Genomic DNA, 115,343 nt, shown 5'->3' with positions numbered 1-115,343 from the left:
AATAATCTTATCCAGCTGTTTACCGCCACCATCTTTCCTTGTATTGCTGGTGGAAAACACCAGTTTCCCACCTCTGAAAGTGATCTCTGAAGGCTGAAGTTCTGATCTGTTTATGGTACTTAAACTTGATACAACGCTTTGCCCCAGGCAACCATCAAATGTTTGGCCTACCGAAAGAGCATAGCTTTTGACATAATTTTCTATGAAGTTAACCTGATAGGTGAAAGCGATTGTATCTTTACGGGACGGTGAAATGATGCGGGTTAAGTACCAGGTTGCTGCATAAAATTTATTGATCTGACCTACATCGAAGCCGGTAAATTCAACATCATTGAACTGGTAGATAGCCCCGTCATCATCTGTAATTTCAAATATAATATCACTCGACGAATTGTTCCGGCTTGCAAAATTGACCTTTACCGGCGAGTACGGAATGGTCATAAAGTTCTTCTCCCGCGTATAGATAAACTTACCGCTCTTGCCGCCAACCGTATAGGCAAACAGATCTGGTTCCATATCACCTGATGCATTGATCTTGGCAGCTAGCGCGTCATAGTACGTATTGTTTCTCAGTTCACTGGCCCTTAAATGACTATAGGCAGGATCCATAAAACCGCGTGGCTGCTCATCTACCATACCATATACTGTACGGGAAATCACTCCGCCGGCATTCACTGACCAACCCAAACCTGCCCAGGTGGCCATTTGGTTCACTTTGATACCGGATGCATGATATGAAAGCGTAACAGGCAAACTCAGCTCCCCGCTGTTCACCGTAAAAAGGTTAAAGCTGATCTCAGGGGTGCCTGTAATTGTTCCCACCGGATAAGTACCATATTTGCCTAATTCTGCCGCGTTAGGCGAAAGCGGGATATATTTCTGCAAATCTAATCCTGGCTGCTGCTCCTGCTGCGCCAAACACCTTACATAAAAAGTCAGGAAAACGGTCGTAAGAAGTAACCGGGTTGTATTCATGTCTTTATTTATATCTCTTTACAATTGATTCGACGTATCGAAAACAGCAGATTCATTCCCGGGAGGAAACGTTACCAGGTATAGGCACAGGATAACATCAATAATACTCCGATAGAAATTACATCTTTTGTCTGATCAGGTTAAAAAACTCAAACAAACTTCAATTATCCCAGGGTCAACTTCTTCCTCCTCCAATTTCTCTTATCAGCTTTGCAGAAGTAGTGTATAGGGTAATCTTCGCACTCTTGAACATCGGGGTGCAAAGAAAAAAACTTTTCTTCTAAAATGAAACTTTTTCAAGAAATTTCATCACAAGCAGCCTATCTTGCAATTTGCAAAAAACAACACAAGGTGTACATTATCAAACGTTTTGTAACAGCGTTACTGCTGGGGACAGTATGCTGCAATATTTCCTATGGGCAGTCAACACAAAAAAACGGGATCAATATCATTCCCAAACCATCGCAGGTAACAGCCGGGGAAGGTTATTTCCTACTGAAGCCAGGTACGGCAATATTTGCCAGTCCGGTCTTTCAGTCTGCCGGCAGGTTGTTTATTCAGCAAGCCGGTCTGACGCAAAAACTGCAAACATTAAAAAGCAGTACAACACCGGCGGGTAGTATCAGCATTGTAAAAGCGGCGCGTAACGCTTTCCCCTCCCCTGCTGCTTACCGGCTGGAAATTACATCGGGTAAAGTAACTATTACCGCCGGCAGCGACACCGGTGCATTGAATGGCGTGTACTCTCTTTTGCAATTATTGCTCCTGCAACCAGAGAAAGGTATGCTGCCCTGTGCCCTTATCAATGATCAGCCGCGCTTCTCTTACCGCGGCATTCACCTGGATGTGTCCCGCCACTTCCGGGATACCGCACAGATCAAACGTTTTCTTGACCTGATGGCGCTTTATAAAATGAACACCTTCCACTGGCACCTCACCGATGGCGCCGGCTGGCGGCTGGAAATAAAAAAGTACCCGGAACTTACCAGGCAGGCGGCCTGGAGAACACATGGCAACTGGAAAGACTGGCGGGACCATGGCCGGCAATACAGCAAAGAAGGCGATCCTAATACCTACGGAGGTTACTATACGCAGGACGAGGCACGGGCAATGGTAGCCTACGCACAGGAGCGCGGTATTACCGTCATCCCTGAAATAGAGATGCCAGGCCATTCTGAAGAAGTGCTCGCAGTTTACCCGCAACTGGGCTGCACCGGGCTGCCTTATAAAAACTCGGAATTCTGCCTGGGTAATGACAGTACCTTCACTTTCCTGGAAGATGTGCTGACAGAAGTAATGAACATCTTTCCTTCTACGTATATACATATCGGTGGCGACGAAGCAGATAAAAAAGCCTGGAAGCAATGCCCCAAATGCCAGCAACGGATAAAAGACGAGCACCTGGCAGATGAACATGCCCTGCAGAGTTACGCTGTCCGCAGAATGGAAAAATTCCTGCAGCAGCATCATCGCAGGCTGCTGGGTTGGGATGAGATCCTGGAAGGCGGGCTGGCGCCCGACGCCACCGTCATGTCCTGGCGAGGTGAAGCCGGTGGTATCACCGCCGCCAAAGAAGGCCACGACGTAGTAATGACACCCGGCCGTTTCTGTTACTTCGATGCCTACCAGGGCGACCCGGTAACGCAGCCCGAAGCCATTGGCGGCTATCTTCCCCTGGAAAAAGTATACAGCTACGATCCTGTGCCACAGGAGCTGGACAGCAGCGCCGCGCAACATATCCTGGGCGCCCAGGCAACTATCTGGACGGAATACATTCCTACTTTCAGTCACCTGGAATATATGACCTATCCCCGGTTACTCGGACTTTCAGAAGTGACCTGGACTGCGGCGAAAGACAAAAGCTGGACAGATTTTCAGCAAAGACTTCAGGCGCATTACCTGTTACTGCAACGCTTACACGTTAACTACTACCGGCCTTCTTATGATCTTACCATAAAGCCCGTGTTCAATTACTCACAACGCACCGCCACGATAACATTCAGCAGCGAACAATATCAACCGCAAATAAGATATACCCTTGATGGTACGCAGCCAAATGCCGGCTCTCCCCTGTTCAAAGACAGCATCCTGCTGGATCATTCTGCAGTAGTGACCGCAGCCATTTTCCGGGATACAATCCAACCTGGAAAGGCGGCCAGCCTGGCAGTAGACTTTCACAAAGCCATCGGCAAAAAGGTACAGTATAACAAACCTTACAATAAAAGCTACGTAGCACAAAAGGAACACACGCTGGTAAATGGCTACAGGGGCAGCCTTACCTATGGCGATGGCCAATGGCAGGGCTTCACCAATGACCTGGATGTTACGCTGGACATGGAACAGCACACCAGCCTGCAAAGCCTGTCCATTTCATTTATGCAGCTGACAGGCCCGGGGGTTTACATGCCGGGATGGGTAGAAGTATCAGTGTCAGATGACGGACAAAATTTCCGGTCTATACAAAAGATAGAGAACGATGTACCGGTTTCCCAGGCAAGATTAACTTTTAAGGAGTTTAAATTTGATTTGAAACAGGTGGAAGCAAGATATGTAAGAGTGCAGGCAGCAAATACGCAACACGGATTCCTGTTTACGGACGAAATAATCGTGTACTAACATCATATAAAAACAAAGCCCTCCGGGAATACTGATATCCCGGAGGGCTTTTTATAAATAAGCAGGCTTACTTTACGTTAAACCCCTGCTTTAACACAAAATCATCCGAGCTGCGGCCAATATTCAATGTATACTGCCCTTTATATAGTTTCCAGTTATGGGCACCGAGATCCCATTTCTGCAGATCACTTACCGGGATGCTAAGTGTAACAGTTGCTTCTCCGCCTTTATTCACGCTTACCCTTGCAAAGGCTTTCAGCTCCTTCAGCGGCATCCTTTCCAGGTTGGGATACTGGATGTACGCCTGTACCACTTCATCGCCATCATAGGCGCCTGTATTCTTCACGTTCACACTTACACGGATCGTATCCTTCAATGCGTAGGCCTTTTGGGGAGCCTCGCTCCAGGTATAGTCAAAGCTTGTATAGCTTAAGCCGAATCCAAAGGGATAAGCTACCGCACCTTTGAAATAGCGGTAAGTACGGCCTTTAACGCTGTAGTCCTTATAGTCAGGCAAATCGCTCAGCGAGCGGTAAAAGGTCAGCGGCAAACGGCCTGAAGGCGATACATCGCCGAACACGATGTCTGCCAGGGCGCGGCCGCCCTGCTCGCCGGGATACCAGGCCAGGATGATGGCGTCTGCATAAGGTGCTATTGCGGCAATATCTACAGCGCTGCCTGCGGTAACTACCGCGATGATCGGCTTCTTATGCGCAGCGCGCAGCTTCTTCATAAACGCCAGCTGGGAAGCAGGCAGGCTGAGGGTAGCTTTATCACCGCCGGAAGCAGACAGGAAAGCGTCTCCCTCCTCTCCTTCCAGTACAGGGCTGAGGCCTATCACCGCAATGGTAAGGTCGCTATTCTCAGCTGCCCATATCCCGCCAAAGTGTACGGTATCTTTATAATCGCAACCCAGATCATATTGCACCGCAGTAGCAGGACCGGCTGCTTCGGCTATACCTTCTGCAAAGGTCACCAGCTTACCATTAATGCCATGGTAGTTAGCTACCAGCGGATCCACCGCGGCGGCATTCGTGCCCAACACCATGATAGAGCTGTACTTATCTTTCGGCAAAGGCAGTACACCATTGTTCTTCAGCAGTACCATGCTTTGTTGCGCCGCTTTGCGGGCCAGTTCAATATGATAATCATTATGCACGCTGTCGGCGCCGTAACGGTTATAAGGCGCCAGTCCGCCTTCGTCAAACAGGCCCAGCTTCATCTGCGTACGAAGACTGTAGCTTAATACGCTGTCTACTTCTTTCTCCGTCAGCAATCCCTGATCAATGGCTTTCTTTACGTCATCCTGCAGGATGCTGCCGCATTCCAGGTTAACGCCTGCCTTTACCGCCGCTGCTGCTGTTTCCGTTTTAGAGGGGATTGCCTTATGACGCAGGTAAATATCATCCAGCGCTCCGCAATCGGTCACCATCTGGCCTTTAAACTTCCACTCATCGCGCAGGATGGTTTGCAGCAGGGTTTTGCCCGTGCAGCAGGGCTCTCCGTTCAGCCGGTTGTAGGCGCACATCATGGATTCCACGCCTGCATCTGCCAGGTGTTTAAATGCATAGAGATAGGTTTCGCGGAGATCTTTTTCATCCACTATCGCATCGAAAGTATGACGATCTGCTTCCGGACCGCTGTGCACGGCAAAGTGTTTGGCGCAGGCGGCTGTTTTCAGGTGAGCGGGATCATCGCCCTGCAGGCCTTTGATAAAAGCAGTGCCCATCACGGCGGTCAGGAAAGGATCCTCACCGTAGGTTTCCTGTCCGCGGCCCCAACGGGGATCACGGAAAAGGTTGATGTTGGGCGTCCAGAAATTCAATCCCATATACCACAGGCGGCGGTTCATGGCGATGGCCAGGTTGTATTTGGCCCTGGCTTCCGTGGCGATGGTATTGGCCACTTCACGAACCAACGCCGTGTTAAAAGTGGCCGACATACCAATGGCCTGCGGGTAGACAGTGGCCTCTCCTGCCCTCGCTACCCCATGCAGTCCTTCGTTCCACCAGTTGTAAGAAGGGATCTGCAAACGGTCTACCGCCGGGCTCCTGTAGCCCAGCATACTGATCTTCTCTGCCAGCGTAAGTGTCTGCAGCAGGTTCTTTACCCGCGCTTCCACTGGTTCATTAACGTTCTTAAATAAATAGGATTGTTGCGCAAAAGCGCCGGTACTCATGCACAGAATGAGCAGTAGACTAACATATTTTTTATAACTCATCAGGAAAAATTTAACACGCAAAGTCTGAGGTTGGAGGTTTGAAGTTTGAGGTTGGTTAAAAGTTGATGGTTCAATAAGTGCCCCCTAAAGCTGGCAGATCTGTCCTTAACCTCAAACATCTAACGATCTTCAAACATCAGACCTTAAACCTTAAACTTAAGCATTGGTTTTAAGTTCACTGTCTGCCATAAAGAAACAGCATTTTAGGGAAAAATAATATCATTCCTTCCTAAAAATATTTTAAACTAAAGGAATGTTCTTTTATCTTTCATTCTTCGAAGCAAGTCAGTAGCTACCCGCTGATCAAACCTTCATAAAACAACTGCCATGCATTTAAACCACGCCAACCTGCCGGTACCCAATGTACCGGCTACTAAAGATTTTTTTGTTCAGCATTTCAACTTTGAAGAACTGCCGGGCCCGGGCAGCGATAAATTTGCCATATTGGAAGGAAAAGGAGGATTTATACTCTCCTTCATGTATGACAAGGAAAGTGAAGGACCGGAGGCCATGGTACGTTACCCGAAGAACTTCCACATTGGCTTTTATGTGGACACGGCGGAAGAAGTGCGTGAAAAGCATGCTGCGCTAAGCAGCGCCGGGATCACCGTCAGCGACGTGGAAGAACTGCACCGGGGTGGTTTTGACTCCGTCACTTTTTACTGTTATGCTCCCGGCGGTTTGCTGGTAGAGGTGAGCGCCCAGGGTTAACAGGGTCCCGGGCTCCCCGAACCAGACAGTTCTGCACCTCCAACACTCCCCCTACATGTTGCAATGGCACGCCTATTGTGATACTCCTGTTATGGAAAAACACATCATCACCATCGTACTAAATGACAAGCCCTACCAGCTTTTCATTTCCATAGATCACCAGGAAGAAGAGATCACCTACCGGGTAGAACCTGGAGCAGATGAGGAGGAACTGGACAATATCATCCCGGAAAATCTCGAGTTCAGGGCCAATGGACATGTAAAGTTTGACGAACGGCTGAAGACAGTAGAAAGCGAGCAGATAGCACGCCTGATATGGCAGGAAATACTGGATAAACTGAACCATCTGTAGTGAGATCCGGCTTCACACCGGCACCTGCGCCGGACAGGCAAAACTAAGTGACTGCATGTCCCTGTATACCTATGCAATACCCCATACTCCAACCATCTGCATTCCCCTTTCATAAATTATGGCAACGAAATGAGTATATATTTTCTCATATGCCGTAACTTCCCGCTCTAAAAATATTCGTACGATGAAAACAGGATTTATAGGACTAGGAAATCTCGGAACTCCCATAGCGGAAAATTTATTAATGCAACATCAACCCTTATATGTATACAACAGAACAGCAGCAAAAGCTCAGCCGCTGGCAGACAAGGGCGCGGTGATCTGCACTTCCGTAAAAGAACTGGCCTCCCTTTGCGATGTGGTATTTACCCTGGTAGCAGACGATGCTGCATTAACGCATATCACGGATGGCCCCGAAGGTATTGCGGCTAATCTGCGCCCGGGCGGTATTCATATCTCCATGAGTACTATCCTGCCTGCTACCAGTACTACACTGGCAGCCAGCCATCGCCGGTACGAAAATCATTATATCGCTTCGCCGGTAATGGGCAGACCGGAAGTAGCCAGGGCCAAAAAACTTAATCTGCTGGTATCCGGCGATGATACCGTTATCGCTACTGTAAAGCCGCTGCTCCAGGATGCCGGCGCGGTAAACGTATGGGAATTTGGCCCGGAACCGGGCGCTGCCAACGTGGCCAAACTGTGCAGTAACTACCTGATCCTCTCCGGACTGGCAGCCATGGCAGAAGGTATACAGCTGGCCAGGCAAAGCGGTATTCAGGCCGATCAATGGATGCAGATGCTGACGCAAACATTATTTAACGCTCCTTATTACCATATCTACAGCAGCGCTTTACTGAAAGAAGCGTATGTACCACCCGGCTTCAGCCTCGCAATGGCTTTAAAAGACGCAAACCTGGTCCTGCAGCAGGCACAAACAAGTGGCGTCCCGATGGCAGTAGGGCAAATAACCCGGGAGCTTTTGCAGCAGGGAGTTGCCAACGGGTGGGGTGAGCAGGATGTAGTGGCCGTGCAGAAAGTAATAAGCGGGCAATAACAGCTTATCCCAAGCCCGGTCCATTGGGTTGCGGTTCAGCCTTCTCCGGCGCTTTGATCGCATTCCAGATCTCATTAGCTACCTCCCGGCCTTCCATAGTGATAACACGGGGGGAACACTCCATACCGGCTTCTGTTTCGAACAGAATAAGATTATCCGGCATTTCGCAACCACAAATAGCAGACAGGTTCTGATCCGTAATGTAATAAGCGGGCCGGCCATTATACGCTTCCTGTTCCAGGTGAAGGGTATATTGCCGGCCTTTTACATGAATGTCAATAGTTTTGGTATCAGGCATGTAGCAAAGTTTATTGAAACAGGCCACAAGTTTGGGGCCAGGGGAGATTAATTAGCTATTCACTGTTGGCTTTTAGCTGTTAGCTGGACTAGACAAAGTCTTGAAAGTACCCCGCTTGTCTACACAAATACCGGTCTTAGCTACAAGTCTCCCGGCAATGGGTTCCCTTTGGATAAATTTGGTAACTTATAGCTGCATGAAGATGACCCGCACAACTACAAATACAACTTACGGGATTATAGCCTTGCACATACTGATATGGGGAGTGCTGATCTCACTGCCGCATCTGCTGACCGGCAATCAGCCGCTTCCGCCGGGAGCATTACCGGGCAGTTTCTGGCTCATCAGCAGTATCCTCCATATAGGTGTTTTTTACCTCAATGCGTACGTGCTGTTTCCGCGCTGGCTCAATAAAAAGTACTGGTGGCTGTACCTGGTCAGCATACTCTGCGCGCTGGCGGCTGTTAACTATACTAAGATCGTCATCCTGGCAACCTTCTACCCCCATGTGAATATCAGGGGCGCCAGCCGGATGATGGTTTTCACCCCGGTGATCATCTTCCTCATAGCCAGTATCATTTACCGCCTCGTAATAGATAAGATCCGGTACGAAAAAGAACAGAAAGAACATCAGGCAGCACAGCTGGCCATGGAGCTGAAATTCCTGCGTTCGCAGATCAGTCCGCATTTTCTGTTCAACGTACTCACCAACCTGGTATCCCTGGCCCGGAAAAAGTCAGACCTGATGGAGCCTTCCCTTATTATGCTGTCTGACCTGATGCGCTATATGCTCTACGATTCTGAAGTAAAAAAAGTGCCGCTGGAAAAAGAGGTGGCGTATCTCAAAAGCTATATTGAACTGCAGAAACTGCGCTTCGGAGAGGACACACGCATAGAAACCCGGATAGAAATTGCGCCCGCCGGCGAACAGCTGAATATAGAGCCCATGTTGCTGATACCCTTTGTGGAAAATGCCTTTAAGCACGGTATCGGCTGGATCGCCGATCCCTGGATCTCCATCCGGCTGATAGTGACGGAGAACTGCCTTACCTTTACCGTCAGGAACAAGTTCAGCTTGAACGGAGCTGACAGTAAAGACGCCAACTCCGGCATTGGTCTGGCCAATGTGGGCACGCGCCTGAAACTGCTGTACCCGGATCAGCACACGCTTACTGTACAGACAGATGCTGATATATTTTCCACCGTATTAACTTTACAGCTACGATGATGCAATGCCTGGCCATAGACGATGAAAAGCTGGTGCTGGATCTGCTGGAAGATAATATCCGGCAGGTGCCCTACCTGCACCTGGTAAAGGCCTGCCGCAACGCGCTGGAAGCTACCGCCGTGCTGCAAACCACGCCTGTTGACCTGATTTTCCTGGATATACAGATGCCCGGACTTAACGGACTGCAATTCCTGCAAACATTGCCCACACCACCCATGACCATCCTCATCACCGCTTATGAACAATATGCGCTGGAAGGTTACAACCTCAATGTGGTAGACTACCTGCTGAAACCAGTTTCCTTTGAACGTTTTCTCAAAGCGTGTAATAAAGCACAGGAAAAATTCCAGTGGCAGCAGCAGGCAACTCCTGGCGCCCATACAGCCGCTGCTCCCGACCATTTCTTTGTGAATGTGGAATATACACTGGTGAAAGTGGTGACCGATGACATCCTTTACGTTGAAGGGTTGAAGGATTATGTGAAGATCCATATCGCATCCTCTAAAAAGCCGGTGATCACCCGGATGAGCATGAAAGCGATCGAAGAAAAACTCTCCCCTCCCCGTTTTGTGCGTACCCATAAATCATTCATCATCGCTACGAACAAGATCACCGCCATTAAAAGGGACCTGGTGTGCTTAGGTGAGCTGGAACTGCCGTTGAGCGAGTTTTACAAAGCCAATCTTGACAAAGTGATCCACCGCTGAAAAGTAAATTATCCGGAATTCCCAGTACATTAGCCTTATAAACAACCGTCCATGCTTGCCATCAGCTATGAAGCCTTTTATGAGACCGCCCGCCTGCTCAGCTTCTCAAAAGCGGCAGAGGTATTGTATATGACCCAGCCATCCATCAGCAAACATATACGCCTGCTGGAAAACCAGTTCAAACTCAGCTTTTTTGAACGGAAAGGCAGTACCATACAGCTGACAGCCGCAGGAAAGATCCTGTTTGACCACGTAAAACAGGCTAAAGAACTGCAGCGGAATATGCAGTTCAATCTCAGCAGCCTCTCAGGCAAACAGCAGGCGAAAGGCTCCCTGGTAGTAGGCGCCAGTACGACTATATCGTTGTATGTAATACCAGGCATCCTGTCCAGCTTCCACCAGCAATACCCGCATATCCAGCTGCGGCTGCTGAACAGCAATTCAGAGAATATACTGCGCGCATTGCTGGAACAGGAAATTGACCTCGGTATTACTGAAAGCAGAAATAAACATACCACGGTGCAATACAAATTCTTCATGAAAGATGAAGTGATCCCCGTGTGTCATCACAGCAGCCCCCTGGCAAAAAAGAAACGGGTAATGGTAGAAGAGCTGAGAACCATACCGGTAGCGCTGCGCGAAAGAGGCAGCGGCACCCTGGCCGCAGTGGCGGAAGCACTGGCGCCATTTGGCATCTCTATACAGGACATTAATAACCGTATTATCCTCGGTGGAACAGAGGCGCTGAAAAATTTCCTTATGAGCGATACCTGCCTGGGGTTCCTGCCCCAACGATCCGTGGAAAGGCTTATTCAGAGCGGTGAACTGGTTCGTATTGATATCCCCGGATTAAAGATCCACCGCTCCTTCTTTTTCATGCAGCGGCAGGGCACCAGCGATGACCAGATCAACAATATTTTTATAAAGCTGGCCCGCAAACAGTATAACCCCAGGTAATAGTATATGCATATTTAGTATAACCTGCAAAGGGATGGGCTGAGTACCTTTGACGTGTTGAGACTTCAACAATCGGCTTATGAGAACAATTCAGACATTATCTATGCTGCACGCCCTGCAATGCAGTCACTGCGGCCAGCACTATGATCCATTCCAGCTGCATCAAACCTCCGTATGCTGCAATGCTCCCCTGGTAGCACAATATGACACGGCAGATATTGTACCGCTTTCACGCGAAGTGCTGCCTGCCCACTCAGAAAATATGTGGCGCTACCTGGAAATGCTCCCCGTCTTTGATGTAGAGAACATCGTAACACTGGGCGAAGGCATGACGCCGCTGCAAACCTTGCGTACTATTCCCGGACTGCTGGGATTTGACAGGTTATACTGGAAAGATGAATCCCAGAACCCAACCGGATCATTCAAAGCCAGGGGCCTCAGCGCCGCCATATCAAAAGCTAAAGAGTTTGGTGTAGAACGTTGCATCGTACCCACCGCGGGCAATGCAGGCGGAGCCATGAGCGCTTATTGCGCTGCAGCAGGCATGCGGGCTATTGTTGTGATGCCCCGGCATACGCCAAAGATCTTCAGGGAAGAGTGCTGGATGTACGGTGCAGAACTGGTGCTGGTAGATGGCCTGATCAACGATTGTGCAGCCGAAGCCGCCCGCATTAAACAGGAACGTGACTGCTTCGATATTTCTACCTTTAAAGAGCCCTATCGCCTGGAAGGAAAGAAAACCATGGGCTATGAAATCGCAGAACAGCTGGAATGGAACCTGCCGGATGTAATTCTATATCCTACCGGCGGCGGTACCGGCCTGATAGGCCTCTGGAAAGCATTCCAGGAAATGCAGGCCCTGGGATGGATCTCCGGCAAACTGCCCCGCATGATCGCCGTGCAGGCAGCTAACTGCCAGCCGGTAGTAAGCACCTGGAACGGATCACAACCCAATTCCAAAAAGTACAATGGACAGCCTTCCATCGCTAACGGACTGGCAGTGCCGCGGCCCTTTGCAGAACCGCTTATGATGGATGTATTGCATCAGTCAAACGGGCACTGCATCGCCATCAGCGAAGAAGACATTAAAGCCAATATGATCATGCTGGCGCGTAAAGAAGGTATCCTGGCGGCGCCTGAAGGTGCAGCGCTGATAGCCGCCCTGCCTCAGCTGTTGCAGGAAGGACACCTGCAGGCGGATGAAAATATCCTGCTGCTGAATACCGGTTCAGGTTATAAATACCTCGAGAACCTGAATATTAACCCGGCTGCTAGTCTCTAAAATCAACATACATATACCTGAAATTGATCACCATTTCACGGAACCGGCGCATAAGATCCTGCCCGATGTTGCCATAATAATATTGATCATTCTCTGTTACAGCGGCTGTCTTTACCGGTGCATTCTTTAAACGGAATGTTTTGCCGGCTATCTGCAGCGCAACTTCCGGCAGTTTATAGCTGCTGATCTTAACGTTGCCGCCTGCACTGCCAAACTGTTTATCATGCAGGCTGTTGGTGGCTTTTATCTCCTCCTGGTATTTGTTGTAGAAAGGCAGGTTAAGATCAGTAGCAGCCGCGCCGGTATCGAAAGTAAAGGGCAGGCTGTCTGTACGATACCCGACGTTCAGCACCGGCATTAACTTATCCAGGCCAAAATTTGCGAAGGGCGCCTGTACCGGTTCGCGGGGTACTGTCAGAAGTGTGTCGCTGATCCTGATCTCACCCATCTGTTCTATTACTGGGAATCCGATAATGCCCTGGATCTTATAGGGACCAAAAGTAAGGGCGCTGTCAGGGAAGATCATAAAGACAGCATCCTTTACCAGGATATGGTCACCTATCTTCATCTCTTTCACTACCGCCGTGCGGGCTTTTACCCTGATGCCGGTAGCAGCGATCACTTCAAAATATTTCTCCCCTGCCAGTAGCCCATTGCGCTTCGCATCGCTTTCTGTGATCACGGAAATATTTGCGCCGGTATCGAACACAAATTGCTGTGTAGTATCGGTAATGCGGACGGGAATATTGATCAGGCCCGCCATATCCCGCTGATACGGTATCCTGGTATCTTCAGTGACGCTTAGCTGCTGGGGAGGAGCATGCTGCAGGCTTTCCCAGATGATAGTCTCATTTAAAATGTCTTCCTGTTCATCGGGAGACAAGTATCCTTTATAATCCGATAGTAATTGAGTGGATACGGTATACGCCTCCTTATAACGGTAACTTTTTACCAGGTTATCGATCTTCAGCCGCAGCAGGGTCACAAACTGTTTAGACGCCAGTAGCCCGCGGTATTTTTCCAGCAGCTGGTCAATATTCCGGTTGCTGGCGTCCATCCGGTTAAAGAAGTTGTCTGTAAAGCAGTGATAGTATAAACGATCCTGCTCTTTCATTCCGGCAGCCTGCTTAATCAATAAATTGCGTAAGGCAAAGAATTGCCTTTTTACCAGCAGGCTGTCCGGATGTTCCTTTTCCCGGGCAAAGCTAAAAACAGTAGTGCAGCAAAATAAGGCCAGTAAAATTGAAGTTCTCATGTAATGCTAATGGTTCGGTACAGAAAAACTGCAATTTATAGCCTGCATAGTTATAGAAAAGTTAAATACCGGGAAACGTTTTAACAGCTACATTTTTGCCGGCCCATATAAAGGTTGGCCGCTTCTCACACCCGTATGTTTTCCCTTATCCAGCTCCAGCTGCCCGTTCACCAATACATACTCAAATCCCACGGCATACTGGTGCGGCTCATTAAAAGTTGCTTTATCATTTACCGTTTTTTCATCGAAGATCACAATGTCCGCAGCCATTCCTTCGCGGATAAGGCCACGGTCTTTCAGCTGGAATTTCTGCGCTGCCAGTGAGCTCATACGCCGGATCGCTTCTTCCAGGGGGATCAGCTGTTCATCGCGCACATACTTACCAAGGATGCGCGCATTGGTGCCATATGCACGGGGATGCGGCATACCTCTACCCGGTGTGGGCACACCCGCATCGGCTCCTACCATACAGAACGGATATTTCATGATGTAGCGGACATCGTCTTCATTCATGCCGTGATATACCATCTGGGCGCCGCCTTTTTCAATCATGTCCATAATAGTCTCCGCTTCAAATTTTGCCTTGCCTTTGCGGCCCAGTAAGCGGTTGATCTCCGTAATGCTTTTACCGTTATAGCTGGTATCTGCAGAATAATAGGCCACCACGCAATAGCTGTAGTCTTTATACTTGTAGCTGTGCAGCTGCTCCAGCATCTCTTTCTTTATGCGGGCCCGCGTGGCAGGATCGTGCAGGCGCGCATTCACAGAATCCTGTCCGCCGGCAAGGGCCCAATCCGGCAGCCGTACGCCTAAATTCGTGCTGCTCGCGGTATAGGGATACTGATCAATGCTTACATCCCAGCCCTCTTTACGGGCCTGTTTCACTAAGTCCAGTATGTTAACAGACTTGCCCCAGTTGGCCCGGCCGCTCACCTTGAAATGTGAGATCTCTACCGGTATATTGGCCGCTTTGCCTATATGAATAGCTTCATTTACAGCATCTGCGGCCTTGCTTTCTTCGTTACGGATATGGGAAGCATATACGCCTTTGTACTGCGCAGCTTTTTGGGCCAGGCCTACCACTTCTTCCGTATTGGCAAAGGTACCGGGAATGTAGATCAAACCGGTGGAGAGCCCTACAGCGCCCTGCTTCATCGCCTTTTCCATGAGGTTTTCCATCTGCTGCTGCTCTTCCGGGGTGGCCTTCCGGTTAGCTGTGCCCATTACGATCCTTCGCGCAGTGTTATGACCATAGAGCGATGCCACATTGATGCCCGGCCGCAGGCTGTCGATCCGCTGAAAAAATAACCCCAGGTCGTCATAAGACCCGCCGCAATTGCCGGTAACAATGGTGGTCACCCCATCGTAGATGTAGTTGTCCGCCGTAGGGCGATTAAAGATGCCGCCTTCCACGTGCCCGTGCACATCAATAAAACCAGGGGCTACCACCAGTCCTTTTGCATCGATCGTCCGGCTTGCCGCCCATCCTTCCAGCTGTTTGCCAACGGCCAGGATGCGGCCATCCTTTACCGCCACATCGCCATAGAACCAGGAATTGCCCGTGCCGTCAATAATGCGGCCATTACGGATCAGGATATCACATTGCTGCTGCTGCGCATAGCCGGTAATGCTGACAAGCAGCAGGGCCATGCCGGTGAACCATCTGAACATAGGTTGTTATTTTTTGCTGTTAGCCTTGAATACGCGAATGAAATTTCCACCCAGTATCTTACGCACATCTTTCTTTGAATAGCCTCTTTCCAGCAGGGCTTTGGTGAGCAAGGGATAATCCGCTACACCGTTCAGCTCACGGGGCGGTGATTCTATCCCGTCAAAATCAGATCCCAGTCCTACATGATCAATACCGGCAAGCCGTACGATATAGTCGATATGATCGATGAGCAGGCTCATAGGCGCCCGCATCTGCTGTACTTCATCCGGATACTTGCTGTAAAGTATATCCTGGATCTCATAAAAGCTGTTGCCGGCTTTTCTGAGTGCGTCCACCTCACTGCGGTGCGCCTCCGTAAAATGTTGCTGCTGCCGGTTATAGGTACTGTCCAGGAAACCCGAATAGAAGTTAACATGTATCACGCCGTCATTCTTTGCAACGGCTTTGATCTGTTCATCTTTCAGGTTCCGGAACACCGGGCAGAGGGTATAAGCGCAGCTGTGGGACGCGATCACCGGCTTAGTGCTGGTGTTGATGGCATCCCAGAAGGTCTGCTCTCCTACATGCGAGAGATCTACCATCATGCCCAGCTCATTCATGCGCCGTACCACCTGCCTGCCAAAATCGTTCAGCCCTTTCTGTGGCGCGCGAACGCTATCCCGGCTTTCATCCTTGGCAGAACTGGCCCAGGATGTAGAATTATTCCAGGTGAGCGTAAGATAACGTGCACCACGGCGGTACAGGCTGTCCAGGTATGACAACTGGTCTTCTATCATATGGCCGCCTTCCACACCTATCATGGCGGCCATTTTTTTCTGCCGCAGGGCCCTTTTCAGTTCCGCAGGCGTGCTTACGATAGCCATCTTATCCGTGTTGCGGGCGGCAATAGCGTAGAGAGAATCTATTTCGATATTGGCGAACGTAAAGGCGGTATCCTTACCGAAACGCTCATCGCAGAAGATGGAGAATACCTGTACGTCTACGCCGCCCTGCCGGAAGCGCGGAAGGTCTGAATGTGTTTTACCATCCAGGTGCTGCGAGATATCCATGCCTTTCATGGTGGCCGAAGACAGCACGTCATTATGCGTATCTACCAGGATGGCATTGGCGTGTATCTTTTTCCAGGATTGCGCGCAGACAGATGCTGACAGTAACAGGCCACAGCCACAAAGGGCCAGGCATTTGTGGAGGGTATTCATCATAAGGTTAAATAACTAAAAAAAACGCAGAATCACAAGAAAATGCGTTTCCCTTCTTTGGCTGATTTACGCGCGGCTTCCAGTATCCTCACCACGATGAGATTGTTCTCCAGTGAGGAGAGATCGTTTCCGGGTTTAAAACCTCCTTTCAGCACGGCTTCCAGGTAAGTAAGATTATCGCGGTATTGTGCCGGTTTGATCGTGATGGGATAGCTGCTGTCTTTCTTTCTGCCCTGGAGATGGTCAGGGTTCAGGGCATGCAGGTATCCTGTTTTGCCAAACACTTCCAGGTCTTTGATGCTGTAAGGCCAGTTCCAGGAAGCCTCTATGATACCGGTGGCATCCGGGTATTCCAGTAGTATGGTGGCGTCATCATCCACTTTGGGATAAACGTCAGGTTTGATCTGGTGCGTAACGGCCATCACCGCACGGGGCGCTTTGCCATTCATGAGCCATGTCATGAGGTTGGCGCCATAGCAGCCAAAGTCCATCAATGCACCGGCGCCATTCTTTACCGGGTCTGTCAGCCATTTCAGGAAGTCGGCACTGCAGCCTATTTCTTTCGGGCCTTCGTGGCCGTCATGTACGATCATCTTGCGGATAGGGCCTATCTCCTGCTGCCCAACCAGTTCAAATACCTGCTGGTTGCTGTTGTACCAGGTGGTTTCATAGTTGGTCAGCACAGGTATGTGATACTGGGCAGCCAGTGCTGCAATGCGGTTGGCATCTTTTACAGTAGTAGCCAGCGGCTTTTCCACCATTACGGGAATGCCTTTAGGCGCACAGGCTTCTACCACCGCCAGGTGATCTGAAATGGCATTGAAGGCCAGCACGGCATCCGGCTTGACATGGCTGAGCATTGTGGGCACATCTTTGTAGAAGATGTTATCCGGCAGCTGGTAGCGCTTCTGCAGGCGCTGGATAAGCTGCTGATCCGGTTCTGCAATACCCAGGATCTTCACATCGCCTTTCTTCCAGCGTGACAGGATCGTGTGTACATGGTCGTGATTCATACCCGCCAGGGCTACCTGTAAAGTGGTTTGCTGTGCGCTGGCAGCAAAGTGGAATAACAGTATTAGTAAGAGTGGAAGTAAACGATGACGTTTCATTGCATGGAAATTTGTGATCTGTGTAAAATATAAAAAAGATCGTGGATGAGGGAAAAAATTGTATGAATACATTGCAATGGGGTCATAAACGTCATATGCGGTTATTTCACCACCCTTACCAGCGGCTTTCCCTTTTCAACAATATAAGTAGCCAGCTCGCTTCCCGTTTCCTTACCAATATTGGTGACTTCATGCGGTGTGCCGGCCGGAATAAATAAAACCTCCCCCGGTTGAAGTATTACTGGCGGTCTGCCTTCCAACTTATATTCCAGGGTGCCTTTAAGCGCATAAACGATCTCTTCACCGGGATGATGGTGCTTAACGGCCGTTACGCCCGGATCAATGTCAACCCGTACCTGTACGGCTTCGCGGCCGGCAATGCTGAGATCATGCTGTTGAAGATCGGTGCGGTGAACACCTTTTTGTTGTGCCTGTGCGCTGAAGGTGGCGGCTATCACGAATGCGCCTGTGAGCATCATCTTTTGAAGGTTCATAATGTAACTTTTTTAGCGTTTGCAATTTGATGATGTAAAAGTAGGTTGACCTCAGCCCGGGAAAAATAACTAAACGGCGGGGCGGACCAGCAGCACCCTGAAGCAGGCATTATGAAAGCTGAAAAGGACCGCCATGCAGGCGATCCTTTTCAATATCTGTAGTCCGTATTTCTTATTATCGCATCTTCACCCGCAGCACATAGCGGTCTGCCGTAATGTACAGCACCGTATCATCCTCCGCCAGCGCACAGTTAGACATCGCTACCGGCCCTTTGATTTTGCCCAGCAGCTTACCAGACTTATCAAAGATCCATATGCCGCCGGGACCGGTAGCAAAGATATTCCCCTGGCGGTCTATCTTCATACCGTCGGGCAGGCCGGTTTGTGTTTTGGCCTCTTCGGTCACATCCCGCAGGATGCGCGGATTGGTCAGCACATCACCAGGTCCCATATCAAACATGTACCACACGGCTTTCCCGGGATCTGAATTGGCAACGATCAATGTCTTTTCATCTGGTGTGAACACAATGCCATTGGGCCGGGTAATGGAATCTGTCAGCAGGGTTACCGCTCCGCCAGCACTAACCTTGAACACACCATGAAACGGCAGTTCGCGGACCGGATCGTTCTCCCGCTGCTCCATACCATAAGGAGGATCTGTAAAGAAGTAGTCGCCATTGCTGCGCATCGTTACATCATTAGGGCTGTTGAATTTTTTGCCCTGGTAATTATCGGCTACAGCACTGAACACCGGTGCAGGGTGCTCCAGGGCAGTATCCATCACGGCCAGGCGGCGGTCGCCATGCTGGCAAAGCACCAGTTTGCCCTCCCTGTTCAGCAACAGGGCATTGGAGCCCAGCTCACCGCCGCGGGGCGTAGGCCCCGTATAGCCGGAAGGTGTAAGATAGGTTTCCAGCCCATTGTCCGGCGTCCATTTATACACCTTATTCTGTGGAATATCTGAGAAAAGCAGCATTTGCTGCTCCGGTATCCAAAGCGGGCCTTCTGACCAGTCAAACCCGTCTGCAATGATCTCTACCCGGGCATCGGCATTGATGATCGCCTCCAGGCCCTTGTCTGTCTTTTCAATAGTACCAATTGTCTGCATATTACCGGCTTTACAAGCGGAGAGCAATAAAATAACGTGGATGATTAAATTTTTCCTGTTCATTCAGGTATGATTATTTACTGGTTATCTTCTTTTCAATGGCTCCAGCAGCTGCATCAGCCCGTTGATCCGGATCACATACATGGTTTCCAGCAGCATGCCCAGCTTACCATCCGGAAAGCCTTTGCGCTGAAACCATTCCAGGTAGGTCACCGGCAGATCACATAACAGCGTGTCTTTATACTTACCAAAGGGCATCTTCATATTTACCAGCTGCTTCAGCGCTTCCGGGTTTGGTTGTGCGAGTTCCATAAGGATCAAATATACAAAATCATATTCCCGTTAACTCATTGTTGTACAATTATCATTAACAAATGTATAACAACTGCCCTGAAGATACGATGGATGATCTCCGGGATTTTTACTAGCTTCACGCGATTATACGATTATGTTTAAGCAGGAAATTTACTCAGCCAGAAGGCGCCAGTTAAAGGCCACTGTAAAGCAGGGCCTTATTTTATTGCTGGGCAATGAAGAAAGCAGCATGAACTATACTGATAACCTGTACCATTTCAGGCAGGACAGCTCCTTTCTGTATTTCATTGGAATTGATCAGCCCAGCCTCGCTGCAGTGATAGATATTGACAATGACCGCGACATCCTGTTCGGCGATGAGCTGACCATGGACCAGATTATCTGGACCGGGCCCAAAACCACCATACTTGACCAGGCGGCTAAAACAGGTATCAGCGATGTAAGGCCCTATGCTGCTTTAGCCACTGTAATAAAAGCGGCACTGGCGTCCGGTCAAAGCATACATTTCCTGCCGCCATACCGTGCAGATAATGCGCAGAAACTCGCAGAGTGGCTGGGCATACCGTATGCTGCGCTGAAAACGCAGGCCTCTGTTCCGCTCATCAGGGCGGTTATCGCGCAACGCGCCATCAAATCTGCCGAAGAGATAACGGAAATAGAAAAGGCCATCGGCATTACGGTAGACATGCAGCTGGAAGCCATCCGCAGCGCACATGCAGGAATGACGGAAACACAGGTGGCTGGCCGCATACACGGACTGGCCCTCAGCGCAGGCGGCAACCTGGCTTTTCCTATCATCCTGACGGTGAACGGACAGATCCTGCATAACCACTATCAGCAAACCGTATTACAAAACGGGCAAATGGTACTCTGCGACTGTGGCGCCGAAACATCCATGCACTATGCCGGCGACCTTACGCGCACCTTCCCCGTGAACGGTACCTTTACGGCCCGCCAGCGCGAAGTGTACGATATCGTAGCCGCAGCTCAGCAAGCGGCCATCGATGCCCTCCGCCCGGGCATCCTGTTCAGGGACGTACACCTGCTGGCCTGCGAAAAGCTGGCCGAAGGCCTGCGTGACCTGGGCCTGATGCGCGGTGACGTAAAAGAAGCCGTAGCAAAAGGCGCACACACCCTGTTCTTCCAATGTGGCCTGGGTCACATGATGGGACTGGATGTGCACGACATGGAAGACCTGGGAGAACAGTATGTTGGTTATACAGAAGACCTGAAAAAGAGCACGGAATTCGGCCTGAAATCCCTGCGCCTCGGCCGTGCACTGGAGCCCGGTTTTGTATTGACCGTAGAACCCGGACTATACTTCATCCCCGAACTGATAGATGCCTGGACCACCCAAAAGAAACACAGTGAATTTATCAACTACGATGCCGTACAGGCCTTCAAAGATTTTGGCGGCATCCGCATCGAAGAAGATTTCCTGATCACTCAGAACGGCAGCCGTCTTCTTGGCAAGCCTTTATATAAAACTGCATCTGCAATAGAAGCGTTGAAATAGCTTAAATGTTTGAAAGTTTGAGCGTTTGAAAGTTAAAAGGACGACTTGAAAAACAGGTACATTTTCAAACGCTCAAACTTTCAGACTTTTTATTATCTTTCCTCTGATTTGCACCTACAATAATGCAGAGAAAGAACAAAGTAGGTCTTCTCAAGACCATCCGTTGCCTGTGCAGCCTGCGCTGGCAGCTGAAAAACCAAAGACAATATATTAAACAACACCTGCCACCTTTACTGGACTCGCTTGCCAGCGGCGGACAAGGGCAATTTAATACCGGCACCATAAAACGGGTCACCAAATACTGGGAGCTTTCCCTGCACGTGATCTGCAACAGCCTGTATAAATTAAGCGGCAGACAGCTCAATGCTGCTGAACAGCATCGTATACTGCTGCTCAGCATTTTCGGCCCGTTGTATGACGACCTGTTTGATGACAGTATCCTCAGCCACGAACAGATTGCAGCGTTTACCCTGCACCCTGCACAACATACACCCGCCAGCTTTGAAGAATATGTAGTAAAGAAAATATACCTGCAACTGCTGGAGCTATCGCCCAACAGTAAAAAGGTAACGGAACACCTGTACCAGGTGTTCCTGTGGCAGAAGGAGTCCTTAAAGCAAATGTCGCCTGATGTAAGCCAGGAAGAGCTTTATGAGATCACTTATAAAAAAAGCTACTATTCCATTCTCTTATTCTATTCCATACTGGACCATTACCCCAATGATGCCCTGCTGGAAATGATCTACCCAATGGCCGGCCTGCTGCAGCTCACCAACGATGCCTTTGACGTGTACAAGGATGTTCACAGCGGCATCTATACCATCCCCAACCTGTATCGCAATTTTGACCACCTGCAACAGCATTTCATGAATGAAGTGGCGCTGTTCAATCAACGGCTCATGCAACTGCCCTTTGTACAGCAGGCCAAAGACTATTACAGCATTACGATTCATGCCCTGCACGCCATGGGCTGGATTGCCATGGAACAGCTACGGGAAAATACCCGCCATATCAACAGTGTGGAAGAACTGGCTACCCTTAGCCGCCAGTCACTCGTCTGCGATATGGACCATCTCCGCCAGCAACTCCGCTGGATCAGGCAGGTGAGATCACTGGTGAATCACCGTATCAATAAAGAAGTAATAATGAATAATTGATAATTATAGAGCAGGTGACACGTCATGATCACATGTGCCACAGCTTTATTAATTATTAATTACAGCGCTGCAGTGCCTCTTCCGTGGTAACGACGGTTGCAAACTCGTGCTGCAGCGTGGCCAGTGATACCTGGTGTACAGTTTCTGCATCAAAACGCTGGCCGTTGGTGCCTTGTTTGGCAAAGGCGGCTGTCGCATCGGAGACGATGTAGGTATGATAACCAAGGTTAGCTGCCATGCGGGTAGTGGTAGATACGCAATGTTCTGTGGAGAAACCGATCACTACAACTGTATCAATACCTTTTTCATTTAATTGCTCCTGTAGATTGGTACCAATGAAGGAGCTGTTCACATGCCGCACCAGCACAGGTTCGCCGGGCAGGGGCGCTACTTCATCCCTGAAAGGAAAGCCTGGACCATCGGGCCATAAGGGCGACTGGGGATTGAGAGCACTGTACTGGATATGAAACAAGGGCAGCCCCTGTTTGCGCCAGTGTTCCAGCAGGCGTTGTGCATTTTGTTCTGCCTGGGGATTGTTACGTTCTCCACCGTAATAGTCAACATTGTCGAAGCCTTTCTGAATGTCGACAAGGATCAGTGCCGGACGGCCCTGTAAAACATTTTCCATGTGATATATTGATTAGGTGTTAGAATGCATGTACTTTACGGATGCGCTGCAGTTGCCGCACGTTCTCAAAGCCGCATTGCGCGGCAATCGCCTCCATCGTAATGCCGGGCGTGTTCTGCAGGGTACGTGCCCGTTCCACCCGCAGTAAGGTAACATATTCGTGAATGCTGATGCCGGTTTGCTGGCGGAAAGTGCGCGTCAGGTTGCGACTGCTCATATTCACTACATCCGCCATTTGCTCAATGGTGCTTTTAACGGAGAGATTTTCAATCAGCCAGTCCTGCAAACGGTGAATACCCTGGTGCAAATGGTTCCGGTAATTCAGGTATACGCTTTCCTGTGTATGCTGCCCACTCCTTCTGAAATATACCACCAGCTCACGGGCTACCTTGTGCACAAACAGCGCGTCGTTGTTCTCTTCCAGTATAAACAGCGCCAGGTCTATCCCTGCGCTGATCCCTGCACTGGTATAAATGATACCGTCTTTTACAAACAACTGGTCATCGAGCACCTGTGCCTGACGGAACTCTTTCTTGAACTGCTTCAGCATGCTCCAGTGCGTGGTGCATTGCCGCCCCTCCAGCAAACCGGCGCGGCCCAGTACAAAAGAACCGATACACACCGAGCAGATATTAATACCGTTGTCATGGCAGCTACGCAGCCAGGCATAGAATCCCTCCCATTCCTGCCGATAGGTAGTATCTCCCAGCAGCTGCTTGTTATAACCGGGAATAAAGATATAATCGCCTGCCTGCAGCTCCAGCTTCGCATAATGATCCAGCCGCGCAAAATGAAGCCCGGAAGAATCGTCTATCTCCGGTTTAAAGGCGCAATAGCACAAGCGGTAATTTCCGCCCAGGCGGGCCGCCTCAAAGAATGTCTGGATGGGACCCGACAGATCGAGCATATGAACACCCGGTGGTACAAAGAATACTACTTGCCGCTGTTGTGCCATAACCTGCTTGTTGTATAACAAAGATAGGCAGGACAATCCGACCGGGAAAGGACAATTGGGCGACATTTTGGGCCATCGCCCCTATTTCGGTATATTTAATACGGATAATGATCTAATTCCTGACTGTATGCAAAGATCCCAACTCCGTTCTTCCCGCACCATAATAGAAACCGCATTGGTGTTATTGTTGTTGCTTGCCCTGCTGGCAGCTTTGTATGATGTGCTTAAAGTTTTTTTCGGCGTTTTCACCTTCGCACTGATATTTTATGTGTCTATGCAGCAGCCTTATGAACAGCTGGTGCGCCTGCTGAATCAAAGGCGCAAACTGGCGGCTGTGCTGTATTCCATCCTGCTGATCCTGATCGTGGCACTGCCCTTCATCTACGTAGTAGCCGCGCCGGGCAGACATGTGAGGAACCTGCTGCAGATAATAGATGATGTGCGATTGCACGGACTGCCCAATCTGCCAGACCGGATGGCCACCATGCCTTACCTCGGCGAGCCGCTCAGCGATTTCTGGAAACAGCTGCAGGAGGATCCACGGGAAGCGCTGGCCGGCTATCAGCACCAGGCGCGGGTCATTATGCACCATCTCCTGGCCGGCGGCGCCGGTATACTCAGCGCCGCCCTGCAGGTGCTGCTGGGCATCATCACTTCTGCCTTCATGCTGGTAAGTGGTGATAAGGTAGTGCAACCCCTGCGCTCCATCCTGCAACACCTGCTGGGAAGAAGAGATGGACTGAGTCTCATCTATGCTACCGCGCATGCAATCAGGGGTGTATCTATTGGCGTAATGGGCACCGCTTTTATTGCCGCCATGATCTCCTGGATCGGCTTCGCTATTGCGGGACTGCATTTCAAGGTATTGCTGGCGGCCCTGGTGTTCTTCCTGGTGCTGATACAGGTAGGGCCACTCATTGTATGGGTGCCGCTGGTGATCTGGGCCGCTGTACAGGGGTACACGGGTACGGCCATATTCCTGGCCATTTACGGCGGCGGCGTGCTACTGGCAGATGCAGTATTAAAACCAGTACTGATCGCCAAAAGCGGTGGCAGGCTGCCCTTCCTGGTGCTGTTCTGCGGAGTGGTTGGCGGACTGGCAGCATGGGGCTTTACCGGCATGTTCAAAGGGGCTATCATACTTGCGGTATTTTACACTGTACTTACCTCATGGCTGGAAAGAAAACAGGGATCGGAAATCTGATCATTAGACATTATTTTTACTGCATGGTTAAGTTTACCACCATCATAGAACAATTTGGAACGCAGGGTGAAAAAACCGGCTGGACCTATATCGCTGTCCCTGCAGATATTGCGCAGCAACTGAAACCCGGAAACAAAAAATCCTTTCGTGTAAAAGGTAAACTGGACCGCCATCCTATAGAAGGTATTGCTTTGATTCCCATGGGCGAAGGCAACTTCATCATGACACTGAACGCAGCGTTGCGCAAGGCCATCGGTAAACGCCGCGGCGCCCAGGTGCAGGTACAGCTAATGGAAGATGATAACCCGAATCCTGTAACCTGTCCGCTGCTGATGGAGTGCCTGCAGGACGATCCGGATGCGCTGCAATTCTTCAACAGTCTTCCGCAGGGGCACCGCAATTATTTCATGACCTGGATCAACAGCGCAAAAACACAGCCCACAAAAGATAAACGTATAGCCGAAGCGGTAATAGCACTGGGCAAACAACAGGGCTTTCCCCAAATGTTAAGGGCCAGGAAAAACAATAAACCTTATTAATACCACCACGTACAAGAAAATTTTCCTCCAACTATTGGCAATCCGCAAACGATTGCATATTTTCGTATCGTACTGCCCTGGTAAATAGCTGTAGCACCCGAACAAATGACTGATACACCAGCTAAACCGAAATATCCTTGAAAGCCTTTACCTACAGTATATACCGAAAAAACGCCGCCTTTGTGTAGTAGTATTTGCCATATTTAGATTTTAGACCGTACCATAAACACAGCACAATAATGAAAAACCTTGCAGACCACGTCACTGCACGCGTATATAACAATCATGTTTATACGTAGGCACGGTATTACATACCGCTGACCAATAATCCATTCACCTTTTAAATCTTCCCTCATGAAAACCCTTACCTTCCATGCAGGGCAGGTATTGCTATGGCTATGCCTGTACCTCTGCCTGCCTTTGCGGCAGGCCTCCGCCCAAACATTGCCTGCCAATTTCCAGCGGGTGCTGGTCACCTCGGGCTTCAACGGCCCTGCCTGCCTGGCTTTCCTGCCAGATGGCCGCATACTGGTAGGCCAGCAGAATGGTCAGCTGCGCGTAGTAAAGAACGGCAGCCTGCTATCCACGCCCGCTATTTCACTGCCGGTCAGCTCCAGCGGTGAAAGGGGATTGATCGGCATTGCCGTTGATCCCGGCTTCAGCACCAACAACTTCATCTATGTGTACTATACACATAGCAGCGGCCCCCACAACCGCGTCAGCCGTTTCACCATGAATGGCGACCAGGCCATTAACGAGCTGGCCATCCTTGACCTGCCCACACTCGGCGATATCTTTCATAACGGCGGCGGTCTTGCCTTTGGCGCAGATGGCAAGCTGCTGGTGGCCACCGGCGACAACAAGGTGGGCGGCAATTCCCAGAACCTGGATAGTTACCTGGGCAAGATCCTGCGCATTAATACCGATGGCAGCGTACCGGCCGGCAACCCCTTTAGCGGCGGCCCGCAGCGCAGCCGCATATGGGCCTATGGCCTTCGCAATCCTTTCACCACCGCGGCAGACCCGGTAAGCGGCCGTTTCTTCATCAATGAAGTAGGCGAAAACACCTGGGAAGAAATCAATGATGCCACCACCGGCGGCCGCAACTTCGGATGGCCCAACGCTGAAGGCAACTGCTCCGGCAGCTGCGCTAACCCGGTATACACTTACAGGATCAACCGCGCAGGCACACCACCCGACGGACAAGGATGCGCCATCAACGGCGGTACTTTCTTTAATGGCGCTATCAGCAACTACCCGGCCGTATATCATGGTAAATACTTCTTCCTCGATTATTGCGGAGGATGGATCAACTACATTAACCCGTCATCTCCTACGCGTACGGCTTTCGCCAGCGGGCTGGGAAGCGGCGCTGTACACCTGAAGCAGGGTACAGATGGTAACCTGTATTTCCTGAACAGGAACAATAATTCACTCTACCGCATTATTTACACCGGCACACAGGCACCAGCCATCACCACACAACCGCAAAACATCAGCGTACCACAGGGCCAGACCGCTACCTTCCGGGTAACCGCTACCGGCAACCCGGCTCCCGGGTACCAGTGGAGAAAAGACGGCGTCAACATCCAGGGCGCTACTGCCGCTTCCTACAGTATTACGAATGTACAGCCCTCCCATGCAGGACAATACAGCGTTGTTGTCAGCAACAGCGCAGGCTCCGTTACCAGCGGCAATGCCACCCTTACGGTCACTGCTCCCAATACTTTTCCCGTTGCTACCATCACCACGCCTGCCAATGGAGCTTCCTTCCGTGCCGGTACTGCCATCAGTTTCTCCGGCACCGGCACTGATGCGGAAGACGGCGCCTTACCCGCCAGCGCATATGAATGGTGGGTGGATCTGCATCATGCCAATCACGTGCATCCCGGTCCCGCCATCAGGGATAGCATTACCAGCGGCACTTTCTCTGTAGGTGCAGAAGGGCATACTGAAACAGACATCTGGTACCGGCTTTATCTTTCCGTGACAGACTCCCGCGGTGAAAAAGACACCAGCTTCGTAGAGTTATTCCCGGTAGTATCCAACCTCGGCCTGCAAACAGTGCCCGCAGGCTTACAGGTACGTGTAAACGATATTCCCTTCACCGCCCCCTACTCCACTCCTTCTGTTTCCGGTATGGTACGGCCCATTGCTGCTGTATCTCCGCAAACACTGAATGGAGTTACTTATGTATTTGACCATTGGGCGCATGGCGGTGCAGCTTCCCAAAACATCACCATTACCGACCGCGACACCATCTTTACTGCACACTATCGCGTAGCACCGGCGGCAGTAAGCATTGCGCCTGTACAGGACGCCTATGTAAGGGATGGTACCAATGCCGGTATCACGCACGGCACTGCTGATTCTACTTTCCTGATCACCAAGCTGGCCCTCGCCGGGCAGTTGAATAATAACCGCGATGCCTATCTTACATTTGACCTGACGCCCTACGGCGGACTATCATCCGTGATCCTACGTGCCTGGGGCGGTATTGAAACTACCGAGATACCCAGCACGCCGGTGGCCGTATTCCCGGTGTCCAATACCAGCTGGACAGAGAACACGCTTACCTGGAACAACAAACCCGCCACAGGCACCAACGCACTGGCACAGGTAACAGTGGCCAGCGGCGGTAATGTATACTACAGCTGGGATGTGACCAACTATGTAAAGAGCGAGCTGGCGGCCGGCAGAAAACGCATCTCACTGGCCATTAAGAACCTGGCGCAGACAGACCAGCGCATCTTCTGGAACGCCAGCGAAGCTGCCACCAACCGCCCGGAACTGTCTATCATCGCCGATACCGTCAGCCTCCCCTGCGATCCCGTAATTGCCAGTACCCACGACGGCAATGTTCCCGCAAATGTGCAGGACAACAACCTGAACACCCGCTGGTCTGCCGATGGCGACGGCCAGTGGATCCAGTTCTGCCTGGCCGGCAGCACCACCATCAGTGCGGTGGACATTGCCTTCTACCTGGGCAATACCCGCACCAGCCGCTTTGATATACAGGTAAGTAATGATGCCAGCAACTGGATCACCGTGGCTGGCAACCTGCAAAGCAGCGGTACATCACTGAACCTGGAACGCTTCTCCTTCGCCCCCAGAACAGCCAGGTATGTCCGCATCACAGGGCACGGTAACTCGGCCAGTACCTGGAACAGCTACACAGAAGTGAGGATCATCACCGGTAGTGCCGCCATCGCAAAAACCACCCAGCCACTGACGTTGAGAGCCGCTCCCAATCCCTTTGGCGACCAGCTGCAGGTGTCCTACACGCTGCAGGAGGCCGGCTTCACCACGCTATGGCTGTACGATTTGTCCGGAAGACCTGTTCAGCAGCTGCTGGGCGCCCGTTCACAACCCGGCGCCTACAACAGGCACTTCCCCACAACCAGATTGCAACCTGGCCTCTACCTGTTAAAGCTAACACACAACGGACGGGGGCTTACACAACAAGTGATCAAATTCTAGTTGAGAATTAGGCATTAATAATTAAGAATTGCGGCCTTCGCACTCATATGACGCCATCGTCGCAGTTCTTAATTACTAATGCTTAATTAAAATAATTTCTAACAGTTCATTTCAAATTGTCTCTATGCGAAAAATCCACAAACTCATCTGGACGCTGAGCCTCGCGCTCTTCAGCAGCGCAGCATTTGCGCAAACACCTGTTGCCCGCAACGGACAACTGCAGGTTATTGGCCTGAAACTCTGTAACCAGTACGGTAATCCCATCCAGCTGCGCGGTATGAGTACCCACGGCATCCAATGGTACGGCTGGGGAAGTTGTTTAACAGAAGCTTCGTTGGACGCCCTGGCATACGACTGGGGGGCTGACATTCTCCGTATCTCCCTCTACGTGCAGGAAGGCGGCTATGAAACCAACCCGTCCGGTTTCACCGCACAGGTGAACCGCCTGGTGGAAGAAGCCACGGAACGCGGCATGTATGCGCTGATAGACTGGCACCAGCTGGATCCCGGAGATCCCAATGCCAACCTGGCCCGCGCCCGTACCTTCTTCACGGCGGTGGCCAACGCCCACAAAGACAAAGTGAATGTGATCTACGATATCTGTAATGAGCCAAACGGCGTAAGCTGGAACCAGATCAAATCCTATGCAGACCAGATCATACCAGTGATCCGCGCTATTGACAACAATGCGCCCATCTTCATTGGTACCCACGGCTGGTCTTCCTTTGGTGTATCTGATGGCCGTACCGCACAGGATATCCTGAACAACCCGGTGAACTTCCCCAACATCATGTACACCTTCCACTTCTACGCCAGATCACACCAGCAGGCATACTATGACCAGCTGAACTGGGCTTCTGACCGTCTGCCCGTATTCGTTACAGAATTTGGCACACAGGAATACACCGGCGATGGTCCCAACGATTTCACGTTCTCCCAGCGATATATTGACCTGATGCGTAATAAGAAGATCGGCTGGACCAGCTGGAACTATTCTGACGACTTCCGCAGCGGGGCTGCATGGACCACCGGTACCTGCTCTAACGGCCCCTGGACCACTGCCCGCCTGAAACCTGCCGGCGCCTGGATCCGCGAAAGGATACTGAACCCCGCCGATGATTTCCCCGGCGGCACACCTGCCTGCACCCCGGTTACTGCCAGCACCCACGATGGCAATGTACCGGCTAATGTGCTGGATAATGACTTCAACACCCGCTGGTCTGCCGATGGCGACGGCCAATGGATCCAGTTTTGCCTCAACAACTCTTCCAGCGTTACCGGTGTAGACATTGCCTTCTACCAGGGCAATACCCGCACCGCACGTTTTGACGTGCTGGTAAGCACAGACGGCAACAGCTGGACCAGCGCCGCTACCAACCTGCAAAGTAACGGTACTACCAATGCCCTGCAGACTTTTAACTTTACTCCCAGAACAGGTAAGTATGTGCGCATTGTAGGCCATGGCAACTCCGTGAGCACCTGGAACAGCTTTACGGAAGTACGGGTAAAAACAGCAACTTCCTTTGCCGCCAATACTACTCCTGTACTGAGCGCCAAAACAACCGCACAGCCGCTGGAGATCAACGTCTATCCTAATCCATTCCGTGGTAACCTCAGCGTAAACTTCAAACTGAAGGAAGCCAGCTTTACCACCCTGGGCATCTATGATATGTCTGGCAAACTGGTAAGCCGCCAGCTCAGTGAACGCTTACAGGCCGGCAGCCATAACAAAACCCTGGAAGCCGGCAATCTGCCTGCAGGCACCTACCTGCTGAAAGTGGTGCATAACGGCCAGGTAAGTACGAAGAAACTGTCTAAACAATAATAAATACGGAACAAGTTCCGTTAACCGCTGTGTGCGTCCTCTGAATAGCACTCTTTAACACATGGCGGCAACGGAACTTGTTTCAACAAGCTGGTAGCAGCAGCCTTCGGCTCATAGCTAACAGCTATTAATTAGTATCCCGGATTCTGCTCCGCCGCTCTTTCTGCCTCCGACAGGGGTACCCCATTCCTGAACAGGCGGTCTATATGCTGCTGCGGAATAGGCCGCAGTTTATGAAAAGGCTGTATGGCGCCGGCAGAAGGGTTAAACAGTTTAGTGCGTTCCACCAGGCTTTCCGTACGCGCCAGGTCCATCCAGCGGTAAAACTCTCCCAGCAGTTCACGGGTCCTTTCGTTAAGCATGAAATGAATGAATCGTCTCTCTTTTGAATTAGCGGATGGCGGGTACTGCTCATGCTGGTCGTTGGCCTCAAACACGGCTTCCGTCACCAGTACATGGTTTTCCGTGCTGTTTACATCTCCCATGGTACCGCCCTCCGTTAACCAGAAATGCACCGGCTTGGCTTCTCCCTGCTTATAGGCGGCACGCCTGCGCAAGGTGTTAATGTATTCCAGCGCTTTGGCATAATTACCCTTACGCCCATACGCTTCTGCGGCAATCAGGTAGGTTTCACCCAGGCGGGCATACACGCCGTCACGTCCAGCCGTTTCGGTAGAGATGTCCAGGCGGGTGGGATCCATGTGTTTCACCAGGGTAAGAAAATCCTGCTTGTTGTATTTATTGCGCGGTATCCAGAGGTAGGATTTCTTCCCGATCTCTGCATCGCTAACATTCTTATGGAGGGTAAGCAGCACCGCCGTATCTCCCAGCTTAAATTTAGGCTGGCCAACCAGCGCAGGCGACGGGGCATTATCTGTGGTCCATTTGGGAATGGTGCCTGCATTGTTGGACATATATGCTGTACGGAAGCTTTTATAGAACCGCGAATCGTTCTTCCGGTCAAAAATATCCATGGTATAATCGGTAGGCATCAGGCGGCGAAAAGGCCTGCCATATGGAATATCACGCTGCATACCCGGTTTGCCGTCATATACCATCTGGTAATACAGGTGCGCACGGTTGCCGGATCCGTTCAGCATAAAGGCGTTGTTATTGAACTGCGCTGCCAGTATCACTTCCCGGTTCTCCTGGTTGTTGATATTCCAGAGATCCGCAAAATCGTTCAGCAGCTGGTAAGGGCCATCCGCAATCACCAGGTCGGCCCAGTAGGCGGCGCTATCCATATCGGTGACCTGCTGCCCCCGCTGCTCCGTTACTGCGCTGCCGCGTGTTAAGTATACCTTGGCCAGGTAATGACGGGCCGCACCTTTGGTAATACGGCCGTACTGTGATTGAGTAGCCGGCAGTACAGATTCTGCAAAGCGCAGATCAGTGATAATGCTCTGATACACCTCCGCCACCGGCGCGCGCTCAAATTCAAGGCGTACAGTTACATCGCCGTTAAGCGTGAGCGGTACTGCGCCAAACTGCTGAACCAGTACAAAATAATAGAAGGCGCGCAGGAAACGCAGTTCTGCAATACGCTGGTTCCTGTTGGCTTCACTGACATAGAACTGTGTGCCCTCTATCGCCGGAATGCGCTGTATGCCTATATTACAGGCGTTAATTGCCCGGTAGTAGGCAGTCCATAGGTCATGGATATACGCCGCAGAAGAAGGGTTAAGCTGGGTGGTGTAATCATCAAAATATTTATTTTGCCCATCAGCCGCCTGCGTGTATTCATCTACACCATAGTTGAACAGGGTAAAGCTCTGCTCACCGTTAAACATATAGCGCAATTCGCTGTAGGCGCCGTCTACCAGGTCTTCTATCCCTGCTTCCGTATCATAGTAATCATAGGAGATCTGGGTTACCATTTCTTCGTCCAGGTACTTGCTGCAGGAGCACAGGCAAAGAATGGCAAGGAAAATATATAGTGTCTTTTGCATGATCGTTGTGTTTATTAATTAGTGATCAGAAGCCTACGTTAATGCCAAATACAAAGCTTTTGTCGCTCAGGTTATTTTCAATCAGCTGATCGTTGATATTGGTTTGATAGTTGGCGGTGAACTCAGGGTCCAGTCCTTTAAAGTCGGTGATCAGCCAGGGATTGTAAGCGGTAAAGTATACGCGCAGCTTTTGTATGTGCAGCTTAGAGGTGAACTGCTTCGGCAGCTGGTATGACAGCGATACATTCCTGAGCTTCACAAAAGAGGCTTTCTGGTAGAGATAGGATTCCGGATAATCAATCCTTTCCTGGTCCTGCCGCGGGCGCGGATACTCATTGGAAGGATTGGACGGCGTCCAGTAATCCAGTTTCCTTTCCGTATAACGGCCTGCCAGCGAAGGACGGTAGTAGCTGCTGGCCACCATCTGCCCGATACGGGCATAGAAGAAGCAGGAAAGCTCCACACCTTTGTAGGCAAATGTATTCACGATACTGCCGGACCAATCGGGCACGTTGTTACCGATCACCACCCGGTCGCGGGCATCAATCACTTTATCATTGTTGATGTCCAGTATCTTTCCCTGCCCGGGTATGCGGTTATACACCGCAGCGGCATCCGCTTCATTGGTCTGCCAAACGCCAATGGGCTTCCAGTCGTAAAATACCGTTACCGGCTGGCCAATGAACCAGCGGTTGGCAATATCATCATTCTTTGCGCCATACAGCTCGGTGATCTCCTCCTTGTTCCTGGCAAATACCAGGTCGGTATTCCAGCGGAACCCGCCGGTGGTTTCCAGGTTCACGGTAGAGAGGCTTATCTCCACGCCTTTGTTGCGGGTAGAGCCGATGTTCTCCTGGATGAAGCCGAAGCCGGATGCAGTAGGCACCTGGCGGTCCATGATCAGGTCGCGCGTGTTGGCCTGGTACACATCAACGGTACCGGATATACGGCCTTTGATCAGTGAGAAATCGATCCCTGCATTCAGCTGGTGGGTAGCTTCCCATTTCAGGTTGGGATTTGGTATCAGGCTGGGCAGGTAGCCCCAGGCGGGATTATCGCCCCATACATAGCGCGTTTTGGCCAGCCGGCCCTGTACCGTATAGGGGTTAATGGCAGAGTTACCGGTTTTACCATAGCCTATCCGCAGCTTTAGCTCATCCAGCCCTGCCAGGCCTTTCAGAAAAGGTTCTTCCTGCATTTTCCAGGCCAGCGCAAAGGATGGGAAGAACTCCCATTTCTTACCCGGCGCCAGTACGGAAGAACCGTCAAAACGCCCGGAAACCGTCAGCAGGTAGCGGTTCATCAGGGTGTAGTTCACACGTCCCATGTACGACATGAGCCTGCGGCGGGAGTAGTCGCTGCTGAAGGCATCCGGACCGCTGTTATTGGTAGAGCCCAGGTTATAGAACAGCTGTTTGTCGTAAGGCAGGTTGGACACCGTCAGGCCCGAAAACTCGTAACGTTCATTCTGCAAACTTTGCAGCAGGGTAAGCCCGATGCTGTGAGAGCGGTTGATGGTCTTGTCATAATACAGCAGGTTTTCCAGCACATAGGAAAAGCGCTGGTTCTGCTCATAGATGGCCTGCGAAGTGCCCCTGTTGCGGTTGGTGCTCAACGAGCCATAGAACTGCCCGCGGCGGTAATGCCGGAAATCCGGGCCAAAGTTGACGCGGAAACGCAGTCCCTCCATCAGCTGCAGCTCCGCGTAATAACTGCCCATCACGTGCGTAACGCGGCGTTCATCGGTCACGTTTTCAATGTTGAACAAAGGATTAAAGATGAGCGGATCGCCGCCCGGCTGATAGATACGGGCGCCGGTGCTGTCATAGGGCACTGCAATGGGCAGTTGCCCGATGGCATTGAAATACAGGGGCGAGCCGTACTGCTGGTTAGACGTGTTGGCCATGGTAGATCCGCCAACGCGGAGCATGCGGCTGATGTTATAATCTATGCCCAGGCGTATGTTGTAGCGCTCAAAGGATTGTGTTTTCTGGATACCGCTCTCGTTATAATAGCCCAGGGAAGCGATCACCCTTACCTTTTCCGATCCGCCGGATACACTCACCTGGTGATCCTGCTTAAGGCCGGTGCGCAGGGCCAGGTCTGCCCAGTCGGTGGTCCGTACCTTATTCGGGTCATACACCGGCAGGGAGTCAAAGCTGCCCATCCCATAGGCGGCAAAGCGCTGCTTTTCTTCTGCCGTAGCGGCGCGGTATCGTGGTATCAGCGCAGCCTGGTTCACCCATTCATATCCCTGTGCGACCGACTCCCACATATTGAGATCAGACTTGAACAGGTCAAAGTCCTGCACGGGGTTCGGAAAGGGTGTGGTATAGTCGTCCACCCTGCTGTTGTTACGGTAGGCTTCGCGGCGCAGCTCTGCATATTCTCCCCCGTTCATCATATCCATCGTGGTCAGCGGTTTGGAAAAGCCTACATAGCCGTCGTAACTCACAGAGGCGACACCCGCCTTTCCTTTTTTCAGCGTTACCAGGATCACGCCGTTGGCGCCCCGGGAACCATAAATGGCGGTAGCAGAGGCATCTTTCAGTATTTCTATGGAAGCAATATCGGAAGGATTGAAATCATTGATGCTGGAGCTATCCGGCAGCGGAATACCATCCAGCACTACCAGCGGATAGTTGGTAGCTTTCAGGGAGCGGTTACCGCGGATACGGATCTGCGGATTGTCGCCCGGGCGAAAGCTGCTGGCAGCCACATCCACCCCGGCGGCCCTTCCCTGCAGGGCCTGGGAAATGCTCTGTGTAGGCACCTGCTTCAGCTGCTGGGCACTGACGGAAGAAAGTGAGCCGGTCACATCGCTCTTTTTCCGGGTACCATAACCTACTACCACCACTTCTTCAATAGCGGCCAGGTCCTGAGAAAGGGCAACGTTAATGCTGCTGCGGTTGTTAATGGGTTCTTCCCTTCTGGTATAACCAACAAAGGAGAATACCAGGGTGCCTTCGCCATTGGGCACCATCAGTTTATAGTTCCCATCGCTGTCGGTAACCGTCCCGGTGCTGGTGCCTTTCAGGGCTACGGAGACACCCGGCAGCGGACTGTTAGTCTCTGCAGCGGTGACCTTACCCGTGACCGTCACCGCCGATGGGTCTGCACCGGAGGCGCTCAGCCGTAAAGGGAACCATAAAAGAAAAAGAAATACAGCGGCAAACGGGAAGCGGATCCCGATGCGGTTCGTGGATGTAAACATACTTTTAGATTTTGGGTGTTCGTGGAATTGAGGGTATCGTAACGTGGAAAAGCAAAACCTCAAACTAAGTTAACGCTATGCAATAGCGTTAACAATGGAAATTTGTACAGAAAGCTGGATAAATTGTCAGAGGGAATGATAGTCATCGAGGGTGTCTATATCTATACAACCCAGGGGAAAAGGCACTGCAGCCACCTCTTGTTCATAACGGTAAACGATCTTTTTAGCGCCTTCCTCTCCCTGCAGGGTCAGCAGGTCCCGAAAGAAGGTCTTATCAAATAATACGGGCACACCCATTGTATCATTATAATAGCTGGCGATGATGCCCTTACCGGTATCCAGTTTCTGGCGTACCAGGTTATTGAGGTGAGCGGTATCTACATAAGGCTGATCACACACCATAAAGATAACGCCTGTAGCCTGCGGCGCTTTTTCCTGCAGGGCCGTAATACCCGCCCGGATGGAAGAGGCCATGCCCTCCTCCCAGTTGGGATTCTGCACCACAGACACCCGGCCGCCCGGGATCTCCGGGGAGATCACCATGGAATGCGCCCCCAATACCACGATCACCGGCGAACAACTGGAGCCGATGGCCATATCAATGGCATGCTGCAGCAAGGTCTTGCCTTTATAATCTAATTGCTGCTTAGGACACCCCATACGTTTGGAAGCGCCGGCAGCGAGAATGATCAGCCCAGTCATGTGAATAGTTTAAAGGTTTGAAAGTTTGAGCGTTCGAAGTTTGAGGTTCGTTAGAAGTTGAAGGTTCCCTGCAGGTTGTCTGGTCACATGACTGCAACCTATAACCTTAAACGAACCTCAAACTTCGAACGCTCAAACCTCAAATCTCAAACCTTTCACATTTTTCGCATGTATCGGCGCCTGCTTATCCCGCAACGAGGTGCCCGGTGCGGCGGCAAACACGGCCTGTATCTCTGAAAAAATGGAGAGCGCGATCTCTTCTGCTCCTTCTGCCCCTATATCGAGACCGGTGGGCCCGTATACCTTATCCAGCTGCTCCGGCGACACTTCCACGCCGCTGCTGCGCAGCTCTTCCAACATGCGGTCCAGCTTCTTTTTCGGGCCTAAAGAGCCGATATAGGGCAGCTGTAAAGGCAGCAATTGCTGCAGCATGGCCAGGTCATACACGTAGTTATGTGTCATGAGTATGGCGGCGGTGCGGGCATCTATGGTCAGCTGCTTCAGGGCCTGGTCCGGTTTGGAAACAATAATGCGGGTGGCCAGGGGAAAGCGTTGTAAGGTGGCGTAGTTGCTGCGGCCGTCTACCACCGTGGTATCCCATCCCAGCACGGCCGCCATGGCGGTTAGGGGAATGGCATCGTTACCGGCGCCGAAGATGAGCAGGGAAGGCGGTGGTTTCAGTACTTCCACGAAAGCGGTGTACTGTTCATACTGACGGGTGGAGGGCGTGGTGCTTTGCAGAGCCTCTTCCGCATCTGCCAGCATGGCGCCGTACCAGGACGATCCCTCAAACGCTTCGTGTTTGCGGACGCCGCCGGCGGTCAGCAACAGGGAGGTGCCCGGCTGTACGCCCTTGCGCTCCTCCAACGAAAAGAGGGTGACCAGCACAGCGTTTTGCCTTTGCAGCAGCCAGTCTTTCAGCAACTGTACCGGGTGGTTGGGATTGTCTGTAATGACCGGCTCTATCAGTATGTGAATGATGCCGTTACATCCCAGTCCTACACCCAGCTTGGCATCGTCATCGTCCGTAGTATCGTAGGTTACCAGCATGGACTGCCGCCGGAACATTACCTGCTGTGCTTTGCGTAGGGCATCGCCCTCCAGGCAGCCCCCGCTGATCGCACCGGTAAGGGTGCCATCTTCCGTGATCAGCATCCGAGCGCCCGGCCGGCGGTAAGATGATCCCTCTACCAGCACGACGGTAGCCAAGGCGGTTTGCTTCTCCTGCTGCCGGGCCTTGTCAAATGCGGCTACAATGTCTCTGATTTCCTTCATATACTAGCTATTGGCGGTTAGCTATCGTGTTGTGTTATGTAGCTGTTAGCGCACAGCGTTATATATCCGTATGCACAACGTCAAATATAACACTTTCAGCCATTACAATAGCTAACACTTAACCTCACACTTCCGCCTTCCTTTCCATGGTGAAAACGTTTCCTGTGTTCATGAACGGCTGAGACCTCAGTCTTCGTCCGGTAGCGGCAAAAATGGCATTGGCCACTGCCGCTCCTACCGGCGGCAGACCGGGTTCTCCCAGGCCGGTGGGCGCTTCGTTGTTACGGATAAACTGGATCTCTACCGCTGGCGCCTCCTGCATGCGTATCAGGCGGTAGCGGTCATAGTTGGATTGATCAGGTTTGCCTTTGGTGAGGGTAAGCTCGCCGTACAGGGCATGTCCCAGGCCATCAATCATGGAGCCTTCTACCTGGTTCTCGGCGCCGCTCATGTTGATCACGGTGCCGCAATCCACTGCGCAATAGATCTTGCTGATCTTCAGTTGCCCGTTCACGTTAGTGATCTCGGCCACCTGCGCTACATAGGTTTTGAAGGAGTAATGCGCGCCAATGCCCTGGTAAACCCCTTGCGGTTTGGGTTGGCCCCATCCTGCCATTTCCGCTGCTTTTTTGATCACGGCGGCGTAACGGTCAGGATCATAATCACATTGACCCACCGGTTTAGCCTTGGCCTGCTCCAGCAGTTCCAGGCGGAAAGCAACGGGGTCTTTGCCCAGCTGATGGGCAATGTCGTCTATGAAAGACTCTTCGGCAAATGCAATATAATTGTGAATGGGCGCTCTCCATGGACCGGTAGTAACGGGCGATTTATAATCATGTACATCCACCTGCAGGTTTTCTACGGCGCCGGCGGGGAAATTGTTCTCCCTGGCAGTGCTGCCGGAAATGCCTACGGAATGGTGGTGCCAGGCGATCAGTTTATTGCTGGCGTCTACCGCTGCCTTGTATTTGTACAAAGCCATCGGGCGATAGTAGCCGCCGCTCATATCATCTTCCCTTCTCCAGACCACGTTTACCGGCGCTTTGGCCAGCTGTGAAATGGCCACTGCCTCTTCCACGAAATCGGTCATCAGTCTTCTGCCAAAGCCGCCACCCATGCGGGTCATACTTACCCTGATCTTCTCTTTGGGTATCTTGAATTTCTCGGCGATGGTATTACGGGCTCTGTCAGGCAGCTGGATGGGACCATGCAGTTCCACGCTGTCTGCTTTAACATCCGCAAAGAAGTTCATGGGCTCCATGGTATTATGCGGAATGAAGGGACATTCAAAAGTAGCTTCGAATGTTCTGGCGGCCGATGCAAACGCTTTTTTGATATTGCCGTCCTTCCGTTTGGATTCCTTCGGCAATTTCTCCAGCGCTTTAACAAAATTGGCTTTATAATCTGCGGTGCTTTCCAGTTTGCCGTCATCCTGCCACTCGGCTTTGATGGCCCTGGCAGCATGCATCACTTCCCAGGTGCTTCGGCCCAGCACAGCGATCTTGTTATCAAAAGACACCACGTTGCTTACACCCGGCATTTTACGGGCTTCGCTGTCGTCAAAGCTTTTCAGTGTTTGTCCGAATGCCGGCGGACGAACAACCGTGGCATACAGCATACCTTCGCGTTTGGTATCGATCCCGAATTTTTGTTTACCGGTAACGATCGCTTTCATGTCAACATTGGTGGTGCGGGTGCCGATGATCTTATAGGCATTCGGCTCCTTGAACTTGACATCGGTGGGCACCGGCAGGGTGGCGGCTTTTTCTGCCAGCTCGCCGTAGCCGATCTTTTTGCCGCTGGCTTTATGCAGTACCATACCACCTGCTGTGGTACAGGTGGCCGGGTCTACCTGCCATTGCGCTGCTGCGGCATTCACCAGCATCTGGCGGCCGGTGGCGCCGGCGGTGCGGAAGGGTTCCCAGCTTTCGCGTACGGAGCCGCTGCCACCTGCCACCTGGCGTTTAAACTTATCAGTGTCCAGTGGCGCCTGTTCAACGATCACATTTTTCCAGTCTACGTCCAGTTCTTCCGCTACGATCATGGGCAGGGATGTTTTCACGCCCTGTCCTATTTCGGGGTTGGGCGCCATGATGGTCACCAGGCCATCGGTCCCTATCTTGATGAAAGCATTCAATGTTTGCATGGCTGCTTCCGCCCCGCCGCTGCCCGCCGGGTTACAGGAGCTTAACCATTCCAGGCCCAATACCAGGCCACCACCTGCCGTGATTCCGATCTTCAGAAAGTTGCGTCTGTTCATAGTGGATATACTCATGACTTACCTCCTTTCGCAGCCAGGTGAATGGCTTTCTTGATACGGTTATAGGTGCCGCAACGGCAAATGTTGCCAGACATGAGGTTGTCAATGTCCTGGTCTGTAGGTTGCGGTTTTTCTTTCAATAAAGCGGCAGCCGTCATGATCTGGCCCGCCTGGCAGTAACCGCATTGCGGTACATCCATTTCTTCCCAGGCAAGCTGCAGGGGATGATCTCCCTTATCAGAAAGACCTTCGATGGTCACTACCTTTTGTCCGTTCACCGACGAAACCGGTATGGAGCAGGAACGAACGGGATTGCCATCCAGGTGCACGGTACAGGCGCCGCATTGCGCAATACCGCATCCGTACTTGGTGCCGGTGAGGCCGGCAAAATCACGGATCACCCATAACAACGGCATCTGAGGATCCACATCTACTTTGAAATCCTCATTGTTGATGGTTAAATTAAAGACAGCCATAAGCGGGTTGCTATTGTGGTTAGATAATTTCCTGTTTCTAACGTGATCAAACATTAGAAATATACCACATTATTCCGCTATGGCTGTCTTTTATTTGATGAACGGCTTAAGCATTCAGGCCTCCGTCAACCGTTACTTCGGTACCGGTAAAAGAACGGCCTTCTTCACTGGCCAGCAGGGCTACCACAGCGGCAATACCTGCAGGCTCGCCGTATTCGGGAATAGCCATAAAGCTGCGCACAAAATCGGAGTGCGGGCCATCTACAGGATTCATATCTGTAGTGGTAGCGCCGGGCTGCACCAGGTTTACGGTGATCTTCTTACTGCCAAGGTCGCGCGCCAGGCCTTTGGTAAAGCCTATCAGGGCAGATTTTGTCATGGAATACAAGGTCATGCCGGGGGCAAATACCCTCTCAGCAAGATTGCTGCCGATGGTCACGATCCTGCCGCCTTCGGGCATATGACGCAGCACGGCCTGGCTGGCTACATATACGGCCCTAACGTTCACGGCTACCAGCCGGTCAAAATCTTCCAGTACATGCTCTTCAAAAGGCTTGGCAATCCAGATACCGGCACTGTTAACGAGTATGTCTATACGCCCAAAAGTGGCGGCGGTTTTATCTACCGCAGCAATTACCGCCTCCGGCTTTTCATTGTCTGCAGCAATAGCCAGGCCCTTTACGCCTAGGGCTTCTACTTCTTTTACCACCGCCTGTGCTTTTTCAGCAGCGCTTACATAAGTAAATGCCACATTAGCGCCTTCTTCGGCCAGACGTTTTACGATAGCAGCGCCAATTCCGCGGCTGCCGCCCGTTACCAGGGCTACTTTGTTTGTCAGACGTTTCATAGATTAATTTAAATGTTTGTATATATTAGAGAATAGTTTGCCAATGAGGCTTCTAACAAGCCCCTCATTACAGAACGTTCATTCCAAAATTGCTCCTAAAAAAAGGTGATTACTGTTTTATCACCTCAATCAGGAATTCCGTCATTTGCTGTACCAGCTTCCTGTTGCCGGAGAGGATATTGGCCTGCCACAGCCCGCTGAAATTCGCTACAATATAATTTGCCAGTACCACCGGGTCCCTGTCTTTACTGATCTCGCCGGCTGCCTGCGCTTTGCGGAGCAGCTCTTCAAACACCTTCGCCAGTCTTACACCGTCTTTCTTCAACAGCTCCCGCACTTCTTTATCGTATTCTCCCAGCTCAAACGCAGACTTCGTTGCCATACAGGCTTTGCCATCTTCAATGGTGCGCTCCAATGCCCTGCGGATAATACATTCCACCGAACGTATGGGCGACTCTACTCCCGCTGCTGATCTTTTATAATCTTCCTGTTTTCCTGTGGCATAATTGGCGAGGCATTGTACGAACAATGCATGCTTATCGCCATAAGTATCGTAGATGCTGGCCCTGTTCAACTGCATCGCCTCTACCAGGTCCTGCATGGACGTAGCATGATACCCCTTCTCCCAAAACAGGTCACGGGCCTTTTCCAATCTTTCCCCCGGATCAAACGCTTTGTTTCGTGCCATGATAGATAAAATTCCAAATACCCGGAACTAAATTCCAAACAATTGTCTGGCGTCCTGGCAGTACAAAGATAGCATTTCAGAACGATTGTTCCAAATAGATTTTATGCTTCGTCGTTATAGATGAGATCGTCCAGCTCCATGTTTAACATGGTGGTGATGTTTCCAGGCTCCCCATCGCCAATCGCTCTCCCATCCAGCTGAACCACCGGTAGTATATGTTTGGTAGTGCTGGTAATGAATGCTTCCCTGGCCTGGTACACTTCTTCCAGCGTCAGCTCCCGTTCTTCCACCTTGAACTGTTTGCACGCTATTTCCAGGGTCTTCATCCGTATAATCCCTTTCAGCGGTTGAGAGGACGTTACTACCGTATCATTGCCGGTGACGATGAAGAAATTAGCGCGCGGGCATTCAGACACCAGCCCGTTATACTGATACAGCACATCATCCGCCCCTTTCTCCCTGATCAATGGCTGCAGCCAGATGGCCATCAGGTAATCCAGCGATTTTACCTGCGGCATCTGCCGCTGATGCGGATAGCTGATCAAACGCAGTCCTCTCCTGAATTGCTCCCTGTCGGGCAGCTGCAGGGGCTGTTGAGTAATAACCAGGTTGGGGCGTGTAATGCTGTAACCATCCGGCGAATAACCTCCCGTAAGTGTGATCCGGATACCCGCGTTCGCTATATTGTTCTGCGCTGCCAGTTCCCTGATCACTTCCCGCAGCTGATCGCGGTCTTTGCCCGGGGCCAGGCGCATCTGCTCAGCAGAATGATAGAAGCGGTCCAGGTGTTCATCCAGGAACACCGGCAAATGATCCAGGGTCTTGAAGAAATCGAAAATGCCATATCCGCGCTGAATGGCCAGGTCGCTTATCTGTAGTGCTGCCTGTGAAGCAGGCAGGAAAGTATCGTTGATGTAAACAATCGGGTCGCTCACGTTGATTATTATTTGCGTCTACAATATAATACAGCATCCTCATATTTTGTGTTTCAACCGGCGCGCCTGTGCTCCGGCCAATTGTCGGAAAAATTGAATAACTTGCTGTTAACCCATATTCCGCTGTTATGCTTGATCCCAAAAGACTATTCGACTGTATACCCTATCAGCTTGAGCACAACCCGCTACCGGATATGCTGGCCGCCAAAGAGCAGGGCGTATGGAGAACTTACACCACACAGGAAGTAAAAGATATTGTAGACAAACTGAGCGCCGGGCTCCTCAAAACAGGGGTCAGCGGTAACGACATGACGCCCGAGGGGCGCGATAAGATCGCCATCCTCTGCAGGAATCAGCCCGAATGGATCATGCTTGACCTGGCGGTACAACGTATCGGCGCCGTTCTGGTGCCCATCTATCCAACCATCCATCTGCATGAGCTGACCTTTATCCTGCAGGACGCCAAAGTGAAAATGATATTCACGCAGGACGATGTTCTGTTTGAAAAGATAGCCGGCATCCGCGATCAGCTGTTCCATTTACAGGAGGTCTATACCTTCGAAATGGTAGCCGGCGCCCCGCACTGGAGCAGTCTCCTCGCACTGGCAGATGCAGAGAGTATTAACCGCGCCGACGCCATTGCTGAAACTATAGGCGCAGAGCAGCTGGCCACTATCATCTATACTTCCGGCACTACCGGTACACCAAAAGGGGTAATGCTTTCACACCGCAATATTATCAGCAATATCCTGAACTGCCTGCCCTCCTTCCCGCCGGGATATCCTTTAAGGGCCATCAGTTTTCTGCCACTCAATCATATTTTTGAACGGATGGTCACTTATCTCTACCTGTTCAAGGGCATCCCGGTGTACTATACAGAAAGCCTGGAAAGCATTGGCGATAACCTGAAGGAGGTGCGCCCGCACCTGTTTACCACTGTTCCGCGCCTGCTCGAAAAAGTATACGACCGTATAATGGACAAGGGCGCTACGCTGCGCGGCATAAAAAAAGCCCTGTTCTATTGGGCTCACGACCTCGCTACCCGGTTCGAAATCAACAAAAGGCAGCCTTTACTGTACCGCCTGCAGCTGTCACTCGCCAATGCTTTGGTGTTCAGCAAATGGCGGGCAGCCCTGGGCGGCAGCATCAAATGCATCGTTACCGGCGGCGCCGCCTGCCAGGTACGCCTGATCCGCATCTTCACCGCTGCCCGCATCGTGATCATGGAAGGCTACGGCCTCACTGAAACATCGCCGGTGATCAGTGTAAACCGTTTCGAAGAGAAAGATCGTATGTTCGGCACCGTTGGCCCGCTGATTCCGAACCTTGCCGTAAAGATCGCAGACGATGGAGAGATCCTTTGTAAAGGCGACAATGTGATGATGGGCTACTATCGCCGTCCCGATCTCACAGCAGAGGTGATCATAGATGGCTGGTACCACACCGGCGATATCGGCGCCTTCCTGGACGGCCGCTTCCTGAAGATCACCGACCGTAAAAAGGAGATGTTCAAAACCAGCGGCGGCAAATACGTGGCCCCGCTCCCTATAGAGCACCGATTAAAAGAAAGCGCTTTCATTGAACAGGTAATGGTGCTGGGGGCCAACCGTAAATTCACCGCGGCGCTGATCGTGCCGGTATTCCTCGTGCTGCGGGAATGGGCTAAAAGACAGGGCATTCGCGCCAACACACCCGAAGCCCTGGTGCAGGACCCTGAGGTACGGCATTTTTACAAAACCATCGTGGACGAGTATAACCGGGAATTCAGCCAGGTAGAACAGGTGAAGAAATTTGAACTGCTGCCGCACAGCTGGAACATTGAAGGCGGCGAGCTAACGCCTAAATTAAGTCTGCGCAGGGCGGTGATCCTGGAAAAGTATGCGAAGGAGATCGATGGGATCTATAATTGAATGGCACTGTTCTTTGCTATGTTTAAAACAGCTCCAGCTGCCAGGCGCCCCTGTCCCTCCCGCTTTCCGGCTGTATCTCCCCGAAATTGGAGAGCCCCACCCCCAGCAGGCGTATCTTTTTGTCTTCCGGCTCCGTGGCGGCCAGCAGCTGTTTGGCAATGGTGCGAATGGTTTCCAGGTCATTCACCGGCTGCGGTAAAGAATGGTTCCGGGTGATCTGTTTAAAATCGCTGTATTTTATTTTTATAGTGATGGTTCTGCCTTTCAGGTTGTATTTTTTCAGGCGTTCATGTACCACCAGGGAGATCTTGTCTATCTCTGCGTTCATCTCCTCCAGGCTGGTAAGATCATAAGGAAAAGTATCCTCCGCGCTGAGCGATTTCGTTTCCCGGTGCGGCTCTACTTCCCGGTTGTCTATCCCCCGCACAATCCTGTAATAGAAACGGCCGGTCTTGCCAAAATGCTGCACGAGGTCTGATTCTGCCAGCTTTTTCAGATCAGCGCCGGTGAACAGCCCCATGCGTTTCATTTTATCGGCGGTAACTTTGCCTACGCCATGGAATTTCTCTACCGGCAGCTGCTCCATAAACGCCTCGATCGCAGAAGGCCCGATGAAGGTGAGGCCGTCCGGCTTCTGTATGTCAGAAGCGATCTTGGCTACAAACTTGTTAATGGAAACACCTGCAGAAGCGGTAAGGTGCAGCTCATCTTTGATCGCCTGCTTGATCAGTTTAGCGATCTCAATAGCGGAGCCGATGTTTTGTTTATCGGTAGTGACATCCAGGTAGGCCTCATCCAGCGATAAGGGCTCGATCAGGTCCGTGTAGCGGTGAAAGATCTCGCGGATATGCCTGGATACCTCTTTGTATACTTCAAACCTCGGACGTACGAAAATGGCCTGCGGGCAAAGCTGCTGCGCCCTTTTAGATGGCATGGCAGAGCGTACACCAAATTTACGTGCTTCATAACTGGCTGTGGCTACCACCCCTCCCCGGCCTTCCGGAGAACCACCCACTACAATGGGCTTGCCGCGCAGATCAGGGTTGTCACGCTGCTCGATGGATGCATAAAATGCGTCCATGTCAATGTGGATGATCTTGCGGATGGGCGTTTCGTTTGACATTAAAAGGCGGTTCCTCGGGCAAAGATAAGGGAGGCGGGGAAATTGGATCCTCTCCTATTTAAGCAACCCAAAATTAACACCACCTATCGCCAGTATCTCATTGGGCCTTGTATAACTCCGTGTAGTTCCATCAAACTGCGACCCAAAGCTCAACCGCAAAGTAATATTCTCTTTAATGGTATAACTGAAATTTCCCACCCAGGTATACGTCCAGCGGGAATCCACGCCTGCCGGCGCTTCCGACGCATGCCGGAACACCCCTTCAAAGCCCACATTCCAGTCGTTCCGGTTAAACTGCAGCTTGGCGCCAAAATCCAGGTAATTGGCTTCATCGACCCGGCTGGTGTTCCATATATAGCGCAACACCCCCAGGATATCGAGCGACTGTATCGTAGCCGGATCCTTATCCGTACCCAGGTCTATGCGGTAAGAAGGTGTAAGCCATATACCGCTTTTGGCATACACGCTGCTATCCCAGGCGTTGCCCTGCATCAGCGTCACTCCTGCATAGGCAAATTCAAGTATAAAGCCGTCCCTGGCAAAAGGTGTTTTACGGGTATTGATCTTATTCAGGACCTGTTCCTTTTCTTTGCTCAGTGTATCCATTTCCGATGCCAGTAACGTATCCAGTTCGGTCTTGTCCTGCACGGCAGCGATCTTCCCCTTGTAGATGGTCAGTTCATTCAACAGCCAGGGCTTCATATGGTCCGGGATATCCTTCTTGGCCAGCAGGGTGGCCACGCTGATATCAAAGGCCTGGGTAACATCCTGGTAGCTGAACACATGTGCTTCATCACTTATTGTTCTTTGCAGCACATTCGCAAAAAGCTCGATCATCTCCGCCCTGGCCCACAGCTTGAAATCATTACGCGTTCTTTTATTCACGGTTCCGGGAAACAAGGTGACCCGCACCCCGTAGCCAAGTCCCGTTCCCTTGTGCAGGTTACCAAATTTGGCCGTATCCGTAGCGGAAGTTGCAATAGACAACGCGAAGTTCTTCTTAATCGCCGGCCATAGCTTATCTGAAAAATAATCGTTGGCAATAAAGCTGTACTTATTTTGCGGCGCTTTCTTATTCCAGTTAAACGGATTGGTCTCAACGGCAAAATTGGGCTGTATAGAGCCATTCACCTGGGCCGTCTGCAGGCTGGCCGCGAAATCGCGGGGCGTAGAAGGGCGCTGGATATTGGTGGGATGTACCCCCAGCAATACAAAAGCCGGACTGGTAGTCAGCTCCAGTTGTTTCAGCTGTGGCTCCTGGGCCCGCAGGCTCAGGGTAAAAAGGAAGAACAAAATACATGCAATGCTGGCTACTCTCATTGTTCCTGCAGAAATTTGATCCGGAAAATAAATACAGAATTGGCAGATGGGCTTTTTTTATCGTTCAGCTCAAACTCCTCCAGCAGGTTATCGCCGGCTTCTATCGTGAGCTTGCAGTTAACAGGCACCCTGGAACCGTTGCCTTCTCCTTCGCCGGTCTTTATCTTACTGGCATTCACCTCCACTTCCAGCGTGCGGTCATAGAGTTTCCTGGCGTGATTGAGCGGATGATCGGTAAATATCACGTCTGCTATCTCGATCTTTAAACACTGGATAATGGAATGACCGGCAATACTGATCATATCATTTTCCGGCGTCACTTCTGCAGACAAAAATATCTTCGTACTATCAAATTGGGCAGGTATTATCAGATCTTTAAACTTACCGTTATTGAAAAGGTATTTAGCCATATCCTGGATGATTATTTTTAAACCCGCATGTCAGCCCCATATCCAGCAGCCAAACTTCTTAAACCGGCTGCTGTCTTCCCACCAGTTCAGCGCTGTAAAATACTTCTTATTTTTTGCACCTGCCTGGGATTGTAAAGGCGATACCACGCTGCTGCCATTCCGTTTGGCGCTGTGCAGATCATTTTCCGGCACTACGGCCACAATATGCCCGGGATTGCTCATATTAATGCGCTGTGCTACAATGATTCCGAGCTTTCCTTTATTCACTTCGTTCTGCAGTATGGTCAGGTCAAACAAACGTTGCCAGCCGAAAGATACGCCATATTGATCAAACCAGTTACAGATACGGTTGGCCGTATACTCCGTTATGTTCTGGTCATACTTTGGTGTAAGGGTCTGGCCCTGCTGCAGCTGCACAATGGCTTCTGCCGTCCACCATACCCGGGGAAGATAAGCCCCCAGGCAATACGCTACATCATAAGCATAAATGTTGCAGAAGGTGCTGCCTTCTCCCGGTGCATAACGGGCGCTGTGTTCCACATCCAGGTAATCCAGCAGATTGTGTACGGCGGCGCATTTTTCTGCCGCTCCCTGTACCTGGTCAAGCGCTACCTTTAACAGGCCCGGCTCATTCAGCGGATAGGCCCTGCCATGTACCTGCTTCCGACTGATTTTGCGGTCGCCGGGCGGATAATGAACAGCAGGTATGGCATTGACCACAGGCGCGGGCGCTTCGTCGGGAAACCCCAGCGCGGTGGATTGCAGGTATTTTCGCGAAGCAAAGCCCTGCGCCAGTGTTTTGCCTAACATCACTTTTACCTTCAGCCAGCCGGGCGCTTCTTCCCCGTTCAGGCCTTCCACCACTGTATCGGGAGGCATCACGGCTATTACATTGCCCTTGACAATGGCGGGCTGATTACGCAGGTTCAGGAAATCTGTGGTGATAAAGTTGTTCATACACTATTCTTTTACAACGGGTTGTTCACCATTTACATGATCAGGAGCATCCGTTACGATATCTTCTTCCGTCAGGGTATCTGCTGCAGGCTCCTGTACACCGTTCCCCACTCCATTTGTTGCAGCGCCTTTAACCGCCAGCGGGAATGTCTTTGCCTCTTTCTCCTTTTCAAACTGTACGGAAAGGGTCAGGGATTCCCTGTCTTTCCATTCATCCGGCAGCGTATAGGGGAAACTGATATTATCCGGCTTAATATCCAGTGCGGCCGTCACCGGTTGTCCTTCAATAGTGATCGTGGCTTTTTCTTTGTCCAGGTGACTCCCTGCAAGGGTGATGTTTACTGCTTTGCCGGGCTCCAGTGGGTCTGCCGTTACGCTCAACACTTTCGGCAGATTGTTCTCCAGCGCATCCGGGCGTTCTTCTTTTGGTTTCAGCAGCACATCAAACACCTCTTTGAGCTTCAGCGTAGTACGGTCTGTAAATAAACCGGCCAGCAGGGAGAGCGTCATCAGGCCGTAGATGTTGATGTTGGAGCTGGCATCGCTCATGTTCAGGAAGCCGCCCCTGAAAACAAAGTACATGGCAATAGCCAGTGCGGCCGCAGAAAAAGGCTTGACACAATACCACAGCGTCCAGCTTTTCCTGAACTTGCCTGATCCTACATAGGTGGTAAAAGAGGCAGCGATGTAGATCATGTTGCCCAGGAAGCCGCCAAAGGCCACGAGTATTAGCAGCAGGGTGTTAATATGCACCCCGGTTGTGCTTTCTGTTTGCAGCTTTACATCAAACCATTTATAGGAATAAAAGGCATGCACGTCATCTCCCGGCTTGGGCATCTGGTCGGGCCAGTGCCCAACTATGTACAGTGCACTACCCAGTGTAAACAGGATAAGAATCAGACCGGCCCAGAATTTCCCGGCGGGCGTAATTTCGTTACCATTATGGTCGTGGTAAACGGGGGCTTTGTAGGGAACTAGCATACGTGTATTTTTTGCTATGGTGATTAGGGATGAATACGTTTTAACGCTCGATCAGACAACGACAATAACTACGAACAGATCTATGCTTTCAATCAGTCGCTCAATAAAAATGGCTAAAAATCACCGTGATGAAGTTATTTGGAGCTAACATCAGGGTTCATGCGCATTATATAGCCGAAGATAACAAAAATATGGCAGACTTACTGCTGTGAACGCCCCGCATCTTTATCTATCGCCTGTTGCAAGGCCTGGACAAAGGGCCTGTCTGCTTCGTCAAATTGTTCTGACAGCCAGCCTTTCTTTGTATTCCAGGTCAGGAGGAAATTGTGCAGCCTGGGATGATCATCCACAATCACCGTATAAACTATCTCCTGCACCTGGTCTGCGCCCTGTCCCAGGAACGCGGTATTACTGAAGTACCGCCCTGCATAACCCATTATAGCTGAAAATTGTTTCATGCCTGCCTGCTTTTACCATGCTTACCGGCGGGCCGCCGCTTTCTTTTTCTTTAGCCGGGCCGTTACCCACTCTTTGCGGTGTATCCATTTTTCCAGCACCGGGTTATCGTCTATTACAATGCCCTTCTTATCCATTAAACCAAGGCTTTTTGCCAGCGATTTGGCCACCCTGGCCGCCTTCCTGTTTGCCTGCAGCCATTCTTTCTGCTCCTGGCGGTGGTGGGTATCAAATGCCTGCAAGGCAAGGTTGATGATCTTCAGTTCGCCGGCATAATCCTTTTGCTTCCTGTGGAGGATCATGAGCCGCTGCCAGGCGGTTGCTGCAAGGGGATCGCTATTCACTGCCTGTTTATACAAGGCCAGGGCGGTATCGATATCTTCCTGCAGTTCGGCCTCGCGGGCGGCTGTCATTAGCTGGCGGGGGGATATTTTCTTTCTGACTGGCATGCTACTTTAACTCCAATCGTCATGCCAAGCCATGCAGCACAACAGTAAAGCACGCTGTTTACAATACAAATTTCCCCTGTTTGCTTATACTACCCTACGGGATTTTTCCCGTATTTACCAGATTTGTTTAATTTTCCCTTTCGTTCCTCCCTCATAACAACGTGCACTTCAAAAAAATGTGAACCATTCAGCGGTCATCGTGGAAATGGATGACAATTCCCCTGCCCGTTAACATTTAAACCCAGCCCATGCAATTGAACAACTTTCTTACTCCTTATCCAGCACAATCACGGCCGGCTGCCCCTCCTTAGCACCCTGCTGTCCCCGGGGACCTTCATTCCCCGGAACACCACCTCCTCCCCTCGAGCCTCTCGAATGGTGCTTACCTTCCCGTCCGCCATCTCCACCCTCTCCTTTTTCACCGCCCGGACCGCCGGTAGCTCCTATCCCTGCAGGCGCAGCAAATCTGTGGGTAATGATCTTAGCGGCTTCCTCAGCCGGAACTTTGATCACTATATTGCCATTGGCATCCGTACCATTCCCGCCGCTCCCACCGGTGCCGCCTCTTCCGCCATCGCCTCCGTTGCCGCCATTCCCGCCATTGGTGCCGTCGCAACCACAGGTAACACCGTCGCCGCCAACGCCGCCCCGGCCTCCTTTTCCACCGGTACCGCCTATACCGCCTGCACCACCGGTACCCGACCTGGTCATGATGTGCAACTGCTGAGTGCTGCCGCCTATACTTTTCCCGATCATGATGGAGGCTGCTAGACTTGGAAGCCCGTCTCCACCTGGACTCCCGGTTCCGCCAGTAGCTCCTCTTTGCCCGGTTTCTCCCCTTTTACCCGGTTCAGCATTGCACTGTCCGTTGACGCCGGGTCCTCCTACGCCACCCTCATTACCGGCACTTCCCGTGCAGCCCGTGGCGCCCGTTGCACCCAGGATATTGATATCATACATGCTCTGCGTTTTGGCGCTGCCATTCCGTTCTATGACATCTGCATAGAAGGTAAGCGCGGTATTATGAATGACGATGTACCCGCCATCCTCCAGTGTCAGCTTCCCGATATTCAGGACAACCGGGCCCTTGTCTGTCAGATCCCATTTCTCTGTAATCCGCTGGTCGGGATAGGAAGCAGCTTTGACCTCAAATGGGAACAAATGTTTCGTCCGCTGCCTGTCAAGATCTGATAAAGGATCATTTCCGTAAATGAAGCGCTGCACCCTGTTAAGGATAGCCGTTTCGCTGCCGTCATCCTCTGCGGGAGACACCAGCTTATCGCCAAAAAGATCCCGCAGTCTTTTTTCTCTTAATACCGGTTCTGTAACATCTCCGCCAAGTACTTCCTTCAATCTGTCGATATCAGGGATCATCAGGGAGGAAATGATCGCCTGCCCGCCTTTCAAGGCTTCAACAGAATGGCCCAAACGTTCTGCCCGTTCATAAAAGTTGAGTGTAGTTGCCATAATTGATCGTATTCAATTTTTTAAATTAGCTGCTATTAAACCTGGCCGTTAAGCAATATCACTGCCGCCGGGCGGCTTCTGCCCGGCATACCGTTGCTGCCGGGATCACCATGCGCCGCGCTGATTCCATCCGGGCCTATACCGCCTCTTCCGCCCCTGCCGCCGGCGCCGCCGCGCCCCGCTTCGGCAGGCAATGCCGTCCTGGTGACCTTATGCATGTCAGCCTCCGGCACGGTGATATAAATGTTGGAGGATAGCCCGCCGTTGCCTCCGTTACCGCCCTTACCGCCATCGCCTCCCTTACCGCCATGTCCATTTGCACCGCGTGGTAACAGCCCCCTGATCAGGGTATGCCCGGGTGCCCCCACACCACCGTTGCCGCCATCGCCGCCGTTGCCGCCATTACCGCCGTCCCCTCCTTTTCCGGCTTGTGTAAAAACAGTCAGCCTTCCTTCCACCTGGCGAAAAGTCAGCTCCGCCAGTTTAGCCATCCCGCCATTGCGGCCTTTCGCCCCGTTGTGGCCCGGCCCGCCATCTTCGCCGTTTTCTCCGTTCATCTCTGCAGGGTCCAGTTCAGCTTGCAGCCTGTAACCCAGCAGCGTTCGTTCTACCACTGCTTCCCGGCCATTATTACCGTTACGCCCATTACGCCCCGCCATTCCATGCGCACCATCGTGAGGCCCATAGCCAAAGTCTACGGAGAAAGGCGTTGGCAGTATCCCGATATGATAAGCCGCACTGCTGTCTCCATCACCGGGCATACATATCACCCGCTGGCACAGCAGGGAAAAAACATTGCCCCTGACTACCAGCCTGGCCCCGGGCGCTAATATCAAAGTGCCAATGTTCAGCGCTACATACAATTCCTCCATATCGTCCAGGCCCCACACGGCTCCCCTTACACTCACATCCCATGTTTCATCCCGTTTGATCACCTTTGTTAGTACCGATACCACCTTTACATGGAAAGGCATATGCCTGGACAGCCCGTAATGATCCCCTTCCTCCAGGGCCGCGCCTGCAAATGCAAATGCTTCGCCCCTGTCATGCATGCCCTGTCCCAGCCTGCTGCGGGCTGCGATGGCCGGGTTGAAAAAGGTTCGCAGGCGCATCGCCTTTTCCTGTTCGCCGGCGTTACAAAACCATCGGCTGATCTGTACAAGATCATCCACCGTCAAAAACGAAACCGCTTCTTCCCCGTTCATCAGTAAGGCAGTATCATGCCCGAACTGTGATGCCTTGTCCAGGAATGCAGCCAGCTGCACAGGTTGCAATGTATTATCTGCCATCTTGTGATGCATAAGTGTTTATACGTGTAAAAAGATGTTTGCTTTGAGCAGCCGTGTTTATTTATTGATGTGCCGCAACACTCAGTTTTTCCAGCGCCATTTTCCGCCCCCTTTCTGCCGATGCTATCACCCAATCCGGCAGCTGATCCACCAGCAGCACCTCGTTAAAAGCCTTAACTGCCTCGCTTATCCTGCCGGCGCCAAAAGCGCAGACGCCATATTCCAGCTGGAGCAGGTACGTGTAAACAGGCCTGTCTATGAACAGCATATCTGCGGGGTATTGCAGTGAATGTCCTGCATGCGCGGCAAACAGGTAGCCGGTATGAAATTCCTGTCGATCCCGGTAATACCGCACTATCTCGTATACCGGCTCCAAACGCGAAGGCCGGGCGCCATAGGCAGCCAGGTAACCGCTCAATACTTCATTCCAGTCTCTTCCCGCCAGCTGCTTCATTCTCGCAAGCTGGTACATGGCATACCATCTTTCCTCGGCCCATCCTTCGTATCGCAGCCGTTGCTGGTACCAGTAAATGGCAGCTTCATACTGATCCAGGTCTTTATAGGATTGTGCCAGGTAAAAGATGTTCCTGGTATTATCCGGATCCTGCTCCAGGGAGGCGGTGAGCAGTCTTACATCCCGTTCCAGCTTTTCACTTCTCATACCGCCGTCTGCAAAATGTGTGAGCGTCAGCTCCTGTAGGATCTCCCAGCTTCCGGCAGTAGGCGAAAAGATGTACTCATGCGTAACGCCTATATATTTCCAGTCATGCGCAGTTGACACCAGCATTGGCTGGGTATAATCCACATCCCCCTCATACCGTATCTCATAAAAGTCTTTACACAGCCCCTCCTTAAAGGGCGCATGAATATTGGCTACCATGTCTGCATCCATGATCAGGGCATAGTCAGCCTTATGCTTTGCCAACCCGATCACCTGTGTGCGGTTATGCCCGAAGTTTACCCAGGGCACCCGGTGCAGCTCACCGGCCTTACCTTGCATCGCCTGTAAAATGCGGGCGGGCGTATCGTCTTCAGAGCCGGTATCGCAAATGACCCAGTAGTCAATTAAATGCCTGACAGACTGCAGCGCTCTTTCGATCACGTGCGCCTCGTTGCGCACCATCATACAAAGACAAATCGTTCCCATGCTAGAGATCTTTCACATACCTGATGGATAAAGCAAAATCCGGGGGAAGGGTATTCAGCAGGTTCAGCTTCCTGCTGCTGCTGTCAAATCTGGCATAGCAGATATTATGAGCATCCTGCCGGGTACTCGTCCAGTAATACCCGTTGGCATCATCGGTAAAGCTCTTCAGGTTGTCCATATCCCCGCCCATCTGCGCATTAAAGCCACCGGCGCCTGTCATTGCCTTATAGGCATCTGCAGCCGATCCATATACCTGCAGTACATTCTGCCAGTCTTCCAAAGCAGGCAGCCTCCAGCCATCCGGCAGGTTTTGCATAGCGGCCTCCCAGTAGTATAGCCTGCCATATTTGGGCTCGTTGGCAGCATTATTCCCAAGCACAAATGATTTCCCTTCCATGAAGTAATCCAGGTTCCTGGCCATCCATAGCTGGTTCCCGATCTTTACGGCCGGGTATACCTGGTGATCCCGCGGATCTGTAAAGGAATTACTTTGTATAAATACACTGAACTGCAGGCTGTTTAAAAAGCCGCCGTTCCCATCGTATGCCTGGATGGTTACAAAAACAGGCATGCTCTGGGCCACACTGGGGATAGTGACCTTGTAGTGGTCGTATTGCAGCGGGGTACCGGCGGTATAAGTCTTGATATACGGCGTATGCCCCATATAGTTTGTGATCAGCGTGATCCTGTCCACAAAGATCATAGACCAGTTCAGCTGGAAGCTGACCGGCTGCCCGGGCCCATTCACGGTGAACAGCGCCTCCTGGCTGTAAAAATGCTGTATGCCCCTTGTTGGTGGCGGAGGCTGTTTGTTGATATTGAGGATGTGCACAAAATCATTGTAATCCGTCTTATCATCTTTTGAGAAACCGGTAAAGCGGAGGATCATCTGCGTATATCCCAGGGGGTTAGCCGTAACAATATCACTGAACATAAATGACACGTTCGCATTTTCGTCCGTACCCAGCAAACCCGTATTGGTATTGGCAGGTGTCAGCTTCCAGCCCCCAGCCTTGTCTTCATCCGGCCGGGCGCTCCAGTCAAACAATGCCTGGCTCACATAAGGACTGCACCTGATCTGTTCAATGTGTTCCCCCGGAGCCAATGCGCCTGTTGTCTGACCGGCAACAAAAGAGATCTGTATGGCCGCATTTTTGTTCCTGCCCGATGTGGCGCTACCCGTAAACAAAGGGCTGCCTGATTTATTCTTGATATTCAGGAAAAGCTTATTGGCCAGCTTATCCGTATACCCGGGCGATACAAATACTACGCCCTGGTTATCCAGGGAAATATCCAGCAGCTTCCGCAGGTCGGCCTTGCCGTCTACCGGGGGCATGGCCGGTGTTAAAGTAACATGCTGGCTGCCGGGGATATTGTCACCGGCCATATTCACGAAATTGACCGCAATATCTTCCGGCGCCGCCTTGTCATTGGTCTGCGCCCCTTTGATGGTAAACTGCAGGATGGAGTCATTGACCCATGGCTGCTGCGCAGCAGCGTCTATCGTGACCTGCAACGTATAGTCAGTTGCCTTACAGGTCCAGCCGGGCAGGTCTGTTACGGACATCCGGCTGATCTCCGCGCTGGTATAGAAAGATGGCAGCACAATTTCAAAACAGGACGCATGATCACCGGCACTGAATGTAATCTCTTTTCCTGTTCTGTTCGTGAGCTTCACTTTCAGGTCCTGCACCACGCCTACGTAGATCACCGTACTGCCGGTGGCAGTGCTGCACACATCCAGGTCTACCGTTGGTGTGTTATCGTATAATTTCATCATCGGCACATTTGTTTATACTTTTTTGGCTAATTGCAGCCAGCCCTCCAGCAGCATCTGTGGTGAATAACCATATTGCACGGCGTCGTTTACGGCGTCCGGTTTAAGAGGGGTGGCAATCGTAGCGGCGCCCAGGGGTTGCAACCAGGACCACTCATATCCCGCTACTGCGGGCGTCGGTGCTACCAGGCGCTCCTGCTCCTTCAGCAAAGGATGGGTAAAGAAGGTGACCGCCAGCCGCTGCATGATCTGCGCATACTGATCCGGCGGTACCTGTAAAGATTGTACGGGTAATATACCGGTGGTGGCATTCACCGCAGCCCGGGGATCAATCAGCATGGTCACTACCTTTGCAGGCGCATTCAGCTTAAGCTGCAGGGTTTCCGGGCCCGGCCGCAACACGCCGTGCGCACCGGCTTCGGGCGCAGTGGGCGCATAAAATGTACCGGTATCATTACCTTCCAGCTGGTACCCTATCAGGCCATCACCGGCTTTCACCAGGTCGCCCAGCCTTACGGCAATATTCACCTGTCCTGCATTCGCGCTGCTGAATGCCTGCCTGTCGGCATACTTCGTACGCCCGTTCAGGATATCCTGCGGATAAGGATCTGCAGGATGAATATCCGCCTGGCTCAGGGGCAGCACCGCTCCCAGCGTTTCAATAGCGATCTGCGCCCTGGTCAGGGCCAGGGGCCTGCCTATAAATACACCCAAGCTGGCATTGGAAGCAAAATCGGGCGTATTCATTAAATGATCCGATGCCAGTATAGCGCTCATCAGGTCCTGCAGGAAAAGGTAATCCCTGGCATTGATGAACTGCATAAAAGCAGCCACATGTACATTCACATGCAGCAGGTCTTTTGCAAGATCGTTTTCCGGGTTCAGGCTGTTGCCCGCACGGGTACGGTATTTCAGCGTATTGTGCTCAATGCCGAATGATCCGATGGGCGCGCCGCCGGCGTCATAAAAGAACAGGCTGTTATCAAGGTGATTAGGTAAAACCCAGCCTGCAATGGGAGAAGTGGCAGGATGGCTGCTCATCTCCACAACCTCCTCCGCTGTTCCGGGCACATTATTGTGGGAGGCCGACAGCCACCTGAACCAAAGCCGTGTTGATTCCAGGATTCTTGGCGGGAGATATACCATCGACGGCGTATGCGCCTTATCGGCGGGCATACATTGCAGGGTAAACGAGGGTATCACTTCCAATGGTACGTCCTGATCGGAAAGATCCGTATCTATCTGCAGCCTTTGACCGAAAACGTCTACGATCTCCAGGGACTGTACCTGGAAAAAGCCAGCCCTTAGCGGACCATATTGCAGCCTGGCCAGTTCGCCGCCTGCAACAGGCGCCAGGCCGTTAAAGGCAAAGTCATACCAGTTATCGTCTGTATCAGACTGACTGGCATTCGTATGCAGCTGCGCTGTTACCGGGTCGCTGACAGCAGTCAGATTCTGTACGGTGATCTTCGGGATGCGCTTCTTCAGGATCTGCTGCCAGTTGAATCCATCCAGCGACTGCGAAATATAGTTGCCCGCTGCATAGCTGTCTGCTATCCTGTTCAATACGGATACAGCCGGATCTTTCGGGTGCTGCTGTACATATTTCCTGATCTGTGCAGCCAGGTTCATCGCCGGCTTTTTTGACAAGGCAACGGCGCCCTTGTATCCTGTCACAAAATTTGCCGCCGTGAAATTCACGGGTGCGCCTTCATTCACTTTATACTCATAATCGATCGCATTGCCATCCAGCACAAAATAATCGCTGAGGTTCGTTGCCGTATAATTTACACCGTCGGTATTGTTCTTCTTAAGCGGTTTGAAATTCACATGCCATACCAGGTAAACAGGCATAAAAGGATCTACCCTGTCTGCAGCCAGGTTCGGCGCCAGCTGCTGCGCATTCCAGGCCACTGCGCCGGGCAGCAATCCCGCATGGGTCTCGTTGGTGAATTCAAAGGTGACAGCCATTGGCGCGGTGATAGTCTGCGTTGCATTTTTTACCGGCTGATCCGCTTGCCTGAGCAGCTGGAAAAGACCGCCGCTGTAAGAGCTTTCCAGCGGACTGAAACCTCCCTGCGCCATGCGCAGTGCAGCGCTGAAAACGGTGCTGTCTGGTACCGCGGGATTGCCTGCTCCTCCCTTAGCTTTCAGGCAGACTGCGATCATGTCCGCCATCATCGGCGCCAGGAAACAGGCTTCTGTGATCAGCGCCTGTACTTCAGCAGCATAAGGCTGAAAAGCGCTTACAACAGGTACGCCGCTTAAGCTGCTGCCAGTGATAGTAAATTGCACATTGTTATAAGTGATCTGCAAAACGCTGAGGATCGCAGGGCTCAGCCGCACATGCGTTAAAGGACCTGTTCCGTTGCGGCGTACAGGTACGATCTTATCGCCCTCCAGCACCAGTACAGGATCAGTAGGTTTATAGAAGGGCGGGGCCGGCGCAATGGCCAGCTTCCAGCCTTTCTGCTCACTTACTTTATTACTGACCGCCAGAAAATTATTATATACTGCCTCCGCATAAGATCCTGCTGCTGCGGGCGCATTTTTTATACCGCTGATCTGCCCGGAAACAGGATCATAATCGTACTGCAGCAGACCTGCCTGCCTGCCCAATGTCACCACTTCATTGATCGCTCCTCCGGAGCTGGTGAGCAGAAAAGCAGACATCTTATTGAAATCGATATTCGGATCTTTCGCTTCCACATTCATCTTCACATAACGCAGCCAGTCCATGAACAACTGCTTTCTCGCCGTATCCAGCGCAGCCCTTCCCTGGTCATATTTTTTCTGCGCCTGGTTCAGTAAGGAAAGCTGCGCCGCCAGCTCCGGCGGAAGGGTAACCGTTCTGTCTGTGTTGGGCGGCATTTCCGGATTTTCCGGCTGCTCCTGCTGCACCATCCAAACCTGTCCGCCGCTTACTTTTTCATAGCCGTTGTTATGCAGTATTTCATCCAGGTCAAAGATGCTGTTGATCTTATTCTCCATGCTATCCAGCAACCCCAGCTGGAATGCGTTCAGCAGGTATTCGTAATTGTTGAGCAGGTCAGGATCGCCGGTACTATTGTTCAGATCATGCTTCACGAGCGCTGCTACTGCTTCCGGGGTAGTATTACCTACCGCTACCTTCACCGTATTGTCTTTCCAGATAGCAGAAGGGGTAAGCGCAGTTGTAGCGCTCAGGAAACTCTTGTTAACGGCGTTCGGTGAAAGTTTCCAGACCACTTCCTGGATAATGCCGCTACACAGCGTATGTTCAGGCAGGGCAATCGTTTTGATGGAACCATCCGTATTAAATGTACAGGCAATATCATCGGTGTTCACTGCCCAGCCAAACTGCTTTTCCATCAGCTGTGCAAACACGGCGGCGGGTGTAATGTCCATTTTTACCTGCTGGCTGTTGTGCTGGTTCAGCAGCTCCTGGTATTGTTTTATAACGCTTGCCTGCAGGCCTGCCAGGGGCTCGGCGCCTGCTTCGTTGATCCATCCCGTTACCTGGTAAGTTACCTTAAACTGTATGTTCTCATTCTTTGTGATGGCGCTGAACACATCCGGCTGATCCAGGAAGCGGTCCCAGAAACCAAACACGCTGTTACATTCCGGGTAGTAGGCAGCAAAACCAGGGCCTGCAAAACCTACGGATGTCAGGTAATGATGGCGGCCATCCTCCCGCTTATAAGCGGGAAGATAACTGGCAGCGGGTTCAGTGGCGGGCGACCACGACGCATAATCCAGCACACGGCCCATGTACATAAAGGGCTGTTGCGCACCCTGCTGACCAGTCCCTGTCACCGGAACCGGAACGGCTGGCCGCAACAGCTTATCAGGATCTTCCTGCAATACAGGTGACAGGTAATCGCTTTCTACAATAAAGCTGTTGGTACGCAGCTCACCATAAGCGGCTTTGTGCTGATCATACACCTGCAGGAACCTCGTCACCAGCCAGCGGTTAGGCGCCGCAGGAAAAACAATATCAGCGCCATCCGGCGGCTGTACGCCTCTTCTGAAATAATCCGGCAGCTCCCAATGCAGGTGAACGCCCATTCCCAGGTTGTTGGCGGGTTTTGTCTGCGATTCCAGCGGCAGCAGGATTTTGTCTCCCGTACTCGCGCTGTGCAGCCTTTTGGTAAAAGGCAATTGCTCAAAGGCCGCTATACGCCCTTTGAAATTGCCTACCACCGCGCTGCTGTCCACATTATTCACTCTTATAGCGGATATATTCAAGGGAACTATTACATGCATAGATTATTATTTTCTGATAAAGGAAACTTTTCCCACCCCTTCCGTCATTTCAAAACCCATTTCGGAAGCATTCACCGGTACTTTACTTCCGGGTGTTTTCGAATCATCATTGTTCTTCAGATCCGAAACAATGTCTGCCAATGCTTTCATGTTTAATGTGCGGTGATCGCTGGTCCTGAAACAGCTGCTGATATCTTTTTTTACAGGATCCTTGCCGATGGTCACCTCACTGCCGCTGACCGCAAATTTCCGCAGTACTTTTGCCGCGGCTGTTACACCATCTTTCACTGTATATTCATCTATACCGTAGTGCAATTGTTCAGGTGCTTCATGCAGGTCTACCTGGTAAGCGTCTCCAGCCACCAGGCAGATCATGGTATCTGCACCGGCGCCCAGCGCTTCAAAGCGCAGTATCTTCAGCGGCAGCGGCTGTTCAGGCGTACTGCCGGCTCCATACACATTCACGCCCAGCCCGGGATAGCGGCTCACGAGTGAAGACCGCAGCAAAAAACCGGATACCACCTCCCATTGTACGGGCGCAGGCTTCCGCCCCAGCAGCGCTGGCCTGATGATGGCAGCGGCATTTTCTGCCTGGCTTTTTACGGTGGCAAAAGTGGCCCTGTCCTGGTTAGCGCTGGCAGAAGCGGCGGCGTTCGTAAGGTTACGCCCTATGGAATAGGCGCCGTCCAGCATCGCATCTATCCAGTTCATATCCAGGTAAAAGAAACGGATGGATTCGGGTGGCAGCATCGCTTCATCCGGTACCAGGTAATTGAATGGCACACCATACAACAGGCGCAGCCTGCCCAGCCATTTGTGCAGGTTATCAGGCAACTTTACCTTATCTTCTTTCAGCAGGTCCCGGATCGCCTGCGGGGAAGAGAATACCTGTGACAGCTGCTGCTGATACGTGTGTTTATGTAGCGTGTATCGCATATTATTTTTGTTGTTGTGCTAAAAGATGGATGATTTCCTTCAGTAGTGAAACGCGCCCGCCGCCATCTGGCTCCATGTTAAATCTTTCCCACAGCAGCTCGTCTTCAATGGCCGCCACTACCTGTTGTGTAAGTCCCTGTTTCCAGTTATACAGGGCAGTGGAAAAGCCGGCATCCTGCAGGGCGATGAGCCGCCCCAGCGTCCAGGCAGCGGCATAAGACGTATCGAGCATACCCGTAGTAGGATCAAAGATGGTGGCTTTATCCGGTGAGCTCACCGGCACTTCCACCCTTTCCTTTGTAACCAGGTAGGGCGTTAGCGGCCCGCGGTACCACGATACGGTTTGCTCCCCGGTACGCAGCGCCTGGTTCAGCGGCACATATCCCATTTTGAGGGCATTCATCACCAGGGTATTGCTGCCCGCATAAGGTATGCAGAGATCAGTGCCCACAGTGCCAGACCTGTTCAGCGCCATGGCGCTGTCGTCAAATTTTGCCGGCTGCCCGTTTGAAAAGAAAACCCAGCTTTGCAGCGTTGCCAGGCGTATACATCGTGTATCCGTCGCAGTATAACCCGCAGGAGGCGTGCCGTCATCAGCAGGCAGATAATCCTCCAGCCCTTCCAGTGATACCAGGAAAGTATAGGATTTCCTGCCATCCTGGGGCAGACGGTTTGAAAACACAATGGAAAAGGCGCCCACACTTTCTCCCTGGTCACTGATCCCCTGGATAGTACCTTTATTATCCAGGCTTACCTTCCGCACATGCGCGGTATAATGCAGATCCTGCAGGCTGGGGGTAATTTTCCAGAATAAGGGCAAAGGCAGATCAATCACCCTTACCGCATCTGCTAAAGTTTCACCCGGATCCAGTGCTTCGGCGTTGGCTGCTTTACTGAAATATGAAAAATTGCCGGGCGCTAATGTGCTCTCTTTTACAATTGCCTGCGGAAAAAGATCGCCGATCGTAGCAGTCACCGCTTCCAGTTTCAGCGAGGGAAAAAGGGACAGGTCATCTTCATCCAGCACCAGTACGGCCAGCCAGGTGGGCAGGTCTGCATCGGTATCCACTCCCGGGTTGGTGGCAGACACCGGATCTGCATTGGAAGGATAGCGGCTCCATGGAAATGTTGTTTTCCTGAAAACCACATGCGGCAGTACGGTGTCAAAATCCCCGCTGGCATTATCCGCAGGAAACAGCGAGTAGATCACGCTGGCGGGATCGCTGAGCGAGAAGCGGTCTCCTTTTACCGCAAATGTATAGGTATCAGACAAAGTGTCTTCACTCAGCGGCGTATTGTCGCTGCGATTTACATGTTGTGAAACGGTGAGCTGGTAAGCGCCCGCTTCAAGCCCGGGAAGATCATGCTGGATGAAGGTCACTTTTTCATGCAGCATGTCCGGTCCGTTATGCTCCGGCATTTTCAGATGTATTTAGTATTGGAAAACAGGATCTGCGCCCAGCAGTTCCACCAGGGGCCAGTCCGTTAACTGCGTCTTTGCGGCAAAGGTGTCCAGTGTTACCTCCGCTGCTGAACAGGTATAGAAATTATGCTGTACAAGGTCTTCAAGTATTGCGTTCCGCTGCGTTTGTACCCAGGCGTTATTAAGGGTGTTCAACACATATCCGCTGTTCACCGGCAGCTCCGGCGCAGCTCCGCCAGATACGCTGATCTGCAGCTTGTCTGCAGAACCGGCCTCCGTTTTTACCGTATAGCGGGTATCTGCCTGCTGCCGGTTATAGCGGAAGTCCCTGCTATAGCCCTGCTGGAAGAGCAGGGATACCAGGTCCACATCTTTCACCGCTGCGGGCTTCCTGGGTATAGGCTGTATGCTGAAACCCGTGAGCGTGAAGGGTACGTGAGCGGCATCATCCGGACTTTTATCCTTCTGCTGCTTTGCCCACAGACCCGCTGCGCTATGCTGCAGCACCGGCTTCAGGCGGAAAGCGTTCACCGGTTCACTGTACCTGCCGTCTGCTCCTTTTTTGGAGATCGTGATGTTGTGACAGGAGGCAATGTTGGCTGCACCCATCGGACCGATATGCAGTTCCGTATTCCATACCTGCTGGTCCTTATCAAACACCTTCATATGGTCCAGGGCCAGGTAAGGAATGCTGATGCCATCGGTATCATAGCTGGTTTTATCATTGGGGATATTGCCCTGCGGGGCGGGATGGCCTGCAGCATTAAGGTTGGCATAGTTAGCCGGAATGGTGCTGTTGGTAATGATGTTAAAATGACCGGCGTCCAGCACCCAGTCAAAGCCCGCCACATCTTTTTGCAGCAGGCCTTCCGCTACGGAGGCATTGATAATATTGGCAGGCGGCGCATCTTCCTTCAGATCGCTCAATGCCGTAAGCCTGGCTGCCTGGCTGCCGCCCGGCAGGAACATCGTTCTGAAAGCGCGCCAGCCCACAGGGGCAGGCAATGCCCTGGCTGCGCCAAATTGAATGGTGAAGGAGACAATGTCAAGATCCACCCGTGCTTCTCCGCCAAACTCAGGGCCCCATATATCCAGCTCCGCACCTACGTGTACGCTTAGTGTATAGAGCCCCAGGTCTGCAGACACGCCGATGGAGATATAAGCGCCCGCTTCATAATGGAAGGGCGCCCATGCAATGAGGAAGTCCACCCCGGCCATCAGCCAGGCTTTTATCGCGCCGGACTGCCAGGTGGCCTGTAATTGCAGGCCCGCCATCACCATCGCCGGCGTAAGTGCAAAGTACGCTTGTCCCAGCGCCTGGAAAGGCCCCAATCCAAATGACATGGCCAATCGCGGCACCGTGGGGTAATGATCGGGCTTTACAAATGCGGGATGGTATCCTCCCACGGACACCACAAAGTCGCCCTGGTGATCCCCGTTCAGCCATATATAAAAAGCAAAGCCGCCCGATAGCTTTACAAAACCCCCATAGATATACGAAGACGGCGACACCCTTCCGTCTACGGCGATAACGCCGGATGATGGCGAATAGGTAGCCAGGATATCGATCTCAATATAGGCCATCGGTTTGGCCGCATTGGTGGGAATGGTCATGGAAGCAGCGCCGATAATGCCTATCCGCAGATCCACACCAAATGCCACTGTCGCCAGCACAAAAGCGCGGATCATTTCAAAGGAAGTGAACTGTATGCCCGCCGCTATCCAGTACTGACCCGGTTCAGGGTGGAACAGCGCCTTCAACGCCGGCAGTACATGCTGCAATGCTTCGCTGGGAGAACCGCCCTGGGCGGGCGCATTATCGGGCAACAGCGGGCAATAAGGCAGCTGGTCTATGCCCGGTAATACCAGGCTGCTGTTGATGCCGAAGCCGCCGGCAAAGCCGGTGATGAACAGGAACGGCGGGCCACCCAGCGGCACATCTGCTTTTGCATAAATAAAAAATGAGGGCGGCGTAGCACCGGGCGCGTAACCGCCAACCGCTTTCAATCCAAAGCTGCCCACCTTGACGAAGGCTTCGCCAAAAAAGCTCGTTAGCCTGGTTTCCGGATCGGGATACTTCATGAAAAAACCACCCAGCTCAAAACCCGGTTCTTTGATGCCGAGCCGCAGGCCCTGCAGGTCAAAGCTCACCTTACCGCCATTGGATTTTCCGTTCACGGGCATGGGAAAGGTCACAGACAAGCCCTCCACGTCCAGGCTGAAACCGCCGAGGGCCAGCGCGGCAGACAGCCCTATCGTAGCGTCTCCGTTGCTGTAGTTCAGCCCCACCTGCTTCAGCGACAAAGGCCCGAAGGTTTTATTGATATCGATCCATGCTACGGGGGAAGCTGTTGTTGCCGCTGCGGGTGCAAAAGATGCCTGAGCAGCCGTATCGCCCGTGCGCACGGGTATAGGCATGGCGCCCAGGGACTTTACGCTGGCTGGTTTGGTTGCATGATCCAATGTGCCGAATGTGGCCGTCAGGTTGAAGCCCGCTTTCGCCAGTGTGGCCGGCGTAGCGTTGGAAGCCAGCTTACCGGGGCCCGCTACTTTCGGCGCCTCAAAATATAATTGCTGCCCGCTGCTGAGTTGCGCGTTGGTATAATAGAATCCCAGCTGATCGATGGCCAGTTTGCTGATACCGGGCAGCCTGCCTACAAATGGCAATGCTTCCAGGCTGATCAGATTGCCCAGCGCTACACCCAGCACATAAGCGGGTTTACCGCCCACCATGGCAGGCTGCGTATAGCCAGCATCGTAGGCCGTCTTATTAGTGTATACAAAACCAATATCAAGATCTGATCCTGCTATCTGCAGGCCAAGATCTCCTGCCAATGCTACCTCCACCGGTTTTGCATCTGTTTGCTGCACTACAATGGCAAAGTCTTTTGCTTCCGCATCCAGCTGCAGCTCTTTAGGGATCATCACATCCACCCCCAGGGTATTGGAAAGGCCCAGCAGCAGATCGCTTAATGTAGGCGCCACGGTAGCCTTATAAGTACCCGTGAAGGTAACTACTTTTGCAGGAGTGGGTTCTTCGCGGGTCTCTTCCGTAATGACCACATCAAATTCAACGTTCACATTGGGCGCGGCATAGGTGGCTTTGGCATCAAACTCCTTCGTCAAACTATTATCGCTATGAGTAAGGTGAATGCCAAAGTTGAGGTCCAGCCCGGGTATCGCCTTGTTCCCTATGCCGATGGTAAAACTGAAATCACTGTTCTTTGTCTTATATTCTGCTGTCAGTGACTTCACCATCCAGCTGGCAATAAAGCCAGGTAATGGCCTGACAGCGCCACCGGTTGGGAAGCCCTTATCTATGCGCTTACCTATCTGCGACAGGTCCTGTCCCTCTCTTGTGAGATTCACGCTGCCACTTAATATCCAGCCATCGCCGGTGGCATAATCTCCTTCTATGGACAATGAGTAATCGTCAATTTCCAGGATGGAAGCAGCCTTAAAAGCGGTCTTACCTTCTTCATTGCGTTCAACCTTAAACAGGAGGCTTTTCAGCGCAAATACAAACGGTTCGTTAAACATCTTCCAATCGCCTTCCACGGTAATGCCTCCGCTGTACGTATATTCATTGGGTTTAGCCAGGGGCATGGTGAAAGACACATCGAGTTCATCTATCTCGAGGTCGGGCAAAGGTGCATCTGCCGTTCCGTTGAACAAACGGTAAGCGTCTTTAATGGTCACCGGTTTTGCCAGGCCGCCGTAAAATGAAATGGCTTTGTTTGAAAAGCCCGCCTTCAGTTCCAGCCAGCCATCCACCGTGCCCGCAAATTCTCCGGAGATCTTCGCTGACGATGTGTCGGTTCCGGGGATGATATTGAAATGGACATTGATATTTTCAAGCGAATGATCCCCCCAGAGTTTCCATTTCTCATTGGCAGACATGCCTATTTCCACAGAAAAGGAGTTAATGCGTTTTTTTTCGGGGTTCCAGGATACACAGATGTCTTTCAGGTGGATATCGCCTGGCGACTGAACCTTGAAACCGGGCACGCTTAACTGGTCAGGGGCAATTCCCAGCAGCTGTGCGATCTCAGACAACGCGCCACCGATGGGAAGGTCCATTTGTGCATTAAGGATAATATTGGTAGACAGGTCTCTTACATTGGCCTCCAGCAGGATCAGTTCTTCCTTGAACTCAAGCAGGCTGCTGATCGTCATAAAATTATCCGCCTGCCAAATTTTGTCGAAGAAGTTGAACACCGGCACCGAAAAGAACTTCAGTGTGGGGCCGTGTAATTTCAGGGGGCCCAGGGAAGCAATGTCTTCACTGGTATCAATGGTTAGTGTCATGGAAGGAACATATTGCATCACCGTTTCCGTAGTGGTGCCCTCCATACCTATTTTTCCCCATACGGGCGGTCCTTCCAGGCCCGGTAACAGAATTTTGACCAGGTTGAGCGGGGCAATGTCCAGGTCCAGGTTTCCTTCAAAATAAAAGCCCTTAATGGCCTCATCTGCATCACTGTCGTAACTGGACCAGTAAAGCTTAGGCGCTTTTACAGGCAACTGTTGCATCAAAGCTGAGCCCAGGTCCGGGAAACCGCTGCTCAGCTTCCAGCCGTCCTTTCCCGCCGCAGCGATGGACAGCTGGGGATGATCCCCCACGAACCTGATCACTACCTGGTTCATGTCAAAACCATCAAAGGCCCCGCTCCGGCCCGTCCCGGAGAAGGTGATGATGCCCTTTGCGGGGTCAAAGTGATAGTTGGCCAGCTGTACATTTTCTATGTTTACCTTCCCCCCCTGCCGGGTAAAATATTGCTGCAGGAGAGGTGTTAATGTGGTATCATTATCAAATAAGTCAGGGGATAATTCTACATGGGGGAGCTGGGATTGTAAATGGGAGTTTATATCAGCTATTGTGATCATAGGTTTGCTCAAAAATTATTGTATTATCTATTTTAACCCGGGAGGTATTTCCTGTTTCTGCAAATTGGATAGTGCCGTTTGAGCCGGTGGTAAACAAGCCTTTTTTGACGTCTAATATCTGCACTACGGGATTGTCCTTTTCAAAGCCATATATAAAGTGATCGCCTGCGGCTGCCAGGTCTTTATCGATGTACTCCCGTAAGATGCCCATTTTCGGCAGGCTATGTTTTGTCGTATTTTTACCGCCTGTACTCCCCACTGCCCGTTTTAGTTGCGGGAGCGACCGTACAAAGGCCCTGCAGGAAGAAGTGGGACTACCATGGTGGCCAAAGCGCAGGGTATCCACTTTCTTCAGGATTTCCGGGTAGTGATTTACCACGAACTGCTCTGTTATGGCCGTTGCATCGCCCATGATCAGTATCCTCCTGCCATAACATTCAACAGATATTACCAGGCTGCGCTTATTATTGCGCGTTCCGTTTTGTTTCATTTCCTTCAAGCCCTTGATGGCCGCATCATTATTAATGAACTTCGAGCCTAGCCACACGCCTTTCACATTGGCAGCCAATATAGAGAGCTTAAAGACCACCTCGTCATTTGCCATTTCATAATACAATACAATCTCACCGGTATTAGCATCTACGTATTCGTATCCTATTTCGTTGGGCGTACCGGTATTGCTCAGTACATCGTTATTCAGGCGTCTTGTCACCACAATGTTGTTGTTAACTTTCTTTTCCATCTCTCTCAGCTCAACAAATTTTGCCGTATAGCCCCCTGTCAATTCACAAATAAATTGAGATTGCGGATAGTAGTTCTCAAATTTATCCGTACCTCCGTAATATACTTTGTTGATCCTTTGCACATAACCTTTCAGGATGATCTCCAGCTTATTGTAGTGATCCTCATCGGGATGGGTCAGCAACAGTATATCGATAGTGGAGCTATTGTTCAGAAATAACTGGCTATTAATATTACTACGGATGATCTCCTCGATTGTTGTGCCCTTTAGCTTGTCGATTTCAATATCCGAAGTGGAAGCGGTTCCAAGGTCCACCATGATCGTTTTCCCGGATGGCGTGGTGATCAGCGAACAATCTCCCATTCCCATATTTACAAACTGAATATAACATTTTCCGTTACCAGCGTATTCACCATCATCTGTCGGAATGATTACCCGGGTAACAAAATTTTTCTGCGCTATCCACGATTCTTCCATGTCTCCATGTGCCTCCACCACCTGCTTCATATTTTTATCAATCGCAATTCCCGCCTGGCGTGCATTAATATGCAACTCCCTTAAATGATTCCTATTTTCTTCATTATCTACGAATTCTCTGAGAGCCAGGAGACTTTCGTACTGCAATCTCAGCAAAGTGACCTTACTTGACGTATTACACCTTCCAAATCTTTTATCTATTTTACCTGAGTTAATTTCAAGTAGTTTATCGAAGTGTTTTTTACTTTTCAGATTAAATTTTGGAAACGTAATTTTAGGCATAGGCATTGAGGATTGTCATAATTCTTTAATGGTTATCAGTTATACGGTCTGCATGGAACGTACTGCTGATTTTATTTCATAGCGTAACCGGCTGCGTTAAATTTTGTACTTTTTTCCCGGAATTCCATCTTTCTCCACCAGTTTTTTTGCTCCAGGTAAAAAATACCGTATTTCTACTCTCTGCCCTCCCGTTTACCGGTGCAATAAATCATATACCTATTGTACTTTATCATGCCCGTATTACCAGATTTTCTTAAATTTCCACTACCGTTTATCCGCCATAACAATGTCCACTTCCAATTCACACTTCTACTCACAGCTCCCTGTTCATCGCATGCCACTCAGCGACCTGCTCATTGCAGACCGGCTTTTCCACTCCATCCCGGCCGACTGGCACGTGATCATTACCGATATCAAAGGCTCTACCTCCGTTGTACAAGCCGGCCAGCATGAAACCGTGAACCTGGTGGCCACCGGCAGCATCGTTGCCGTACTAAACATCAGCTTCAAAGCCAATATCACCATTCCCTTTTTCTTCGGCGGCGACGGCGCCACCTTCATTGTTCCTCCCGGGGTAAAGGAAACTGCCATGCAAGCCCTGCGTGTATATAAAAAACAGACCTCCGATAATTACCAGCTTGAACTCCGCGTGGGCTGCATCGCGGTAGCTGATATCTATGCCGCCGGACAGGCACTGAAAATCACCCGGTTCAACAGCTCCGGCAATTTCTCCATCCCTGTGATATTAGGCGATGGCCTGAACTATGCCGAACGCCTGATAAAAGGAACAGACTACATAGATCCGGATCAGCAGCTGCAAGAGCTGGAGCCTGACCTCAGCGGCATGCAATGCCGTTGGGACCGTATCAAACCTCCTCAAAACAATCATGAAGTGGTCAGCCTGATTGTGACCGCGGCGCCGGAAGCGCAACAAGCCGCTGCATTCCGGGAAGTAATGCTGCATATTGATGAGATCTACGGCGGGCCTGAAATAAGACAGCCCATATCAGTGTCCCGCCTGCGGCTCACCACCACCTTCAACAAGCTCAGGCTGGAGATCCGCAGCCGCTTCAGCAACATGCGGTTCCTGCACCTCTTACAAAGCTGGCTCAGTAACTCACTGGGCTACCTGTACTTTCAGACAAGAACAGGCAGAAGCTACCTGCACCGCCTGGTGGAAATGTCTGATACGCTGGTGATAGATGGAAAAATTAACACCGTGATCTCCGGCACCGAAGCACAACGCCTGCAACTGGAAACCGCCCTGAACACCCTGGAGCAGGCAGGCCGTATCCGCTACGGCATCTATGTCAGCAAAGAATCTGTGATGTCGTGCTACGTGCGGGATATGAAAGACGGGCATATTCATTTTGTAGACGGCGCCGATGGCGGCTATACAAAAGCCGCCGGCATACTGAAAATAAAACTGGGCATGTGACCGTATTTTTCCCGTAGGCAGTTCAAAAAGATTATAATATCATTGCTTCATGACACAAACCCCGATTACACTATATGGAAAATATCCGCATTGCCCTGGTAGATGATCATGTGATGCTGCGCCACGGCCTCGCCATGCTGGTGTCCGCGCTCGGGTACCGGGTGCTGTTCGAATGCAGTAACGGACAGGAAATGATCTCCAGGCTTGACCCCGCCTCACTGCCCGACATTGTGTTGATGGACATCAATATGCCCGAAATGGACGGCTACGCCGCCACTGCCTGGCTCAAAGCACACTATCCGGAAGTACACGTGCTTACCCTGAGTATGTACGACGATGAATCAGCCATCATCAGGATGCTGAAAAGCGGTTCCCGTGGTTATATCCTGAAAGAGTCTGAACCGGAAGAGCTGAAGCGTGCCATTCACGATGTATATACCCATGGGGTACATTATACGCAACGGGTTACCGGTAAACTGCTGCATGCTATCGCCAGCGGCGAAACCTCCGCCGCTCAGGTGCAGCAGGTACTGCAGCTGAACGACCGGGAAATAGAATTCCTGAAACTGGCCTGTACAGAAATGACCTATAAAGAGATTGCCGACGTCATGCACCTCAGCCCAAGAACCATTGACGGTTACCGCGAAGCGCTTTTTGAGAAGTTAAATGTTAAAAACCGGGTGGGACTCGTGCTTTTCGCTATTCGTCATAATATCATCCAGGTAAGCTAGCATTGCTGAAAGCTGATCAGTGTGCCCTGCCCCGGCGCTGAGCGGATGCTGCACCTGTAGCCGATCTCTTTTGACCTGCTTTGCATATTCTTCAATCCATTCCCCTCCGCTGCGCCGTTCATGTCAAACCCTTTTCCATCATCCGTGACAGTTATGACCAGCCTTTCCTTTGTTCCCTTTACCTCCACCCTGATCTGCCTGGCTTCGGCATACTTTAATGCATTGTTCACCGCCTCTTTCAGCATCATGTACAGGTTTCTTTTTTCCTCCCTTCCCAGTTTATGGTCCCGCAGATCATCCGCAATGTCGTGCTGATAGTGTACGTTGCTGGCGGCGCATAAGGGTTGCACAAAGTTCTGTATCCGCAGCAACAGGTGCTCCAGTTCATCCCGCTTGTCGTCCAGCACCCAGATAATGTCTTTGATCCCGGTAATGGCTTCCTGGGTGCTTTCCTTAATTTGCGGCAGGTATTTTTCGGGGTGATCATCCATCATCGCCAGGTTGGTGTATAACTTCACGCTGTTCATGGTGCTTCCCAGGTCATCATGCAGGTCGCTGGCCAGCTTTACCCTTATCTGCTGTTCTCTTTTGATCTGCCGTATCCGCAGCAGGTACAGCCAGTAAATAAAGGCAGCTACCGTCATCGCCACCAGCAGCCTGAACCACCAGGTTTCGTACCAATGCGGCAGAAAAACCAGGGTCAGCTCCTTTATTGCGCTGCCGATACCATCCTCATTGAATGCCTGCACCTCCAGGCGGTAAGTACCATGCTTTATACCTACCAGGTCTATAAACGGCTGTGTACCGTTGGCTATCCAGTTATCCTGCAGCTCTTTTAAACGATAAGCATAGGTTACCTTGTTGAAATGGGGAAATAACAGCCCGCTGAAATGGATACTTACCTGCGTATAATCATTGGGCACCTTTACCGTTCCACTCACCAATCCGCGGAAGTCCTTATTGCCCTCGCGGCCGCCTTTGATCTTTACTGCAGCAATCCATAGCAGCGGCGGCCGCTGGTTCAGGTGTATGCGGCCAAGATCTACCCGGGTAAAACCATTTGCACCGCCGAAATAAAGGTAATTTCCCAGCCTGGCGCCACTGGTTTCATCAAATTCATCTGCGTGCAGGCCGTCTTCCACTGATATGCTGCGCGCTTTCCCGAAACGCCGGTTGTAATAGAATAAGCCTTTATTACTGCTTACCATCAGGGCGCTGTCTGCCAGCGCATATATTTTGTACAATCCTGTACCGGTGATCCCCTTTTCCCATGACAGCAGCTGGCTGTAACTGAGATCCGCACGGGTTTCAATCACGCCCCTTCCGTAAGCGGCAAAGTAATAATTGTTCCCGATACGGCAGGCATCCATCAGCAGTGCCGCCGGCGATCCTGTTACGGGGTCGTAAATGGGATGATGTCTGATACTCCCCGTGCGGAGATCGTACACGGAATAAACGGATTTGCAGACAATGCCCAAACGGCCTTCCTCGTCCCAGAACAGGTTATTGATCTCCGCATCTTTCAGCTGCGCCGGGTGGGAGAACAAAGTGAGTGTATCTATCCGCCGTTTCCGGAAATCCCATATATAGATCCCTTTATAAAGCTGACTGGCCATCAAGAGCAGCGAGTCTTTATACATTGCGGAAGCGATCAGGAAATCATTTTTTATCAGCGACAGTTCCGGGTACACCTTTGCAGCATCTTTCAGGCCCTGCGGCGTAAGCGCCATCAGCTGTTTTTCTCCGGAGGCCAGCAGGTTGCCATCGGGGCATTGCAGCAGCTGGTAATACGGCTGGCTGCCATCTGCTTTATCAATTGTGCTTTGCATGGTGTTGATCCTGTAAAAACCATCCGGCGCACAGCTGTATACGATGGAATCATTCACCGGCAGCAGGTGATAGCTGCGGCGGATGCTGGTATTGTTTCCATTGAAGGAGTACTGGTAACCGGTAAAAGGCGAGGGATCTGCCGGCGCAACCAGCACTGCTTCCAGGGTTCCCACCCATAGCGATACCGAGTCGGCATACAAGGCATACGCATTGCGCAGCAATCCGTTCTCCGGGTAGTTGGCGGCATTCCTGATAACGGTGAGTTGCCGGGTACCGCTGTCAAAACGATACAGCCCTTTGCTGTTAGATATATAGATAGCGCCGCCTGCCAGACTTACACCGCTGGTTTCCTGCCCATCCAGCCACGCGGCGGCTTTCCCGAAGAAGCGTTCCGGCGACTGTATCTGCATGGCCTTTGTGTCCAGTAACAGCAGCCCATTGTTGGTGGCCGCCAGCAGCTGATCCTTCGTCAGCCGGTGTACGCCATGGTAGGTTACACCCGGCGGACCAGCAATATAACGGCGTACTGCTGACCAGGTTTTGTCAAGCACCGCTATCCCGTTATTATCCATGAACACCCAGAGCAAGCCGTCATCATCTTCGATGATCTTTGAAATGATCAGGGCCCGGCCCGGCATCAATGCCGACATATTTACCTTACGCACAATCGCCAGGTCCCTGGTGCTCACCTGGAACAGGTAACCATTGTTGGAGGCGGCATATAACAAACCTTTTCTGACCATCAGCTGGTAAACCGGTAAAGGTGTGCTATCGCCCGGGGCGCCATAAAGTGGCAGCTGCCGTTTTATTCTACAGGCGCCCAGATCTATTTCGTGGATGGCCCCATTGCTGCAGGCCGCCCACAAAGCCCCTGCAGCGGTATCCAGCACCATGTCATGAAAATCAGAACCGCTGGTGGCGAGGCTGCTGTCTTGTACGCCGGCGTTAAATACCGTGAAGGCGTGGCCGTCAAAACGGTTCAGGCCATCCTGGGTAGCGATCCATATGAAGCCGTTTGGATCGGATATAATTTTACGTATATTAGTACCAGACAGCCCGTTCTGCTGATTCAGCTTATAAAAATGTGTGAATGAAGGCGTTTGAGCATAGCCCCCGGTCATCCCTGAAAAGAAGAGCACTGACAAACACAAACAACCTTTACCAAATCTCTTTATCATGCCAGATCCCCATTGGACAGTCTCCATCATTGCGCAGTATACGGAGAGCGATGAATATATTCGCATTTGCTATAACCAGCTAATTCAATCAATTCTGCAACACAGGAACCGAAACGTAAAATTCTACTTGCTGAAGTATCACAAAGAAACTGAGGTTACAAATTTCATTTCCTATGACCTGGTGTCTGAAAACGAAGATCGTGTTCCACATACAACACAGCCAAAAAGTACGAAAAATTTTTATGACTCTCCCGAAGTGATCATTGAATTCTTCAGCGACTTTTCATTAAGACATGAAAATGATCATCATTTCCTGATCAGCTGGGGACATGGCAGTGGTTTCGGATTGTTCAGAGAAGGCATGCTGCCGGAGCTGAAAATGAGGTTCATCAAAGCGGGCCACGAAAATGGTGCGCCCTACCCGGAAAAAGACGAAGACGAACAGTTACTGGAGGCGATACAGTTCTACCATATGATGCTATCCTCCGGTATAATGCTGCCACAAGCGGCTGACGCTACGGTACGCGCATTCGGATCTTTCCTGGAATCGAAACAGCGGTTCTACCTCAATAAGAATAAGGCGGAAATGGTTACCGTACTCAGACAGTATTTCAGGGTGGTGTCTATGAGAGATTTTGCTTTCGCCATCAACCGCACATTCGGAGCCAGGGGCGTTAAAGTGGATTTTATGTACACGATGAACTGCTACATGCAGATGTTTGAAACCGGGTATCTGCTGAAAGATAATGTCCGCTATTTTGCAGGCGCCGAAAATTTCCAGCCATTTCCGGGACCTGATTATGACGCTCTGTTCTCTGATCTGGGCGCCACCTATGCCGTGGAGCAGCCCGACCTGGATCAGCTGTCCAAAAGCATTATTGACCATCACAAAGCCAAATACACCCGTCATGAAGTTGAACAATTGCTGCTGATGGAATCCGGTACAATAGAAAGGGTGCGGTTACATATCTCGGAAACCTGTTTAGTGGTCACGAGGCCCCCGCTTTATGAGGCATTAAGGGTAAAGTTAGATGAACTGGCCGCGCTGCTCATGGCTAATGAAGGTGAGCTATATCTAACCATCCAAAAAGCAAGAAAAAAATGTTTGTCTGTTACCACCAACAATTACGGGATCATTGATATAGCTCATTTTTGTACCAAGCTGCTCGAAATGCCTTTGCCGGATGGCCCATTGGCAGACTGCCTGCAATCGGTTATTGACATTATAACCACACCGGGCAGACTGGTGGCAGAGATAAAAAAGGCGTCCGGGCTATGTGACCCTATCTTTAATCCCTTACCCCAGCCAACTATCTGCCCTAACGGGATATCGATCTTTTTTCCAAAAGATAAAAGAAATAGCCGCAGGGCACAATATGTTCATTATATCATGCAGCATGTGTACCTGCCGCAGCCCGGCGCTCGTCCGAATGTCTTCCTGGCCGATTCCATCTGGGACCAGTTCGTAGCCAGTTACTTTTCTGCCGAACTGCCTAATGACTGAGGCGCCGGCTGTTTCACTTTCAGCGCTGCCCCGGGCACTTCAAATTCGATCCTGAGCTCCTTGGTATCTCCCGTAGAATCCGGCCGCAGGAGCTTTGTTTCCACCCTGGATACAAAGAAAACAAACTCTTCGCCCCGCAGATCCCCGGTAAACTCTGCTACCATGGCGCCCTCATCATCGTCGCCAGACCCGGTAGGCGGCACCTTCGTGTCATCCACCTTCATGGATACCATTATTTTTGCCGGCATGGCGTCTTTCGCGGGAAAAAAGAAGATGTCGAATTCATCGGTGTTCAGCCTGTAAACATTGTCAATGCCTTCTTCCGGTGTCAGAAGGGCTTCTGCTTTTTCTAGTGCCATAAGTAAAGGATTTAAATGGTGATCTGAATTGATTACTGTTCTATCATATTACCTGCTGTTTAAACCATATCGCAGGTCAATATTCGAAACGATCTTACTCAAGGGGTCTGTTAACCCAAGATAGTTGTTGATCCCCGCACCGGCTACCACCCACCAGTTACCCCCAACCCGGAATTCAGCGCCGAGGTTGAACAACAAAGCCTTATCCAACAGCTCCTGCTTCCGGTATTTGTACTGCGCTTCAATAAAGCCACGAAAATCTTTTGTGCCGAGATAGTACCTGAGGTTACCTGAAAAATCCAGCTTTGTTGAGTCTTTTCCTTCAGAACGGGGCAATGCTACGTGCGCGCCTAACAATAATTGTCCACCCTTATGTATGCCCAGGGCCTGTGTTATCCAGACAGCAAAAGAAGAGAACTGCGCATTCGAGATCAGGCTGTCCCTTGACTCTCCCACCCAGGCCAGCGCGAGGTCTGTGCGGGATGCATTCCAGTTATCATTCCTGTACTTTTCGATATAGGCATCCACCCTGTTGGCATACTCCACGATGACATCCTTGATTTCTTCGGGGTTAAATTCATCGTTGGAAAGTGAAGCCAGGGATTGGGCATATCTGTTAAATGCACTTTCAAGCGCCGTATCCGGATGCGTTTTTAAATATACGCTAATATTCTGAATAAATTCCCGGAACTCCTCCTGGTGGGTTTGATAGTAATCGGGCCGCTCTTCTGCAGGCGGCTGCACAATATTGTTCACCCAATAATTGGTGAGTGCGGTGTAGTCTGCCATTACCTTTACCTGGTTATTGAAGATAAAAGCATCCACTTCGGCAGAGCGGTAAACATCCGCGCGTTTTGACAGGAAAGACACCCGGTAGCCGATGCCCAGCTTGGAAGCATATGCCGTAGTATCGCTCACCGTTCCCACACTGAAAGAAGAGCGGTACAGGAACCTGCGGAAGAAGGAGGTCCGGAAATCATACAAGGTCCATTTCTTTGAAGCGATCTTCCAGGGGGCCGCTTCAAAGGCGAAGTTGCGGGGTATCACGCCTTTCCCGTTAGCATAGAAGGGGCTCACCAGCGCAGCAAATTTCTTCGCATCCGAAGGCCGGAGGATGTCAGAAGGATCTGTGCCCAGCGCCTTGAACGCCGGCATGTCCGGCACTGTAAAGTCGAGCAGGAACTTTTCGAGCAGTATACTGTCGGGCGGGGTCTGGGGCCTGGCTTTCAAACAGCAGCAGGAAAATGCCGCCAAGAGCAAAACACGCCTGTATAGCTTTTCCATATATGATCAGATAACAAGTTTCAGTGTAATAAACGCTTCTTTGATGGAGGCGCCATCCGTCTTCCCCTGCACAATATCTCCACCGATCACGGCAGCCGTGGAGAAGGCATTGCCCTGCAGTACGGTTAACGTTAGTGTGTAACCTTCATCATCTTCTCCTTTCTTTACCCAAAAGCGTACATCAATGGTACGCCCCACATATCTTTCTACCGGTTCTGTAGGATTGAAATCATTGACAACCGGGAAGAAATCGTCATGCGGTATTTCGTTGCTGCCGCTTCTCAGGGGATTTGTCAGTACAGGCGGCACGGTTGCATCTGCAGACCATAACTGGTAAGTGTAGGTAACGAAATATATCCCCATCATTTCGATGTTGATCCACAGCCGTTCCCCCTGTGGATTAAATTTTACAGGCTTGATCATAACAATCCATTAAAGTGTTAGTACTATTGATTGGTAAGCAGACGAAGCTGTCTGCTGTTACCTATCCGGCTCAGGTAGCGCCGGTAATTCGTGATCGGGGTCAAAGTACACATGGCAGCCGCAACCGGAAGTAGCGCATTCAAGCTGCGTTACGTCCCCCGGGGCTTTAATTTCATAGATCTTTTCCATAGCTGACAAGCTTTGAGGTTATTTAACAACCTCAAAGCTACAGCGGGGGTATACTGCTATCAACGGGAAAAACACCCTTTCGGGTTGGGGCACTGCCCTACTCCTGTTTCTTAAAAAGAATATTTTTAATCCGGCCGTTCGTCAGCCGAAAGCCAGCCATCCGGCCTTGCTCATCTTTAAAAAACTCGATCGTACCGTTAGCGCTGCTGAACTTCCCGGCCTTTACAAAATCCGGCTCAAAGATAAAATCACCCAGGCGCATATGATGGGCCGTTAGTTTGCCATCCTCAACGGAAAGCCTGTACGCTGTTTCCAGCTCTTCGCTGTAATAGGTGCCTGCGCAACTATCTACCGCTGCGCGGCTCGGCGTAGCAGGAATCACCCTTGGGGCGATGATACCCCGGTATCTTAATGCTCCCGCCTGCGCTTTAATATCCCTGAAGGTAACCGAAGATCCATAGGCGGGTACCCAGAGCACCGTATCAGATTTTACATCTGCCGGGAACTTGTCCTCCCCATTGGCCTGTACCATCATACGTCCATCTTCCAGCGTAAAGGTTACATACCAGTCGTTTCCCAGCTGATAGCTGCCGGTATACTTTTTCAGTATATTCGTATCCGGCTGGATGCCGGGCAGCTTGCTCAGGTCTTCCCGCGGCGGCGCGGCTTTGATCTTATCCTGCAGGAATACCCTGGCAATGGCCCTGGCGTTGGCATACACATCGAAATTGCCGTAGTTGCTCAGCAGGATGATACTCAGCCGCTCATCCGGATAGTTGCTGATAACGGTACGGAAACCCGCCCAGCCGCCACTGTGGGAAATATTTAACACCCCATCCTGCCTGTTTACTCCCAGGCCAAAGGCATAGCCTGTTTTTTCCTTGTTATTCAGCTCCCCTGTTTCCAGCATCCTGAGATACACCGGGTCTTTACGTTCCAGCGCCTGCTGAAAATGGATCACCCATTTAGCCAGGTCTTCTGTTGTGGTAAATATGGAGCTGGAGCCATAGGCCGTCAGCGCATCATTACTCCTGTAATAGGCTTCTTCATTGCCTTCGTAGGAACCCGCCATTCCTTTGATCACTTTTGAATAGTTTTCTATAGACCGGGACGATTGCATGCCCAGGGGCCTGAAAATATGTTCATCCAGCCAGGCGGCATAGGTTTTACCGCTTACTTTAGCCACAATAGCGGCCAGCAGGTTATACCCTGTATTTGAATAGGAGAACTGTGCACCGGGATCAAAATCCAGCTCTTTCTGCTTTTTAACCATGCGCATAATATCCTCATAGCTGAAGCTCTCATCCCAACGCCAGCCGGCCGCATGTAAGGTAGCCGGCCAGTCTCTCAGTCCGCTGGTATGATGCACCAGGTGACGGATGGTGATCGTCTTGCCAAAATCCGGTACCTCCGGCAGGTATTTATGTATGTCATCGTCCAACGCAATCTTTCCTTCCTGCACCAGGGTGGAAATGGCAAAACCCGCAAACTGCTTGGATACGGATGCGATGTCAAACACCGTGGCAGGGGTAATGGGCACCTCAAATTCCAGGTTGGCCATGCCATAGCCTTTTTTAAACAGCACCTTTCCGTCTTTTACCACCAGTACGGCCACACCCGGGCTACCGGGACGGGCAAATTTTTTGAAGAGGGAATCGGCGGTGGACTGTACGGAGGGTGTTGGTTGCGCGGTACAGGACAAAGCGCCTAAGAGCAGCAGGAAGGTGCAAAGTGTTTTCATGATGTAAATTTAATTCGATCCTGGTTGAAAGTGCATAATTTATAAAGACGGCCCCTGGGGCGCAAGGTTGCATCCACCCTGCGCCAAAATACCCTCTGCCCAAAATTGACTACCTTTGTACCCTCATGAAATTCGAACAATACCGCATCGCAGAAGAGATCAAACGCAGCCTGGCAGAAAACGGCTTTAAACGCCCTACAGATATTCAATACAAGGCCATTCCATCCATCCTGAAAGGAGATGATGTGCTGGCCATCGCTCAAACAGGCACCGGCAAAACCGCCGCCTTCGCCATCCCCGTACTGCAGCTGCTGCACCAGCAAAGCCGCTCCCGCACCAAAGGCGAGGTAAAATGCCTGGTGATGGTGCCCACCCGCGAGCTGGCTATCCAGATCTCCGAAGTCTTCAAACAGATCGGTAAATATACCCGGGTAGATATTATGGCCCTTGTGGGCGGCGTGGAACAGGATGCCCAGATCAAAAAACTGGACAAAGGCGTGGATGTACTGATCGCCACCCCCGGACGTATGTTCGACCTCATCAGCCAGGGCCACCTGGACCTCTCCCATGTACAAACGCTCATCCTGGACGAGGCCGATCATATGCTGGACCTCGGTTTTATCCGCGATATCCGCGATGTGATCAAACACCTGCGCCGCGATCACCAGACACTCTTCTTCTCCGCTACCATTGATACCGAGATCAAGGACCTGGCCTATTCCATCGTCCGCAATCCCATCCGTATCCAGATCTCCCCGGAAGATCCCATTTCCAAAAACGTGAGCCACTCCGTGGCCTTTGTGGAAATGGATGATAAACGCTTCTTCCTGGAACGCCTGGTCAAAGAATTCCCGGAGAACAAGATCCTCGTTTTTGTGCGCACCAAAGTGCGCGCTGAGCGTGTAGCCGCCGCCATGGAACGTGTAGGTGTCAAAAGCCTGATCATGCACGGCGGCCGCGAACAGGACGACCGCCTCTCCGTGATGAACGAATTCAAAAAAGGCGATGTCAAGATCCTGATCACTACCGACGTGAATGCCCGCGGCATCGACATCCCCAACGTAGACTATGTAGTGAACTACGACCTGCCCGATGAACCCGAAAAATACGTACACCGCGTTGGCCGCACGGGCCGCGGCGTTCAGAAAGGCCAGGCCGTAACCTTCTGCAGCACCGAAGAAAAACCCATGCTGGAACAGATCCAGACCTATATTGGCAAAGAGATCCAGGTGATGAAGATCGACAAGAATGACTATCGCGAAACCATCGCATTCTCCGAAGACATCCCCAACGAGAACTGGCAGCTGCTCATTGAACAACATGAGAAAGCCCTGCAGGAGAAGAAACGGAAAAAGAAAAAGAAATAATTTCTGGCTATCTTTAAGCAGCTACTCAATCTCCATTATGACAGGCATGAACTTTCCACGTGCACTGGCACTGCTGCTGCTGGTGACCATCGCAGGGCACAGCGCCCAGGCCCAAAATCAATGGGTACCGCTGTTTAACGGCAAAGACATCAATGACTGGATCGTGAAGATCCATCACCATGAAACCGGCGATAACTACGGGAATACCTTCCGCGTACAGGACAGCACCATCCAGGTGCGCTATGACCAGTATGGCGACAACTTCAACGAGCAGTTTGGCCACCTTTATTATAAAACACCTTTCTCCTACTATCACCTGCAGCTGGAATACCGCTTCACCGGCCAGTGGATGAAATCCGCCCCTGTTTACACCTTACTGAACAGCGGCGTGATGTATCATTCCCAGGACCCGCGTACCATGCCCAAAGAGCAGGACTGGCCCATTTCCATCGAAATGCAGTTCCTCGCCGGATTGGATGACGGTCAGCCGCGCCCCACCGGCAATATGTGCTCCCCGGGCACCCACATCGTATACAAGGGCAAGCTGGACACCCGCCATTGTATCAATTCCAGCTCCAAAACCTTCGACAAGAACGAATGGATCAAAGCAGAGCTGATTGTGCTGGGCGACTCCCTGATCACGCATATCATCAACGGCGATACCGTGCTGCAGTACTCCAAACCCCAGATCGGCGGTCCGGTAGTGAACCGCTACGATCCCAGGCAAAAGCAGGATGGGAAGGTATTATCTTCCGGTTACATCGCCCTGCAGAGCGAGGGCCAGGAAATTGATTTCCGGAATATCCGGATTAAAAACCTGGCTCCGGCGCAGGGTAAATAATTAAAAAAATTAAGCATTAATAACCAGGAGGCTGGTGACCAGCGCGGATCACGCCTCTACGGTTCGTAGCCTTCCAAATAAAAGTCCAGGTCTGTCTCTGTTGCATTGGCAAAAATGCAGGCGGCTATCATTTGTCCTGCAAAGGAAATGATGTCTACCATTTTGCGGGCGTTAAAGAGCCGGCTTAATTTGTCGAACAGGGCCTGGTCTGTTTTTCCGTGGTTGCTGCCGATTGCTTTTCCGAATTCCATCACCAGCCGATCTCTTTCTGTCAGCTTTAACTTGTCCGGATTCTCGCCCGCATCGATGATGCATTTGCGGAAATAGGTAGTCCAGAGCAGACATTGACTTGCCCGGGATATGGAGTACGCATAGAGGTTAACGAGGCGTTGTCCGAGGATGATCCTCATATCATCATATACTACGTACCATTGCATGTACACTTCGAAGGCGGTAAGGGAATATCCGAGGATGCCTTTCATGTTGGTAATGCGGGTTTTGAAACGGATGCAGTGCCGCTCGAATTCGGCAAGTACTATGGAGGGAGCGGTCTCTGAGGATAAAGGGGTAATTCTGGCCATTTTGAGGAGGATTTTGTAGCCAGAAGTTACGAAAATATTTGTGAGGATTGAGTGGGTGGCAAGGGGGGTGTAAAAGTAGCGGCAGGGCAAAAGCTGCCACTACTTTTATTTTCGCTATGGCATTTTGTAGTAGGGCGTTACACAAACGTCCTGATAGTAAGTTTTTGTGACTGATCCTGAGGTAAGTGTGCAAAGAGTGCCAGTGTTTACAGGAAGGCAGCTTTCTGGCATTGTTTCAGGCAAAAAACAAGGTACTTGTCCCGTTATCTTATAACGAGCAGTAGCAAATCGCTTGCCCCCCATAGCGCTGGTAATTGAAAAAAGCAATGCGACCAGGCATACAATCCCCGCTGGCTTAAAGTTGGTACGTTTCATGGTATAAAATTTAAAGGTTAAGAGAAAAAAAATTGATTCTAAATGCAATCAATTTTAAGCGGGAGTAGCGAATACAGCGTTAACGGAAACAAGGGTAGAAAAAAAGGAGTAGCAAATAAGTGGAGTAGCAAACTTTCAGCTATGCGAGTAAATTTAGAATGACAATTGCATACCAAGTGTAAGAACCCGCAGTGACGGATAACTATCGGGACTCGCAGTAATTTCGGGATCCCTCCCTTTATACTTTGTCCAAGTAAACAGGTTAATGCCCTGAAAATACAATTTACAACTTTTTATATTAGACCGCAGCAATTTTTTTTGCGGAAAATGAAAAGCAAACACAAGCGATTGTAACCTAAGATAGCTTGCATCAGCCAACCATTTGTCGCTTTGTCGGGCCAGTCCAAAGGCGCCACCGGCATCAGTATCTCCAGAAGCAGTATAACGCTGTATCGCAGCGTTGTCCCCCGGGCTCCGCCATCTTTCCAGTACTGATAAAGGTTGATTACCCATCATCCCAGGTGCCATTAACGCCGAATATTCATAGCCATAGTTGTTCTGCCTGGTGTACCTAAACAAACAGCTTACTTCAAAATTATTATAGCGTATATTGTTGTACCACCCTCCATAGAAGAACGGTCCTAATTCCGTTCCCAAAGCCTTGTCGTCTAAAAGATCTCTATTATTACCAAAGTCCTCGAACTTATAAACTCCTGTTTGTGGATCTACTTTCTGCAGATGGTATCTCATTAAAAGATCAATAGACATCCGTTCCTTATAGTATCCTTTATATGTTGAATTGTCAAGATAGGGGAAAGTGGTTAACCGGTTTTTGGGAAAACTCAGGTTCATATTTGTGCTCCAGGTTACTGAATTACTCCGGAGGACAACTCCTTCAACATCTATTTCAAAGCCTCTGTTTACTACAACTGCCGGAACATTTACCGGCATATATATACTTGACGAAGGATCGTCAACATTACTTACAATTGTTTGATAACGTCCCGTAAGAAGCTGGTCTGTACTTCTATTGTTATAATAACAGAAAGTGGCTAAAATTCGGTCATTTATAAAGCCAACATCAAGTGCTACTTCCGCCTTACGGATTTTTTCCCAACCATGTGAAAGTACGTGTCCAATAGTGTCAGCTGCTATACCTTTACTTACGAATGGCATTCCCCACACCCACGTTTCCCGGCTAATGTTCCTTACATATGAATCATTTCCAGTTACTCCATAACTTCCACGAAGCTTACCGAAGCTCAATGGTCCATTTCTTCCAAACCAACTTTCCCTGCTAAAGACCCAAGCTACGCCAACAGCCCCAAAATTTGCATATTTACGGGCAAGCCGATTTGAACCATCTCTATTAAAAGTCAATGTAAGCATGTACTTATCTGCATGCTTGTACTCAAACTGAGTGTAAAAAGATTGGTTCTTAAAATTGGTCTGGGTACTATCCAGTTTAGCGTTGCCTTCCGCAGCAGTAATATTTTCCATAGACTCGTCATTCCCCTTGAATCCCCATGCAAAATATCCTTTCTTTAGCTGGTCCTCGAATTGAATGCGGGCGCCGGCCGTTAATCCAAACTGTTCCTCACCTATAGTCTTATCCCAGCTAGCTCGTACATCTACCAAACCGTTTATGTACTTGTTATTAAAATAAGAAGCAAAACCAGCTTCAGAAAACCCCATCGTAGGCCCCATTGATCTGGCAGGAACAATCTGCACTTCATCGATTTTAATCGAACTGCCTCCAATGTTGGCGCTAAACATCAAGTTTTTAACCGGCTCCCAGGATGTATTAATAAAGGCTCTAAAGTTCCTTGATCTGGCGGTTGATGTCTGTAGTAAAAAAGCATAAGGATTGTCAAATGTACTATCGGCGTAGTTTAACTTTCCGTCAACATACACCTCAGGTGTATTGGGAGGTGCGGTAGAGAAAGTGGTCAGATCCGTTGTTGGCAGGTAATTTCGGTCAGCAACATAGTTTCCAGATATATTCATTTTCACTTTCTCATTTCCGGAATTAAACCGCAGCTGTAGCATTGCAGCACCTTTCCCATACATAAAATTTTTTGAAGTAGGATACACTGTGCTTTCCTGTCGATATGATCCACTGGCTCTATAACCAAAATTTTTGCTGCCTCCCTTCATTTCTATGTTGCCATCGCGTATAAATGCCGTCCCGCCAATCATCTCCTTCTGCCAATCGGTATAACGGTCAGGACTCCATTTAAGAAGATCAGGAGCACTTTTTACATCCGGAATTCTCTTATCATTACTAAACGCTTCGGTCCTCATTTCCAGATACTGCCTGGTATCCAAATAATGTACAAGGTTCGTTGCTTTACCAAATCCTGCATACAAATTAGCCGCTCCCGATATCCAGGTTCCACTTTCGTTCGGCTGCTTACTATTTATCAATATCACCCCGTTCGCCCCCCTCGTCCCATACATCGCCGTTGCATCTGCATCCTTCAATATCCTGATACTCTCAATGTCATTTACCGACAGCAAATTCAGCGGACTTGGCGCTACATTGGCTCCTGTAGTCCCCGACATATTAAAAAAGTTCTCGTTAAACGACACACTCGGAAAAGGCACCCCATCCACCAATATCAGCGGGTCACTATTGCTCTCAATACTATTCTTCCCCCTCAACCTGATCCTATACCCACCGCCGGGTAACCCGGTGGTTTGATTGATATACAAACCCGGTACTCTTCCCTGCAAGGCGCCCAGCACATTATTTACCGGCGACTCTGCAATCTCTTTACTTTTCACCTGCTTCACCGATCCCGTAAGCGAACCCTGCACTACCCCTGTCACATTTACTTCCTGCAGTGGCGCTATCATTGGAATCATTTGTATATAAATAGAATCAGCGTAGGAGGATAGCACCATTGGCTTATACCCCGTACGCTGTACCAGCAGTTTAGTATGAGGCGCTACATCCCGGAGAAAAAACCTGCCATCACTTTCCGTGCTCATCCCAACGTGCCTGTCTGCCGTCATAACGGCCACTGCCTCCAGGGGCGCTCCCTTTTCGTTGACCACTACACCTGTGATGAGGCGCTTATCCTCCTCCGGTATATAGCCAAGGTCTACATCTCCGTCCCTTTTAAATGACACTACGAACACATCCTTCCTGTAGCACCAGGCAATACCGCGCTTTCTCAGCAGTCGTGCCAGTACATTATCCAGGGGCTCATTGCGGAAATTAACTGTAACCTTTTCATAACTGTTAAGCTGCTCATCATTGTAAAAAGCAGTCATGCCTGTTTGCTCATATACTATTCTGAACAGATTTTCAAGGGTGATGTTCTCCTGGCGGCACGATACCCTCCTTGCGCCCGGGTAACCCTGTGCACAGAGGTTACTTGCCGAAGCGATGATGATCAGAAGGGTAAACAGTGATTTACAAGGCATATGAACAGGGGTTCGTTGTTGCTAACAGAATGTAAGCTTTCCTAACTACATATACGTAGCAAAGATATGCCCGGATCCAACATCCGCAAAAATACCGGACGCTCGCCCTGTGGTACCATTCATTTACTATGAAGATCATCTGATATGAATATCCCCCTTTTTGTCAATATAGGTTTCTACATTATTGTAGCGCAACTCATCAAGAAACTCATCCAATGGCATCGTGGGATCCATCCTGCCTGAAAGCTGCGTGGTTTTAAGTGCTTCCCTGTCGAAGATCACCTTCCTGGAGTAATTCTCTTCAATCATCCCGGCCACTTCGCTCAACCGTTTATTCGCAAAATGGGTTTGCTGCTTCTGCTTATTTTCCACCTGTACACTGACACGGACGCGGTAATACCGCGTGAAAGCATAAATCCCAACCCCTATTAGGGTTGCCAGCAAGCAGATAGCCGCCATCTTCGCCAGCGGGAAATGATACACCCGCAGACTGAAATGCTCGTGCGGCGAAGTAACCTTTGCATCTTCCCAGGCCTGTGCTGCCTTAGGATTGGTTCTGACCTGCCGGCGGATATACCTGTTTTCCTTCCAGGTGGTCTTCCCGGCGGGCTTTAGTACGATCAGGTCGATAAACTCGTCAATGTTAAAAGGAGCTGGCGCAGTGTTCGAAACCCTTTTCGCCCGCCTGACATATTTTCTTAGGGAAAGCATAGAGATAATACAATTATTTCGTTTCATAATTATCGCCATCAGCAGTTGCTATCCCCTGCTGCTAGTGTTTTTCTTTCTTCTCTTTCTTGTCCTTCTTACCTTCGTTTTCCTCGTTCCTGTCCAGGTGTATGGTTCCTTCTTCATCATAATACCACATACCCACTTCGGTGTTTTCTTTCATTTTTTCAAAAAATCCCTCCACAGTTTCATTCTTATCCACCTTCCCCGTAAATTTCACATTACCCAGCCGTTCGCGATCAAAGCGGATCCTGATACCGTAAAGTCGTTCTACTACCTTGCAGACTTCTGACAGCGGCTGATCAATAAACCTGTACTGTCCCTTCAACCATCCCATCACCATCTCACCCCTGAAATCTATCAGCGAAGCCTCCAGGCTCACCGGATCCAGCACCATTTCCTGGCAGGGCTGCAGGCGCATGGAAGGCCCTTTCTTCGGATCCACTATAACGGCCCCGGATACCAGGGATACAATAAAATTATCTTCGTAGGTATTGATATTAAAATCCGTTCCCAGCACGCGCACATTTCCTTTTTTGGTATGCACAATAAAAGGGCGTTTCTCATCCTTTGCTACCGAGAAATAAGCCTCGCCATCAACATACACCTCCCTGCTGATACTGCTGAACGTAAAGGCAAAGCGCAATTCGGTGGCGGCGTTCATATGCACAATGGTACCGTCTTCCAGGGTAACGTTGTACGAATGCGCTGCCGGTACCCGTAGCGTGTTCTCTTTGAAAGCCAGCTTGCCAGGCTGGGCGCTGAACTGCAGCATCTCTGCATTGGTGCTGAGCAGGGCGTACCTGGTGGGGATGGTGGCCACTTCGGCGCCCAGTTCTACCCGCTCTCCTTTCGCCATTTCCAGGATCACTCCTTTTGAGCTGCCGGGCAGGTGGCGATGATCAGATCTTATTGAGGGAATAAGAAAGAGGCTTAATATGACCACCGCTGCTACCAGTACGGCGGCTGCAATGTTCAGGTGCCTGCGGTTAGCAGATGACTGCAATGTAACTGCATCCGCCGTTTCCATTACCGGCTCATAGCGTTTCACCAGGCTCAGGGGCCATGCCGCCGGCATGAAATTGGGGTGTCTTTCCGCCTGTTGCGGAAAGGTTTCTGTTACGTCCTGTTTCAGTTGGCGCGCTCTATCGTATCTCCGAAGCATGTAATCAATGTACCGGTCTTCGTCCCAGTTGGTACAGTTGTCTAGCTGGCGTAGTAATAAGATAAGGAACTCGTCCTCATTAAAGGTCATAAGAATGATTTTGGTGCGTTTGAATGTGTCGGGCATCCAATAAAGTTGGTAGGTATACCAGTTGGCTTTCATTGCTGATCTATTCCTTCCTCCCTGATCATAGATAAGGTGTGTCTTTTCCACATGATCGGCCAAAGCTATGTACACTTATATATATACGGACAAAGGCCCTCCCGGGTACTACTCCATTCTCATCTTTTTTCAAAAATTTTCATTTTTAACTGCTGTTGTTCATCCGGTTTAAAAAGAAGGCCGCTAGACAGCGGCCCACACCATACATATCTATTGGTGAAAAATGAAAATGATGACACACTACTGCAAGTGCAGTATATCCTTATGAACATAGTAGTTGATCTTCATGGTGGTAGCCAGCGCCTGCAGAAAGGCCTCCAGTGGCTTGTTGCGGTCCATCATGCCCGTAAAGCGCTCTTCGCCTAACCCGGGACGGTCTATCATCACCTGCACGCCGTACCAGCGTGGCAGCACTTCCAGGATCTCCTGCAGGCTGGCATCGTAAAAGTAGTACTTACCCTGCCGCCAGGATAATACCTCCTGCTCATCAAATGCCTGCAATCGAATGTGCTGCTGATCGTCATATACTACCTGCTGCCCCGGTTTCAGGGCAACATCCTTATCTTTTGTTTTAAAGCATACCGCTCCATTCACCAGCGACAGCTTCATCGCAGCAGGATCATAGTCATTGATATTAAAAGCCGTTCCCAATACCTGTACTGTTCCATGCTGTGTATGCACCACGAAAGGCCGGCGGGCGTCCTTTGCCACTTCCAGGTATGCTTCGCCCTGTATACAGATCTCCCGGGTACTGCCGCTGAACTTAAAGGGAAACTGTAAGGTTGTAGCAGCGTTCATCCCTACCACCGTACCATCAGACAGGGTGATCCGGTAGTCTTTTCCTATGGGAACCTGCAGGCTGTTCATGGCCGTAAGCGCGGTATTGTTCTCTTCTTCTTTCAGCGTATACGACAAGGCCTTGCCCGCATTCTGCAGGCGGGCATCCGCTAAAACAATCTTATCTGTTGCCGCAGACAGGTTCAGCCTTTGCCCATTGGCCAGCTGCAAAGCAACGGTCTTTGCAACCGGTTGGGGTATCACTGTGGTAGGGCGCGCAGGATCTTCATGGCCCTCACCAGCTGGTTTTTGACGGTGTTGGGACTTACGCCCATCAGGGAGGCGATCTCCCCGCGACTCTTATGCTCTATATAAGCCAGCTGGAACACCCTGGCGGATAAACGGGGTACTTTGCCGATGGCGCTCTGCAGGGAGCTGCACAGCTGCTGTTGCCATTCGCGGTGTTCTATGCGGTACTCCGGCGGGCAAGCCAGCTCGGGTGCGGGCATTCTGTCCATACGATGCTGCCGGGTTTTATGCCGTGACAAGCGGTCCAGGCAACGGTTATACACAGCGCGGTGCAAGTAGCTCCTGAAGATGCTTCCATCCCCCCTGTTGAAACCAGGGTCCAGCCTGTTGAACAACTGGCGATGCCAGAAATCGATAAAGAAATCCTGCACCACGTCCTGCGCTTCCATCTCATCTTCCAGCAGGGAAACGGCTACTACCATCAGGTATTTGCGATACCTGGTATACACGTCGGCAAAAGCCAGCTCATTGCCGGCTTTCAGCTGTTCCAGTAAGGCGATGTCCTGTTCGTTGACTGTCATAATTTGTGATGGTTGGATAAAGGCATTCCCTTCGTTCAACAGGCTCTTTGCGGATAAAATAAAATTAGCGGAGTTCAGCTTATCAAAGCGTGAATTAGTTGTTAACACCTTTGTTAATCAAAGCAGAATCGGTCTTCACCGCCGGACAAGGAATTCATACCCGTAAATTTGATGCAGAAGAAGTACTGGCCAAAATAGATGTAGTTACCTCCCCCCTCCACCCCCAATACGACATATGCCGTATTGAGCATATTATTTCACTTTGTAAATTGCCGGCCTTAGAATTTGAAAAACTCAATACGATAATTCCATTGTTAAATAGAAAAATCATATCTATGAACAATTACTCCTCTCCCCGGCATCCTTGTTTTAAAACACACATGCCGTTACCCAGACTAATCACTTATTGCTCCACCTCAAACACTACCCACTTCTAAACAACCATGAACTACATACATCACCTGAACACATTCCTCTGGATACTCCAGCGGGAACGGCGCCTCACGCCCAGTCATATCAGCCTTTACCTGGCTTTATTCCACCACTGGAACTGCAACAGGTTCCAGCATCCATTCCCGCTTTTCCGGGACCGCCTCATGCAGATCAGCGGCATTGGTTCCAAGAACACCTACCTGAAATGCCTGAAAGAGCTGCACCGGTACGGGTACATCCGCTACTACCCATCCCTGCACAGGCACCACCGCTCCATGGTAAGCCTTATACGCTGGAAGAAAATGTCAGAGGCCAACCGGCAGCTGACTATTTTCCAGGCTGGTAACCCGGAAAACGGGCCGCTTACCATCACAGAAATGGGACAGCTAATCGCCATTATTGGCACGCTTACCGTCCCGGATCCGATACAACCAATGGTCAAATCTGAACCGGCTACCGTCCCAGATCTGAGCCCTATTTATAAACAGGAATTAAGAAAGGAAAACAAAGAGAGTGACCCACACCCCCCCAGTTTTCCTGCTGACAACCGCCCGGGGAAAAACGGAAACCAGTTTGCAGCCCGCGGCGCCGCCCGCCCCCCTGCCCTTTCCCTGCCGCCGCCTAAAGATGCGGTGCTCCAATACTTTGCGGCAGCCAGTTATTCCGAAAAGGACGCCCTGAAATTCTACGCCCACTACCAGGCCAATGGCTGGCTGCTGGGAGGGAAAGTGCCCATCCAGGACTGGCAGGCTGCAGCCGATAAATGGGTCAGCAACTCCTTCGAATATCAGCGGGTAAATACGTCTAAAACCAATCAACATGCAGGAACAAAGTCAGATCAGCTACTCGGACAACACAAAGTCAACCAGGACAAAAGCTACGACAAGCCCTTTTGATTACAATGAAGCACTGCAAGCGGTGATATCCTATGGCAAACAGTTAATAGGGCCGTCATTCAGGATCTTCGAAGAAGACCGCGCCACTGTACTGAAACTGTGCAGTTGGTTTCTGCGTGATGAGGTCATTGCGGCTGAAGAAGGCCTCAGTCTTCATAAAGGTATTTTACTGACCGGACCTATCGGTTGTGGTAAAAGCGCTTTGATGAAGATCCTTTGCGCCTGCACGGAGCCTGCCTGGAAATTTGTGATGAAATCCTCGCTTAGAACGGCGCTGGAGTTTGGCCAGGAAGGTTATACCGTGATCGACCGTTATACGGCCAGGTCATATGACCTTCATGGAAGGCCGCGCAGCGTTTGCTTTGATGACCTGGGATGCGAAAGCAACATCCCCAATTACGGGATTCCTTTCAATACCCTGGCAGAGATCCTGTCCATCCGCTACGAGCTGTTCGTGGAAGATAAAATGTTCACACACATCACTACGAACCTGAATGCCGATGAGCTGGAGGAACGTTACGGGGCCAGGCTACGCAGCCGCATGAGCGAGATGTTCAACCTGGTGGCCTTCCCCGGGCCAAGCCCGGACAAACGGAAATTATAACAGCCCCTCCAGGAATAGAGGGGCCTTTCTTAAAACCAAAACCAAACTACATGAAACAGTACCTCCGTTTACGCATTCGGCGCATCTACCAGGATGATCCCTACAGTGTTGTAGGCTTCATCATTCAGCGTATAATACTGGCCATTTACAAACTGGTAGTACGTTACTCCCAGTACCAGGAACAGTATATCTGTGCTGTTGGGAGTGAGCATATTACTCAGACTGATGTCCGCTGTCAGCTCCCTGCTGTATGCCAGTTCCGCGGTCGCACTGATGGCCCCCTGGTGGGTACCCGAATCAAAGTTCAGTTCCGCCGCGCCACAGACGACGGTGAAGTGCGTAGTATTAGGCGGCGCCTTCAGCATCTTCCTGGAAACAAATGCCGGGATGTCTACTTTAAGCGTACCGGTACTACGTTCAATCGTTGCCGTATAAGGGGCAAAGAATACCCTGCTCAGCTTTGCAGCCAGGTTAAAGTCAAAGCCCCTCAGCAGCTGCAGATTGCCGTCGCTGACTTTCCGCTGCCCGCGTTCGTTCAGCGGGTCGGACTTGATCACTTTCGACATGGCCCTTGACAACCGTATTGTCTGCCGCGCATCGCTGACGCTATCAACAATTGCCCGGAATGCATCGGTGAGCAGTTTACCGGCTCTGGCGGCTCTTTCAAATTCCGCCATGTTCTCGCGGGTACGTTCAAAGTTTGCCTGGGTGGCTACCCGCTTACTGTAATGCTTGCTTGCCATAATTAAATGTTTAATTGATTCAAAAAAATGCAGCATGTTATAAGGCACATACTGTTTAAGCCTTCATCATGATGAAATCGTTTACCAGACAGTATTCCGGCGTAATAATTTATTATCGTTACTGCTATCATCCAATTGATAGTGCAATACTAAAACAGGCGGACAAACGAAAAAAGACAAGTGGCCGCTTTTGGTAAACTTGACCAAAATGGTACTAAATGGATACCATCATCGTTCATTGTTTCATCGGTAAAACCAATACAACCACATGAAAAAACAGGTTCTAAAAAGGATCGTTATTTACCCGGAAGACGTGGAGCGCCTTACTGGTTGGAGCCGCCGTTCCGTCAGGCGTTTTTTACAAAAGATCAGGGAGTATGCGGGTAAAGAGAAAGATGATATTCTGACCATTACAGATTTCTGCCATCACACCGGGTTAACGGAGGAGCAGGTAAGGCCGTTCATGACCGACTAAAGCCAATACAATGTTTCCGTAAAAAACTTGATTTTTTAATACATTCAACATCAGCATATGATTAATTTACAACTGTTCCATACGTTAAAGAACGTACGGCATATAACTGGACAGCTACTGACAGCAGCACCTGAAACAACCCCTTGCTATGGCTTCTTAGAAAAGGGCTTTGCGTATGAATACTATCGCACAAATAAAAACAAACAGCTGGTAACCTGGTTCTGGGGGAAGGGTGAATTTGTGATCCCCACCTCCAGGTATAGCAACATTGTACTTACAAGGGATGCTGAGTTCCATGAATTACCTTACGATGTCATGTTTGAGCATCTGAAGAAATGTGCAGAAAACCGTGAAGAATATGCTTTAGAGAGGGGCTGGCATAACGTACAGATAGCGGAGAGGATCAGTGACATCAGGTATTTAAGTCCTTTTCAGCAATATCTGAAACTGCTGCAAAGGATACCCTGGGTTTTTGACTATGTACATAAAGAGCAGATCGCATCTTATCTGAATATAGATGTACTGGAATTGAGGAGGTTTATGCTTAAACGTCCGGTTACGCTGCCAGACCGCCAGGAAGAATAGACGATCTGTCCAAAAAGATTACAATAGCAGACATCCTCGTGGATTGTCCGTTCAGGGAGGTTGTACCGGCGCAGGTGCAGCCTCTCCTTTTAATCACCTGCTTATCCTACCGCCAGGATACATGCCGATCCCGCATGTTTTACTTCCTCTATTTGCCCATGAAGCCCCGGAGCGCCCATTTCAACACCAATGGCAAACAACAGGGTCTGGGAATCCTTCATGCCTCCTGCCCTGTTCAGCCTGAGTGCCAGCGTTTGCGCCGGTAAAGGATCCGTTACCACCTGCCAGGGAGTATCCAATTTGGTAGTGGACCATTCAGTGGCGTAGTCATCATAACCGTTAACATCATGCACTACATCAGGCACCAGCCCCAATGACAAACAAAAACGGAACATAGGCTGCTTCCAGGGGAGGTTAAGATTGACACCCTGGACAAGCTGCGGCAGCTGTATAACCGCACTTTGCGTTTCCCGGTTAAGGGTACAGTTAATTGGCCCGGTTACAATACTGACAAAAGGATGGGTTCTATGCAGCATAAAACCAGCCAGCATATATCGGTGCTGTGAAAGGAAAATACTGCGCTTACCTTTTTCCCCTACAGTATCCAGCAACTGCATCTTTTTACAGATAGTGGTGAGCGATGAGGTAAAGTTATAACCTGACAGCCGTTTCACATGGATCAGCGGATACCTGATGGCGCGAACGGCTTTTCCCACCCCGATAAATTCTGACATATTTTCCCGGGTGCGTTCAAACTTCCTGGAATGCAATATCTGCTTCCTGGTAGGCCCGGCCTTTTTCCGGACGATGATCTTGTCAGATCCTTTCATTTTGTAAGCGGATACTTGTCCAAGTCCGCCGGTAAATTCAATACCTTCTTTAAGAATAGCCATAAGTAAAATTTTTAGTGGGTAAAACAAGTGAAGTGTGCAATTGGTTTAACAAAGAGGTACTTTTTTTGTCTGATCAGGGTATATGAGCAGTAGATGAGTGGTATCTATTAAGATACCGCTCATCTACCGCTCATATACGGGACATATACCGGACATGTACCGGACATCCTGCATAAAAGACTGTATACTGGCCGCTTTATCTGGTCCTAAAATAGCTATACAGGTGAATATAATAGTCCTGATACTGGTTATACAACCAATTGTATGGTCATGGGGCTGCAAACATACCGCTGTGAACTGATCCGTAAAGGACAAAATCCCGGCAGATGCGGACAATATGGAGGGATCAGTAAAAAACTGATGATCTAAATATTTAACTTATCACCTGAAAAAAGGGATACCCCTGGTAAACATGAGATCCCGGAGGTTGTACCGAAAGGTGCAACCTCTTATTTTTAAACGATAGAGTAGGTTCAACCGATACAATTTCATTGCGTTCAGGGTCAGGAATTCAAACAACATCATGATCGTCCTATACCTCCTCCGTTAATATTGGATTAACATTTTGACGTGCAGATTTAAATTAAATTGCCCCGTCCCTTAACCGAAAACCCTATTAAGCATGGTAGAAAAAATAACAGACTTTCTGCTGGACATTAGCTGGTTTCCCGAATCAGTGGTACAATCGCTACACGGAATGGTACATATTGACGAATACCCAACCAAACAGAAGCTGCTCTCACCCGGACAGATCTCTTCACGTGTGTATTTCATCCTGCAGGGACTGATCAGAGCTTACGAGGAAGATCACTCCGGTGAAAGCACTATCTGGATGATGGCCGAGGGAGATGTGGTTTTCTCTGTCCGCAGCTTCTATCACCGCGAGCCATCAAAGCAGTATATTGAAACCCTGGAGCCTGCAATACTAGGCTCAATCAGTTATGACGAACTGCAGAGGATTTATAAAGAATCGCTGGAATTTAATGTGGTAGGCCGTATTCTCAATGAACGCTATAACGTCCTGGCCGAAGACCGGGCCAATATCCTCAGAAAACATGATGCAATGGAAAGGTTCCAGCTCTTCCAGGAATATTATCCCAACCTGGAAAAAAGGGTACCTGCTGTATATATTGCTTCCTACCTGGGGATGGATAAGGATACACTATATAAGATAAGGAATGGCAAGTACCAGGCTAAGAAAAAAAGCAGTATATCATAACATGCTGTACAACAGGGCCCTACTCAGGATCGCTTCCATCAAACAATTCCGGCTGCCCCGCGGGCAATTCGTTGAATTCAACATACAGTTTCTCTAAAAACGAATCTATTTCGTGCAGCTCTAAATGATATGCCTCGTTCCACCACTTTGACCTCTCAAAACGACGGATCTCCTTACCGGATTCGATTATGCTTACTTCGTGGGGCGCAGCAGGGAATCCAACCAGGTCCATTACAATATCAAACAGGTCGATATCACCGAGATGCTCGATCTCAATGCCCGCATCGCCAAGTTTATACCATACTTTAGTGAGTGTAACGTGTTCGGTCATGAGTTTTTTAATTACAGCGTGATTGGGGTGCATATAGTTTATGGTTTAAAGGGTTAAGGAATTAACTAAAACGGGTACTATGAAGGTATATACGGAAAAATGGAGTTTATGGATCAATGAGATGAAAGATGAAAGATGAAAGGTGAATATTAGAATGACCGGTTTTCTGAACAATGGCTTCCAGGTGACGCTCCCTATACTGGTCCTGAAAATCCATGAAACAGCATCCTACAGAACGGGGCCTAAACGTTTTACGATAATTTTTCCGTATCATTGTAATACTATAGCTAACAGTTCTCATATGTTTTTTGATAATATATCCCCAAATGCGCTTAGTCCCGTACTGCTTGTTATTTCAGCCATTTTCTTTGTTTTCTACACGTTCATCAGAAGAGTCCCTAAAAAGACCTTGCCGGGAATATTAAGAACAAATAGCAAAGGCTTTTTCTGGATAGCAGTTATTATGGTAGTTGCTGCCTTAATCGTGCAGGTGCTGCCCCGTACAAGCGAAGTTATACCCGCTTCTACGGCAACAAAGCCAGATTCACCCAACCTATCACCCGTTATCATACAAAACTCCGGTAGCGGCACTGTTGTAAATGGAACGATGATCAATAATTTCAACCGCGCCGATACTAATCTGAAGAAATAATGAAAAAGGTTATCCTTATCGTGACACTGATGTTGTCATCCCTATTCCATGTATCAGGGCAACGTAGGATCTCACAACAAGCGCCTACCATTAGTGTTAATACCGGAAACGGGACAATTGTTAATGGCGTTCAGGTAAATACCCAAAACTTCATCCGGCAGTCGGTAAATAAGCACGTTTATCATCTCTCCAATCCTAAGCAAATACAGGAACAGCAATTACTGTTAAGAAAACTGCTGATTGCTTTGGACGGAAAGACCGAACTAACAATTGCTGTTAGCAGGCAGATTGACAGTTTATCAAATATTCTTTCAATTTACGGGATAACAGAAAGCCAGGTAGAAACGTCATCAATTGATACGAAGCGCTTACAATCTGTAAAATTGTTGATAGATCAGGGATTGCGGGATAGTGCCGACGCCGTCATCATAAGAGAGGAAAAAGAGATGGAGCACAAGTTAGCTGTATTATTATCAGAAAGACGGCGTAAAGAAAATGAATTGAGTAAGATTGATGAAGAACTTAAAACTATTGCTGTGAATTATGAAATGCTGGGCCGTTATTCTAAAACAAACTACGAAGACAGCCTGGCTTTGCACTATGCGAAAAAGTCTGTAATGGCTTATCGTAATGAACAAAATCTGTTACTTCTGGCGTCACTTTTAAGCGATGAACTGGAAAAATTAAAGATTTACTATCTGCTGGTATCTCAATATGCACTTAGCAATGATAAACTAGTGAAGGTGATTTCTTCCCTGACGGGTTTGCCCCAAACCGCAGGTATGCAGGACAAAATAGCCGGCAGGCCAGAACGAAAATATGAAGAGCCAACTAAGTTAATCACCGATACGCTTGGCTTCACACGGGTATGTGCCGAGGCTTTTTGCGAGATAGGACATGTTTATGCCATAAAGGGAGATCTGGACAGCGCCATCATTTACTACCAGCATTCAAAATTGGCCTTTGAATCATTAATGCGAAAATCCGGAAAGGAATATGAGCCAGGGCTTGAGTCCGTACTTTACTCCCTGGGACATTCCTATGCCCGGCAGAATAAATTTGCAGAAGCAATCAATACGCTTCATAGCGCCGCTTATATGTATATGGAACAGGGCAAGGACACAATGGCTGCCTTATATTTCACAATTTATGCTAACATTTTGATGGAGACGGGTGACATGTATGCGGATTTAAAGAAATGGCCTGAAGCAATCAGCGACTATGACGATGCCTGTTCCATTTTCAGGATCGGAATAGCGGTTGATGGAGGAGATTACTATCGAAAAGTAAGTATAGCACTTAGAAAATCAGCACATGCCAGATACGCCAGGGATGGAGACATACTGACGGACAGCACACTGATGTTACAAAAAGAAGCAGTTTTGCTGCTGGATCAGATGACTGATAAGAAATCTGAACAATACATATTGGAGAAGGCTACAGCATTAAATAACCTATCACTAATGTTCAAGGACATTCAAAATTTTGATAGTGCTTTTTTATGTATCCGGGAAGCCTACAGCTTACTTAGCCGGTCAGGCGATACAGCTACATACTGGAGAGAGGTCTGCCTGACATCTGTCCTGGGAAACATGCTCAACATAATGACGGCATCGGAACAGCTGCAGCAACAAGATGTTACGCCAATTGTGCTATATAATGAGCTTATTAGTTTGCTGGTTAATATTAACATAAAGTACACAGACGAAAGAATATTATTTGACCTTGCAACAGCATATAATAACTATGGCATATTGCTGGCAAACAACAATGAAAAAGAAAAAGGTCTGGAGAACTTCAGACAAGCAGAGGATTTACTGGACAAGTTAAACCTTGCCGCAGATCATAAACTCAGAACAGTTGTTCAGTCAAATAAATCAGCTTTAACAGACAAGCAAGCCGCAAATGAGCATACGTACGTAAGTTATATATCTTATAATATGCTGCTGCACTATAACGATGACCACACCGAATGGTAAGGTTATTGAGGACTACCCGTTTAAATTTTTTACACAGACAGCTGATAATTAATACACTCCCGGCATTGTATAATCCAGTACCCATTCAGCGTTGAGAAAATTGTTAATGCGCATCCTGTGCATCACCGCTTGCAGTTAATAATTAAAAGGCACCCCTATTCTTATATTCACCCCGAATCTGTCTTTTACGGTAACATCCTTAAACGGTATATCTGTCAGGGAAGCAATAACACCGAAAGTTGTTTTAGCAACTTTATCCCGTTCAAAAGTAAATAGTAATCCGCCTCTGCAACTGAAAACATTACGGGCATTTACACCATCCGGAACAAATACTTTGTACCGGGTGCTTCCTCCTATCTCAATACCAAGAAATCGTTTGAATTTCCCGATGGCTCCCGGAAAATAGTTGATGACGAAACCAGGAGCGATGAAGGCGTACCCTTTCTTTAGCTTATCATAGTCTTTCACGACTAAAGCTTCATAATCCTCCTTTACAATGTCGGGAGCAGAACCGGACTTGAGCTGCATAATTTCCAAAGGCTGTATTTCTTCGAGGTAGTTGGTATTTCCTACAACCGTCTCAAAAGAAAAGTAAAAGATGTCATTTCTGGCAGCCTCCTGGAATAAACTGTAACTGCCCGTAACCGTAAATCGTGGAAGGTTCTTCTTATCAATTGAAGCCAGCCTTACAACGGCAGTATCATAAATTGTAAACCGTTTCAGCCCCCCTGACACGTTGAAATTAAACCAATGAAGCCTATAGCCGGCTTTGTCGAACATTGTCACCTCAAAATCGGCGATCTCTTTTCTATAGATATTAAGCAGGGTCAGGCTGTCAGTATTGGCACTTCTAAGCATATCCCACGATGCAAGCAACTTTAACTCGGCATCCGTTACCGTTTCAGGCGTAGCTTTATATGTAGAGGTATTAGAAAGCAGCATATTAAGGTTGAAGTTATGGAGTGCCTGTATTCTTTTTCTTATGTCGTCAATCTGACATCTGTCAGTAGCCAATACTTTAGCGTAATTACGAAGTAATACCAGGTATTGTTTACTTCGCAATTCCCTTAACGTATCACAATCCTTAGATAAAAACAGGATAGTTCTGGCACATATCGGAACAGCTACGCCAAAATTAAAGCTAAAGCCTTCCTTCCACCCTTTTTTACCAAATAACTCAAATAGTTTCTTACTACTTTCTTCAGCGATGAAACCGGCATTCCACATCCGGGATGTTCCATTCTCCTTCCATGTATAATTAATCGTAAGTCTTTTAAGAGACTCGTTGAAATCAAGTGCAGCAGCCTTACCATTTCTGATGAGATCCTGCGAGCTCGTTAATATTCTCGAGCTTGCCAGGTTGTATAAACTATCAAAGGCAGGATCACCCACCACTCTTGCCTTCACGTTGTTACCAGTTATGGAATCTTTCTCTCCGCAATAAAATTGACTTTCATAAGCCCTCATGTTTTGATATAAGCTTTCAAGCAGCGCAGTATCTGACGCCGTAAGGGCTCGTTGAGAATATGACACAGCGGACAGTGCAAAGAAGCTTAACAGAAGAAACAACTTTTTCATTATAGTAGTATTTAAAAGGACATGCAAAGCTGCGCTTAAGCCATCAGGTTATGGCCTATATGGGGGTCTTTAGTTGTGGCAAATTGGATTCACTGTTGACATTCAAATACCACGCTCACTTTTCCGGGATCTTTCTTAAATTCGTCGTGAGCGCCGGACCCGTTGTCAGATCTTCCCGGTACGTCTGTAATTCCCGGAAGCGGATACTCATGATACGAATGATTTTGTTTTACAAAACTAATGCAGACGGCATAGGGCTAAAAGGAGGGAAATCCCGGATTAAAGAGGGGGGTTTTTTAGGGAAGCGGTGATGATTTCCCCGTTTATTATCCTTATATTTATTTTCATATATCGTGAATATCAAACAATTAATTCCCGGCCTGTCAATGCTATAGTTGTCCGCAATAAAGCGCTTCCTTACCTTAATCCCATCATTAATTTTTAACCTCAAAATCAAATGTCATGGAAAACAACAACACTGCAAATCTTAAAATTTCTTCATCACTTACATTAACTAATGCCCAGAAACAGCAACTTTACATGGGTGTAGAATCACTTATGCAGATGTATGAACGGGAACAGGCTTATGCCAGTATGTTCCAGGATGGTGACGATGGCGGCCAGGAGGTAGCGTTTTCAGATGCCATGGAATGTATTGGTTATTACAATGCTGAAATGGCCAAACGCGGCATTATCGAGAAGTCAATACCCTTTGACCTGCCTGTCTGCGTGGATGAAAGGCAGGATATCACCTATTTCGTAAAATTTGATGGCTTCAAGTTAAAAGAATGGATCCTGAAAGAATTTAGGCAGGCCCCCGGTATTAACTTCAAAATAGCCTGCGGAATGTATACAGAGCGATTCCTGCTGGAATACTTTCCTAATGATCCAGCTGCCAGGGCAGCAAAATTAAAAAGGATATCCCTGTTCATTATGCCCTATTTCAAAGACATTTCAAAAGCCTTTCAGCTGCTGGGCGATGGTAAAGCCTACAACCTCGGAGGATTAGAACCCTGACCCTATGCATATACACCTGTACCAATACACCCAATTCCTGAGTCTCCTCGTAGCCATCCTGTGCTACGAGGGGCTCTGTAAATATAAATTATCCGCTTTTCTGCCCATGCTGGTGATCGTGAACCTCATAGAGGTAACCGGCGCCAACTACCGTGCGCTTGGCTATATACCGTGGTTATCCAACCATGCCATCTATAACCTGAACCTGTTACTGGAAACACCCTTCCGGCTTTACCTCATGGGACAAATGCTCCGTATGCGGTCTAATGAGCGGCTCACCTTCCGGGGTATCGCCTTCCTTTGCATGCTGGTGATACTGCTCAATTACCTGTTTTTACAGGGTCCTTTTGTATTCAATACTTTTTCTTTAATATTGATACAGATTCTTACCATCGTGCTCTCCTGCTTTATACTATTACGACTGGCATTGCGGGAAGACATACGACCAAACCTGTGGCAGGACCCCTATTTCTGGGTCAACGCCGGCCTGCTGCTCTTTGCGCTGATCACGCTGGTAATACTCGGGCTGCAGCAATATATGCAGGACCACAAAGTGATGTTAGGAGGTAAAAGCCTGTACAAGGCCATCATGCCCCTCCCCAATTTTATATTATACCTGGGTTATAGTTACGCCTTTATTTTATGCAGGATCCCCAAAGCCAGATCGTTGTTATCATCATAGCCATTACCATTGTATTGCTGTTCATCGGCATTCTCTTCCTGGTAATGATATGGTCTTACAACAACAAAAAACTGCAGATGGCCAGGGAAAAACAACAGATACAGGACGCCTTTGAAAAACAGCTGCTCCAGTCCAGGCTCGAAATCCAGGAGGCAACCCTCAACGCCGTGAGCCAGGAAATCCACGACAACGTAGGACAGCTGCTCAGCTACGCAAAAGTACAGCTGAACATCATGGAACAACAGGCCACCTGGGGGCAGGAAGAACTGCACGCAATAAAAGACACCATCGGCACCGCCTTCACTGCCCTGCGCAATATTGCCAGGAGCCTGAACATCCTGAAACATGCTGCCGCTACCCGGGTGCAGATTGATATGCTATACCTTCCGGAGCAGCTGCAGATTAACATACACGATAACGGAAAGGGCTTCAATGTTGCAACTGCACTGACAAATAAAGAGGGCCTCGGCCTGCAGAATATCCTCAACAGGGCACGCCTGATGGGAGGCGCCGCCACCATCATCAGCCAGCCGGAAGAAGGAACGTCCATTAAGATAAATGTACCGTATGCCTGATACACGATATATCGCCATTGTTGATGATCATACCATGTTCCGCAAGGGATTGAGCGCATTGATCAACCTCTTTCCCCGCTATGAGGTACTCTTCGAAGCTGCCGACGGACGGGAAATGATTGAACGCCTGAAATATCAACGCCATCCGGATATCATCCTCCTGGATATCTCCATGCCGGGTATGGATGGTTATGAAACAGCCGAATGGCTGCAAAGGCATCACCCCGAAATCCATGTACTGGCGCTCAGCACCATGGAATCGGAGATCGCCATCATCAAAATGATCCGGCAGGGCGCAAAGGGATATGTGCTGAAGGATGCCGAACCGGAAGAGCTGAAGCTGGCATTTGACGAGGTATTCTCCCGCGGCTTCTTCTTTAATGACCAGGTAACGCGCACCGTGATGCGGAACATCACACAGCTGGTGAATGAAAATTCACAACTGAATACATTTGTGAAGCTGTCGGCCAGGGAAATGGATTTTATCCGCAAGGCCTGCAGTGAAAAAAGTTACCAGGAAATAGCTAAAGAGATGTTTGTGAGCGAACGTACGGTAGACGGTTACCGGGAAGCAGTGTTTAAAAAACTGAATGTATCTACCCGCGTGGGTTTGGTGTTGTATGCGGTGAAGAATAACCTGGTGGTGCTGTGATGGTTAAAAGTCATTTCCCGCAATTTCACTATATTTATCCCACAACTATCCCTCTATGATCCATGAAGCACAACCAAAGACCGGCACCTCCTCCCGCGCCGCTGCGCACACCACAGCCACAGGCGGCAGATCCATGCCCGCGGTGCCTGTCCAACTTCAGCATAACAGCACTACCGCAACTCCCGTAGTACAAAGAACCCCGCAGGACTGGGCAAGATCGCCCAAAATAGCTACTATACTGCAGCACGAACCCGGCTTTTTCAGCACCTGGAAAAAGATAAAGGGGGCGATAAATGATTATAAAATCCTGCCCACCCGTGCCTTGCAAAACCGCTGGGATCTGCTCCATGAGATGCAGTCACTGATCGCCGTATGGAAAGCCGGGCATGTAGGAGATACCACCCAAAGGGTAGCGGGTATACGCGGCGTGCTGCCCGACCTTGAAAACCTGATCAGCCACGAACAGCTTGAAATAAGAACGGCCGCTTATAGAACCGGTGGAGAAATGTACACTTCAGCAACAAGGCCTGAAATCGCCTTCTCTATTGTCAAGCGGGGAAATAATCTCGAAATCAGCAGTGAGAACCCCAGGATCAGCGGGAATATAGAATTTGTTGTAGCAAACGGCGCCATTGATCTGAGACATTTTGAAGCGCAGCCGGAAGGACTGGGACTGGGAACCGTGCTGATGAATGAGTTTGCAAGGTTTACAAGTGGAATGGGAATCGAAATAGTGGAAGTGCAGACGGCCGCCTTGTCGGCAATGGGCGCTTATGAGGCTTTCGGCGGCATACCTCGCCCCGGAAGAGAAGATGCCTTTGAACTGTCAAAAGGACAATATGCGGCTGCAATGGGGCTTACAAATGACCAGGAGCATGGAGAACATATAGCCGAAGGTCATGGAGACACGTCGTACGACAACTTTATCAATGAAGAAGCCAAAGCAATCGGTACAACGAAGGTGAACAAGGCAGAATTTGAAAACCCGGGTCAGGGACCGGAAGCGCTTGCAGCAATCAGAAGTCAAGCCGAACAGGCGCACAAAGATAGAAACCCAAGAACGGTAGCCAACGTAAAACGGGCAGCCCGTTTAAAGGCGTTATCCGCATTCCTCAGCTATAAAACAAGCGATCTGCTGGACAAAACCAACGCTATGATGGCCGGTAAATGGAAAATAGAAAAATAGTTATTCCGACCTGAGCGACCTCACAGGATTCATCAACGCTGCTTTGACCGTACTATATCCCACCGTCAGGCAGGCAATGAGCAATGTAATAGCTATAGCCAGGAGAAAAATACCCGCACCCGGACTAATACGGTAGGCAAAGGTTTCCAGCCACTTGTTCATCACCCACCAGGCCAGCGGGGCGGCAATCACAAAAGCCACCAGCAGCAGGCGGATGAACTCTTTACCGAACAGCCAGAGGATGCTCTGCACACTGGCGCCTAATACTTTGCGAACACCCACTTCCTTTGTCTTACGGGCAGCCATAAACGATACCAGGCCATATAAACCCAGGCAGGCAATAAAAATGACTACGATGGTAAAGGTCTGGATCACCTGCCGGATGCGCTGATCCATTTTATAGGAGCCGGCAATGCGCTGATCCAGGAATTCAGCACTGAAAATATTATCCGGGAACATTTGTTCCCAGCTTCTTTGTACCGCTGCCAGGGTGCGCTGCAGCGCCGCTGTATTAACCTTCACCGCACAGTGATGGTAAGCCCTGATCTCTGTGGAGATGGACAATGGACGGATGGGACTGTGCAATGACGCATTGTGAAAATCTTTGATCACCCCTACAATGTGGCCGTTCACATCGTTGATCATGGCTTTCTTGCCAAGCACTTCTTCAATATTGTTTAGTCCGAGTTTTTTAACCAGCGTCTCGTTCACCAGGAACTCCCGGATGGTATCAGAAGGGTACAAATTACGGCCCGCCAGCAGCGGTACACCGAAGGTGGAAAGGTAATGCTCATCGGCCATTTTCAACACCACATCGTAATTCTCCCTCCGGGTGCGTGTATCGTATACGATTTCGCGGCCGCCGCCCTCGCCTATGGGCGGCTGGTTGCAGAAGGTGAGGCTTTCCACCCCCGGCAGCCTGGAAAGTTCCGAGCGCAGGGTGCTTATCTGTGATTTCTCTGAGGAGGGAAGCGGCAACAGCACGATGGCGTCCTGCCGGAAGCCCATGTTGGCCTGGCTAACATACCGCATCTGGTAAACGATCACCAGGGTGCCGATGATAAGCAGCTGCGAGATCACGAACTGGGTAATGACCAGCCCTCTTCTCAGGGAAAAGCCGCCTACATGCTGCTGCGTTAATGCCCCTTTCAGCGCCCGTACGGGCTGGAAACCGGCGATGACAAGTCCGGGGTAAGCGCCGGAGAGGAAGATCACCAATACCAGCAGCAGTGGCAGGAACAGCAACAGGTACCCGTCCCGGAAGAAGCGGATGCTGATGGGAATATCGAACAATACGCCCAGGTAAGGAAGCGCCAGCGGGATCAATACAAAGGCCAGCAGCAGGGCCACTACATTGATCAGCGCCGTTTCGGCAATGAACTGCCAGAACAGCTGCTGGCGATGGCTGCCCAGTGTTTTGCGGATGCCCACCTCCCTGGCGCGGTTCAGCGCCTGCGCCGTAGCCAGGTTAATGAAATTTACAGCGGCCGTGATGATCAGGATAACACCGATAAAGGATAAAGCCCATAAATTTTTCCTGGACATCCTGCCATCAAATGCAGGATTGAAATGGATATCAGACAGCGGCTGCAGTTTGAACTGCCACTCCAGCTGATAGTCGCCTTCATAGTATTTGCGCGAGAAAGCCGGGAACACCGCGTTAACAGCAGCGGGTGAGACACCTGGTTTAAGCAGCACGAAACACTGGAAATCGGAAGCTACACCGCCCCAGCCATGATCGCCGGCTGCCCAGCGGTTATAGTCTTTCAGGCTGCTGAAGGGAAGGTAGATCTCCTGCCTGCGGTCTGTATTCGCGGGCAGGTCGGCCAGGATACCGGTGATGCGGAAATCCTGGTTGTTATTAACACGGATGATCTTTCCCAGGGGTTCTGCTGTTCCGAAATACTTCTTTGCCAGCCGTTCGGTGATTAGGGCGGTATTGGGTGCGCTGAGGATATTTTTCCTGTCTCCCTTTATCAATGGGAAATCGAGTATATCAAAGAAACCCGGTTCTGCGAATGCCACTCCCCGCTCCTCCAGGAACCGCTGGTTGCCGGCGGAAAAAGGAAGGGATACCTGCTGCCAGTCCATTACATAAACCCTGGACACTATTTCTGCAAAGGCATAGTCGTTACGGAAGGCTTTCCCAACCGGCGGCGGGGTACCGGGATAGTAGAAGACCTTTTCCATATGATCTTCCGTGACAATGCGGTAGATGCGGTCTTTCTTTGTATGGAAGGTATCGAAGCTGAGATGGTATTTTACAAAACTGAAGATCAGGATAGCGGAAGCAAAGCCCAGGGCAAGACCGAGGACGTTGATCAGCGTATATGCTTTTCTGCGTTGCAGGTTACGCAGGGCGATCTTAAAATAGTTGCGTAGCATGGTGGAGGGGCAGCAAGAATGTTGCCAGCTATGACGATAACGTGTCATGGCTGAATAAGCGTATGTTCAGCACGCAGAGGCTGTCCGGCGCTGAACAGGGGTGTCCGTTTCCGGACGCATAATATCATCGCTGTGGCTGAATTTTAATCCGTGGCCTTCCTTCTCTTGCTGTTATATTTAACCGCTCCGCCGGATGCGCAAAACGTTGCCAAACATTTTACAGCAAGCAATGGCGATCTGCCGTTTCTCCATCCGGCAGGATAACCAGCCTGCCTCTTTTAATAAATTGCAGGGTATTTGATCCCCCAAAGAATAAATTTCTTAGTGTCATTTAACTTCCGTTACCTACCCGAATTAACCATCACCGGCTTTTCCAATCCGGAATATCCTTATCTTTATCCCACCAAACAATACCCCAGGTCATGTTCCCTGCCTTTCCACATCACCACACTATAAACTACCCATATGGCATTGTATTTTGATCAAATACAACCGGTCCCCCAGACGCACATCCTGATCATTGGCGTAGGCGGCTACCCTTTCCTGAATGGCGGCGCCAACGCTGTTCCGCAGACATTCGACGGTGCGCAGCTGCTGGGCCAACTGAGCTCGCCACCGGTATCTGCGGAAGCCTTCTACAACATGGCCATAGCGCTGCACCAGGAAGGCGCCTGGATCAAGCCCCTGGGCAGTATCAATGTACTGGTGTCTCCAGACCCTTCTGCCGGCAACCTGTTTGCGGGGAAGGCACTGGAACCGGCCACCATCGCCAATATAGAAAACGCTTACCTGGACTGGAAAAAGTTATGCAACAGTGATCCTGAAAACGTGGCCATCTTTTTCTTCTGCGGACACGGACTGGATAAAGGAGAACATTACCTGCTGGCAGAAGATTTTGGCCAGCGGCCGGACAATCCCTGGAAAGGATCCTTCGCTTTCGATATGACGCGGCGCGCCTTCTTTTCCTGCAAAGCGCGTACGCAGCTCTTTTTTGTAGACGCCTGCAGACAGCTTACCTCCGATATGCTGAAGACAGACCTGCCGGCCAATCCCATTGAGCCGCCCAGCCTGCTGGCAAAGGATTGCGCCTTTAACCTCACCCAGAAAGCAGCGGCGGCCAATGAAAGCGCCTACGGCAAAAAGAACGAAGTGTCCTTCTATACCAAAGCCCTGATAGGCGCTCTGAAAGGAAACGCCAGCAATAACGATATCGGCGAATGGCGGATTGCCACCGGTACCCTGTCTTATAAGATGAACAGTTTCCTGCAGCTGGAAGCGCCGGGAGAAGGCTACCCGCAAAGATGTATCAGCACCACCAGCGATACTACAGACATCATCCGTTTCAGCAAACCACCCATGGTGCCGCTGAAAGTAAGCTGTACACCAGACGATGCACTGGCCTATGCGGAGCTGTCCTGCCTGGACCCCAATACCAACCAGGGCGAACGGCGGCCCCCGCAGGGCGCGCCCTGGGAAACCAGGATCAAGGCAGGGCTGTACAAGATAGAAGCCAGCTTCAGCGGCGGAGAGTATAAGTCGAACGCCATCTTCCGCCAGGTAATGCCCCCATCCGTTAACCAGGTATTAAACTGCATGTAATGAACACTTCCGCACCCATACAAAGGCAGGGCCAGTTGCAGGTAGTGATAGACTCCCACACGCCCGAATCGGCCATCATCCCCAAACACCTGCAGATCATGGGTACCGATTTGCGCGTGCAGCAGTCTGCCTGGCTGAATAACCGCACCTGGCAACAGGACCTGCCGCCCGGTGTATACATGGTACGCCTGCACCTGGCCTCCGGCAAACACCTGGAACAGGTGGTGCAGATACAGGAAGGACAGGCCAGCACCCTGGGTTTCGATATCGGGCAGTTCAGTCCGCGGGAATCGCAGGAATGGGCCTACCTTACCAAAGCCAGTGCGGGTAACAGTCCGGAGAGTATTGCGTTCAGAGGCGGCGGCAATAAAGAATCCGCCAGGTTCCTCAACCACATCAACGGCTACCGCTGGCAACTGATGAATGACGTATGGACGGTTATCCAGGATATACCCATCAACAATGCATTTATAGATGAATACGGGGAGACTTACCACTTTTATGTGGCCCGGGAAATGCAGCTGCTGGAAGTGGAAGTGCCGGGTAAAGCATCTGTTTTTGTGTGCCTCCCTCCTTCCGAGCTGGCCTGCATGATAAAGATTGCAGAAGGTCCGGAAAACGTGGTGCCCGGGCTGGATATTTCCATCAGCACCCGCAATGAGAAAGCGCAGGTATTGCTCTCGCTGATCATGTCTGGCGATATGGCCAGGGCCAAAACCCTTTCTTCGGTAAAGGATGCGGAAGGGCTGCTATACAGCAAAATGCAGGACCCTGCGGCGGCGGCCATCGGCGGCTATTTCCTGCTGAAAACGGGCGAGTTGCAGAAAATGCACGACTGGGCCAATAACCTGGCCAACTGGTTTAACTGGATGCCCGATGGCGCTATCATCCATGCCTGGCAGCTGATCCAGGAAGGAGGTGCAAACATCAATATCAAGACTATCCGGCAACGCCTGATCGATGCCGTGAACAGGGGCATCCCTATCTACAGCGAAGGACTGCGGTTGCTGTATGATGGACTGACAATGCTGTCGTTTGAATTCAAGCGGGATGATCAACCGGTGGAAGCAGCGCTCAGCCGCGTGAAACAATACATGGCTTATGCAGACATGAGCCAGGAAACCACCACGTTTACCGGCGCTTATCCCGACCAGCCCGGGGGCACTAAAAAGGAAGGCATTACAGGAAACAGGCCGGTGAAGAAAATAACGTAAACGCATACCCCATGATATTCCAGGTCAACTTTCTGCCCGCAAAATATGGTGATTCCATCTGGATTGAATACGGTGAAGCAGGCAATACCAAAAGGATCCTGATCGACGGCGGCACCAGCGGAACCAGAAAACATATCCGCGAACTGCTGGATGCAGTGCCGGGTGACAAGCATTTTGAACTGATCGTAGTAACCCATATTGACCGCGACCATCTGGAAGGCATCTTAAGCCTGCTGGAAGAAGACACACTGGATTTCAGCGTGGGCAGCATCTGGTTCAACGGCTGGCACCACCTTCCGGACAATGATCCTGTAGAGCCCTTCGGCGCCGTACAGGGCGAAAGACTGACGGCTGCCATTCTTAAACATCGCCTGCCCTGGAATACCGTATTTGATGGAAAGGCAGTGATGGTGCGGGATGGCGCTTCTTTGCCGGAGATCACGCTGGATGGCGGCATGCGGATCTGCCTGTTGAGCCCTACCGCGGAGAACCTGGCAGAACTGCGCAACAAATGGGAAAAGGAAGTGGAGAAGGCCAACCTGGTTCCCGGCTTTGGTTTGCAGGAACCGCAGGACGATGGCATTGAGCCCTTTGGCGCCGACGAACCGGATGTGGATGCCCTGTTCGAAGAGGTGTTCCATGAAGACGAGGCGGCCGCCAACGGCAGCAGCATCGCTTTTTTAGCCAGCTATGGCGGGAAGTCGGTACTGTTTGCCGGAGACTCCTTTCCGGGTGTGATATTACGCTCACTGAACAAACTATACGAAGGCAAGGCGCCGGTAGACCTGGTAAAGCTTTCGCACCATGCCAGCGCGCATAATACCAGTCCGGAGCTGATTGCCAAACTGGATTGTAAACGATTTGTGATCTCTACCAACGGTTCCATCTACAAACATCCCTCACAGGTAACGGTAGCCAGGGTGATAAGGCTGCAGGGCCCTGGCACAGAACTGATCTTCAACTATAAAACTGCGTATAACCGTTGCTGGGATCTGCCCGCTTTAAAAGAGAAATATGAGTACGTAGCTACTTTTCCGCAGGGAGAAGGGATACAGGTAAGTATCTGATATTCATCAACCCCCAACACATGCCTATTGCCAATTATACAGACCTGATCTCCAGGCTGGCCGCATGTAGTAATGATAAGCAGGTAGCAGACCTGCCGGAAAAACACTATCACGTTGTAGACGAAACCTTCCTGCATTTTTCTGAAGATCCCGCAATTGCTTTCAGTAAGCACCACCGGAAGCAGGCTTTTTTTAACACAAAAGTGCAATTGCTGCCGCCTGAAACTGTCTTAACTTGCCCGTGAGCCCCTATATTCATTTGAATGCACATTACGGGACAATAAACAAAGCGCATGACCAAAATCTATCTGACTACCCTATTGATCATTACATGGCTGGGAGCATTTTTCGGGAAAGCACAGGCTGCAGAATACCCCTGGTTCAAAGTACACGGCTTTGAAGGCTGGATTGAATACGCTCCCGCAGCTACTACCGACAGAAGAATAAATGTACTGCCACGGCTATACGGCCCTTCCTTTGTAGGCGAGTTTGGCGGCGCCAGCGTCAATACTTCCAATTTGCTGGTAGTGAAACCCGACGGACAGATCCTGCTGAAATTCCTGGTAATGGGTAACACGGCTAAACTGCCGGCCAGCTTTAAAGATGATGTGTACAACAGCTTGCAGTCCGGCGGCTTTGTCAGAAGTGGTTTTACCCTGAACAGCATCCGTCAGTACCAGCTGATAATCCCGAAGATCAACAACCTGAAGGCTGTGCTGATCGTGAACGGCGAAGTAAAGCAAAGTGTGGAGATCCCTGCAAATACCTATGTGGATGGAGAATACACCGGTGAGTTCAGGATTGAGCCGGATGATGATATTTACGGCAATATCCAGAACGCCGACTTTAAGATACAGCTGGAGTATGAGTTTCCTTACCAGACCTTCAGCGGCGCTACCTTAAACCTTTCGCAGACGGCGCTGACCCACATCAAGGTGGATGTTTTCAAGGAGGTGATACGGCGGGTTAAGAAAAGCGGAACTAAAATACTGTGGATGGATTTCAGAAGCACCTATGTGAAAACCATCGAAAAAGAAAGGATCAACACCAGTGCGAGTTCCAAGTATGATACCAAACTGGAAGTGGTGTTGCGCGATCCGGATGAAAGCACTTTGAAATTCCTGGACGATATTATGGGTAAGCAGGAGATCTCCAAGGAGAAGCTGATCGCCCAGCATGAGAAATTGATCACGCAGGCCAACCAGCATAATAACCCCACCCTGGGGAAATTGTCAAAGGAATATATTGATGCGGTAAGAGCTGATGATCATACGGCACAGATCAACATCCTGGATGCGTTGAGCAGCCTGGCGAAGGACGACATCCTGGGTTTCCTGTCTTCCGGTATATCTTTTGCCGAAAGTTCTGCCAGCGGTTCCTACACTTATATTGCCTCCATACAATCCACCTATACCACTACGTCGAATGATTTTTATTCGCAGCATGTGATCAGGACATCCCGGTATACCTACCAGACGGCGATCGATAATTTCCCCATGCTGGCTAATGTGCTGCAGGGAGCGCGGGATCAGCAGATGAACGCGCTGTTTGGCACTACACGTCCCACGCCTTTTATCATAGATAATACGCTGGTGCGGATGGTGACCGGTAATAACCTGCAGAATGCCCGCTATTGCCTGCTGCTGGGGGCTAGTCCGAACCAGGTTACCGGTCAGGATATGGAGCCTTTATTAAACTACACGCTGAAGAAACGCTATTACTCGCTGGCGAAGCTGCTGGTAAAGCATGGGGCCAATCCCAACCTGAAGAACCGGCATGGTGAAGATGGGCAATACCTGCTGGAGAACATAGACGACAGGGCGCTGGCGGATGCGATCCGGGCGGCTATCCCGCTCAGCGGCAAGGTAGGACTGTCATTTACTTTATTGCCGCCGGGTCCGGAGTTTAAGATGGAAATGGCCAATATCAATCTCCGTGTGCAGGCGGTACAGGCCCCTTTACAGGCGTCTGCCAACAATACCTGGACCACATCGCAGGTAACGCTGTTCCCGGGAGATTACAATATTGAGATCTCTTTGTACACGTATTTCCTGCTGCCGAAGAACAGCGCAACACTGAATGATCCTTACCAGGTACAGCGCTATACCAGTGCAGGTTATATGTTGTCTGACAATGGTTCAAAGATCCGCCTCTCAAAAGTGATCACAATATACGACAGGATCCGGGTGTTGAAGAACGGTTCCAATACCTACCAGTATTCCCTGTACACCGATCCCGCTACCCTGGCAGTGACGGAGGCGAATAACCGGCATATTAACAATTACGACGCGGGCAACACTTATACAGGCGCAGGATCTGCCGGAGCAAACGCTTCGGGGTACCGCCTGGAGGACGTCATGTTTAACTTCGGGAATCCTAATCCATGAGAACGATATTTGTATTATTTATCAGCCTGTTATCCCTGGGAAGTTATGCCCAGGTGCAGCTTAACATCAATTTATCGGGTACCTGCAGTTATTACGGTGAATCGATGACCAGCAGCGTATATGGTTTCAGCTCCAGCCAGGAAGCGGAGCAAATTATTGAAAGGATTGTTTCGCAGGTGGGATTAAAGAAGAATTTCCAGATCAACGCGGCCAATGTGCCCAATGCAGCAGCGGTGATCAATGGGTCTACCCGGTATATCCTGTACAGTCAAAGCTTTATAGGGCAGGTGAACAGCATGACCAATTCGCGCTGGGCATCCATCAGCATCCTGGCCCATGAAATAGGGCATCACCTGAACGGGCATACGCTGGAGAGCACGGGTAGCCGTCCTTCTATAGAGCTGGAAGCAGATGAGTTCTCCGGCTTTGTACTGGCCAAAATGGGGGCATCGCTGGCAGAGGCCCAGCTGGCCATGAATACCATTGCATCTGAAAACAGCGTGTCCGGTACGCACCCGGTAAAAAGCGCCCGCCTGGAGGCCATAGCCGTAGGCTGGTACAAAGCCCGGGAGGGATCTGCCGGTGGTGGTTCGGGCGCCGGACGTCCGCCGGCGATACCGGCTAATCCGGGTAATACGGTGACGTATGTATCCAAATGCCTGCTAACCGGAGATGCGAACGCCTATTATGTTACCGATACCAACCTGATATTACGATACAATGCCAGTAACGGACAAATGGCGGTGGTAGGGCAAAAGCAGGGGTCTGCAGACAGCCGCTTTGCCTGGATCTTTGCTTCCAGCAATGTTATGTATGGGGTAGACCGCCAGGGAAACATCTGGTGGCAGAACGCGTATGGGCAGTTTGTGAAGATTGGGATTGTGACGTATCCCTGAACGCCAGGGTTTACCGGCAGGCTCCCATAGTTCGATCTTGTTGCCTTCCAGGTCGAGGATATGCCTCTGAAGTAGATGTTGCAAAACTTTCGTACTTTATAATTGCGTTTGTAAGGTTTGTTTCCTTCTGAGAATGGACGGTGTTAAAAGAACCCAGAAAAATAAACAGATAATAGTATAGTGATTTCATGTGACTGGATGTTCCTGGCTACGGAAACGCGGCGTTACCATTTGACTTTAACGTTATGCTAACTTGAAATGTATCTTCTAAAAAGCAGTCTGTATAGCACCGCGCCAGTGAGAGCGAAGATTGCAGTCTGTACAAATAATACCATAAGCGCTTGTGATGGAGCTGCATATAGTATACTCCAGCTTATGAAGTTTACTGGCAGGGTAATAAGAAGGCCCCACATTACCCATTCCCCATACAATAAATTATCCGGATACATCGACAATACGGATATTGTTCCTACTCCAACGTACAGAAAGGATGTTAAATATGCATACAGATATGCGGACTGCCTGGTCATAAAATAAAAATAAGTTGACTAGCCCTTTTAATTAATCATATCCTTATTGTGGATAGTGTTCTTTGTACCACTTATGCCACTTCTCCCAATCACTTTTACTGAAACTCAATTTTCCTAGCAAAGTTCCATCCGATTTCGACTCTATCTTAGTATGTTCTTCCATGAATGCAATTTGCTGAGTGCAACAATAGTAAACTGTATCCTTTACATTAGCATTAACGACTGAGTCTAATATTTTAAAATGGTAATTAAAAAGAGAATCTTGTCCATTGGTGGCAGGAGGGGTGATCGGCTTTTGTGCAAAGCTACAGCCCACCCAAATTAGCGAAAAAATAAATGATATAAT

General features: G+C 50.2%; 93 protein-coding genes (1 of these 93 running past the window's edge). 38 read left to right on the top strand and 55 right to left on the bottom strand.

Going from position 1 to position 115,343, the window contains the following annotated elements; translation table 11 throughout:
* Nucleotides 1-975: part of a hypothetical protein coding region (locus Q0577_RS19550; RefSeq protein WP_298739278.1), annotated on the bottom strand (this coding region is incomplete at its 3' end). Its footprint begins 411 nt before the window's first position; the window shows 975 of its 1,386 annotated nt.
* 351 nt (nucleotides 976-1,326) lie between these two features.
* Between Q0577_RS19550 and Q0577_RS19545 the strand changes: the two genes are divergently transcribed.
* Nucleotides 1,327-3,591 carry a family 20 glycosylhydrolase gene (locus tag Q0577_RS19545; RefSeq protein ID WP_298739276.1) on the top strand — a complete coding sequence of 755 codons (2,265 nt, stop codon included), beginning with the start codon at nucleotides 1,327-1,329 and terminating at the stop codon, nucleotides 3,589-3,591.
* 67 nt (nucleotides 3,592-3,658) lie between these two features.
* Here the strand turns inward: Q0577_RS19545 and Q0577_RS19540 are convergent, their stop codons facing one another.
* Complete coding sequence (locus tag Q0577_RS19540; RefSeq protein ID WP_298739274.1) at nucleotides 3,659-5,812, bottom strand: glycoside hydrolase family 3 N-terminal domain-containing protein; 2,154 nt, start codon at nucleotides 5,810-5,812, stop codon at nucleotides 3,659-3,661.
* A gap of 327 nt (nucleotides 5,813-6,139) precedes the next feature.
* Between Q0577_RS19540 and Q0577_RS19535 the strand changes: the two genes are divergently transcribed.
* The 3 genes from Q0577_RS19535 to Q0577_RS19525 all read left to right on the top strand — a co-directional run bounded on the left by Q0577_RS19535 (nucleotide 6,140) and on the right by Q0577_RS19525 (nucleotide 7,932).
* Nucleotides 6,140-6,523 (top strand): VOC family protein, encoded by a 384-nt coding sequence (locus Q0577_RS19535; RefSeq protein WP_298739272.1) that lies wholly within the window; start codon nucleotides 6,140-6,142, stop codon nucleotides 6,521-6,523.
* 91 nt (nucleotides 6,524-6,614) lie between these two features.
* Complete coding sequence (locus Q0577_RS19530; protein ID WP_298739270.1) at nucleotides 6,615-6,875, top strand: hypothetical protein; 261 nt, start codon at nucleotides 6,615-6,617, stop codon at nucleotides 6,873-6,875.
* A gap of 139 nt (nucleotides 6,876-7,014) precedes the next feature.
* Entirely contained in the window at nucleotides 7,015-7,932 is a 918-nt protein-coding gene (locus Q0577_RS19525; RefSeq protein WP_366884737.1) for an NAD(P)-dependent oxidoreductase, read from the top strand.
* Nucleotides 7,933-7,936: 4 nt separating this feature from the next.
* On the opposite strand, the gene Q0577_RS19520 is transcribed toward Q0577_RS19525, so the two are convergent.
* Nucleotides 7,937-8,230, bottom strand: a complete 294-nt coding sequence (locus tag Q0577_RS19520) for a hypothetical protein (protein ID WP_298739268.1) — start codon at nucleotides 8,228-8,230, stop codon at nucleotides 7,937-7,939.
* Between the two features lie 196 nt (nucleotides 8,231-8,426).
* Between Q0577_RS19520 and Q0577_RS19515 the strand changes: the two genes are divergently transcribed.
* From Q0577_RS19515 to Q0577_RS19500, 4 genes are all read left to right on the top strand, one after another.
* Nucleotides 8,427-9,458, top strand: a complete 1,032-nt coding sequence (locus Q0577_RS19515) for a histidine kinase (RefSeq protein WP_298739267.1) — start codon at nucleotides 8,427-8,429, stop codon at nucleotides 9,456-9,458.
* Nucleotides 9,455-10,165, top strand: coding sequence for a LytTR family DNA-binding domain-containing protein (locus Q0577_RS19510; protein ID WP_298739265.1), 711 nt, complete (start codon nucleotides 9,455-9,457; stop codon nucleotides 10,163-10,165). The genes Q0577_RS19515 and Q0577_RS19510 overlap by 4 nt, the downstream gene beginning before the upstream one ends.
* A gap of 51 nt (nucleotides 10,166-10,216) precedes the next feature.
* Nucleotides 10,217-11,122, top strand: coding sequence for a LysR substrate-binding domain-containing protein (locus tag Q0577_RS19505; RefSeq protein WP_298739263.1), 906 nt, complete (start codon nucleotides 10,217-10,219; stop codon nucleotides 11,120-11,122).
* 79 nt (nucleotides 11,123-11,201) lie between these two features.
* Entirely contained in the window at nucleotides 11,202-12,404 is a 1,203-nt protein-coding gene (locus tag Q0577_RS19500; protein ID WP_298739260.1) for a threonine synthase, read from the top strand.
* On the opposite strand, the gene Q0577_RS19495 is transcribed toward Q0577_RS19500, so the two are convergent.
* From Q0577_RS19495 to Q0577_RS19465, 7 genes are all read right to left on the bottom strand, one after another.
* Nucleotides 12,394-13,659, bottom strand: a complete 1,266-nt coding sequence (locus Q0577_RS19495; protein WP_298739258.1) for a retropepsin-like aspartic protease — start codon at nucleotides 13,657-13,659, stop codon at nucleotides 12,394-12,396. The genes Q0577_RS19500 and Q0577_RS19495 overlap by 11 nt on opposite strands.
* Nucleotides 13,660-13,746: 87 nt before the next feature.
* Entirely contained in the window at nucleotides 13,747-15,330 is a 1,584-nt protein-coding gene (locus Q0577_RS19490) for a D-aminoacylase (protein ID WP_298739255.1), read from the bottom strand.
* Between the two features lie 6 nt (nucleotides 15,331-15,336).
* A complete protein-coding gene (locus tag Q0577_RS19485; protein ID WP_298739252.1) occupies nucleotides 15,337-16,533 on the bottom strand; it encodes a dipeptidase in 1,197 nt (398 codons plus the stop codon).
* Between the two features lie 29 nt (nucleotides 16,534-16,562).
* On the bottom strand, nucleotides 16,563-17,639 hold the full coding sequence (locus Q0577_RS19480) for a Gfo/Idh/MocA family oxidoreductase (RefSeq protein WP_298739249.1): 1,077 nt from the start codon (nucleotides 17,637-17,639) through the stop codon (nucleotides 16,563-16,565).
* Between the two features lie 101 nt (nucleotides 17,640-17,740).
* Nucleotides 17,741-18,133 carry a cupin domain-containing protein gene (locus tag Q0577_RS19475; protein ID WP_298739246.1) on the bottom strand — a complete coding sequence of 131 codons (393 nt, stop codon included), beginning with the start codon at nucleotides 18,131-18,133 and terminating at the stop codon, nucleotides 17,741-17,743.
* A gap of 175 nt (nucleotides 18,134-18,308) precedes the next feature.
* Nucleotides 18,309-19,241, bottom strand: a complete 933-nt coding sequence (locus Q0577_RS19470) for an SMP-30/gluconolactonase/LRE family protein (protein WP_298739243.1) — start codon at nucleotides 19,239-19,241, stop codon at nucleotides 18,309-18,311.
* An 84-nt stretch (nucleotides 19,242-19,325) separates the two neighbouring features.
* Nucleotides 19,326-19,553 carry a DUF3820 family protein gene (locus tag Q0577_RS19465; protein ID WP_298739240.1) on the bottom strand — a complete coding sequence of 76 codons (228 nt, stop codon included), beginning with the start codon at nucleotides 19,551-19,553 and terminating at the stop codon, nucleotides 19,326-19,328.
* Nucleotides 19,554-19,689: 136 nt separating this feature from the next.
* On the opposite strand from Q0577_RS19465, the gene Q0577_RS19460 reads away from it, so the two are divergent.
* Together Q0577_RS19460 and Q0577_RS19455 are read left to right on the top strand one after the other, a co-directional pair.
* The gene (locus tag Q0577_RS19460; protein WP_298739238.1) at nucleotides 19,690-21,072 is read left to right on the top strand and encodes an aminopeptidase P family protein; all 1,383 of its coding nucleotides are present in this window, start codon (nucleotides 19,690-19,692) and stop codon (nucleotides 21,070-21,072) included.
* A 122-nt stretch (nucleotides 21,073-21,194) separates the two neighbouring features.
* Nucleotides 21,195-22,229, top strand: a complete 1,035-nt coding sequence (locus tag Q0577_RS19455; protein WP_298739236.1) for a class 1 isoprenoid biosynthesis enzyme — start codon at nucleotides 21,195-21,197, stop codon at nucleotides 22,227-22,229.
* A 55-nt stretch (nucleotides 22,230-22,284) separates the two neighbouring features.
* Here the strand turns inward: Q0577_RS19455 and Q0577_RS19450 are convergent, their stop codons facing one another.
* Complete coding sequence (locus tag Q0577_RS19450; RefSeq protein WP_298739234.1) at nucleotides 22,285-22,857, bottom strand: cysteine hydrolase family protein; 573 nt, start codon at nucleotides 22,855-22,857, stop codon at nucleotides 22,285-22,287.
* 19 nt (nucleotides 22,858-22,876) lie between these two features.
* Complete coding sequence (locus Q0577_RS19445; protein WP_298739232.1) at nucleotides 22,877-23,812, bottom strand: DJ-1/PfpI family protein; 936 nt, start codon at nucleotides 23,810-23,812, stop codon at nucleotides 22,877-22,879.
* 127 nt (nucleotides 23,813-23,939) lie between these two features.
* Between Q0577_RS19445 and Q0577_RS19440 the strand changes: the two genes are divergently transcribed.
* The 4 genes from Q0577_RS19440 to Q0577_RS19425 all read left to right on the top strand — a co-directional run bounded on the left by Q0577_RS19440 (nucleotide 23,940) and on the right by Q0577_RS19425 (nucleotide 30,860).
* Nucleotides 23,940-25,016, top strand: a complete 1,077-nt coding sequence (locus Q0577_RS19440) for an AI-2E family transporter (protein WP_298739229.1) — start codon at nucleotides 23,940-23,942, stop codon at nucleotides 25,014-25,016.
* A gap of 23 nt (nucleotides 25,017-25,039) precedes the next feature.
* Nucleotides 25,040-25,555: a YdeI/OmpD-associated family protein gene (locus tag Q0577_RS19435; RefSeq protein ID WP_298739228.1), complete on the top strand. Its 516-nt coding sequence runs from the start codon at nucleotides 25,040-25,042 to the stop codon at nucleotides 25,553-25,555.
* A gap of 354 nt (nucleotides 25,556-25,909) precedes the next feature.
* Entirely contained in the window at nucleotides 25,910-29,035 is a 3,126-nt protein-coding gene (locus tag Q0577_RS19430) for a PQQ-dependent sugar dehydrogenase (RefSeq protein WP_298739227.1), read from the top strand.
* Between the two features lie 124 nt (nucleotides 29,036-29,159).
* A complete protein-coding gene (locus Q0577_RS19425) occupies nucleotides 29,160-30,860 on the top strand; it encodes a cellulase family glycosylhydrolase (RefSeq protein WP_298739226.1) in 1,701 nt (566 codons plus the stop codon).
* 131 nt (nucleotides 30,861-30,991) lie between these two features.
* Here Q0577_RS19425 and Q0577_RS19420 read toward each other — a convergent pair whose 3' ends face one another.
* The 9 genes from Q0577_RS19420 to Q0577_RS19380 all read right to left on the bottom strand — a co-directional run bounded on the left by Q0577_RS19420 (nucleotide 30,992) and on the right by Q0577_RS19380 (nucleotide 43,206).
* Nucleotides 30,992-32,809: a RagB/SusD family nutrient uptake outer membrane protein gene (locus tag Q0577_RS19420; protein ID WP_298739225.1), complete on the bottom strand. Its 1,818-nt coding sequence runs from the start codon at nucleotides 32,807-32,809 to the stop codon at nucleotides 30,992-30,994.
* Nucleotides 32,810-32,834: 25 nt separating this feature from the next.
* Entirely contained in the window at nucleotides 32,835-36,023 is a 3,189-nt protein-coding gene (locus Q0577_RS19415) for a TonB-dependent receptor (RefSeq protein WP_298739223.1), read from the bottom strand.
* A 126-nt stretch (nucleotides 36,024-36,149) separates the two neighbouring features.
* Complete coding sequence (locus tag Q0577_RS19410) at nucleotides 36,150-36,725, bottom strand: nucleotidyltransferase family protein (protein ID WP_298739222.1); 576 nt, start codon at nucleotides 36,723-36,725, stop codon at nucleotides 36,150-36,152.
* A 132-nt stretch (nucleotides 36,726-36,857) separates the two neighbouring features.
* A complete protein-coding gene (locus Q0577_RS19405; RefSeq protein ID WP_298739220.1) occupies nucleotides 36,858-38,000 on the bottom strand; it encodes an XdhC/CoxI family protein in 1,143 nt (380 codons plus the stop codon).
* A 124-nt stretch (nucleotides 38,001-38,124) separates the two neighbouring features.
* Nucleotides 38,125-40,260, bottom strand: a complete 2,136-nt coding sequence (locus Q0577_RS19400) for a molybdopterin cofactor-binding domain-containing protein (RefSeq protein ID WP_298739218.1) — start codon at nucleotides 40,258-40,260, stop codon at nucleotides 38,125-38,127.
* Between the two features lie 11 nt (nucleotides 40,261-40,271).
* On the bottom strand, nucleotides 40,272-40,736 hold the full coding sequence (locus tag Q0577_RS19395) for a (2Fe-2S)-binding protein (RefSeq protein WP_298739217.1): 465 nt from the start codon (nucleotides 40,734-40,736) through the stop codon (nucleotides 40,272-40,274).
* Between the two features lie 106 nt (nucleotides 40,737-40,842).
* The gene (locus tag Q0577_RS19390; protein WP_298739215.1) at nucleotides 40,843-41,583 is read right to left on the bottom strand and encodes a 3-oxoacyl-ACP reductase family protein; all 741 of its coding nucleotides are present in this window, start codon (nucleotides 41,581-41,583) and stop codon (nucleotides 40,843-40,845) included.
* A 109-nt stretch (nucleotides 41,584-41,692) separates the two neighbouring features.
* Nucleotides 41,693-42,271 carry a TetR/AcrR family transcriptional regulator gene (locus Q0577_RS19385; protein WP_298739214.1) on the bottom strand — a complete coding sequence of 193 codons (579 nt, stop codon included), beginning with the start codon at nucleotides 42,269-42,271 and terminating at the stop codon, nucleotides 41,693-41,695.
* A 101-nt stretch (nucleotides 42,272-42,372) separates the two neighbouring features.
* Nucleotides 42,373-43,206 (bottom strand): aminotransferase class IV, encoded by an 834-nt coding sequence (locus Q0577_RS19380; protein ID WP_298739213.1) that lies wholly within the window; start codon nucleotides 43,204-43,206, stop codon nucleotides 42,373-42,375.
* A gap of 128 nt (nucleotides 43,207-43,334) precedes the next feature.
* On the opposite strand from Q0577_RS19380, the gene Q0577_RS19375 reads away from it, so the two are divergent.
* The gene (locus Q0577_RS19375; protein WP_298739212.1) at nucleotides 43,335-45,116 is read left to right on the top strand and encodes a long-chain fatty acid--CoA ligase; all 1,782 of its coding nucleotides are present in this window, start codon (nucleotides 43,335-43,337) and stop codon (nucleotides 45,114-45,116) included.
* Between the two features lie 22 nt (nucleotides 45,117-45,138).
* Here Q0577_RS19375 and dinB read toward each other — a convergent pair whose 3' ends face one another.
* From dinB to Q0577_RS19295, 16 genes are all read right to left on the bottom strand, one after another.
* Nucleotides 45,139-46,239: a DNA polymerase IV gene (gene dinB, locus Q0577_RS19370; RefSeq protein WP_298739211.1), complete on the bottom strand. Its 1,101-nt coding sequence runs from the start codon at nucleotides 46,237-46,239 to the stop codon at nucleotides 45,139-45,141.
* A 54-nt stretch (nucleotides 46,240-46,293) separates the two neighbouring features.
* Entirely contained in the window at nucleotides 46,294-47,559 is a 1,266-nt protein-coding gene (locus Q0577_RS19365) for a hypothetical protein (protein ID WP_298739210.1), read from the bottom strand.
* Complete coding sequence (locus Q0577_RS19360) at nucleotides 47,556-47,969, bottom strand: hypothetical protein (RefSeq protein WP_298739209.1); 414 nt, start codon at nucleotides 47,967-47,969, stop codon at nucleotides 47,556-47,558. Before Q0577_RS19360 ends, Q0577_RS19365 begins: the two co-directional genes overlap by 4 nt.
* Nucleotides 47,970-47,999: 30 nt before the next feature.
* Nucleotides 48,000-48,926, bottom strand: a complete 927-nt coding sequence (locus Q0577_RS19355; protein WP_298739208.1) for a hypothetical protein — start codon at nucleotides 48,924-48,926, stop codon at nucleotides 48,000-48,002.
* 3 nt (nucleotides 48,927-48,929) lie between these two features.
* A complete protein-coding gene (locus Q0577_RS19350) occupies nucleotides 48,930-49,907 on the bottom strand; it encodes a hypothetical protein (RefSeq protein WP_298739206.1) in 978 nt (325 codons plus the stop codon).
* A 200-nt stretch (nucleotides 49,908-50,107) separates the two neighbouring features.
* Nucleotides 50,108-50,365, bottom strand: coding sequence for a hypothetical protein (locus Q0577_RS19345; RefSeq protein ID WP_298739205.1), 258 nt, complete (start codon nucleotides 50,363-50,365; stop codon nucleotides 50,108-50,110).
* 21 nt (nucleotides 50,366-50,386) lie between these two features.
* Nucleotides 50,387-50,812 carry a hypothetical protein gene (locus tag Q0577_RS19340; protein WP_298739203.1) on the bottom strand — a complete coding sequence of 142 codons (426 nt, stop codon included), beginning with the start codon at nucleotides 50,810-50,812 and terminating at the stop codon, nucleotides 50,387-50,389.
* A gap of 267 nt (nucleotides 50,813-51,079) precedes the next feature.
* Complete coding sequence (locus tag Q0577_RS19335) at nucleotides 51,080-52,279, bottom strand: hypothetical protein (RefSeq protein WP_298739202.1); 1,200 nt, start codon at nucleotides 52,277-52,279, stop codon at nucleotides 51,080-51,082.
* Between the two features lie 35 nt (nucleotides 52,280-52,314).
* Nucleotides 52,315-53,580: a hypothetical protein gene (locus Q0577_RS19330; RefSeq protein WP_298739201.1), complete on the bottom strand. Its 1,266-nt coding sequence runs from the start codon at nucleotides 53,578-53,580 to the stop codon at nucleotides 52,315-52,317.
* A gap of 49 nt (nucleotides 53,581-53,629) precedes the next feature.
* Complete coding sequence (locus Q0577_RS19325) at nucleotides 53,630-54,715, bottom strand: glycosyltransferase (RefSeq protein ID WP_298739200.1); 1,086 nt, start codon at nucleotides 54,713-54,715, stop codon at nucleotides 53,630-53,632.
* A 1-nt stretch (nucleotide 54,716) separates the two neighbouring features.
* Nucleotides 54,717-56,495, bottom strand: a complete 1,779-nt coding sequence (locus Q0577_RS19320; protein WP_298739199.1) for an FISUMP domain-containing protein — start codon at nucleotides 56,493-56,495, stop codon at nucleotides 54,717-54,719.
* A 12-nt stretch (nucleotides 56,496-56,507) separates the two neighbouring features.
* On the bottom strand, nucleotides 56,508-60,737 hold the full coding sequence (locus tag Q0577_RS19315) for a hypothetical protein (protein WP_298739198.1): 4,230 nt from the start codon (nucleotides 60,735-60,737) through the stop codon (nucleotides 56,508-56,510).
* 6 nt (nucleotides 60,738-60,743) lie between these two features.
* Nucleotides 60,744-61,673 carry a hypothetical protein gene (locus Q0577_RS19310; protein WP_298739196.1) on the bottom strand — a complete coding sequence of 310 codons (930 nt, stop codon included), beginning with the start codon at nucleotides 61,671-61,673 and terminating at the stop codon, nucleotides 60,744-60,746.
* A gap of 1 nt (nucleotide 61,674) precedes the next feature.
* Nucleotides 61,675-63,093, bottom strand: coding sequence for a hypothetical protein (locus tag Q0577_RS19305; protein ID WP_298739194.1), 1,419 nt, complete (start codon nucleotides 63,091-63,093; stop codon nucleotides 61,675-61,677).
* A 12-nt stretch (nucleotides 63,094-63,105) separates the two neighbouring features.
* Nucleotides 63,106-67,983 (bottom strand): DUF6603 domain-containing protein, encoded by a 4,878-nt coding sequence (locus Q0577_RS19300; RefSeq protein ID WP_298739193.1) that lies wholly within the window; start codon nucleotides 67,981-67,983, stop codon nucleotides 63,106-63,108.
* Nucleotides 67,967-69,232, bottom strand: a complete 1,266-nt coding sequence (locus tag Q0577_RS19295) for a hypothetical protein (protein WP_298739192.1) — start codon at nucleotides 69,230-69,232, stop codon at nucleotides 67,967-67,969. Before Q0577_RS19295 ends, Q0577_RS19300 begins: the two co-directional genes overlap by 17 nt.
* A gap of 538 nt (nucleotides 69,233-69,770) precedes the next feature.
* Here Q0577_RS19295 and Q0577_RS19290 point away from each other — a divergent pair.
* Together Q0577_RS19290 and Q0577_RS19285 are read left to right on the top strand one after the other, a co-directional pair.
* Nucleotides 69,771-70,922: a DUF3095 domain-containing protein gene (locus Q0577_RS19290; RefSeq protein WP_298739191.1), complete on the top strand. Its 1,152-nt coding sequence runs from the start codon at nucleotides 69,771-69,773 to the stop codon at nucleotides 70,920-70,922.
* Between the two features lie 74 nt (nucleotides 70,923-70,996).
* On the top strand, nucleotides 70,997-71,653 hold the full coding sequence (locus Q0577_RS19285) for a response regulator transcription factor (RefSeq protein ID WP_298739190.1): 657 nt from the start codon (nucleotides 70,997-70,999) through the stop codon (nucleotides 71,651-71,653).
* On the opposite strand, the gene Q0577_RS19280 is transcribed toward Q0577_RS19285, so the two are convergent.
* On the bottom strand, nucleotides 71,650-74,661 hold the full coding sequence (locus tag Q0577_RS19280; protein WP_298739189.1) for an ATP-binding protein: 3,012 nt from the start codon (nucleotides 74,659-74,661) through the stop codon (nucleotides 71,650-71,652). The genes Q0577_RS19285 and Q0577_RS19280 overlap by 4 nt on opposite strands.
* Here Q0577_RS19280 and Q0577_RS19275 point away from each other — a divergent pair.
* Nucleotides 74,660-76,165: a hypothetical protein gene (locus tag Q0577_RS19275; protein WP_298739188.1), complete on the top strand. Its 1,506-nt coding sequence runs from the start codon at nucleotides 74,660-74,662 to the stop codon at nucleotides 76,163-76,165. The two genes, Q0577_RS19280 and Q0577_RS19275, sit on opposite strands and share 2 nt — an antisense overlap.
* On the opposite strand, the gene Q0577_RS19270 is transcribed toward Q0577_RS19275, so the two are convergent.
* The 5 genes from Q0577_RS19270 to Q0577_RS19250 form a co-directional block, all read right to left on the bottom strand.
* On the bottom strand, nucleotides 76,135-76,524 hold the full coding sequence (locus Q0577_RS19270; RefSeq protein WP_298739186.1) for a hypothetical protein: 390 nt from the start codon (nucleotides 76,522-76,524) through the stop codon (nucleotides 76,135-76,137). The genes Q0577_RS19275 and Q0577_RS19270 overlap by 31 nt on opposite strands.
* A gap of 48 nt (nucleotides 76,525-76,572) precedes the next feature.
* Nucleotides 76,573-77,808 (bottom strand): hypothetical protein, encoded by a 1,236-nt coding sequence (locus Q0577_RS19265; RefSeq protein ID WP_298739184.1) that lies wholly within the window; start codon nucleotides 77,806-77,808, stop codon nucleotides 76,573-76,575.
* Between the two features lie 6 nt (nucleotides 77,809-77,814).
* On the bottom strand, nucleotides 77,815-78,231 hold the full coding sequence (locus Q0577_RS19260) for a hypothetical protein (RefSeq protein ID WP_298739183.1): 417 nt from the start codon (nucleotides 78,229-78,231) through the stop codon (nucleotides 77,815-77,817).
* 57 nt (nucleotides 78,232-78,288) lie between these two features.
* On the bottom strand, nucleotides 78,289-78,420 hold the full coding sequence (locus tag Q0577_RS19255; protein ID WP_298739182.1) for a hypothetical protein: 132 nt from the start codon (nucleotides 78,418-78,420) through the stop codon (nucleotides 78,289-78,291).
* 97 nt (nucleotides 78,421-78,517) lie between these two features.
* A complete protein-coding gene (locus Q0577_RS19250; protein WP_298739181.1) occupies nucleotides 78,518-80,161 on the bottom strand; it encodes a serine hydrolase domain-containing protein in 1,644 nt (547 codons plus the stop codon).
* A 125-nt stretch (nucleotides 80,162-80,286) separates the two neighbouring features.
* Here Q0577_RS19250 and Q0577_RS19245 point away from each other — a divergent pair, with 125 nt between their 5' ends.
* Together Q0577_RS19245 and Q0577_RS19240 are read left to right on the top strand one after the other, a co-directional pair.
* Nucleotides 80,287-81,528, top strand: coding sequence for a DEAD/DEAH box helicase (locus Q0577_RS19245; RefSeq protein ID WP_298739180.1), 1,242 nt, complete (start codon nucleotides 80,287-80,289; stop codon nucleotides 81,526-81,528).
* Nucleotides 81,529-81,574: 46 nt separating this feature from the next.
* The gene (locus tag Q0577_RS19240; protein WP_298739178.1) at nucleotides 81,575-82,369 is read left to right on the top strand and encodes a DUF1080 domain-containing protein; all 795 of its coding nucleotides are present in this window, start codon (nucleotides 81,575-81,577) and stop codon (nucleotides 82,367-82,369) included.
* A 56-nt stretch (nucleotides 82,370-82,425) separates the two neighbouring features.
* Here the strand turns inward: Q0577_RS19240 and Q0577_RS19235 are convergent, their stop codons facing one another.
* The 6 genes from Q0577_RS19235 to Q0577_RS19210 form a co-directional block, all read right to left on the bottom strand.
* Complete coding sequence (locus Q0577_RS19235) at nucleotides 82,426-82,950, bottom strand: hypothetical protein (RefSeq protein WP_298739177.1); 525 nt, start codon at nucleotides 82,948-82,950, stop codon at nucleotides 82,426-82,428.
* A gap of 528 nt (nucleotides 82,951-83,478) precedes the next feature.
* Complete coding sequence (locus Q0577_RS19230) at nucleotides 83,479-86,757, bottom strand: SusC/RagA family TonB-linked outer membrane protein (RefSeq protein WP_298739176.1); 3,279 nt, start codon at nucleotides 86,755-86,757, stop codon at nucleotides 83,479-83,481.
* A 135-nt stretch (nucleotides 86,758-86,892) separates the two neighbouring features.
* Entirely contained in the window at nucleotides 86,893-87,468 is a 576-nt protein-coding gene (locus Q0577_RS19225; RefSeq protein ID WP_298739174.1) for a DUF4974 domain-containing protein, read from the bottom strand.
* A gap of 61 nt (nucleotides 87,469-87,529) precedes the next feature.
* On the bottom strand, nucleotides 87,530-88,741 hold the full coding sequence (locus Q0577_RS19220) for a FecR domain-containing protein (protein WP_298739173.1): 1,212 nt from the start codon (nucleotides 88,739-88,741) through the stop codon (nucleotides 87,530-87,532).
* A 312-nt stretch (nucleotides 88,742-89,053) separates the two neighbouring features.
* Complete coding sequence (locus Q0577_RS19215; protein ID WP_298739172.1) at nucleotides 89,054-89,821, bottom strand: FecR domain-containing protein; 768 nt, start codon at nucleotides 89,819-89,821, stop codon at nucleotides 89,054-89,056.
* A 29-nt stretch (nucleotides 89,822-89,850) separates the two neighbouring features.
* The gene (locus tag Q0577_RS19210; protein WP_298739171.1) at nucleotides 89,851-90,420 is read right to left on the bottom strand and encodes a sigma-70 family RNA polymerase sigma factor; all 570 of its coding nucleotides are present in this window, start codon (nucleotides 90,418-90,420) and stop codon (nucleotides 89,851-89,853) included.
* Between the two features lie 443 nt (nucleotides 90,421-90,863).
* Between Q0577_RS19210 and Q0577_RS19205 the strand changes: the two genes are divergently transcribed.
* Both Q0577_RS19205 and Q0577_RS19200 read left to right on the top strand, forming a co-directional pair.
* A complete protein-coding gene (locus tag Q0577_RS19205; protein ID WP_298739170.1) occupies nucleotides 90,864-91,748 on the top strand; it encodes a hypothetical protein in 885 nt (294 codons plus the stop codon).
* The gene (locus tag Q0577_RS19200) at nucleotides 91,672-92,352 is read left to right on the top strand and encodes a hypothetical protein (RefSeq protein WP_298739169.1); all 681 of its coding nucleotides are present in this window, start codon (nucleotides 91,672-91,674) and stop codon (nucleotides 92,350-92,352) included. Before Q0577_RS19205 ends, Q0577_RS19200 begins: the two co-directional genes overlap by 77 nt.
* Before the next feature lie 68 nt (nucleotides 92,353-92,420).
* Here Q0577_RS19200 and Q0577_RS19195 read toward each other — a convergent pair whose 3' ends face one another.
* Nucleotides 92,421-93,095, bottom strand: coding sequence for a hypothetical protein (locus Q0577_RS19195; RefSeq protein ID WP_298739168.1), 675 nt, complete (start codon nucleotides 93,093-93,095; stop codon nucleotides 92,421-92,423).
* Between the two features lie 268 nt (nucleotides 93,096-93,363).
* On the opposite strand from Q0577_RS19195, the gene Q0577_RS19190 reads away from it, so the two are divergent.
* Both Q0577_RS19190 and Q0577_RS19185 read left to right on the top strand, forming a co-directional pair.
* A complete protein-coding gene (locus tag Q0577_RS19190) occupies nucleotides 93,364-93,570 on the top strand; it encodes a hypothetical protein (protein ID WP_298739167.1) in 207 nt (68 codons plus the stop codon).
* 57 nt (nucleotides 93,571-93,627) lie between these two features.
* Complete coding sequence (locus Q0577_RS19185) at nucleotides 93,628-94,155, top strand: hypothetical protein (RefSeq protein ID WP_298739166.1); 528 nt, start codon at nucleotides 93,628-93,630, stop codon at nucleotides 94,153-94,155.
* A gap of 101 nt (nucleotides 94,156-94,256) precedes the next feature.
* On the opposite strand, the gene Q0577_RS19180 is transcribed toward Q0577_RS19185, so the two are convergent.
* Complete coding sequence (locus tag Q0577_RS19180; protein WP_298739164.1) at nucleotides 94,257-95,048, bottom strand: hypothetical protein; 792 nt, start codon at nucleotides 95,046-95,048, stop codon at nucleotides 94,257-94,259.
* 622 nt (nucleotides 95,049-95,670) lie between these two features.
* Here Q0577_RS19180 and Q0577_RS19175 point away from each other — a divergent pair.
* Complete coding sequence (locus Q0577_RS19175; protein ID WP_298739162.1) at nucleotides 95,671-96,267, top strand: Crp/Fnr family transcriptional regulator; 597 nt, start codon at nucleotides 95,671-95,673, stop codon at nucleotides 96,265-96,267.
* 19 nt (nucleotides 96,268-96,286) lie between these two features.
* Here the strand turns inward: Q0577_RS19175 and Q0577_RS19170 are convergent, their stop codons facing one another.
* Entirely contained in the window at nucleotides 96,287-96,631 is a 345-nt protein-coding gene (locus Q0577_RS19170) for a hypothetical protein (RefSeq protein WP_298739159.1), read from the bottom strand.
* Between the two features lie 268 nt (nucleotides 96,632-96,899).
* On the opposite strand from Q0577_RS19170, the gene Q0577_RS19165 reads away from it, so the two are divergent.
* Together Q0577_RS19165 and Q0577_RS19160 are read left to right on the top strand one after the other, a co-directional pair.
* Complete coding sequence (locus Q0577_RS19165; protein ID WP_298739157.1) at nucleotides 96,900-97,250, top strand: hypothetical protein; 351 nt, start codon at nucleotides 96,900-96,902, stop codon at nucleotides 97,248-97,250.
* Nucleotides 97,250-99,229, top strand: coding sequence for a tetratricopeptide repeat protein (locus tag Q0577_RS19160; RefSeq protein WP_298739154.1), 1,980 nt, complete (start codon nucleotides 97,250-97,252; stop codon nucleotides 99,227-99,229). The genes Q0577_RS19165 and Q0577_RS19160 overlap by 1 nt, the downstream gene beginning before the upstream one ends.
* Before the next feature lie 135 nt (nucleotides 99,230-99,364).
* Here Q0577_RS19160 and Q0577_RS19155 read toward each other — a convergent pair whose 3' ends face one another.
* On the bottom strand, nucleotides 99,365-100,807 hold the full coding sequence (locus tag Q0577_RS19155) for a hypothetical protein (protein WP_298739151.1): 1,443 nt from the start codon (nucleotides 100,805-100,807) through the stop codon (nucleotides 99,365-99,367).
* A gap of 540 nt (nucleotides 100,808-101,347) precedes the next feature.
* On the opposite strand from Q0577_RS19155, the gene Q0577_RS19150 reads away from it, so the two are divergent.
* The 5 genes from Q0577_RS19150 to Q0577_RS19130 are packed head-to-tail and all read left to right on the top strand — an operon-like array spanning nucleotide 101,348 to nucleotide 104,919.
* Nucleotides 101,348-101,824 (top strand): hypothetical protein, encoded by a 477-nt coding sequence (locus Q0577_RS19150; protein ID WP_298739148.1) that lies wholly within the window; start codon nucleotides 101,348-101,350, stop codon nucleotides 101,822-101,824.
* 4 nt (nucleotides 101,825-101,828) lie between these two features.
* On the top strand, nucleotides 101,829-102,506 hold the full coding sequence (locus tag Q0577_RS19145; RefSeq protein ID WP_298739146.1) for a hypothetical protein: 678 nt from the start codon (nucleotides 101,829-101,831) through the stop codon (nucleotides 102,504-102,506).
* Nucleotides 102,467-103,081 carry a histidine kinase gene (locus tag Q0577_RS19140; protein WP_298739142.1) on the top strand — a complete coding sequence of 205 codons (615 nt, stop codon included), beginning with the start codon at nucleotides 102,467-102,469 and terminating at the stop codon, nucleotides 103,079-103,081. The genes Q0577_RS19145 and Q0577_RS19140 overlap by 40 nt, the downstream gene beginning before the upstream one ends.
* The gene (locus Q0577_RS19135; protein WP_298739140.1) at nucleotides 103,074-103,733 is read left to right on the top strand and encodes a response regulator transcription factor; all 660 of its coding nucleotides are present in this window, start codon (nucleotides 103,074-103,076) and stop codon (nucleotides 103,731-103,733) included. Before Q0577_RS19140 ends, Q0577_RS19135 begins: the two co-directional genes overlap by 8 nt.
* A 55-nt stretch (nucleotides 103,734-103,788) precedes the next feature.
* Nucleotides 103,789-104,919, top strand: coding sequence for a hypothetical protein (locus Q0577_RS19130; RefSeq protein ID WP_298739138.1), 1,131 nt, complete (start codon nucleotides 103,789-103,791; stop codon nucleotides 104,917-104,919).
* Here the strand turns inward: Q0577_RS19130 and Q0577_RS19125 are convergent, their stop codons facing one another.
* Nucleotides 104,920-107,304 carry an ABC transporter permease gene (locus tag Q0577_RS19125; RefSeq protein WP_298739136.1) on the bottom strand — a complete coding sequence of 795 codons (2,385 nt, stop codon included), beginning with the start codon at nucleotides 107,302-107,304 and terminating at the stop codon, nucleotides 104,920-104,922.
* A 465-nt stretch (nucleotides 107,305-107,769) separates the two neighbouring features.
* Here Q0577_RS19125 and Q0577_RS19120 point away from each other — a divergent pair, with 465 nt between their 5' ends.
* Genes Q0577_RS19120 through Q0577_RS19095 form a run of 6 tightly spaced genes read left to right on the top strand, consistent with a single transcriptional unit; the run spans nucleotide 107,770 to nucleotide 114,467 of the window.
* Nucleotides 107,770-108,903, top strand: a complete 1,134-nt coding sequence (locus Q0577_RS19120) for a caspase family protein (protein WP_298739135.1) — start codon at nucleotides 107,770-107,772, stop codon at nucleotides 108,901-108,903.
* Nucleotides 108,903-110,117, top strand: coding sequence for a hypothetical protein (locus Q0577_RS19115; RefSeq protein WP_298739133.1), 1,215 nt, complete (start codon nucleotides 108,903-108,905; stop codon nucleotides 110,115-110,117). Before Q0577_RS19120 ends, Q0577_RS19115 begins: the two co-directional genes overlap by 1 nt.
* A gap of 11 nt (nucleotides 110,118-110,128) precedes the next feature.
* Nucleotides 110,129-111,184, top strand: coding sequence for a hypothetical protein (locus tag Q0577_RS19110; protein ID WP_298739130.1), 1,056 nt, complete (start codon nucleotides 110,129-110,131; stop codon nucleotides 111,182-111,184).
* A gap of 20 nt (nucleotides 111,185-111,204) precedes the next feature.
* Nucleotides 111,205-111,429 carry a hypothetical protein gene (locus tag Q0577_RS19105; protein ID WP_298739128.1) on the top strand — a complete coding sequence of 75 codons (225 nt, stop codon included), beginning with the start codon at nucleotides 111,205-111,207 and terminating at the stop codon, nucleotides 111,427-111,429.
* A 48-nt stretch (nucleotides 111,430-111,477) separates the two neighbouring features.
* A complete protein-coding gene (locus tag Q0577_RS19100) occupies nucleotides 111,478-113,571 on the top strand; it encodes a hypothetical protein (protein ID WP_298739125.1) in 2,094 nt (697 codons plus the stop codon).
* Nucleotides 113,568-114,467, top strand: coding sequence for a M48 family metalloprotease (locus Q0577_RS19095; RefSeq protein ID WP_298739123.1), 900 nt, complete (start codon nucleotides 113,568-113,570; stop codon nucleotides 114,465-114,467). The genes Q0577_RS19100 and Q0577_RS19095 overlap by 4 nt, the downstream gene beginning before the upstream one ends.
* Before the next feature lie 573 nt (nucleotides 114,468-115,040).
* Here Q0577_RS19095 and Q0577_RS19090 read toward each other — a convergent pair.
* A partial coding sequence (locus Q0577_RS19090) for a hypothetical protein (RefSeq protein ID WP_298739121.1) occupies nucleotides 115,041-115,343 on the bottom strand: 303 nt, incomplete at its 5' end.

Origin of the sequence: uncultured Chitinophaga sp., from assembly GCF_937898475.1 — a bacterium.
GTDB lineage: Bacteria > Bacteroidota > Bacteroidia > Chitinophagales > Chitinophagaceae > Chitinophaga.
Note: the sequence above shows the minus strand (reverse complement) of the source record. Positions and strands in the feature narration are given on the sequence as shown.

What these genes read in the sequence shown, in the direction of transcription:
- Q0577_RS19540 (WP_298739274.1), bottom strand. Translation starts at nt 5,812, where the DNA reads ATGAGTTATAAAAAATATGTTAGTCTACTGCTCATTCTGTGCATGAGT.
- Q0577_RS19535 (WP_298739272.1), top strand. Translation starts at nt 6,140, where the DNA reads ATGCATTTAAACCACGCCAACCTGCCGGTACCCAATGTACCGGCTACT.
- Q0577_RS19530 (WP_298739270.1), top strand. Translation starts at nt 6,615, where the DNA reads ATGGAAAAACACATCATCACCATCGTACTAAATGACAAGCCCTACCAG.
- Q0577_RS19520 (WP_298739268.1), bottom strand. Translation starts at nt 8,230, where the DNA reads ATGCCTGATACCAAAACTATTGACATTCATGTAAAAGGCCGGCAATAT.
- Q0577_RS19515 (WP_298739267.1), top strand. Translation starts at nt 8,427, where the DNA reads ATGAAGATGACCCGCACAACTACAAATACAACTTACGGGATTATAGCC.
- Q0577_RS19510 (WP_298739265.1), top strand. Translation starts at nt 9,455, where the DNA reads ATGATGCAATGCCTGGCCATAGACGATGAAAAGCTGGTGCTGGATCTG.
- Q0577_RS19505 (WP_298739263.1), top strand. Translation starts at nt 10,217, where the DNA reads ATGCTTGCCATCAGCTATGAAGCCTTTTATGAGACCGCCCGCCTGCTC.
- Q0577_RS19500 (WP_298739260.1), top strand. Translation starts at nt 11,202, where the DNA reads ATGAGAACAATTCAGACATTATCTATGCTGCACGCCCTGCAATGCAGT.
- Q0577_RS19495 (WP_298739258.1), bottom strand. Translation starts at nt 13,659, where the DNA reads ATGAGAACTTCAATTTTACTGGCCTTATTTTGCTGCACTACTGTTTTT.
- Q0577_RS19490 (WP_298739255.1), bottom strand. Translation starts at nt 15,330, where the DNA reads ATGTTCAGATGGTTCACCGGCATGGCCCTGCTGCTTGTCAGCATTACC.
- Q0577_RS19485 (WP_298739252.1), bottom strand. Translation starts at nt 16,533, where the DNA reads ATGATGAATACCCTCCACAAATGCCTGGCCCTTTGTGGCTGTGGCCTG.
- Q0577_RS19480 (WP_298739249.1), bottom strand. Translation starts at nt 17,639, where the DNA reads ATGAAACGTCATCGTTTACTTCCACTCTTACTAATACTGTTATTCCAC.
- Q0577_RS19475 (WP_298739246.1), bottom strand. Translation starts at nt 18,133, where the DNA reads ATGAACCTTCAAAAGATGATGCTCACAGGCGCATTCGTGATAGCCGCC.
- Q0577_RS19470 (WP_298739243.1), bottom strand. Translation starts at nt 19,241, where the DNA reads ATGCAGACAATTGGTACTATTGAAAAGACAGACAAGGGCCTGGAGGCG.
- Q0577_RS19465 (WP_298739240.1), bottom strand. Translation starts at nt 19,553, where the DNA reads ATGGAACTCGCACAACCAAACCCGGAAGCGCTGAAGCAGCTGGTAAAT.
- Q0577_RS19460 (WP_298739238.1), top strand. Translation starts at nt 19,690, where the DNA reads ATGTTTAAGCAGGAAATTTACTCAGCCAGAAGGCGCCAGTTAAAGGCC.
- Q0577_RS19455 (WP_298739236.1), top strand. Translation starts at nt 21,195, where the DNA reads ATGCAGAGAAAGAACAAAGTAGGTCTTCTCAAGACCATCCGTTGCCTG.
- Q0577_RS19450 (WP_298739234.1), bottom strand. Translation starts at nt 22,857, where the DNA reads ATGGAAAATGTTTTACAGGGCCGTCCGGCACTGATCCTTGTCGACATT.
- Q0577_RS19445 (WP_298739232.1), bottom strand. Translation starts at nt 23,812, where the DNA reads ATGGCACAACAGCGGCAAGTAGTATTCTTTGTACCACCGGGTGTTCAT.
- Q0577_RS19440 (WP_298739229.1), top strand. Translation starts at nt 23,940, where the DNA reads ATGCAAAGATCCCAACTCCGTTCTTCCCGCACCATAATAGAAACCGCA.
- Q0577_RS19435 (WP_298739228.1), top strand. Translation starts at nt 25,040, where the DNA reads ATGGTTAAGTTTACCACCATCATAGAACAATTTGGAACGCAGGGTGAA.
- Q0577_RS19430 (WP_298739227.1), top strand. Translation starts at nt 25,910, where the DNA reads ATGAAAACCCTTACCTTCCATGCAGGGCAGGTATTGCTATGGCTATGC.
- Q0577_RS19425 (WP_298739226.1), top strand. Translation starts at nt 29,160, where the DNA reads ATGCGAAAAATCCACAAACTCATCTGGACGCTGAGCCTCGCGCTCTTC.
- Q0577_RS19420 (WP_298739225.1), bottom strand. Translation starts at nt 32,809, where the DNA reads ATGCAAAAGACACTATATATTTTCCTTGCCATTCTTTGCCTGTGCTCC.
- Q0577_RS19415 (WP_298739223.1), bottom strand. Translation starts at nt 36,023, where the DNA reads ATGTTTACATCCACGAACCGCATCGGGATCCGCTTCCCGTTTGCCGCT.
- Q0577_RS19410 (WP_298739222.1), bottom strand. Translation starts at nt 36,725, where the DNA reads ATGACTGGGCTGATCATTCTCGCTGCCGGCGCTTCCAAACGTATGGGG.
- Q0577_RS19405 (WP_298739220.1), bottom strand. Translation starts at nt 38,000, where the DNA reads ATGAAGGAAATCAGAGACATTGTAGCCGCATTTGACAAGGCCCGGCAG.
- Q0577_RS19400 (WP_298739218.1), bottom strand. Translation starts at nt 40,260, where the DNA reads ATGAACAGACGCAACTTTCTGAAGATCGGAATCACGGCAGGTGGTGGC.
- Q0577_RS19395 (WP_298739217.1), bottom strand. Translation starts at nt 40,736, where the DNA reads ATGGCTGTCTTTAATTTAACCATCAACAATGAGGATTTCAAAGTAGAT.
- Q0577_RS19390 (WP_298739215.1), bottom strand. Translation starts at nt 41,583, where the DNA reads ATGAAACGTCTGACAAACAAAGTAGCCCTGGTAACGGGCGGCAGCCGC.
- Q0577_RS19385 (WP_298739214.1), bottom strand. Translation starts at nt 42,271, where the DNA reads ATGGCACGAAACAAAGCGTTTGATCCGGGGGAAAGATTGGAAAAGGCC.
- Q0577_RS19375 (WP_298739212.1), top strand. Translation starts at nt 43,335, where the DNA reads ATGCTTGATCCCAAAAGACTATTCGACTGTATACCCTATCAGCTTGAG.
- dinB (WP_298739211.1), bottom strand. Translation starts at nt 46,239, where the DNA reads ATGTCAAACGAAACGCCCATCCGCAAGATCATCCACATTGACATGGAC.
- Q0577_RS19365 (WP_298739210.1), bottom strand. Translation starts at nt 47,559, where the DNA reads ATGAGAGTAGCCAGCATTGCATGTATTTTGTTCTTCCTTTTTACCCTG.
- Q0577_RS19360 (WP_298739209.1), bottom strand. Translation starts at nt 47,969, where the DNA reads ATGGCTAAATACCTTTTCAATAACGGTAAGTTTAAAGATCTGATAATA.
- Q0577_RS19355 (WP_298739208.1), bottom strand. Translation starts at nt 48,926, where the DNA reads ATGAACAACTTTATCACCACAGATTTCCTGAACCTGCGTAATCAGCCC.
- Q0577_RS19350 (WP_298739206.1), bottom strand. Translation starts at nt 49,907, where the DNA reads ATGCTAGTTCCCTACAAAGCCCCCGTTTACCACGACCATAATGGTAAC.
- Q0577_RS19345 (WP_298739205.1), bottom strand. Translation starts at nt 50,365, where the DNA reads ATGAAACAATTTTCAGCTATAATGGGTTATGCAGGGCGGTACTTCAGT.
- Q0577_RS19340 (WP_298739203.1), bottom strand. Translation starts at nt 50,812, where the DNA reads ATGCCAGTCAGAAAGAAAATATCCCCCCGCCAGCTAATGACAGCCGCC.
- Q0577_RS19335 (WP_298739202.1), bottom strand. Translation starts at nt 52,279, where the DNA reads ATGGCAACTACACTCAACTTTTATGAACGGGCAGAACGTTTGGGCCAT.
- Q0577_RS19330 (WP_298739201.1), bottom strand. Translation starts at nt 53,580, where the DNA reads ATGCATCACAAGATGGCAGATAATACATTGCAACCTGTGCAGCTGGCT.
- Q0577_RS19325 (WP_298739200.1), bottom strand. Translation starts at nt 54,715, where the DNA reads ATGGGAACGATTTGTCTTTGTATGATGGTGCGCAACGAGGCGCACGTG.
- Q0577_RS19320 (WP_298739199.1), bottom strand. Translation starts at nt 56,495, where the DNA reads ATGATGAAATTATACGATAACACACCAACGGTAGACCTGGATGTGTGC.
- Q0577_RS19315 (WP_298739198.1), bottom strand. Translation starts at nt 60,737, where the DNA reads ATGCATGTAATAGTTCCCTTGAATATATCCGCTATAAGAGTGAATAAT.
- Q0577_RS19310 (WP_298739196.1), bottom strand. Translation starts at nt 61,673, where the DNA reads ATGCGATACACGCTACATAAACACACGTATCAGCAGCAGCTGTCACAG.
- Q0577_RS19305 (WP_298739194.1), bottom strand. Translation starts at nt 63,093, where the DNA reads ATGCCGGAGCATAACGGACCGGACATGCTGCATGAAAAAGTGACCTTC.
- Q0577_RS19300 (WP_298739193.1), bottom strand. Translation starts at nt 67,983, where the DNA reads ATGATCACAATAGCTGATATAAACTCCCATTTACAATCCCAGCTCCCC.
- Q0577_RS19295 (WP_298739192.1), bottom strand. Translation starts at nt 69,232, where the DNA reads ATGAAGCAGGTGGTGGAGGCACATGGAGACATGGAAGAATCGTGGATA.
- Q0577_RS19290 (WP_298739191.1), top strand. Translation starts at nt 69,771, where the DNA reads ATGTCCACTTCCAATTCACACTTCTACTCACAGCTCCCTGTTCATCGC.
- Q0577_RS19285 (WP_298739190.1), top strand. Translation starts at nt 70,997, where the DNA reads ATGGAAAATATCCGCATTGCCCTGGTAGATGATCATGTGATGCTGCGC.
- Q0577_RS19275 (WP_298739188.1), top strand. Translation starts at nt 74,660, where the DNA reads ATGCCAGATCCCCATTGGACAGTCTCCATCATTGCGCAGTATACGGAG.
- Q0577_RS19280 (WP_298739189.1), bottom strand. Translation starts at nt 74,661, where the DNA reads ATGATAAAGAGATTTGGTAAAGGTTGTTTGTGTTTGTCAGTGCTCTTC.
- Q0577_RS19270 (WP_298739186.1), bottom strand. Translation starts at nt 76,524, where the DNA reads ATGGCACTAGAAAAAGCAGAAGCCCTTCTGACACCGGAAGAAGGCATT.
- Q0577_RS19265 (WP_298739184.1), bottom strand. Translation starts at nt 77,808, where the DNA reads ATGGAAAAGCTATACAGGCGTGTTTTGCTCTTGGCGGCATTTTCCTGC.
- Q0577_RS19260 (WP_298739183.1), bottom strand. Translation starts at nt 78,231, where the DNA reads ATGATCAAGCCTGTAAAATTTAATCCACAGGGGGAACGGCTGTGGATC.
- Q0577_RS19255 (WP_298739182.1), bottom strand. Translation starts at nt 78,420, where the DNA reads ATGGAAAAGATCTATGAAATTAAAGCCCCGGGGGACGTAACGCAGCTT.
- Q0577_RS19250 (WP_298739181.1), bottom strand. Translation starts at nt 80,161, where the DNA reads ATGAAAACACTTTGCACCTTCCTGCTGCTCTTAGGCGCTTTGTCCTGT.
- Q0577_RS19245 (WP_298739180.1), top strand. Translation starts at nt 80,287, where the DNA reads ATGAAATTCGAACAATACCGCATCGCAGAAGAGATCAAACGCAGCCTG.
- Q0577_RS19240 (WP_298739178.1), top strand. Translation starts at nt 81,575, where the DNA reads ATGAACTTTCCACGTGCACTGGCACTGCTGCTGCTGGTGACCATCGCA.
- Q0577_RS19235 (WP_298739177.1), bottom strand. Translation starts at nt 82,950, where the DNA reads ATGGCCAGAATTACCCCTTTATCCTCAGAGACCGCTCCCTCCATAGTA.
- Q0577_RS19230 (WP_298739176.1), bottom strand. Translation starts at nt 86,757, where the DNA reads ATGCCTTGTAAATCACTGTTTACCCTTCTGATCATCATCGCTTCGGCA.
- Q0577_RS19225 (WP_298739174.1), bottom strand. Translation starts at nt 87,468, where the DNA reads ATGCTTTCCCTAAGAAAATATGTCAGGCGGGCGAAAAGGGTTTCGAAC.
- Q0577_RS19220 (WP_298739173.1), bottom strand. Translation starts at nt 88,741, where the DNA reads ATGACCTTTAATGAGGACGAGTTCCTTATCTTATTACTACGCCAGCTA.
- Q0577_RS19210 (WP_298739171.1), bottom strand. Translation starts at nt 90,420, where the DNA reads ATGACAGTCAACGAACAGGACATCGCCTTACTGGAACAGCTGAAAGCC.
- Q0577_RS19205 (WP_298739170.1), top strand. Translation starts at nt 90,864, where the DNA reads ATGAACTACATACATCACCTGAACACATTCCTCTGGATACTCCAGCGG.
- Q0577_RS19200 (WP_298739169.1), top strand. Translation starts at nt 91,672, where the DNA reads ATGCAGGAACAAAGTCAGATCAGCTACTCGGACAACACAAAGTCAACC.
- Q0577_RS19195 (WP_298739168.1), bottom strand. Translation starts at nt 93,095, where the DNA reads ATGGCAAGCAAGCATTACAGTAAGCGGGTAGCCACCCAGGCAAACTTT.
- Q0577_RS19190 (WP_298739167.1), top strand. Translation starts at nt 93,364, where the DNA reads ATGAAAAAACAGGTTCTAAAAAGGATCGTTATTTACCCGGAAGACGTG.
- Q0577_RS19185 (WP_298739166.1), top strand. Translation starts at nt 93,628, where the DNA reads ATGATTAATTTACAACTGTTCCATACGTTAAAGAACGTACGGCATATA.
- Q0577_RS19180 (WP_298739164.1), bottom strand. Translation starts at nt 95,048, where the DNA reads ATGGCTATTCTTAAAGAAGGTATTGAATTTACCGGCGGACTTGGACAA.
- Q0577_RS19175 (WP_298739162.1), top strand. Translation starts at nt 95,671, where the DNA reads ATGGTAGAAAAAATAACAGACTTTCTGCTGGACATTAGCTGGTTTCCC.
- Q0577_RS19170 (WP_298739159.1), bottom strand. Translation starts at nt 96,631, where the DNA reads ATGCACCCCAATCACGCTGTAATTAAAAAACTCATGACCGAACACGTT.
- Q0577_RS19165 (WP_298739157.1), top strand. Translation starts at nt 96,900, where the DNA reads ATGTTTTTTGATAATATATCCCCAAATGCGCTTAGTCCCGTACTGCTT.
- Q0577_RS19160 (WP_298739154.1), top strand. Translation starts at nt 97,250, where the DNA reads ATGAAAAAGGTTATCCTTATCGTGACACTGATGTTGTCATCCCTATTC.
- Q0577_RS19155 (WP_298739151.1), bottom strand. Translation starts at nt 100,807, where the DNA reads ATGAAAAAGTTGTTTCTTCTGTTAAGCTTCTTTGCACTGTCCGCTGTG.
- Q0577_RS19150 (WP_298739148.1), top strand. Translation starts at nt 101,348, where the DNA reads ATGGGTGTAGAATCACTTATGCAGATGTATGAACGGGAACAGGCTTAT.
- Q0577_RS19145 (WP_298739146.1), top strand. Translation starts at nt 101,829, where the DNA reads ATGCATATACACCTGTACCAATACACCCAATTCCTGAGTCTCCTCGTA.
- Q0577_RS19140 (WP_298739142.1), top strand. Translation starts at nt 102,467, where the DNA reads ATGCAGGATCCCCAAAGCCAGATCGTTGTTATCATCATAGCCATTACC.
- Q0577_RS19135 (WP_298739140.1), top strand. Translation starts at nt 103,074, where the DNA reads ATGCCTGATACACGATATATCGCCATTGTTGATGATCATACCATGTTC.
- Q0577_RS19130 (WP_298739138.1), top strand. Translation starts at nt 103,789, where the DNA reads ATGATCCATGAAGCACAACCAAAGACCGGCACCTCCTCCCGCGCCGCT.
- Q0577_RS19125 (WP_298739136.1), bottom strand. Translation starts at nt 107,304, where the DNA reads ATGCTACGCAACTATTTTAAGATCGCCCTGCGTAACCTGCAACGCAGA.
- Q0577_RS19120 (WP_298739135.1), top strand. Translation starts at nt 107,770, where the DNA reads ATGGCATTGTATTTTGATCAAATACAACCGGTCCCCCAGACGCACATC.
- Q0577_RS19115 (WP_298739133.1), top strand. Translation starts at nt 108,903, where the DNA reads ATGAACACTTCCGCACCCATACAAAGGCAGGGCCAGTTGCAGGTAGTG.
- Q0577_RS19110 (WP_298739130.1), top strand. Translation starts at nt 110,129, where the DNA reads ATGATATTCCAGGTCAACTTTCTGCCCGCAAAATATGGTGATTCCATC.
- Q0577_RS19105 (WP_298739128.1), top strand. Translation starts at nt 111,205, where the DNA reads ATGCCTATTGCCAATTATACAGACCTGATCTCCAGGCTGGCCGCATGT.
- Q0577_RS19100 (WP_298739125.1), top strand. Translation starts at nt 111,478, where the DNA reads ATGACCAAAATCTATCTGACTACCCTATTGATCATTACATGGCTGGGA.
- Q0577_RS19095 (WP_298739123.1), top strand. Translation starts at nt 113,568, where the DNA reads ATGAGAACGATATTTGTATTATTTATCAGCCTGTTATCCCTGGGAAGT.